The following is a 115343-nucleotide window of genomic DNA, read 5'->3' as shown; positions in this document are numbered from 1 at the left end:
GCACCAGCCGGACCGTGACTGCGACGACCAGCCCGATCGCCGCCGCCCCGAGGGCGCCGGCGACGGCGAGCTGCCAGGGACCGGGAGCCTCGCGCCGGCTCATGCCGCGCCGCCCGCGGGCTCGTCCGCGAGCCCACCGCGGGGCACCGCCGGGAAGCGCCTCCGGAACGCGCGCACGCCCAGGACGACGGACGCCAGCACGAGCACCACGCTGAGCGCGAGGAACGCGACGTGCACAGGGCGAGAGAGGCCCGGGAACAGCCCGACGACCACCGTCGTCCACGCGAGCCCGGCCGGCAGCATCGCGACGAACATGGCGCCGTCGAGCGTCCACCCCGCGACGTAGAAGCGCATCACGGCGTCCGTGAACCGGCTGCGGCGCAGCGGCTGGAGCGACATGGCGAGGTCGCTCGTCGTCGGCGGCCCGAAGGACGTGCCGGCCGGCGCCGTCGACGTGTACGAGAGCTTCTCGGCCGCGTACGACGGGCGCACCGAGCGCACCGCGAAGGTGAAGGACAGCACCATCAAGGGCCAGGACGCCGTCGGCAGCTGCCAGGCCGCGACCGGACCCATCACCACCGTGAGGATCGGGATGATGACGAGCACCTCGCCCGCCACGCCGCCCGGGGTGGAGAACCGGTCACGGATGCCCTCGACGAGCTGGTCGTCGGTCAGGACGTAGGCGACCGACCCCACCAGGACGAGCACCGCCACCAGCAGGACGACGCACCACACGACGCCGATGCCGAGGTAGCCGAGCGGGCGCAGCGCCACCGCGGCGGGGCCGGGCCGGACGCGCCGACGGGCCACCGCGCGCGGGTCCTCCGCGAGCTCGGTCATGCCGGCTCCCTCCACTCGGTCCGCTGCCGGCCGCCTTCGCCTCGCAGGCTCCGGCGCGGCCGACGCGGCCGACGCGGCACCTGACGCGGCAGGGCCGACCGTCTAGGGTGTCCGGAGCACCCTATCGGAGCGCCCGACACGTCGAGGGAGATGACGGTGGCAGACGTGAGCTGGCTCGTGACCGGGACGAGGTCCGGCCGACCGATCGTCGTCGCGCCCGGCGGCGCCGACCCGTCGGACGCGGTGGTCCGGGTCGACGCGGCGCTCGACGGCTTCGCCGGACCCGTCCCCCGCTGGTACCGGGCCACCGAGCAGATCGGGTACTGGTGGGTCGCGATCTGGGTGGTCCTCGCGGTCGCGGTGACGCTCACGACGAGCCCCGCGTCACTCCCCTGGCGGATCGCGTCCGGCATGACGATCGGCCTCCTCGTGACGCCGATCAGCCTCGCGCTGTACCGGCTCGTCGCACGCGCCCAGGCGCGTGCCGCCGGCGCCGGCAGCACGGACGAGGCGCTGCGGCGCGCGGCGGACCGCGCGCGACCCAGCACGCCCGACTCGGCGCGCCAGGTCGCGGCCGTGCTGGCCGCCGACCCCCGGTCCGAGCGGCGGGTCCACGATCTCGCGTGGCGCGCAGCGAAGCCGGACCCCGCCGCGCGCAAGGAGCTCGAGGGGCTGTGGGAGAAGGCGGACCCCGAGCGGGCCGCGCTCGCGAAGCGGCAGGTCGCGCAGCTCCAGGCCGAGCTCGACCAGCTCAAGGCCGACGGGAAGGCCTGACCCCGCCCCGCCGACGACCGGTCACGCCGCGGGCTGCGGCGACGGGAACGTGATCGAGTCGATGATCTCGTTGAACAGGAGCGCGAACGGCTCGGCGTGCGGGATGTTCGGCACGTTGGCCCGCGCGAGCAGCACCCTCGAACCGTCCGGGTAGGGCACGACGTACTCGAGGCGCAGCGTCAGGAGGGTCTCGCCGCCGACCTCCTGCTCGACGAGCTCGGTGCGGCGGGCGAACGGGCCGAACCGCGCCTCCCCGAGCTCCGCGTCCTCGAACCCCGCGGCGAGCGCGGCCTCGAGGTCACCGGCGTCCCGCGCGTCGCGCGCCTCGTCCGGCCAGTCGACGTCGAGGAAGAGCAGGGCCGCGGGGAACGGCACGCCCGGCAGGATCTCGAGCGACATCAGGTACGTGTGGACGCCGATCCCGACGGCCTGCCCCGCGTTCGAGACGAGGTCCTGGACCGTGTCGCGCCGCGCCCGGGCCAGCCGGTCGGCCGTGCCGACCTGGCGCTTGACCAACCGCTTGACGAACGCCGTGGTCGTCTCCGGGTCATCGAGCGGCACCCGCGTCCAGGTTCCCGGCAGGACGATCGTCATGTCCTCCGGCGCCATCCGGACCTGCCGTGTCGTCGTCACGAACCCGCTCCCGTCGTCACCTCGAGCGCCTCCAGCAGTCCGACGACGAACGTCGGGAAGTCGGCGAAGACCCCCACGCTCGCCGCGATCCCCGTGACGTCCACCAGGTCCGGGCTGCCCTCAGGGAAGACGGCCAGGTGGACCCTCTCCTCGAGCTGGATGCCCACCTCGTCCTCGTCCTCGCGCAGGTGCCCCACGAGGACGTGGGCTCCCCGCACCGCCCCGGCCGGGACGTGCGCCTCGATCGGCTGACGACCCACGACCGACGCGCCCTCGACGCCCTCGGCGACGTGGTCGAGCTGCTCGAGGTACTCGGGCTCCGAGACCTGCCGGCCCACCACGACGGTCAGCATCGCCTGGACGACGGGCAGACCCGTCGTCTCGACGAGCGCCGCGGTGTGCGCGAACTCGAGGTCCGTCGCGTCGACGGCGTCCTTCACGTCGAGCAGCGCGGCGGCGAGGGCCGCGACGGCCCCGTCCGGCGCGGCGCGGCCGGCGAGGGCGCGCTCCGCGACGTCCGCCGCCCACGCAGGCGCGACGTCGCCCGACGGCACCTCGTACCACCCCTCGGGCAGCCCGAGCCCGAACTCCCTGATCCGTCCAGCCATCGTGACCTCAGACCATCCGGTCGAACGCGTCGGCGGTCTTCGTTCCCCAGTCCACGATCTTGCCCGGCACCTGCGCGAGCTGGACGTACGGCCCGTCCGTCACGGGGCTCGCGAGGCCGACGGTGGAGTTGAACGTCGTCCAACCGTTGTCGCCGCCGTACGCGGCGATCGCGCCGTTGGCGCCCTTGTAGGCGCCGACGCCGAAGTTCACCAGGTGCATCGACACCGCGGCGCCCGCGATCTTGTCGGCGTTGTGGAACAGCACCGGGTTGCGCAGCAGCTCGGACGACTTGCCCAGCGGGCTCTTGAGCGGGAACACGAACGCGTCCTTCGCCGCGTACTTGAGCCCCTCCTTGAACGTCACCTGGCCGGCGTCCTTCAGCTGGTAGAGGTTCCGCATGGCGTCGGAGCGGACGAACGGCGACTTGAGGACGGACTTCACGCTCAGGAGCTTGTCCGAGTTGCGCGCGACCTGGTTGGCCTCGGTGATCATCTGGGTGCCCTTGGCCAGGTCCCCGCCGCCGAGGCGCGTCGCCAGGCGGGTCATCGAGTTGGTGCGGCCCGCGGCGTTCACGATCGCGCGGGACTTCGCCACCTTGGTCAGCGTGCCCGCGAGCTTGCCGCCGAAGAGGCCGATCACGCCCATGCCGACCCCCAGCAGGAGGCCGCCCCAGCCGATCTCGCCCTTGTGGAACTTCACGATCGTCTCGACGATCTGCAGGATCGACCCGATCGCCGCCAGCACGAGGAGCACCTGGCCGAGGATCGGCACCCACGACAGGAAGATCGCCAGGATGCCCGCGACGTCGCAGATCACCTTGAAGACCTTGTAGAGCTGCTTGAGGACGTGCCCGACCTTGTCCCAGAAGCCGTCCTTGAGCCCGTGCACGTTCTCGCCCGAGACGACGTCGGTGATCTTCGACTTCGCGGTCTCGGCGGCGCGGTTCTTGGCGTCCTCCGCGGCCTGCCACTTGCTCTTGGCCGTCTCGAGCGACGCCTCCAGGTTCTCGCGGTCCCGCGTCGCGTTGTGCGCGGTGCGCCGCGCCTCGGCGAGCTCCTCGGGAGTCGCGGACGACGACCTCGACGTCGACTGCTCGCTGCCCTGCGCGTAGTACTCGGTGGTCCGCGCGCTCTGGACCGAGCCCTCGAGGTGCGCGATCTGCGCCACCCACGGGTCGCCGTCGTCCTGGGCCTGTCGCAGCGCCGGGGCGTACGCGGCCAGCGCGTCACCGGTCTCGCGGTAGCGGTCGAGGGCCTTGCCGATGTCCGACGAGACGTCCCGGGCGAGCTCGCGGGTCTTGTCCATCGCGAGCGACTTCTGCTCGATCTGGTTCGCGATCTCGTCGAGCGTCGCGGTGGACCGCTGGATCGCGTTGGCGACCTCCTGGTAGGCCTTGGCCTTCTTGCCGACGAGGTCCGGGTTGCCCTGGATCTTGCCGTACTGGTGGTCGCCCATCTCAGCCTTCCGCCTTCTGCTCGAGCGCCTTCGCGAGCTCGCTGTCGACCTGGGTGAACGTGTCCACGATCTGCTGGATGATGCCCTGGAGCTTCGTCACGTTCTCGAGCATCTTCTCGCGCTTGACGGTCCACTTGTCCGCGAAGTCCTGGACCTCGCCGCGCAGGCCGTCGTGGCCCGTCGCGTCGGCGGCGTCCTCGGAGCGGTCGTCCGCGTCCTTGAACTCGGCCTCGACCTTCTTCAGGTCCTCCGCCAGCTGGCGCAGAGCGCCCATGTCGAGCTGCAGGTCGTACCCTCCGGCCACGATCCCCCACCCCTCTCGTCGTCGTCACCCGTGCCTCACGGGCTCGCACGTCACGTCCCGCGACGCACGCTAGACCAGCCGCCGACGCCGACGCGATGGGGAGGACTCCCCATCGCGTCGGCGCGGCAGGTCACGCCGGTTCGTCGAGGACGAACGGGAGCTGGACCCGGACCGCCTTGCCGCGCGCCACCCAGGCCCCGCGTCCGGGCGGGAACTCGCTGCGCGGCGCCCGCGGGATCGCGGTGCGCAGCAGCGACTCGCCGTCCATCGGGTCGGGCTGCAGGAGCAGGCCGCGGCGGGCCGCCTTGACCTCCGCGAAGAGCGGCCACGACGCGTTCCACGCCGAGGTCTCGCCGTCCGCGATCACGAGGTGCCGGCTCGACCGTGCGGCCTTCACGAGCTCGACGATCGCCCGGTCGGCCGTGGACTGGAGGTACTCGTTGATCGACTCGATCACGACGACGATCCGGCCGTCGGTGTCCTCGTCCGTCAGCGCTGCCGTGAGGTCCGCGAGCAGCGACGCGGCGGCGTCCACGGTCCCGGCGGTCTCGGCCCACGGGAGCGAGCCCACGAGCGTCGACCGGGCGGGCCCGACGAAGTACGCGCGCGCCTCCGGGTCCGCCCGCAGGACCGAGCGCACCAGCCAGGTGAGCGCGTTCGTGCGGCCCGACGCCGGCGGCCCCGCGACGAGCATCGCGCCCTCCGGGGTGAACGTGGCCGGCTCGAGCGTCACGGTGTCGAGACCCAGGACCGGCAGCCCCCCGACGCTCGCGGGCAGCCGGGACGCCGGGTACTCGGCGGGGACGACCTGCACCGCGGGCGCCGCGCCGACCCCCGCGCGGCGCATCGCGTCCGCGAGCCGCGCGGTCGCCGCCGCCTGCTCCGCGACCGCCGCCGTGCCGCCGAGGACCGCGATCTGGACCTCGACGTTGTCGACGATGGCGCGCCCGTTCGGCGACGTCGCGGTGATGACGTCGCGCGGCGCCCCGAACGCGAGGTAGCCGTCGTCGACGAGGCGGTGCAGGACGTTGCGCTGGACGAGCGAGCGCACGTACGTCGGGACGGCGCCCGAGCGGTCCGCCGTGAACACCACGTGCACGCCGAGCTGGCGGCCGTTCGCGAGGATGTCCCGGAAGACGTCGAACCACTCCATCCGCCCGCCGCCGGCCTCGTACTGGTCGCGGAACTCGGGCAGGTTGTCGACCAGCAGCAGCATGCGCGGGGTGTCCTTCAGCCCCGTGATGCGGCGGTACTCGGCGATGCTCGACGCGTTCGCCGCGGCGAACACCTCCGCGCGCCGCTCGAGCTCGGCGCGGAGCGTGCGGAAGAGCGACACGACGCGCTCCGAGTCGTCGCCGTTGATGACGGCACCGACGTGCGGGAGCGTCTCGAGCATGCGCAGCGCACCCGCGGCGAAGTCGAGCGCGTAGACGTGCACGGGCCCGCCGCGAGGCGTGATGCCCGCGGCCGCGGCGAGCGTGCGCAGCGTCGTCGACTTGCCCGCGCCGCTCGTGCCGTAGACGCCCAGGTGGCCGTCGACGTCGGGCAGGAAGTACACCGGCACCTGGACCTGCTGGTCCGGGCGGTCCGCGACGCCGAGCACGAGCTCGGTGTCCGTCCGCTGGTGCAGGCGCGCGAGGTCGTACGTGGAGGCGAGCTCGTCCTGCCACGGCCGCCGCGGCGCCGGGATCCCGGCGCGCTCCGAGGCGCTCACCACGGCGCGGACGAGCCGCTGCTGGTCGGTGGGCCCGAGGTCCTCGAGCTCGGGCACCTTCTCGCCCTCGGGCTCCTCCCAGCGGACCTCGCCGCCGAACCGGAGCTCGGCGACCTCGACGTCGAGCCGGTCGGGCTCGCGCGTCGTCCAGCCGCCCGCGTACGCGGACTGGAACACCTGGAGGCGGCCCGGGCCGGTCTTCGCGAGCCCGCGGCCCGGCAGGCCCGGGTCGAAGTGCGCCGGCTCCGCGACGTCGACGACGTCCACCGCGTCCTGCTCGTCCGCCATGCGGAGGGCGACACGCAGGTTCGTGTTGGCGCGGAGGTTGTCCTTGATGACGCCCGCGGGACGCTGCGTCGCCATGATCAGGTGGATCCCGAGCGAACGGCCCCGCTGCGCGATGTCGACGACGCCGTCGACGAACTCGGGGACCTCGCCCACGAGGGCGGCGAACTCGTCGATCACGAGGACGAGCGCGGGCGGGCACTCGGGGTCGCCGCGCTTCTCCAGCTCGAGCAGGTCCTTGGCCTTCTTCCGGTTGAGCAGGTGCTCCCGGTAGTGGAGCTCGGCGCGCAGCGACGTGAGCGCCCGGCGCACGAGGTGGGGCGACAGGTCCGTCACGAGGCCCACGCAGTGCGGCAGCTGGACGCAGTCCGCGAACGCCGAGCCGCCCTTGTAGTCCACGAACAGGAACGTCACGCGGTCCGGGCTGTACTCGGCCGCCATGCCGAGCACCCAGGCCTGCAGGAACTCCGACTTGCCGGCACCCGTGGTCCCGCCGACGAGCGCGTGCGGGCCCTGCGAGCGCAGGTCGAGCTGCATGGCGTCGACGCCCGCCGACCCGATGATCGCGCGCAGCGTGCCCGCCTTGCGGCGCTTCGGCTCGGCGCCCGGGGTGCGGTCGTGCACGGACTGGTTCTGCTGCCACCGGTCGACGACGGCGTCCGCGGACTCCGCCATGTCGTGCCCGAGCAGGGTGACGAGCGAGACCGAGCGGGGCAGGTCGCTCGAGTCCTCGACGATCGCGCCCGCGTCGAACACGGGGGCCATGCGCCGCGCGTAGTCGTACGCGCTCTGGGTGTCGACGACGTCGGCGCTCACGTCCACCGACTCGATGCGCTCACCGAGCCGCACGAGGCCCACCGAGGCGGCGCCCGCGGCGTCGTACTCGAGGTAGGTGCGGCACGCGCCGGGCAGCCGGTCCACGCTGGGCGCGAGCCAGATCGGGTACACGCCCGCGTCGGCCCCGGCTTCCGCGAGCTGGGTGAGGCGGGCGCGGTCGACGTCGGCGTCGTCGGAGATCACCACGACGATCGCCGGCAGCGGCGCCTTGGTGCCCTCCTCGTCCTTGCCGACGGTCGCGCCGCGGTCGAGCGCGCCGTCGTCGACCTTCATGGCGCCGCGGCGGCGCACGCCGCTCTTCGCGAGCCGCGACTGGATGACGCCCTCGAGCTCGGCGAGGAGCACCCCCGCGCTCGACGGCGAGTCCGCGAGGTGGGGCCCGGTCACGGGCGACTGCGGCGACGACGTGTGGGGCACCCAGGTCAGCCAGCCGAGCTGGCGCGTCCACGCGGGGCTCACGATCGCGGCGACCGCGAGCTCGGACGGCGAGTGCAGGCCCGTGAGCTGGACGAGCAGCGCGTGCAGCGTCCCGAGCGTGAACGTCGGGCCGCCCGCGATGCCGAGCGCGCCGGCGTCGTGCAGGTTCTCGATCACCGGGACTCCGGGGACCGTGCGGTAGCGCTCGATCAGCGTGTCGAGGCGCTCGGTGTACTCGGGCAGAAGGTCCCCGCGGCCGCCCTGCTTGACGACGGTCCGGCTCGGCATCGCGCCGACGCCGAGACGCACGTTGAGGAAGGACCAGTGCTCGGGGCGGCGGGTCCACAGCATGGGGCCGCGGCGCACCGCGTCCGTGAGCGTCGCCGCGGTCGACGGCGCCTCCGCGAGCCGGCCCTCGTGCTCGGCCTTCGCCTGCGTGGCGAGCGAGCCCGCGAGGCCCTCGAGGCGCTCGTCGAACCGCTCGACCAGGCGCTGTCGGCGCCGCACCTTCTGCTTCTTCTGGGTCGTGAAGTTGCCGACGAGCATCAGCGGCGTCATGAACACGAAGATCAGCGACGTCGGGTTGTGCGTGAACAGGAACATCGCGCCGCCCATGAGCAGCGGCGCGATCATCCCGAGCAGCGGGAACGGCGACCGCTCCTCCTCGGGGGGCGCGTCCGGCGCGGTGAGCTCGACGCCCGCGAAGCGCGGCTCGACGCGCGGCGACCGGTTGAACGGCACCGGCCCCGCCGACGCCTCGACCCCCGACAGCACGGTGCCCGCCACGGGCTCCACGACCATCACGGTGTTGCCGACCGACAGGCGCACCTGCGCGTCGACGCGCACCCGCTGGACCAGGCCGCCGTCGATCTCGACGCCGTTCGCCGACCCGAGGTCGACCAGCTCGATCCCGCGCGCCACGTCGAGGCGTGCGTGCCGCTTGGAGACCAGCGCGTCGGTGAGGCGCACGTCGCACTCGGGCGCGCGGCCGATCGTCCAGCTCCCCTCGGGCAGCTCGACCCGCAGCCCCGCGTCCGGGCCCTCGACGACCTGCACCGCCACGCGCGCCGGCGCCTGGCCCACGGCCGCACCCGACCGGTGCTGGCGGCCGTCGATCACCGCGACCGCGGCGCCCGAGCCGATCCACGCCTCGCCCACCGGGACGTCCGGGGGCAGCACCACGGGTCGCTCCTGACCGGGGAGCTGGGCCTGCAGCGTCAGGGTCGGGCCGCCCTGCGGGCCCCACCCCGCACCTCCCGCGGCCGCCATCGGACCGTGCGGGTCCACCCGGGCGATCGTCCGTGCCACGTCGGCGACGGTGGTCGCCGCGTCCGCGGTCACGACCACGTCGTCGCTGGTGCCTTGCGTGCGGACGAGCGTCAGCTTGAGTCTCATCGGTCCTCTCCGGAGCCGTCCGCGAGCGCGTCGGCAGGGTCGAGATCGAGCAGGGGCAGGTCGTCGGACGTCACCAGGCGGCTCGCGACCGCGTACTCGACGAGGCGGGCGCGGCGGTTCTTCGCGTGCGACGCGGGTCCGCCGCGCAGACCCTTGACACCGATCCGGTCGAGCTTGTCGCAGACGTTGTCGAGCTTCCGGTTGAAGCGGGTCGTCGTCCAGCCGAGGCGGCGGGCCGCGTCGACCGACGACGGCAGCTCCGACAGCCCCGTGCCTCCCCGCCGGAGCAGGGGCTCCGCGAGCGCGACGATGAGCTGGCGCTGGCTCGTCGTGAACGGCACGAGCCCGATCGTCGCCTCCGCGGCGTCGCGGTCGCCCAGCCCGCGCAGCTCGTCGGTGTGGACGTCCGCGTAGGGCGCGTCGTCGAGCTCGGCCTGCAGCTCGTACGTCGTCGGGCCCGCGGTGAACACGACCGTGGTGCGCGGGAACACGATGGGCAGTCGCGTCCCCGGCGACAGCCAGGACTGCACGCCCCCCGACTCGTCGCACACCGTCGCCGACAGGAGCGTGCCCACGTTCGACAGCCACCACATGCCGTGCTCGTGCGTCACGACGAGGAAGCGCCGGTGCAGGTACGGGTTGTCGTCGACCTCGAGGTCGCCGTCGCGGCCGATCTCGAAGGCACCCTCCGGGTCGGCCTCGAACCACTCGCCGCAGAACTCGATGCGGAGCCCCGCCATGTCAGTCCCCCTTCAGGCACGCGCTCGTCGGCTCGATGGACGGCTTGCCCTCCCGGACCGCGGTCACGCTGATGCACACGTTCCCGCCCGCGCCGAGCGGCACGACGGCCTTGGGCTGTGACGTCGGCTGCGCCTTGCCGGTCGTCGTGGCGGTGACCGTCCGCCACATGAACGTGTCGCCGTCCTTGCCCTGGTAGTCCCAGGTGAACGTCGCCGTCTTCCCGCCCTTGTCGGCGGTGCCCTTGAGCTTGGTCACCGACGGGACCAGGTCGCCGATGTTGTCGTTCGGCGGGCCGTCGTCCTCGGTGCCCGCCGGGTGCTCCCGGGCCGGAGCCGACTCCTGCGGCGTCGCGGTCGCGTGGTGACGCGTCAGCGCGTACGCCGTGGCGCCGCCGCCCGCGAGCACGAGCAGCGCGACGACGGCCGCGACGACCTGCCAGCCAGGGCGCTTGCGCGGCGCCTCGACGACCGGCTCGGCGGCTTCCTCCGCGGGCGCTATGCGCAGGACCGTGTCCTCGACGGGCTCCGGGGCCCCCGACGAGAGCAGCGAGCCGCTCCCCGCGGCCCACACGGGCTCGGGCGCGGAGACGGGCCGGGTGCGCGCCGCTGCGTCCGCTGCGACGGTGCGGGGGGCCGGCCCGCTCGCGTCGATGACGGCGAGCCGCTCGGGCTCGCGTGGGGCCGGGCGGGCCGGGGCGGCCGCCACGTCGAACGACGGCGGCACGGCGCGCGCCTGCGGGCCGGAGCCCAGGCGCTCGACCGGGCCGACGGCGTCGTCCGTGCGGGCGGCGTACTGGGGCCGGCCCACGGGCGTGACGGGACCGGCAGACGGTGCGGGCGCCGGGTCGATCGAGACGACGCCGCGCAGGCGCGTCCCGGGCTCGTCGTCCGCGTCGTCCGGGCCGTCGTCGGTCGAGTCGAACGCGACGACGCCGTTGTCACCGAGCAGGTCGATGGGGGTCACGCCGAGCGCGAGCTCGATCTGCACCTGCTGCAGGGCGCGCGCGAAGTCCAGCACCGAGGGGTACCGCGACGTCGGTGCCTTCGCCATCGACGTCGCGAGGACGCGCTCGAGCGACTCCGGCACGTCCGACCGGCCCGTGGGCCGCAGGGGCGCGCCGGCGATCCGCTGCACGAGGTCCGCGCTGCCGTTCGAGGCGCCGGGCACCTCGAACGGCGACCGGCCCGCGAGGAACGAGTAGAGCGTCGCGCCCAGGGCCCACACGTCCGTGCCGACGCCCGCGACGGGCGGGTCGGCGAACGACTCGGGCGGGGACCACGGTATCGACAGGCCCTCGGCGCGCGTGACGTCGTCGAGCGTCGAGGAGATGCCGAAGTCCGTGAGCACCGGGTGCCCGTAGTCGGTGCCGAGGATGTTCGCGGGCTTGATGTCGCGGTGCAGGATGCCCGCACGGTGCGCCGTCTCGACCGCGCCCGCGATCTGCACGACCACCCGCAGGCACTCCGCCACGCCGAGGCGCTCGGTGCGGTACCGCGTGCCCAGGCTCGGGCGCGAGCAGTACTCCATCGCGAGGTACGGGCGCCCGTCGGACGCGATGTCGGCCTCGTAGATCGTGACGATCGACGGGTGCGTCGACAGGCGGGCCATCAGGTCCGCCTCGGCGTCGAACGCCGCGCGCTGCTGCGCGTTCGCCCACTCGTGGAGCAGGACCTTGATCGCGACGCGCCGACGCGGTCGCTTCTGCTCGTACAGGAAGACGTCCGAGAACCCGCCCGACCCGATCAGCGAGACGTGCTCGAAGCCCGGGATCGCGGGAGGCGCGGTCGGGTTGCGGCGGGGACTCACGGAACCTCCTCGAAGGCGAGCGTCACGCCGTCGCCCAGGTCGACGACGTCCCCCGAGACGACGAGCTGCGGGTCGCCCGGGTGCAGGCGCAGCGGCGACTGGCCCGGACGCAGCAGCGTCGTGCCGTTGGTCGTGTTGAGGTCGACGGCGAGCACGTTCCAGCCCTCGAGCCGGACCTCGACGTGGGAACGCGAGATGTCCTGCTGGGGGCTCGCCACCGTGACGATGCGGTGCAGCGAGGCCTCACCGCCCCCGCCCGCGCCCTTCGGGGAGCGCGGCCGCCGCCCGACGACGAGCGGCCGGTCGAGCGGGAACACCTGCGGGTCGCCGCCCTCGCCCGTCGTGACGCGCACGCGCCCGAGCGGCGGGCGCGCGACGGTCTGCGTCTGCCCCGACAGCGGCGCGCCGCAGCTCGCGCAGTGCTCGCGCGACGGCGGGTTCGCGTGGCCGGACGGGCACGGGCGCGCGACCAGCGGCGGGCCGGCGACCGGCTGCTCGGCGGCCGGCACGGCCGCGCCGGGCCCGGCGGCGAACGCCGGGAGCTCACCCGACGCCGCGAGCTGGGCCGCGGCTGCCGCGGCCACGGCGCGCAGGTCGGAGACCGACGAGCCCATGACCGTGTGGCCGTCGTGGTCGAAGCCGTCCGGACCGCCCGCGGCCGGGCTCGCGGCCGGCTCGGCGGCCGGTGCCGCGGGCGGGGCGGCGGACGGCGGGGCCGGAGCGGGCGGCACGGGCGCGAAGTCGCGCGGGACGCCCGAGACGAGGGCCGTCACCGGGGCGGCGTCGTCCTCCTCGTCCGACTCCTCGAGCCGGACCGCGGCCTCCTCGACCGACCGGTGGATCGTGGTCTCCCACAGGGACTCGTACTCGTCCGCGACGGGCTGGTCCGCGGCCGGCGGCGCGTCGTCCGCGGGGGCCGTCTCGGGCTCCGTCGCGGCGGCGGGCGCCTCGGCGTCGGCGTCGGTCGAGCCACCGGGCGCGTCCCCGGCGGGCTCGACGACGTCCTCCGTGGGCTCCTCGGTCGCGTCGGAGCCCGGGGCGATCGTCTCCATGGGCGCGAGCGTCAGCTCGGACGCCGCGCCGAGCCCCGGCACCGCGGTCACGAGGGCGGGGAGGTCCGGCGTCTTCGCGGCGTCGCGCTCGGCGACGCCGGTCGTCAGGACGCCGGTCGTCGGGACGCCGGTCGTCGGGGCGGCGGTCTTCGCGACGTCGCCGGCGGCGTCCTCGGCGTGAGGCGCCACCGGCTCCACGGGCGGGATCCCGGCCGCAGCCGCGGCGTGCGCCTCGCCCGACGTCGCGGCGTCGTGCACCCACCGGTCCGAGCCCCAGCTCACGGCCTTCGCGCGGACGACGCCGCCCACGAGCGGGAGCGTCGTCGGTGCGTCGTCGGTCTTGGCGCCCGTACCGGCCGAGGTGCCCAGCCGGACGCTGACGCCCTCCACGCCCTCGACGGCACGCTCGGTCCACGTCGACACGTCGCGGCCGTGGAGGTCGGTCGGCCCGTCGTGCCCGTCGACCCGCACCTCGACGTCACCGCGCACGAGCACGTGCGCCCGGCCGCCCGACGTCAGGACGACCACGGCGAACGGCGGCAGCGCCGCCAGGCCGGCGTCGAACGTGCTCGACAGCACCTGCAGGGCGTCCATGACGCCGGCGGCACCGTCGAGCGCGTCCCAGACCGCCGCGGACCGGTCCGCCGGGGCGTACGGGAGCGCGACGAGCACGTCCCCCCGCACGACGACGTTGCCCGCCCCCGGCACGTAGCGCGCCGTGCGCGCAGGTCCAGCCCCGGTCGACCCGCTCATGCCTCTCCTCCGGTCGTGACGGCCGCCGCTGCCGCCGTCTGCTCGTGCGTCCCCACGGCGGCCGGCTGCTCCGGCACCCCGTCCTGCCGCGGACGCGTGTTCTCGTCGGGCGGCGGCGGGGACGGGACGTGCGTCGCACGGGGCGCCGTGCTCTCCGCGTCGGGTCCCGCGTCGACGGCGTCGACGACGAGGACGGTGATGTTGTCGCGCCCGCCCGCGGCGAGGGCCGCCTGGAGGAGCGCGTCCGCCGCGGCCTGCGGCTCCGCGTTCGCGCGGAGCAGGGTCGCGATGCGGTCGTCGTCGAGCTCGGTCGTGAGGCCGTCCGAGCACACGAGGAGGCGGTCGCCCGTGCTGAGCGGCAGGTACCAGTAGTCGGCGTCGGGGCGCGCCGCCGCGCCGAGCGCCCGCGTCACGACGTGCCGGCGCGGGTGCCGCGCCGCCTGCGCGGGCGTCAGCGCGCCCGCGTCGACGAGCTCCTGCACCTCGGAGTGGTCGACGCTGATCTGCTCGAGCCGGCCCTCCACCACGTGGTAGGTGCGCGAGTCGCCCACGTTCGCCACGAGCCAGTACGGCAGCCCGTCCTGCTCGGAGACGACGACGCCCGTGAGGGTCGTCCCGGCGCCCCGGCCCTCGGGTGCCGCGATGCCCGAGACGTCGTCGTGCGCGACGTGCAGGCGCTCCTTGACGTCCTGGGCGGTGACGACGTTGAGCCACGACAGCGGCCGCAGGGCGTCGATCGCCATCGCGCTCGCGACCTCGCCGGCCTCGTGGCCGCCCATGCCGTCCGCGACGAAGAACGCCGACGGCGACGCCAGGTACGAGTCCTCGTTGAGCTTGCGCCGCGCGCCGCGGTGGGAAGCCGCGCCCCACCGGACCGACACCGGCGCCGACTCGCTCACCACGAGCCCCCACCCGAAGGAGGGCGGCGCGAGCTGATGACCGTCGACTCGTCGGGTACGTCGGGGCCGTCGCCGCGGACCAGCACGGCGGCGTCGCCCAGCCGGACCGTCGCGCCCGCGGGGACACGCACCTGCTGACCGGGGGTCGCCTTCACCGGCGTAGCGCCCGGGACCTCGACCGTCGTCCCGTTCGTCGAGCCGCGGTCGACGAGCCACAGGCCGTGCGCGTCGACGCCGAGCTCGGCGTGCGTCTTGGAGACGGAGCGTCCCGGGTCCGGCACGGGGACGAGCTGGGGCGCCGGGCCGGTCTGCGACGGCGGGACCGCCGGGTCGCGGCCGAGCAGCGTGGGTCCGGTGACCCGGACGGTCGAGCCGTCCGGGAGACCGAGGTCGAAGCCCGGCCCGGCGGCGGCGGCCGGTGCGGCCGGGCCGCCCGTCCACGCGGCCTGGGGCGACTGCGGTGCGGGCGTCTGCGGCGCGGCGGGCGCGCCGGCTCCGGGGACTCCCGTGACCATGCCGGTCGCCGCGGGCGCGGCCGGGGCGGCTGCGCCGGGCGCCGGGGCAGCCGGAGGCGCCCAGCCTCCCGACGTCGTCGACGTGGCGGACGGCGCCGGCGCCTGCGGCGCCGTGCCGTAGGGCGCGGGGGTGAACGGCGGCACCCCGGCGTAGGGCGCGGCTGCGGCCGGGGCGGCCGCGGGAGGCGTCGGAGCGGGCGGCGCCGGGGCCGCCGCCGCGGACGCGAGGGGGCGCGCCGCGGGAGCAACCGCTTCGACCCGCACGACGACGGCGCGTGCCGCCTTGTCCTGCCAGCCCTGGCGCCGCGGGCTCGAGTCGAACACCGGGCTGAGGAGCACGAGGAGCTCGCCGACCCAGCAGACCAGCATGAACGCGCCGAACACGAGACCCCGGACGATCCCCCGGGCCACGCCGATCGGGAGGCCGGTCGCGACGTCCTGCGTGCGCAGCCCGAGGGCGAGCTTGCCGACCGTGCGGCCGGTCGCGCCCTCGATCCCCACCACGACGAGCCCGGCGACGAGCATCAGCCCCCACACGAGGGCCTGCAGCGGGAAGAGGTCGGAGGGGGTGAAGGCGGTCGTGCCCGACGCCGCGTCGGCGCTCTTGTCGAGGATCCCCGGCAGCATGACGGCGACCGCGATCCACGAGGGGATCCCGACGATGATCGCGTCGATCAGCCAGGCCAGCACGCGGCGGCCCAGGGGCGCCCCCACCGGGTTGGCCGGATCGGGCGCGGCCGGGCCCGGAACCGGGAAGCCCGGCAGCGTGTGCGCCGTGAGCGCCGTCGGGACGGACACCTGCCGCACGGCCGCCCCCGGGTGCCCCGGGGCGGGCCGCGCACCGGGCAGCAGCATCGGCTCCGTCGTGTTCGGCGACGGGATCGCGCCGGCGACCGCCGCGCCGCACGAGGGGCACTGCGCGACCCCGGGTGCGACGGCAGCGCCGCAGCGCGGGCAGAGGGTGACGGGGCTCATCGTGCTTCTCCCGAGGGTCGCGACCCACGGCGGCGGCGCCGCGAGTCGGGCTGAGGCGTGAGCGGGTCGTCCGCGACCGCCTTCGTCGTGGTCTTCCGGCCCGTCCTCCGGACGGACCGCAGCGAGAACCGTGCGGCCACGCGCTTGCGCCACGGGACCGACGCCCGCATCTGCGCGACCGCGGCCTCGATGCCGCCCCAGTATGCCTCGACGTCGACGTCGGACGGCTCGCCCTCCCCGAAGACGCTGGCGTCCGCCGAGTGCGCGAGGGTGAGCGTCCCCGCGGCCGGGTACGCGGCGTCGAGCGCCGTGCCCGTCTCGCGGCGGGTCGCGCCCGCGGGCACCGGGTGCCCCAGGTCGACGGCGGCGTCGAGCACCTCGTGCCAGCCGCCCGAGATCTGGTCCGCCGGTGCGCCGGTGCGCCGGCGGCGCAGGCGGCGACGCGACTTGTAGCCGAGCACCAGGACGAACGGGAGCAGGATCAGGACGAGCGGGATCGTCACGGCCGCACCGACGGCGATCGCGTGACCCCAGTCGAACGGCGTGCCGTCCTGGTCCTTCTCCTTCTTCTTGTCGTCCTTGGCCTTCGCGGTGTCCGCCTGGTCGGGCTCGGCCGGCGGCTCCGGGTCCTGGAGGACCGGGGGCTTGGGGACCTGCTGGCTGCGCGGCTGGGTCTGGACCTTGTTGTTCTCCGGCGGGACCGAGTCGAACGCGACCCAGCCCTTGCCCTCGAACGGGACCTCGACCCAGGCGTGGACGTCGCTGCCGAGCGCCGTGAAGTCGGTGCCGGGCTTCCAGCCGTCCTTCGCGTCCGGGTAGACGCCCATGACGACGCGCGCCGGGATCCCGAGCGACTGCGCCATGAGCGCGTACGCGACCGCGAACTGCTCGTCGTCGCCGACCATCGTCTCGGCCGCGAGGAGCGTGTCGATGCGGTCCGCCGAGTGGCCGGGCCGCGACGGCGGCTGGTCGCCGATCGCGCTCGAGTACGTGCCGCTCTTGAGGAGCGCGTCGCGCAGGCGCTGGAGCTGCGTCAGCGGGTCGGTCGCGCCGCCCACGAACTGCTCGGCCTTCGCCTGGACGGACGCCGGGACGTTCGTCGGCTGCGGCAGGTCGAGCTTCTGGATCGGGACGCCCTTGAGGTCCGCCTCCTTGGTCGGCGTGGGCTCCACGGCGTCCAGGGTGTACGAGTCGCCCGCGCGCAGCAGGCCCGTGGTGAGGGCGGTCCCGGTGACGGCGTCGTAGTAGGTGCCGTCGCCGAGGTCCTTGGCCCGGTCGCCGCCGTAGGTGATGCCGGTGAGGGCTCCGAGGTCCGGGATCCACGGGCCGGAGTAGCCCTTGACCTGGACGTCGAGGCTCACCGGGGTGCCCGTGGCGTCCGACGCGACCTTGGCGCCGACGCGCACGAACGAGCCCGAGCTGCGGTCGTCGCTGGTCGCCGAGTAGACGATGCCGTCGTACGCGTCGAGGGTCGCCAGCCTCACGCGGGCACCGGCCGGCAGGCCTGAGACCGTGAGCAGCGCGTCGTCCTTCTGGTCCTTGACGTAGTGGCGGAACGACGCGAGCGGGGTCACGTACTCGTGCAGGTCCGGCGGGGGGACGACGTCCTCACGCAGCACGACGCGGCCGTGGTCCGGCGCGAGGAGCGGCCCGAGCCCGACGGCTGCCGCCGCGGCCACGGCGAGCACGATCGCGCCCGTGCGGGCGCGGTGCATCGTCAGACGGCGCAGCGCCTCCTCCGAGGCCTCGCTGCTGGTCTCGCGGTCACGCAGACGACGGTCGGTCGTCCGCCACGCCGACCACAGCAGCGCGGTGACCCCGAGCACCGTGCCCTGCACGACGGGGTGGGACGGCACGATCGTGCCGAGCAGGATCGCGCCGACGAGGCCGGCGAGGACCGGGACGAGAGCCCACACCGGCCGCCTCGCGCGCCAGGCGATCGTGCCCGCGAGCACGCTCGTGAGCAGCAGCAGCACGAACGGGACCAGCGACAGGTCGGGGAACGACGACAGCGGGGGCGCCGTCGTCACGAACGACTTCCACGAGAAGACGGCGCCGCGCAGCAGGCCGCGCGCCGTCTCGGCCGTCGGCACGACGTGCGCGACCGTCGAGCCGCCGAGCGCGAGCGCGCCGCCCGCGACGAAGTAGACGACGATCGTCGCGGCCGCGACGGCCAGCGTCGACCAGCGGAACGCGGCGCCGACCCACGCGACGAGCAGGCCGAGCAGGGCGCCGCCGACGGCCGGCGCGAGGTAGCCCTGGCTCCCCCAGACCGGCTCGAAGCCGAGGATCACGACGCCGAGCATCACGACGAGCGCCAGCAGGTCGAGCATGCCGGCGCCCGTGCGCGCGCGGGGGACCGTGTACCGGGGGTCGTCGTGCGGGAAGCGGTCGCCGCGCGGTGCCGGACGCTGCCTGGCGTCGGCCGCGGGCGGGGCGAAGGAGGTCTTGCGGCTCACGAGCCCGTCACCCGCCTCATCGCCGACGGAAGCTCCTCGAGGGAGCCGATGGTGAGGACGACGAGCTCCGCGATGTTGCGGCGGGCCGCCGACTCCCCGGGCACGCAACGGAGCGCGATGACCCGGACGTCCTGCGGGAGGCGCGCCGACGCGGCGCGCAGGTCGGCCGGGGACACCCGGCTGCCCACGAGGACCGCGACGACGGACGCGTCCGCGACCGACTGCGACGCGCCCCGCGCGAGCTGGGCGATGCCCTCGGCGAGCGACCGCGTCTGGACGCCGGCGAGGTCGTCGAGCAGGCGCGCGCGCGAGTCGCCGCGCAGCTGCGTGTCGTTGCTGAGGACGGTCAGGCCGCGGTCCTCCCGGATCGCCTGGAGGCCGAGCGACCCGCAGACGCTCACCGCGAGCTCGAACTCGTCGGCGTGCGCGTAGTCCTCGGTCCGCGTCGACAGGATCACCGCGAGGTGCGAGCGGCGCGTCTCCTCGAACTGCCGCACCATGAGCTGGCCGGTGCGGGCCGTGGTCTTCCAGTGCACGTGCCGGCGGTCGTCGCCCGCGACGTAGTCGCGCAGTGCGTGGAACGACACGTCCGAGTTCGAGAGGTCCTGCGTGGTCCGGCCCTCGAGGTCGCGCAGGAAGCCCGACGACGACCCCGTGAGCCCGGTGGTCCGCGGGTGCACGTAGAGCTTCTCGGCGTCCGTCCAGTCGACCTGGCGGCGCAGCAGCCCGAGCGGGTCGGCGCGGACCGAGCGGACCGGGCCGACCGGGATGACGGCGCGGCGTCGCGTCGGCACGGCGAACACGTCCTCGTGGACGGCGCCGCCCCGCAGCCGCGGGACCGGGAAGCTCGCGAGACCGGCGCCCACCGGCAGCTCCATCACCGCGGGCAGGAGCGGGCGCGACGTCGGGTTGGTCACCTGGATGCGGCCGACCGCGCGCTCCCCCACCACGACCCGGTGGCCGGCGAGGTCGAGGTCGACCGCGTACTGGAACCGCCCGAGGACGAAGGCCACGGCGGCGAGCAGCTCGACCGTGCCGACGACGGCCAGCACGACGAGCTCCGCCCAGCGGTAGTGCAGCCCCGCCCACCACGCGAGCAGCGTGCCGATGCCGACCGTCCAGCCCAGCGGGCTCACGACGTCGGTCACCGGGCTCGCCCACCTCGCGACCGTGCGTGCCGCAGGCGTCAGCGCCTCGACGACGGGCGCCACCGCGTCACGCGCGGGCGCGACCACGCGCGCCAGGCGTCTCGACCTCGTTCTCGCCATCCCTGCCATCCCTCTCGGAGTCCTCCCGCGGCCTCGCGGCTCAGACCGTCTGACGTTCCTGCGGCGCCGGCACGTCCGCGAGGACGCGCGCGAGCACGCCCTCCGTCGTCGTGCCCGTGAACTCCGCCTCCGGGTCGAGCACGATGCGGTGCGCCCACGCGGGGAGCGCGAGCTGCTTGACGTCGTCGGGCAGCACGTAGTTCCGGCCCTGGCTCGCGGCCCACACCTTGACGCAGCGCGTCATCGCGAGCGCGCCACGGATGCTCACGCCCAGGCGCACCTCGGGCACGCCACGCGTCGCCTCCGTGAGACCCGCGATGTAGTCGAGCACGGCCGGGTCCACGTGGACCGTCGCCGCGAGGTCCGCCATCTCGGCGACGGCCTGCGTCGTGACGATCGGCGCGAGCGCCGCCGAGCGGTCGCGCTGCGCCGAACCCGCAAGGATCTCGACGGCGGCCGCGCGGTCCGGGTAGCCGAGCGACGTCTTCATGAGGAAGCGGTCGAGCTGCGCCTCGGGCAGCCGGTACGTCCCGGCCTGCTCGATCGGGTTCTGCGTCGCGATCACCATGAACGGGCGGCCCGCGGAGTGCGGCACGCCGTCGACCGTGACCCGGCCCTCCTCCATGACCTCGAGGAGCGCCGACTGGGTCTTCGGCGAGGCGCGGTTGATCTCGTCCGCGAGCACGATCGACGCGAACACCGGGCCCGGGTGGAAGTCGAACGCCCCGGTCTTCTGGTCGTAGATCGTCACGCCCGTGACGTCGGACGGCAGGAGGTCCGGCGTGAACTGGATGCGGCTGTGGCTGCCCTGCACCGACGCCGCGATGGAGCGCGCCAGCATCGTCTTGCCGGTGCCCGGGGCGTCCTCGAGGAGCACGTGCCCCTCGGCCAGCATGCACGTGAGCACGAGGCGGACGGTCGTCGGCTTGCCCAGGACGGCCTGGCCGACGTTGCCCGCGAGGCGGTCGAACGTCTGCGCGAACCACGCGGACTGCTCGGGTGTCATCGTCATCGTTCGGTCCTTGTCTTCTCTGGTCGGAGGTCGGGGTCGGGGACGGCGCCGGGCCGACCCTTAGTAGGAGGCCGTCACGGTGCCGCTCGGCCCGTACACGAGCGCGTGAGTCTTGGAGTCCCAGTCCGCGATGGCGCACTGCAGCTTGACGGTCCCGGTCACCGGCACGGTGTACGTGTAGTTCGACCAGGGAGTCTGGCTACCGTACTGGCACATGACCTTGATGGTCTTGCCGCCGTCCGCGTAGTTCTCGGTGTTGAGGATCATGCGGTGGCAGACGGCCGACGAGCAGTCGCCCGGGTAGACGGTCTGCGCCGGGTCCCTGGTGATCCACAGCTTCTGTACGGGCTGCGGCTTGGCCGGGCTGTCGCTCGACGCCTTGGTGGCGCTCGCCGAGCCCGCCGGGTTGGTGCTGGTCGCCTTGAGCGTGACGGACGACGAGTAGCCGACCGTCGCGGTCCCGACCTTCTTGGTGACCGTCGCACCCGACGCCACCGTGAAGGAGCCGACCGTGCCGTTCGTCGTCACCGTGACGTCGCGCCCGCTGGTGTTGTGCAGCGTCACGTCGAACGAGCCCGTGTAGGAGCCGCCCGAGCCCGACCAGCCGTTCCAGGAGATGGTCGGCGCGTCCGGCGGGCCGTAGGGCGTCGCGGACGCCTTGCCGCTCGCGGCACCCTCGGTCGACGTGCCGTCGACCTTGGCGACGGCCCGCACCTGGAACGTGTAGCTCTTCCCGTTCGACAGGCCGGAGACGACCTTGCTCGACGCCAGCGTGTTCCAGCCGCCACCCGTCGAGTACTGGTACGACACCTCGCTCGACGAGAGACCGGTGCCCGACAGCGACGAGCCCGTGAAGGTGAGCTCGACGGTGCCGTCCCGCTCCGTCGCCTTCGCCTTGAGCCCCGTGGGGGCGGGCGGCGCGGCGAAAGCGCGGACGGGCGCGGAGGCCGGGCTCCAGGCCGCGTCCCCGAACTTGTCCGTGGCCTTGTTCTTGGCCCGGAGCTTGAACGTGTACCCGGTCGTGCTCGCGCCGACCTCGATCGTCGCCGAGGTGGCGGAGCCGGCCGCCGTCACGGTCTTCTTGGTGGTCGAGCCCTGCATCACGGCGATGTCGTAGCCCGAGATGTCCGCGCCGTTGTCGTTCGGCGTCTTCCAGGTGACCTTCATCTGGGACGTCGTGCCGATCGACGTCCGGGTGACGTCCGGCTGCGCGGGCGCGGCCGGCTTGCCCGCCGGGAACTCCGAAGCCGACGCCGCCGACCAGTCGGACGGTTCCGGCGCGTTGTTCACGGCCTGCACCTGCACGGTGTAGGCCGTGCCGTTGGTGAGTCCCTTCCACACCGTGGTGGTCCCGGTGACGCCGTCGATCTCCGAGACGCCGCTCGCGGGTGCCGGCGAGATCCGCAGGTTGACCTTCTGGATGGCCGACCGGTCCGAGTACGCCTGGTTGGCCCAGGTCACCGTGAGCTCGCCGTCGCCGAACTCAAGAGTCGGCGCCGCGGGCTGGTCCGGACGCTGGTCGGGACGTGCGGTGTCGGACTCGGGCGACGGGTCGGACGCGCCGACCTCGTTGTTCGCGACGACTGTGAACGTGTAGTCCTGGTCGTTCGTCAGGCCCGTGATCGTGCACGTCGTCGTCATGCACTCCTGCGGCGCACCCGACGACGGCGTCACCGTGTACGAGGTGATCTCCGCACCGTTGTTGTTCGGCGGGCTCCACGACAGCGTCACCTGGTGGGACTCGATCGTGCCGATCTCCGGCTTGACCGGCGCATCCGGTCGGCCCTGCACCGTCACGAGGACGTGCCCCTCGACCTGGCGGTCGGGATCCTTGGTCGCGTCCTGGATCGTGTACCGCAGCGCGATCTGGCCGTGGAAGTCCGCCCCCGGGGTGATCTCGACCTGGTTGTCCTTGACCACCGGCGTGCTGGCGTCGCTCTGCGTGTCCATCGTCACCGAGACGAGGGTGAGCGGCGTGCCCTCGACCTCGAACGGGTTGGTGTCGTTCTCGAGCACGGGGATGGTCAGGAGCTTGCCCTGCGGCGCCTTCTCGACGACGTCCTCGACCGCGACCGGGAGCGCCCGGTTCGACGCGACGACCGTCACGGCGACAGCGCCCTCGACGTCGTGGCCCTTGTTCCCGTCGCCGACGACGAACGGCACGCTGAGCTGGGTGCCCTTGGGGGTGTCGGACTTCGCGACGACGTGCACCATGCCGTCCGAGATCGTCGCCTCGACCCCGTCCGGCACCGTGCCGAGGCGGTACGTCAGCGTGTCCTCGTCGAGGTCGGACGCGATGCTCGTGAGGTCGGCGTCCTGTCCCTCGGCGTCGCCCGCCCCGACCCGCACGGCGGGGTTCCCGGCGAGCACCGGCGGCACGTTCTCGGGCGGCGTCACCTTGATGGGGACGGTCACGACGAGCGTGCGCCCCTTCGGGTCGTCGGCGGTCTTCCCGTCGGTCACCTCGAACGAGACCGACGCGTCGCCGGCGTAGCGCTCGTCGGACACGAACCGGATGGTGTGGGTGTCCAGGACGTCGCGCGAGCCGTTCACCGCCTTGACCTTCGACTCGGTCGTGAGACGGGCGGTCAGGCCCCTGCCGACCTTGACCTGCCGGCGGACGTCGATGGTCAGCGGCTCGCCGCTCTTCACCGTGAGCGGCTGGACGGCCGGCTGGGGCGGCGTCGTCGCGGTCGGGTCCTTCTCGTCAGGCTTCTTCGGGTCGTCCGGCTTGAGGACGGCTGACGGCAGCGCCGGCACCCACACGAACGCCTGGTCCGTCAGGCCGTCCGGGTCGGTGACCGTGTAGGGGAACACCTGAGGCTTGTCCGTGAGCGGGACGGAGACTCCCCCGTCCGGGCGGACCGTGACGCCCGGCTGCTTCGTCGTGACCTTCAGCGCGCTCGGAGCGCCGTCCGGGTCGGAGTCGTTCGCGCGGACGTCGACGAGCACGACCTTCTTGTCCGCGACGTCGGTGTCGGACACGATGTCGTCCTGCGCGACGGGCGGCTGGAGCGGCGCCTTGCTGTCGACCGTCACGACGATCGTGCCGGTCGCGCGGCCTCCCCGCGTGTCGGCGACCGTGTAGTAGACCGCCCACGTGCCCTTCTGGTCGGGGGCCGTGAACGCCACGAGGTTGCCCTCACGCTTCGCGCTGATCCCCGGTGAGAGGCGCAGGTCGCCGGCGAGCGAGATCGCGTCCCCGTCCGGGTCGGAGTCGTTCTTCAGCGGAGCGACGCTCACGCTGCGGCCCGGACGGACCGTGACCGTGTCGTTCACCGCGACCGGCGGCTGGTTGACGGTGGTCCGCGGGGCGATCCCGACGCGGATCGTGCCGACAGCGTCGAGGCCGCGCCGGTCGATGACGCGGTACTGGAACGAGTCGGTGCCGACGGAACCCTCGCCCGCCGTGTAGACGATCGTGCCGGCCGTGACCTCGGCGGTCCCGAGCGCAGGCGCCGACGCGAGCCCGGCCAGGCGCACCGAGTCGCCGTCGGGGTCGATGCCGTCGAGCTTCGGGACGATCGTCACGGTGCCGCCGCTCGTCGCACGCGCCGTGACGGTCGGCGGGGCGGGCGGCGTGTTCTGGGCGTCGCCGAGCACGTGGACCGTGACCTGCGCGGAGTCTTCCTGCCCGTTCTTGTCCCGCACCCGGTAGATGAGGTAGGCGGTGCCGGTCTTACCGGTCGCCTGGAACCGCACGACGTCGTCGGACACGAACGCGCGGCCCAGCGAGGCGGCCGGCTCGCGAGCCAGCTTCTTCTGCAGGAGCAGGGCGAGGCCGTCCGGGTGGGTGTCGTTGGCGAGCACGGGGATCGTGACGACGTCACCGACGTGCACGGTCGCCTCGTCGGCGACGGCGTGCGGCGGGTGCAGCTTGTTGGGTGGCGGCACCGGGATCACTCGCACCTGGCCCACGGAGCTGTCGGTCCCGTTCGAGACCGTGTAGCGGACGGTCACCGGCTCCTTGAGGTGCCGCGCCTCCGTGATCCGCAGGACCGAGTGGCCGAGGACGGCCACCGTCACCGGGGCGTCCGCGGGCACGTCGACCGACTGCACGACGAGCACGCCGCCCGCCGGGTCGGTGTCGTTCGCGAGGACGTCGACGAGCGTCTGGCCACCCGACGGGAGAAGCGCCGTGTCCGGGACCGCGACGGGCGGACCCGCCTTCGTCGTCGGCGCGACGACGTCCACCCGGTAGACGCCGGTCGTCGCGGTCGGGCCGTCGCTGACCTGATAGGTGCCGACGTACGAGCCGGGCTTGTCGGCGACGAGCTGGAAGGAGCCCGTCGGGTACGACGGGCTGACCTTGGCGCCCGACGGCTGCGACACGCTCGCGAGACGCAGCGCGTCGCCGTTGGCGTCCGTGTCGTTGCGCAGCGGATAGACGGTGACCGGCTCGCCGGGGCGAGTGGTCGCGTGGTCCCCCACGGTGACGGGCGGCTGGTTGCCGGCGCCCTTGACCTCGACCCAGAGCGTGCCCTGCGCGCTGCCGCCCATGCCGTCGCTGACGGTGAGCGTGACTGCCTTGCGGCCCGTCGCGGCGCCCGCGTCCCGGTACTCGACCGTGCCGTCGGTCTCGAAGCGGACCTCGTCGCCCTTGACCTTGGCCGCGGCGTCGGCGAGGAAGAGGTCGTCGCCGTCGGGGTCGCGGAAGTACGGGAGCACCTTGATGGTGCCGGTCCCCCCGCGTACGACCGTGAGCACCGGCTCTCCGGTCTGCTCGGGCTTGTGGTTCACGTCGTAGGGGACGACCTTGATCCGGACCGACGCGGTGTCCTCGCCACCCCGACCGTCGCTCACGCGGTACCGGAACGTCGAGCTGCCCGCCGACGTGTCGTCCGTCGTGGCGAGGAGCGCGTCTCCCCCGAGCACCTGCGAGACGACCGCGTTGGGCGGGCCGTCGCCCTCGACCTCGGCGGCGAGCACGTCACCGTCGGCGTCGGTGTCGTTCATGAGCACGGGAAGGACGGTCGAGCGCTCGGGCCGGACGCCGAACGTGTCGTCCTTGGCAACGGGCGGGTGGTTCTTCTCGCTCCGGTGCGTGATCGGCTTGTCGACCTGCTCGGGCGTCTGGTCGGCCGCGTCCGTCGGATCTCCCTTGGCGTCCTCCGGGATCTTCTGCTCCCAGTCGTCGACCTTCTGGTACTCGTCGGCCGCGAGCCAGACCGTGCCGGCCGCGAGGTCGTTCAGGACGACGTTCGACCGGTTCACCCGGTAGCGCAGCGTCGCGTCGCCGCTGTCGATGTGCTGGTCGAGGTCGTGCATCGTGCCGGCGCAGTCACGGACGACCTGCCCCGTCTGCGACCAGGCGCCGTACGTGCAGCCCGCGACCTGCACGGGCGCGACGGGACGGCCCGACGCAGCCTGCACCGACGCGGTAGAGCCGTCCAGCGGCTGCGACACGAGGCCCGACGTCGTCGCCAGCGCGACCGTCGACGACGCGGCGCTCGGCTGCTGGAGGACGGGGTCGGCGCCGTCGAGGGCCACCGTCGCGTCGGCCAGGTGGAGCTTCTGGGTCGTCAGGTCCAGCACGACCGGGGTCGTGCCCACGGCCGTCACGGCGAGGGCGTCGTTCGCGCCGATGCCGGTGAGGTGGCGTCGCGTGACCTTCTGCGCCGTACCCTCGTCCGTCGTCGTGATCGTGGTGAGGGTGCCCGACGGGTCGGCCACGTGGACCGCCCCGTCGACCCCGACGGCGACCACCGCGTTCTTCCGCGCCTTCGCGGCGGGCTCGGTGACCTCAGGGTCGAACGACGCGACGCCCGTCGCTGGGATGACCCAGACGCGGCCGTCGGCGGGGTCCAGGATCGCGGTCGTGGCCGCGCCGAGCCCGACCTGGGCGTCAGCGGGAAGCTTCGCGGTGCCCTTCAGCTTGGCGTCCGCGACGTCGACCGGGCTGAGCGTGCCGAGGCTCGGGTCGAACGCGAGGACGGTCTCCGCCTGCTGCAGCACGTCGACGGAGGTGCCGGACGACACCAGCGTCGCATCGAGGGCCTGCGCGGCGGTGTTGAAGCGTCCGACCTCGGCACCGGTCCCTCGGGTGACCCACACGCCCGAGTCGTTCAGGTCGACCCGGGCGGTCGGCTCGCCGTCGTACGTCAGCGCGAGCGCGATCATCGCGGTCGACACGACCGACACCGTGCTCACGGACACCACGGACCTGCGCCTGGAACCCAGGCTCTGAAGAATCCCCACTGCTCACCCTGCAAGTCGTCGGTGCATGGTCAGAGACGCCGCACACCTTGCACGGGCGACACGTCCGCGTATGATACCCGGCCCTTCGACGTCCGAGCCGCGACGTCCCACCGGGCCCCCCGTCAGTTCGGCCACGTGATCGCGTCCTCCTTGTACGACACGCCGTCGACGATGACCCACGCGACGGCGCCGTTGTTGTGGCCCGCGACGCAGCCCATCGTGGTCGTCTGCCCGGCGTTGAGCGTCACCTGGGAGCTGTGGCCCGCGACCGAGTGGTCGGCGCCGCCGTAGGTCCACATGCACTCGACCGAGTGGCTCCCGCTCGGGAAGTCCGAGCTCGGCGTCACGTCGAACCGGTGGCAGACCGAGCCCGTGCAGCCGCTGACGTCCATCTGCGGACCGCTCGAGACGACCACGTGCGGTTTCGTCGGCGACCCCGTCGCGCAGGTCTGCTGCGAGGCCGCTGCCCCGCTCGTCGCCGTCACGGTGACGCAGAACCGGATCGTGTTCGGGTACGTGCCGCCCACGTCCTTCGACCCCGACTTCGCGGTGGTGTCGCCGCTGACGGTGTAGTCGCGGCCGTTGCCGGACGTCGACCACGTGAAGGTGACCTTGCCGGCGCCCGCAGAGGCGCTGACCTCGGGCGCGGGCAGCGGCCCGTACGGGGTCGCCGTCGCCGACGACGCCGGGCCGGCGTTGTTCTCGTCGACGCCCTCGACGTCCGGGACCGCGCGCACCTGGTAGGTGTACGGCGTCCCGTTGTCGCCGCAGGTGACCGTCGCGGACGTCGCGCCCGCACCGGCGTCGGTCCAGCCCCCGCCGCACGCCGTGTACTGGTACATGATCTCGCCCGACCCGAGCCCGGCGGCCGTCGCTCGGTCCCACGTGAGCGCGACCTGCGAGTTCGACCCCGTCGGGGACGCCTCGAGCCCCGCGACCGAGCCCGGCGCGGCGAACGCGCGGATCGCGTCCGTGACGGGGCTCCACTCGGCGTCGCCGAACTTCTCCGTGGCCTTGTTCTTGGCCCGGACCCGGAACGTGTAGTCCGTGGTGTCGGCGCCGACGTCGACCGTCGCGCTGGTCGCGGAGCCGCTCGCCGTGACCGTCGTGACGACGCTGCCGTTCTGCAGCGCCTGGACGTCGTAGCCCGTGAGCGCGCCGCCGTTGTCGACGGGCGCGACCCACGTGACCTGCATCTGCGACGTCGTGCCGAGGGACTTGCGCGCGACGGACGGCTTGGCCGGAGCGGCGGGCTTGCCCGCCGGCGTCTCCGTCGCGGACCACGCCCCCCAGTCGGAGGGCTCGGGTGCGCCGTTCACGGCCTGGACCTGCACCTTGTACGCGACGCCGTTCTTCAGGCCCTTCCAGACCGTCGTCGTGCCCGTGATGCTCGGCAGCTGCGTCGAGCCGTCGGGCGCGGCCGGCGAGATCTGCAGGTTCACCTTCTCGATGGCGGACCGGTCGGTGTACGTCCGGTTCGTCCACGTGACCGTGAGCTCGCCGTCGCCGAACTCGAGCGTCGGGGCGTCCGGCGCGTCGGGGCGCTCGTCGGGCCGCGCGGTGTCGGACGCCGGGGACGGCTCCGAGTCGCCCGCGGCGTTCGTCGCGACGACGGTGAACGTGTAGTCCTGGTCGTTCGTCAGGCCCGTGATCGTGCACGTCGTGGTGACGCACTTCTGCGGCGCGCCCGACGACGGCGTCACCGTGTACGAGGTGATGTCGGCGCCGTTGTTGTTCGGCGGGCTCCACGAGAGCGTCACCTGGTGCGACTCGATGGTGCCGATCTCGGGCTTCGCGGGGGCGTCCGGGTGCCCCTGGACCGTGACGAGGACCTGGCCGTCGACCTGCCGGTCCGGGTCCTTGGTGGCGTCCTGGATCGAGTAGCGCAGCGCGATCTGGCCGTGGAAGTCGGCGTCGGGCGTGACGACGACCTCGTCCCCCCGCACGACGGGCTGGCTCGCGCTGCCCGACTCCAGGACGACGGCCGTGAGCGTGAGCGGCTTGCCGTCGTCGGCGAACGGGTTCACGTCGTTCGCGAGGACCGGGATCGCGAGCTCCTGGCCCGCGAGGGCCTCGGGCACGTCGTCCTCGACCGCGACCGGCACGTGACGGTTCGACGCCACCACGGCGACGTGGACCTGGCCCGCGACCGCGGGGTGCTGCCCGTCGGTGACCGTCACGGCGACGGTCCCGTCCGAGCCCTTCGCGAGCGAGGGGTCCGCGGTCACCGACAGCATGCCGTCGGCGTCGACCTCGGCGTGCAGGCCCGAGGACGCCTTCGCGACCTTGAAGGTCAGGGCATCGCCGTCGGGGTCCGTCACGGCGCCCGCGAGGTCCGTCGTGCCGGGCTCGTGGTCGCCCTGCCCGACGTCGACCGCGGGCCTCCCCGAGAACACGGGTGGCAGGTTCTGGGGCGAGGTGACGGTGATGGGGACCGTCAGCGTCGCGACGTGCCCCTTCGGGTCGCCCGGGCCGGTGCCGTCCGTCACCTCGAAGCTCAGGCTCGCCTGCCCGACGAACTTCGCGTCGGACGTGAACGTGATCCGGTGGACGTCGGTGACGACCCGGGTCCCGTTGACGGCCTTCACCTTCGCGTCCGTCGTGAGGCGCGGCGTCTTCCCGTCCGCGACACGGACGAGCGAACGGATGTCGACCTTGAGCGGCTCACCGCTGCGCACGGTGAGCGGCGGCGCGTCGGCGCGCAGCGTCGGGACCTGCGTCTGGAGGGCCGGCACCCACACGAACGCCGAGCCGGTCAGCCCGTCCGGGTCCGTGACCGTGTACCGGAAGACCTGGTCACGGTCGGTCAGGGGCACGCTCAGCACGCCGTCGTCGCCGACCGTCACGCCGGGCTGGGCCGTGGTGACGGTCAGAGCGCTCGCGGCGCCGTCGGGGTCGGAGTCGTTCGCGAGGACGGGCACCGCGACCGCGGTCTTCCCGACCACGTCCGCGCCGGACACGACGTCGTCCTTGGCGACCGGAGCACGGAGCGGCGCCTTCGAGTCGACCGTGACGACGATCGCGCCGGACGCCCGCGCGCCGTGCGTGTCCTGGACCGTGTAGAAGATCGACGACGTCCCGGGCTTCTCGGGTGCCGTGAGCACGACGAGGTTGCCCTCGGTGCCGGCCTCGAGCCCGTCGGGCGCCCGCAGCCTGGAGACCAGCGAGATGCGGTCGCCGTCGGGGTCGGAGTCGTTCGTCAGCGGCGCCACGGACACCGCGCGCCCCGGCCGGACCGTCACGGCGTCGTCGACGGCAACGGGCGGCTGGTTGGTGGTCGGCGGCGGCGCGATGCCCACGCGGACGGTCCCGGTCGCCTGCTGGCCTCGCCTGTCCTGCACCTCGTACTGGAAGGTGTCGGTCCCCGTGGACGTCTTCGCGGCCGTGTAGACGATCGTCCCGGCCGTGACCGTGGCCGTCCCCTTCGACGCGGGCGAGCCGATGCCCGTGAGGCGCACCGAGTCGCCGTCGGGGTCGGTCCCGTCGAGCTGCGGCGTGATGGTCACCGAGCCGCCCGAGACGGTCCGCGCGAGGATCGTCGGCGGCTTGGGCGGCGAGTTCTCGGCGCCGCCCAGGACGTGCACCGTCACCTGGGCGGAGTCCTCCTGGCCGTTCTTGTCCCGCACCCGGTAGATGAGGTACGCCGTGCCCGGCTTCGAGCCCGCCTGGAAGCGCACCACCTGGTCCGAGACGAACGCCGTCCCGAGCGACGCCGCGGGCTCGCGCGCGAGCTTCGGCTGGAGCAGCAGCTCGAGCCCGTCGGGGTGGGTGTCGTTCGCGAGCACCGGGATCGTCACGACGTCGCCGACGTGCACCGACGCCTCGTCGGCCGTCGCGTTGGGCGCGTGGAGGCGGCTCGGCGGCGGCACACGCACGACGCGCACCTGCCCGACCGCCGAGTCCGTCCCGTTGGAGACGGTGTAGCGCAGCGTCACGGGCTTCTCGACGTTGCGGGTCTCGGTGATCCGCAGCACCGAGTGGCCGAGCACCGCCACGGTCACGCCCGCGCCGTCAGGGACCTCCACGGACTGCACGACGAGCACGCCGCCCGCGGGGTCGGAGTCGTTCGCGAGGACGTCGACGAGCGTCTGCCCGCCCGAGGGCAGGAGCGCGGTGTCCGGGACAGCGACGGGCGGACCCGCCGCCTTGCCGGGGTCGACGACGTCCACCCGGTAGACGCCGGTCGTCGCCGCGGGGCCGTCGCTCACCTGGTAGGTCCCGACGTAGGACCCCGGCCGGTCGGCGACCAGCTGGAACGTCCCGGCGTCGTAGTTCGGCGTGACCTTCGCCCCGGAGGGCTGCTCGACGGTCGCGAGGCGCAGGCTCTCGGCGTTCGGGTCCGTGTCGTTGCGCAGCGGGGACACGGTGACGGGCTGGCCCGGCTGCGTGACCGCGTGGTCACCCACGGCGACGGGCGGCTGGTTGCCGGCTCCCTTGACGTCGACCCACAGCGTGCCCTCGGTCGTCCCGCCGAGGCCGTCGGAGACGGTGACCGAGACGGCCTTGCGCCCCGTCGTCGCCCCGGCGTCGCGGTACTCGACCGTGCCGTCGCGCTCGAACCGGACCTCGTCGCCCTTGGTCTTCGCGGTCGCGTCCGCGAGGTACAGGTCGTCGCCGTCGGGGTCGCGGAAGTACGGCAGGACCTTGATGGTGCCCGTGCCCCCACGCACGATCGTGAGGACGGGCTCCCCCGTCTGGTCCGGCTTCTTGTTGGAGCTGTACGGCACGACGGTGAGCCGCACCGTCGCCGTGTCCGCGCCCCCGCGCCCGTCCGTCACCCTGTAGCGGAAGGTCGAGACCCCCTCGGACGCGTCGTCGGTGGTGGCGAGCAGCGCGTCGCCGCCCATGACCTGGGACACGGCGGCGTTGCCCGGCCCCTGCCCGTCGAGCTGCGCCGCCAGGACGTCACCGTCGGGGTCCGTGTCGTTGGACAGCACCGGCAGCACGGTCGACCGGCCCGGACGGACGCCGAACCGGTCGTCCTTGGCGACAGGCTTCCGGTTCTTGTCGGTGCGGTGCGTGATCGGCTTGTCGACCTGCTCCGGCTTGTCGTCCTTCGCGTCCGACTGCTCGCCCTTCGCGTGCTCCGGGACCTTCTGCTCCCAGTCGTCGACCTTCTGGAACTGGTCGGCGGCGAGCCACACCGTGCCCGAGGAGAGGTCGTTGAGGACGACGTTGGACCGGTTCACCCGGTACCGCAGCGTCGACGCCGAGTCCAGGCCTGCCAGGCGCTGGTCGAGGTCACGGGTCGTCCCCGTGCAGTCGCGGAGCACCTGGCCCGAGCCCGACCACGCCCCGTACGTGCAGTCGCCCACCTGGACGGGGGACACCGGGCGACCCTGCGCGGTGCGCACCGTCGCCTCCGAGCCGTCGAGCGGCTGCGAGACGAGCCCGGTCGTCGTCGCGTACGCGACCGACGACGACGCACCGCCCGCCTGCTGGAGCACCGGGTCGGTGCCCTCGACCTCCACCTCGTGCCCGGGGAGGTACAGCGTCGACGACGTCACGTCGAGCACGGCCGCGTGCGAGCCGACCGCCGTGACCGCGAGCACGTCGCCCGTCCCCACGCCGTCGAGGTGCTCGCGCGAGACGTGCTGCGCGGTGCCGTCCTCCGTCGTGGTGACGGTCGTGAGCGTGCCCGACGGGTCCGCGACGTGCACCGTCCCGTCCGGGCCCACCGCGAGGGCCGCGCCCTTCTTCACCGTGGCGACCGGTTCGGTGACGTCCTGGTCGAACGACGCGACCCCGGCCGCAGGGACGACCCAGACGTGCCCCCTCTCGGTGTCGAGGACGGCGGTCGCACCGCCGCCGAGGCCCACCTGCGCGCTCGCGGGGAGCTTGGCCGTGCCCTTGAGCTTCGAGTCGGCGACGTCCACCAGGCTGAGCGTGCCGAGGCTCGGGTCCGACGCGAGGACGGTCGTCCCCTCCTGCAGCACGTCCGCGGACGTCCCCGACGAGACGAGCGTCGCGTCCAGCGCCTGGGCGGCCGTGTTGAAGCGGCCCAGCTCGGCGCCCGTGGCGCGTGTGACCCAGACGCCCGAGTCGTTCAGCTCGACCTTGGCGGTCGGCTCGCCGCGGTAGGTCAGCGCGAGCGCGACCATCGCGGTCGAGACCACGGAGACCGTGCTCACCGAGGCCACGGTCTTGCGCCGGGCGTAGAGGTTCTGAAGGAGCCCCACGGCTGTCGTCCTGCGTTCTTCCTGGCGGTGCCCGTCGAGGGCGCCGGTGTTCCGTGTCGAGCGGCCGGGCGGCTAGCTCCAGTTGATCGTCGGCGTCTTCCCGAACTTGTTGGTGTCGATGTAGAAGCTGCCGCCGGGCTGTCCGTAGACGCACATCTGGTCGCCCGAGTAGTTCCCGCTGCCGTCGGTCTTCAGCGTCTTGCCGGACGTGTCGTGGTTGTAGCCGCCCGAGCCGATCATGTCGCCGCCGCCGTAGCAGGTGACCGTGAACGACGTGTTGGCCGCGGCGCCCGTGATGGTCAGGTGGCCCCAGGCGCACGAGTCGTTGCCGCAGTTCCCGGGGGTGCCGATGCTGTCAGGGAGCTTGTGGGTCGTGCCCGGGCTCGCCTTGAGCACGGGCTCCGGCTTCTTCCCGGTCGTCTTGGAGGCGCACGCCTGGGCCGACGTCGTGTGGCCGTCGGTCGCCGTGGCGCAGACCTTCTTGGTCACGCTGTAGCCCAGCCCGGAGACCGTGTACGTCTTGGTGGCCGAACCGCTCGAGACCGTGAACGACGTCGACTTGGCGCCCGTGACCTTGACCGTGATCGCACGGCCGTTGGTCTTGCCGGTGACCTTGAAGGTGATCGTCTGGCTCCCGACCTTGCCCGACAGGGCGGCGCTGACGGTCGGCTTGGAGACCGGCCCGTACGGCGTCGCCGTCGCCGACGCCGCAGCGCCGGCGTTCGCCTCGTCGAGCCCGTCGACGTTCGGCACCGCGCGCACCTTGTACGTGTACTGGGTCCCGTTGCTGCCGCACGTGACGGTCGCGCTCGTGGCACCGTTCGAGATGTTCGTCCAGCCGCCGCCGCACGCGGAGTACTGGTACATGATCTCGCCGGCGTTGAGGCCGGCCGCGGTGGCCCTGCCCCACGCGAGCTTGACCTGGCTGTTCGCGCCGGTCGCCGTCGCGCTGAGGGTCGAGACGGCGCTCGGCTTCGCGAACGCGCGCACGGGCGCCGTCTGCGGGCTCCACGGCGCCGCACCGAACTTCGCGGTCGCCTTGTTCTTGGCGCGCACCTGGAACGTGTAGTCCGTGACGTCCGCGCTGACACCGATCGTCGAGCTCGTCGCGGACCCGGAGGCGGTGACGTTCTTGACCGCCTTGCCGCCCTGCAGCACCTGGATGTCGTAGCCCGTGATCTCGGCACCGTGGTCCGCCGGGGGCGCCCAGGTGACCTTCATCTGCGACGTCGAGCCGATCGAGGTGCGCGTGACGCTCGGCTTGCCGGGCGCGTCGGGCTTGCCCGCCGGGACCATCGCCGCGGACGGCGCGGACCAGTCGGACGGGTCCGGCGCCTTGTTCACGGCCTGCACGGACACGGTGTACGAGACGCCGTTGGCGAGGCCCTTCCAGACCGTCGTCGTGCCGGTGACCCCCTGCAGCTCGGTCGTCCCGTCGGGGGCCGCCGGGGAGATCAGCAGGTTCACGGACTCGATCGCCGACCGGTCGGAGTACGGCTTGTTTGTCCAGTGGACCGTGAGCTCGCCGTCGCCGAAGTCGAGCGTCGGTGCCGCCGGACGGTCCGGGCGCGCGTCGGGGCGCGCGGAGTCGGACTCGGGCGACGGGTCGGACGCGCCGACCTCGTTGTTCGCGACGACCGTGAACGTGTACTCGGTGTCGTTGGTCAGGCCCGTGATCGTGCAGGTGGTCGTGGCGCACTGCTGGGCCGCGCCGCCCGACGGCGTGACCGTGTACGAGGTGATCGACGCGCCGTTGTTGTTCGGCGGGCTCCAGGACAGCGTCACCTGGTGCGACTCGATCGTCCCGATCTCGGGCTTGGCGGGGGCGTCGGGACGCCCCTGCACCGTGACGAGGACCTGGCCCTCGACCTGGCGGTCCGGGTCCTTCGTCGCGTCCTGGATCGTGTACCGCAGCGCGATCTGGCCGTGGAAGTCGGCGCCCGGCGTGACGACGAGCTTCCCGCCGCGGATCACGGGCTGGCTCGCGTCCCCGCTCTCGACGGTCGCCGAGACGATCGTCAGCGCCTTGCCCTCGTCGGCGAACGGGTTGGTGTCGTTGGCGAGCACGTCGATCGTCACCGGCTTGCCCTGCGCGGCCTTCTCGACGACGTCCTCGTTCGCGACCGGGAGGTGCCGGTTCGACGCGGTGACCGTGACCTGGACCGTGCCGGCCGCCGGCTTGTGGCCCGGCTTGCCGTCCGTGACCGTCACCGGGACCTCGACGTGCGTGCCCTTGGGGGTCTCGGGATCGGCCACGACGTGCATGCTGCCGCCGTCGGTCGTCACCCCGACCCCGGCCGGGACGCGCCCGACCTTGAAGGCGAGCGCGTCGTCGTCGACGTCGGTCGCGAAGCTCGCGAGGTCGACGTCGCCGCCCTTGGAGTCGCCCGCCCCGACGGAGACGGTCGGGGTGCCCGTGAACTGCGGCGCCTGGTTCGCCGGGGCGGTGACCTTGATCGGGACGGTGAGCGTCGCGACGTGGCCCTTCGGGTCGCCCGCGCCCTTGCCGTCCGTGACCTCGAAGCTCAGGCTCGCCTGCCCGACGAACCTGTCGTCGGAGACGAACGTGATGGTGTGCGTGTCGACGACGTCGCGCGACCCGTTGACGGCCTTGACCTTGGCCTCCTCGGTGAGCTGCGGCGTCTTGCCGTCGGCGACGCGCACCTGGTCGCGGATGTCGACCTTGAGGGTCTCGCCGCTGCGGACGGTGAGCGGCTTGGCGTCGGGCCGCAGCGTCGGCTCGTCGACCTGCAGCGCCGGCACCCACACGAACGCCGAGTCCGTCTTGCCGTCGGGGTCCGTGACCGTGTACCGGAACACCTGCTCGTCCTCGGTGAGCGGCACGCTCAGCACGCCGTCCTTCCCGACGGTGACGCCGCGCTGCGCGGTGGTCACCGTGAGCGCGCTCGCCGCGCCGTCGGGGTCGGAGTCGTTCGCGAGCACCGGCACCGCGACCGCCGTCTTCCCGACGACGTCCGAGCCGGACACGACGTCGTCCTTCGCGACCGGTGGCTTGAGGGGCGCCTTCGAGTCGACGGTCACCACGATCGCACCGGTGGCGCGCGCCCCGCGGGCGTCCTGGATCGTGTAGAAGATCGTCGTCGTGCCCTCCTTGTCGGGGGCGGTGAACGCGACGAGGTTGTCCGTCGTCCGAGCCTTGAGGCCGTCCTGCGTCTCGAGTGTCGACGTGAGGGAGATGCGGTCGCCGTCGGGGTCGGAGTCGTTGGTGAGCGGTGCGACGGACACGGCGCGGCCGGGCCGCACGGTGACCGTGTCGTCGGCCGCGACCGGCGGCTGGTTGGTGGTCGGCGGCGGGGCGACGCCCACGCGGACCGTGCCGGTCGCCGTCTGGCCGCGACGGTCGGAGACCAGGTACTGGAACGTGTCGGTGCCGGTCGCGCTCTTCGCGGCCGTGTAGACGATGGTCCCCGCGGTGACCTTGGCGGTGCCCTGCGAGGGCGCCGAGCCCACGCCCGTGAGGCGGACCGAGTCGCCGTCCGGGTCGATGCCGTCGAGCTTCGGCGTGATCGTGACGGACCCGCCCGAGACCGTGCGCGCGACGACCGTCGGGGGGCGCGGCGGGGAGTTCTCCGCGCCGTCGAGCACGTGCACCGTGACCTGGGCGGAGTCCTCCTGGCCGTTCTTGTCCTGCACCCGGTAGATGAGGTACGCCGTCCCGGCCTTCTTGGCCGCCTGGAACCGCACGACCTGGCCGGAGACGAACGCCGAGCCCAGCGACGCCGCGGGCTCGCGCGCGAGCTTCGGCTGGAGGAACAGGTCGAGACCGTCGGGGTGCGAGTCGTTCGCGAGCACGGGGATCGTCACGACGTCGCCCACGTGGACGTTCACCTGGTCCGCGGCCGCGTTCGGCGGGTGCAGCTTGTTCGGGGCCGGCACGGGCACGACCCGCACCTGACCGACCGCCGAGTCGATGCCGTTGGACACGGTGTAGTGCAGCGTCACCGGCTCGTCGAGGTGGCGCGTCTCGGTGATCCGCAGCACCGAGTGGCCCAGGACCGCGACCGAGAACCCGGCGTCGTCGGGCGCGTCGACGGACTGCACGACGAGCACGCCGCCGGCCGGGTCGGAGTCGTTCGCCGTCACGTCGACGAGCGCCTGCCCGCTCGACGGGAGCAGCCCCGTGTCGGGGACCGCGACGGGCGGGCCGCTGGCGCGGTCCGGGTCGACCACGTCGACGCGGTACACGCCCGTCGTCGCGGACGGGCCGTCGCTGACCTCGTACGTCCCGACGTACGAGCCGGGCTTGGCCGCGACGAACTGGATCGTGTCGTCCGACTCGCCCAGGACGGCCTGGCTGCCCGCCGGCTGCGAGCGCTGCGCGAGGCGCAGGGTGTCGCCGTTCGGGTCGGTGTCGTTGCGCAGGGGGTACAGCGTGACCGGCTGGCCCGGCTGGGTCGTCGCGTGGTCGCCGACCGCGATGGGCGGCTCGTTCTGGTCACCCTTGACCTCGACCCACAGCGTGCCGTCGACGTGGCCGCCGAGGCCGTCGGCGATGGAGAGCGTGACCGCCTTGCGGCCGGTCGCCGAGCCCGCGTCGCGGTACTCCACGGTCCCGTCCGCCTCGAAGCGCACCTCGTCGCCCTTGGTCTTCGCGGTCGCGTCGGCGAGGTACAGGTCGTCGCCGTCGGGGTCGCGGAAGTAGGGCAGGACCTTGATCTTCCCGGTGCCGCCGCGCGAGACCTGGAGCACGGGCTCGCCGGTCTGCTCGGGGCTGCGGTCCTTCGCGCTGTACGGCACGACGGTGAGCCTCACGGCCGCCGTGTCGGTGCCGCCCGGACGGCCGTCCGTGACCTTGTAGCGGAACGTCGAGACGCCGCTCGCGTCGTCCTCGGTGGTCGCGAGCAGCGCGTCGCCGCCCATGACCTGGGACACGGCCGCGTTGCTCGGCCCCTGCCCGTCGAGCTGGGCGGCCAGGACGTCCCCGTCGGGATCGGTGTCGTTCGCCAGGACCGGCAGCACCGTCGACCGGCCGGGGCGGACCCCGAACGTGTCGGCCTTGGCGATCGGCGGATGGTTCTCCTCCGACCGGTTCTTGATCGGCTTGTCGACCTGTTCGGGCTTGGTGTTCTTCGCGTCGGTCGGGTCGCCTTTCGCGTTCTCCGGGACCTTCTGCTCCCAGTCGTTCACCTTCTGGAACTGGTCGGCCGCCAGCCACACCGTGCCCGACGCGAGGTCGTTGAGGACGACGTTCGAGCGGTTGACGCGGTACCGCAGCGTCGCGGCGGTGTCGAGACCGGCGAGGTGCTGGTCGAGGTCGCGCGTCGTGCCGTCGCAGTCGCGGATCACCTGACCCGAGCCGGACCACGCCCCATAGGTGCAGTCGCCGACGTGCACGGGGGCCGCCGGCCGGCCCGAGGCCTCGCGGACCGTGGCCTTCGACCCGTCGAGCGGCTGCGTGACCAGACCCTCCGTGGTCGCGTACGCCACGTCCGACGACGCCGCCCCGGCCTGCTGCAGCACGGGGTCCGTGCCCTCGACCTTCACGCGGTGCCCCGGGAGGTACAGGGTCGACGTCGTCACGTCGAGGACGACGCCCTGGTCGCCGACGGCCGTCACCTGGAGCACGTCGCTCGCGGACATCCCCTTGAGGCGCTGCTTCGACGTGTGCGCGGCGGTGCCGTCGTCCGTCGTCGTGACCGTGACGAGCGTGCCGGACGGGTCCGCGACGTGCACCGTCCCGTCCTGCCCGACGGCGAGGGCGCCACCCTTCTTCACGGTGAGGACCGGCTCGGTGACCTCCTCGTCGAAGGACGCGACGCCGACCGCGGGCACGACCCAGACGTTGCCCTTGGCCGTGTCGAGGACCGCGGTCGCGGCCCCGCCGAGGCCCACCTGCGCGTCCGCCGGGAGCTTGGCCGTGCCCTTGAGCTTGGCGTCCGCGACGTCGACCGGGCTGAGCATCCCGAGACCCGGGTCGAACGAGAGGACGGTCGTCCCCTCCTGCAGCACGTCCGCCGACGACCCCGACGACAGGAGCGTCGCGTCGAGCGCCTGGGCCGCCGTGTTGAACCGTCCGAGCTCGCCGCTGCCGCGCGTCACCCAGACGCCGGAGTCGTTGAGGTCGACCTTCGCGGTGGGCTCGCCGTCGTACGTGAGCGCGAGCGCCACCATCGCGGTGGACACGACGGAGACCGTGCTCACGGATGCCACGGTCTTACGTCGGGTGTACAGGTTCTGGAGGAGCCCCACTGCCACGTCCTGCGTGTCGTCTGTCTCGGTCAGGTCTGTCGTTGGTGCGGCGACCCGGATCGTGGAGACGGGCGCCGAGCCACAGTAACGGACGTCACAGCGGGGCGAAAAACGGCACCGATGGGGAGATCTCCCCATCGACAGCGGACGCGCGCGACGCGCGGGACGCGTCGCAGCAGGTCAGGCGGCGCGGTCGGCGAGGGCCTGCGCGAAGGCCTCGAGCGCGTCGCGCACGGGGCCCACCGGCACCTCGCGGAGCTCGTCGACGGCGTCCTGCGACCAGGCGAGGGCCTGCGCCCGCGTCCGCTCGACCACGGGGTGCGCACGAAGGGCCGCGACGGCCTCGGCCAGGACGCCGTCGTCGTCGAGGTCACCGTCGAGCAGGGCGAGGAGCGCGCGGTCCTCCGAGGTCGCCTCGGGGGACGCGACGAGCTCGCGGAGCAGCAGCACGGGCATGGTCGGGACGTGCTCGCGCAGGTCGGTGCCGGGCGTCTTCCCGGACTGCGAGCCGTCGGACACGACGTCGAGCACGTCGTCGGCGAGCTGGAACGCGACGCCCGCCTTCTCGCCGAACCCGGCCACGGCGTCGACGACGGCGTCGGGGCAGCCTGCGAACATCGCGCCGAAGCGCGCGGACGTCGCGAGGAGCGACGCGGTCTTGTCGGACAGGACCTGCAGGTAGTGGGCGACCGGCTCGTCGCCGTCGCGGGGTCCGACGGTCTCGTGCATCTGCCCGAGGCACAGGCGCTCGAACGTGCTCGACTGCAGCAGCACGGCCTCGGGGCCGAGCTGGGAGACGAGCCCCGACGCGCGCGCGAACAGGAGGTCGCCCGTGAGGATCGCGACCGAGTTGCCCCACACCTGGTGGGCGGCGGTCGTGCCGCGGCGCACGGACGCCGAGTCCATGACGTCGTCGTGGTAGAGCGACGCGAGGTGGGTGAGCTCCACGACCGTGGCCGCGGTGAGGACCTCGTCCCGCGCGCCGTCGCCGAGCTCCGCGGTGAGCAGCGTCAGGTAGGGGCGCAGCCGCTTGCCGCCGGCGGCGAGCAGGTGCCGCGACGTCTCGTCGACGAGGGCGTCCTCGTTCGCGACGGCCGCGTCGAGCCGCTCCTCGACGAGCTCCATGCGGGCGGCCAGCCGGGCGCCGAGCGCGTCGTCGACGACGGGGATGACGGCGGTCACGGGGCCCGCGGGTGTGGATGTCACGGGCACGACGATAGTGGGCCGCTCGTGCTTACGGCGCCTCGACGCACGGAACCGTGGGGCGCGTCACGCGCTCGGGACGAGCCGCGCGGCTGCCGCGACGGCCCGGTCCACCCAGTCCCCGCCGTGGGGGTCGTAGCAGTCGGAGAAGAGCCGGAGCACCACGTCCATGACCGCGCGGCGCGGCAGACCGTGGCGGACGGCGAGGCGATGGAGCGCCGGCTGCTCGATGAGCCGGGTGAAGTAGCGGCCCAGCGTGTAGAAGCCGCCGAGCTCGGCCCGCACGCGGGTGTCGTAGCCGGTCAGGAGCCGTTCGCGCTCCGCCGCGGACCGCGCCGCGAGGGCCCGGGGGACGATCTCGCCGGCGATCCGGCCGGCCTGCAGGCCGAACCCGATGCCCTCCCCGTTGAACGGGCTGACCATGCCCGCGGCGTCGCCGACGAGCAGCGCGCCGCGAGTGGCGAGCGGGGTCCTGTTGAGACCCATCGGGAGCGCCGCGCCCCGCACCGGGGCGACCCGGTGCGCGGCGCCCAGCCCGAGCTCGTCCGGGAGCCCCGCGACCCAGCGGTCGAGCGTGCGGCGGTGGTCGGCGTCGGCGGCGGACTGCCGGGCGGGCGTCGAGTGGACGGCCCCGAGCCCGACGTTGACGGTGCCGTCGGCGAGGGGGAACAGCCAGCCGTAGCCCGACAGCGGCGCGGACGTGCGCGGCGCACCCTCCCAGAGCTCGACGTGCGACTCCATCCACCGCTCGCCACCGTCGCCCGCGGTGCCCCACGGAGAGGCCGCGGGCGGCTGCGCGTACGTGCGCACGGCGACGCCGATCGGGCGGTCCTCGCGACGCTCCAGGCCGAGCGCGACGGCGAACCGGGACGAGACGCCGTCGGCGGCGACCACGACGGGGGCGCGGTAGGTCACGGGTTCGCCGGTCGCGCGCCCACGCTCGTCGGCCGCGCGCGCGACCACCCCGACGACACGACCCGAGCGTGCGTCCAGCTCGGGCCCGACGACGTGCGTGCGCTCGAGCAGCGTCGCCCCCGCACGCTCGGCGTGCCGGGCGAGCGCCTCGTCGAGCTCGGTGCGCGCCAGGGCGAGGCCGTAGGACGGGAAGCCGGGGACGTCGGGCCAGCGGAGCTCGTGCGCGCGCCCGTCCGCGACGAGCCGCAGCCCGGCGTTCCGCACGGCGCGCGGGAGGCGCACGCCGAGCCGCTCGAGCTCCCCGACCGCGCGGGGCGTGAGCCCGTCGCCGCAGACCTTGTCGCGCGGGAACGCCGACCGCTCGAGCAGCAGGACGTCGAGGCCCGCGGCGGCGCACCACGCGGCGGTGGCGGAGCCCGCCGGGCCCGCGCCGACGACGATCACGTCCGCGGAGCCGCCGGGCGTGCCGGGACGGTTCACTCGGGGCGCGTCCCGCGGTGCAGCGCGACGACGCCGCCCGTGAGGTTGAGGTAGGCGACCTTGCTCCAGCCGGCGCGCAGCATGAGCTTCGCGAGCCCCACCTGGTCGGGCCAGGCCTCGATCGACTCGGCGAGGTAGTCGTACGAACCGCCCTCGCGCGTGATCGCGCCCGCGACCTTCGGGAGCGCCTTCACGAGGTACTCCGAGTAGGCCTTGCGGAACGGCGGCCACGTCGGGGTCGAGAACTCGCAGACGACGAGCCGGCCACCCGGCCGGACGACGCGCAACATCTCGCGCAGGGCGCCCTCGGTGTCGGTGACGTTGCGGAGCCCGAACGAGATGGTGACGGCGTCGAAGCTCGCGTCGGCGAACGGGAGGGCCGTCGCGTCCCCCGCGACGAACGGGAGGTCGGGGCTGCGCTTCTTGCCGACCTGCAGCATGCCCACGGAGAAGTCGCACGGCACGACCTGGATGCCCTGGTTCGCGTACGGCTCGCTCGACGTGCCGGTGCCCGCCGCGAGGTCGAGGACCCGCTCCCCCGGCTTCGCGTCGACCGCGCGGACCGTGGCCTTGCGCCAGCGGCGGTCCTGGCCCACGGACAGGACGTCGTTCGTCAGGTCGTAGCGGCCCGCGATCGAGTCGAACATCGACGCGACGGCGTCCGGGTCCTTGTCGAGGCTGGCGCGAGGCATGCGGTCAGCCTACTGGTGCGCGCCCGTCAGCCCGCGAGGCGAGCCCGCTCGGGCGCCGGACGGCGGTGGCGGGGCCGCAGCGACACCGCCGGCAGGTGGCGGACGGCCCACCCCCGCACGCGACCTGTGTCGGACGCCGAGGCACGCCGCGCTGCCCGGAGCTCCGCCACGTGCGCCGCCCGCGTGAACGCCGCGTCCCGCTGGGCCTGCAGGGTCTCGGCCTGGAACAGCGTCTCGTAGCTCATCGTCGTCTCCTCCTCCGGACCGCCGACCGGACGGCTGGTCGTCCCGTCGTGCGGTGCGTCGACCACGCTCGTGCTCAGGCGGGGTCCGCCGCATCGGGCGATCGCCCCGTCCCGCCCCCTCCGGCGGACCCGGCCACGCCGTGTGCGGCACCTCACGCGCCCTCTGAGGTACCTCACGCCGCCCCCGCGCCACCTCACGCCTACCCTGGGAAGCGATGAGTACCCTCCCGGCCGGCCGCCGCGCGCCGCGCGACGTCCCCGGCGCCAGCCCCGCGCCGCTCGTCGTCCGCACCGCCGAGCTCGACATCACGGACACCTCGCGGCCCGCGTCCGACCCGGTGAGCCGCGTCCTCGCGGCGCTCGCGTCCGACGACGACGGCGCGCTCCTCGACCTCCTGCCCGACGCCGCCACCCCCCTCGCGTGGGTGCGGCGCGGCGAGGGGATCGTCGGCTGGGGCGAGGCCCTGCGCTTCACGACGTCCGGGCCCGACCGGTTCCGCGAGGCCGAGGACCTGTGCCGCGAGACCCTCGCGAGCGCCGTCGTGCGCGACGAGGTCCAGCTCCCCGGCACCGGGCCGATCGCGTTCGGGTCGTTCGCGTTCGGTCCCGTCGTCCCGGCGGAGGCCGGCACGCCGGTCGCCCTGGACGCACCGTCGGTGCAGAGCGTCGTCGTCGTGCCGCGCGTGGTCGTGGGCCGCCGGGGCGGGCGGGCGTGGATCACCACGATCGACCCCGCGGGCTCGATCGGTCCCGCGCCCTCGGCGGACCTCCTCGACCCCGCCGCCCGCACGGCCGTCACCGCCCCGGGCGAGGTGCGCTACGCGCCTGGCGGGCGCGACCCGCGGGCCTGGGTGGACGTCGTCGGGCAGGGCGTGGCCCGGATCCGCGCGGGCGAGCTCGAGAAGGTCGTGCTCGCCCGGGACGTCGTCGCGACCACCGAGCACCCGGTCGACCCGCGCCACCTGCTCGGGCGCCTGTCCCGCGGCTACCGCGGCGCGTGGACGTTCAGCGTCGGCGGGATGGTCGGCGCGACGCCCGAGCTCCTCGCGCGCGCCGAGAAGGGCCTCGTGACGTCGCGGGTGCTCGCGGGCACCGTCCGGCGCACCGGGAACGACGACGCCGACCTCGCGCGCGCCGCGCACCTCGCGCACTCGTCGAAGGACCTCGAGGAGCACGAGTACGCCGTGCGGTCGGTCGCGCGTGCGCTCGAACCGTACTGCTCGTCGATGAACGTGCCCGAGTCGCCGTTCGTGCTCGACCTGCCGAACGTCCTGCACCTCGCGACCGACGTCACGGGCGTCCTGCACGAGCACGCGTCGAGCCTCGCGATCGCGGCCGCGCTCCACCCGACCGCCGCGGTCTGCGGCACCCCGACCGACGCCGCCGCGGCGCTCGTCGCCGAGATCGAGGGCATGGAGCGCGGCCGGTACGCGGGCCCCGTGGGGTGGTTCGGCGCCGACGGCGACGGCGAGTGGGGCATCGCCCTGCGGTCGGCGGAGCTCGGGTCGTCCGCCACCGGGGACGACGCCGCAGCGCACCGGGTGCGCCTGTTCGCCGGCTGCGGCATCGTCGCGGCGTCCGACCCGGAGGCCGAGCTGCGCGAGTCGGAGGCGAAGCTCGAGCCCATGCGGTTCGCCCTCGCCGACTGACACCCGCCCCGCCGACTGACCCCCGCCCCGCCCGCCCTTCCTCACCACCTGCGCCTACCCGCCGTGAGTGCGCGCTTTTTGTGCGACCCGCCGGGCGTGTCGCACAAGAAGTACGCACTCAGCGGGCTCGTGGCGTGGAGGGAGCCGGGCATGAGGACGCCCGCACGGTGAGGGGAGCACCGTGCGGGCGTCGGGTCGCGCGCGCCGGGGGACGGCGCTGCTGCGACGGTCCTACCGGGCGGAGGGGGATCGCTCCGGCAGGACGTTCGTGGTGACCTCCGTCAGCCCTGGCCGCCGAAGAAGTCGCCGAACGGGTTGTCGTTGGAACCGGAGCCGGAGCCGTCCTGGCCCGAACCACCCTGCTGGCCGTTCTGGTCACCCTGACCGTTCTGGCCGCCCTGGCCGTTCTGGCCGCTCTGGTCGCCCGAGCTGGGCGTCGCCGTCTCCTGCTTGACCGCGAGCGTCACGTCCACGTCCATCGACTTGCCGCTGCGGACGACCGTCAGCTTCACGACGTCGCCGGCCGAGTGCGCCCGGACGAAGCCCGTGAGGGACTCCGCGCCCGGCGACGCGACGCCGTCGATCGCGACGATGACGTCGCCCGACTTGATGCCGGCCTTGTCGGCGGGCGAGCCGCTCGTGACGTCGTTGACCTTCGCGCCCTGGCGCGTGACGCCGTCGGCGGTGGCCGTAGCGTCGGTCAGGGTCACGCCGAGGAACGCGTGCTCCGCGGTGCCGTCCTTGATGAGCTGCGAGGAGATGTTCTTCGCGAGGTTCACGGGGATCGCGAACCCGAGGCCGATCGAGCCGGACTCGCTGTCGCCGCCGAGGCTGTTCTGCGACAGGGTCGCGATCGACGACGTGATGCCGATGACCTGGCCCTGCGCGTTGAACAGGGGGCCGCCCGAGTTGCCGGGGTTGATGGCCGCGTCGATCTGGATCGCGTTGGTCACGACGGCGTCGCTGCTCCCGCTGCCCGACGAGTCGCTCGACGACGTCGAGACGGGCCGGTTCAGCGCGGACACGATGCCGGTGGTCGCGGTGTTGGCGAGCCCGAGCGGGTTGCCGACGGCCATGACGGCCTCACCGGTCGTGACCTTCGACGAGTCGCCCAGGGTGGCGGGCGCGAGGTCCGACGGCGCCTTCTCGAGCTTGACGACCGCGAGGTCCGTCGACGAGTCGGTGCCGACGATCTTCGCGCTGAAGATCCGGCCGTCCGCGAGCGTCACCTGGACGGTGTTGTTCTGCGCACCGGAGACGACGTGGTTGTTGGTGAGGACGTTGCCGTCCTTGTCGAGGATGACGCCCGAGCCCTCGGCCTCGCCGTTGTTCATGGTCACCGAGATCGACACGACCGACTTCGAGACGGTCGACGTCACGGCCTCCCAGTTCGGGTTCTGCGACGTCGAGCCCGAGACGGGGACCGTCTCGTCGCCCGAGGACTGCTGGCCGATCGACGCGATGCTCGACGGCGTCGTGTTGTCGTCGAGGGCGTTGACGGCGACCGCGGTGCCGCCTGCCGCGAGGACGGCGGCGACGATCGCGGCGACGGCCACGGGCGCCCAGGCGCGGGGCTTCGTCGTGGTCTTGGTGGGGTTCTCGTTGCCCGACGGCGGCTGCGGCGGGAGGCCGAACGCGGCGCCCGCGTACGGGTCGTGGCCGGGCTGCGGGGGCTGGCCGTACTGGCCCGGCTGCTGCGGCTGCTGGCCGTACTGCGGCTGCGGCGGCGCGGCCTGGCCGTACGGCGGCTGCGGCGGCTGCTGCGCGCCCTGCTGCGGCGTGGGCTGCGGGGCGTACGCGCCGTAGCGCGGCTGCTGCGGCTGGGGTGCCGGCTGCTGCTGCACCTGGGGCTGCTGCGCCTGCGGCTGCGGGGCCGGCGGCACGAGCGGCGGGAGCACCTGCGTGGGCTGCTCCTGTCGGCTCGGCTGCGGGACGGCCGGCTGCTGCGCGGCGGGCTCCGGGGTCGCGGGCTGCTGTGCCTGCGCGTCCTGCGGAACCGGCTGCGCGTTCGGGTTCTCGTCGTTCGTCGGCTGGCTCATGACCCCTACTTCACACGATCGTTCTGGAACCGGACTGGAGTGAACCTGGGAGTTCGCTCCGAGAAGGTGGTGTTCCTGGATTCTCGCCCAGAATGGGCACGGCGCCCCGGACGGCGTCCTGCACCCGCCGGGCGAGCGCATCACCCGAAGCGGGCACGCGGCCCGCGCGGTCGACGACGACCTCGACCACCTGGAGCCCGTGCGCGGGTGCGGCGAGCGCGGCGTCGAGCGCGGCCGCCGCGGAGCCGGAACCGGCGCGCGCGTCGACCCGGACGTGCGAGGCCCCGTACGCGCGCACCAGCAGGCCGAGGTCCACGGAGTGCGGGGTCGAGAAGACGCGCTCGAACGTCGACCGGCCGCCCAGGTCCGCCGCCAGCGCGCCCGGCTCGAGCGTCGAGAAGATGGACCCGCCGCCGTCGTTCGCGACGACGACCTGGAGGGCGACGTCGTCGCCCGCGAGGTGGAGCCCGCCCACGTCGTGCAGGAACGTGAGGTCGCCGAGGTACGCACGGACCCGTCCCAGCCCGGCGCGGCGGGCGGCCAGCGCCAGGCCGACGGCGGTGGACACGCTCCCGTCGATGCCCGCGAGCCCGCGGTTCGCGACGACGTGCGGCGGCTCGCCCCACGCCGCCACGAGGTCGAGGTCGCGCACGGGGCTGCTCGCGCCGACGAGCAGCACGTCGTCGGGTCCGCTCGCGCGTGCGACCGCGTCCGCGACGACGACGGGGTCGAGCGCGCCGCCGTCCGTGGACCGGAGCGCGTCGAGGGCCGGGCGCAGCGTCGCGCGGACCGCTGCGTCGGCGGCGCGCCACCGCGCGGTCCACGCGGCGGCCGGCCCGTCGCCCGTGAGGGTCGCCGGCTCGAGCCACGGCTCCGGGACGCCGGGCAGCACGTGCGAGGCCGCGCGGGCGGCGTCGGGCCACGGGCCGGAGCCGGGGGCGACGACGACGACCTCGACCCGCTCCCCCGCCGACGCGAGCGCACCGCCGAGCAACCGCTGGACGGGCCGCGACAGCGTCGGGTTCCCGAGCACGACGACGCGCCGCACCTCGGCGCCCAGCACGCCGAGCACGAGGCGGTGCGCCGCCACGGCCTGCGGGCCGCCCCACGCCCCCGACGACGGCTCGGCGAGCAACGGCCAGCCCCGCGCCGCGGCGAGGCGCCGCGCGACGGGCCCTGCGCCGTCGCCCGCGACGACGACGGTCTCCGCGACCGGCACCGCGAGGTCGGCGGGCAGCGCCGCCGCGGCCAGGAACGCCGACGGCGACGCGACGACCACCGACGGTGACGCGCCGACCGCCGACGGTGACGCGCCGTCCGCCGACGGTGACGCGCCGTCCACCGACGGTGACGCGCCGTCCGCCGACGGCGACGCCGGGACGAGCGGCTCGCGGTACGCGAGGTCGAGGTGCACGGGCCCGGGGTGCCCCGTGCGGGTGCCGCGCGCGGCGGCGACGGCCCGCGCGGCGAGGTGGCCGAGGTCGCGCAGCTCGGTCGGGAGGCCGGACGGCGCGGGGACGTCGACCGTCAGCCGGGTCGCGCCGGCGAAGATCCCTACCTGGTCGGTCGTCTGGTTCGCACGGGTGCCGCGGAGCTCGTGGGGACGGTCGGCGGTGAGGAGCACCAGCGGGACCCCGGCGTGGTGCGCCTCGAGGACGGCGGGGTGCAGGTTCGCGACCGCGGTGCCCGACGTCGTCACGACGGCCGTGGGGACCGGGTCCGCCCCGCCGAGCGCGCTCCCGCGGGCGAGGCCCAGCGCGAGGAAGCCGGCGTCGCGCTCGTCGACCCGCACGTGCAGGTGGAGGCGCCCGGCGTCGGCGAGGTCGCTCGCCGCGTACGCGAGGGGGGCGCTGCGGGACCCGGGGGCGACGACGACGTCGCGCACCCCCAGCGCGACGAGCGCGTCGAGCAGGCGCCGGGCGGCGGTGACGGCGGGTGGGTCGCCAGGCAGGGCGTCCGCGGGGTTCACGCCTCGAGGCTATCGGCTCGCGCGTCCGCCCTCCGCCCGGCGCCGCCGCGTCGGGCGGGGCCTCGAGACTCCGGAACCTGCGGTCCAGGACGGCTGGACGTCGCAGGCCCGGAGTCTCGACCGGCCTCGGGGTCGGTGCGGCCCGTGGCGGGGCGCAACCTGCCGGCGACGTCGCGGCTACTCCACCGTGTCGGGCGACAGCCGCTCCCCCGCGAGCGCCCGGACCCGGGCGAGGCGGTCGAGCCAGGCGGCGCGGACGTCGTCGGGCGGGGTCATGGCGGTGAGGCGCTCGACGTCGGGCGCGGGGCGGTGCCCGGGACCGCGTGGCACGGGGATCGCACCGTGGACGGGCAGGAGCGAGGGCGCGACGTCGCGCTCGAAGAGCTGCGCGGTCGCGAGGCCGCACGCGTAGGGCAGCTCGGGCAGGGCGGCGGCGAGCGCGAGGCCGGCGGCGAGCCCGACGGACGACTCGAGCGCCGAGGAGACGACGACGGGCAGCCCGACCTGCTCGGCGAGGTCGAGGCACGCCCGCACCCCGCCGAGCGGCTGGACCTTGAGCACGACGACGTCGGCGGCGTCCGCGCGCACGACGGCGAACGGGTCCTCGGCGCGGCGGATCGACTCGTCCGCGGCGACGGGCACGGCGACGACGCGCCGGACGGCCGCGAGCTCGGGGACGGTCGCGCACGGCTGCTCGACGTACTCGAGCCCGCCCGCCGCGCGGTCGAGGAGCGGCAGGCGGCGGACCGCCTCGTCGACGCTCCACCCGCCGTTGGCGTCGACGCGGATGCGCCCTCCGGGGCCGAGCGCGTCGCGGACGGCCTCGAGGCGCGCGATCTCGACCTCGACGGCCTCGGGCGCGCCGCGCGTGCCGTCCGGCTGCAGCGGCCGCTCGGCGACCTTGACCTTGGCGGTCCGGCAGCCCCCGGACGCGAGGACGATCTCGCGGGCCCGCTCGGGCGTGGTGGCCGGCACGGTCACGTTCACGGGGATCGCGGCGCGCCGGGGCTCGGGCCAGCCGACGGTCGCCGCCTCCTCGGCGGCGCGCCACCACGCGAGCGACTCGGCGTCGTCGTAGTCCCAGAAGGGCGAGAACTCGGCCCAGCCGGCCGAGCCGCGCACGAGCAGCCCGTCGCGGACGTCGAGCCCGCGGAACCGGGTCCGCAGGGGGGTCGACCAGACGACGACGGGCTCGTCGCCCGACGCGCCGGTCACCACTCGCCCCGCTGGTGCCGCTCGGTCCGCTCGACGACCTCGCGGGTGAGCTCGAGCGCGACCGGCCGGACCGACCGCCCCTCGGACAGCGCCGTGAGCGCCGCGCCGTCGACGATCGCGACGATGAGCTGGGGCGAGATGTCGAGGTGGAGCTTCGCGAGGAGCTCGGAGACGGCGTCGTCGAGACCGTTGCGCGTCTCGGCGTACGCGCGGCCGAGCGCCGCCGACCGGCCCGCGGCGACGAGGTGCTCGTAGAACCCGCGGACGGCGGCGTCGTCGCCGCTGGGCCCGATCGCGTCGACGATCCGCTCGGCCTTGCCCGCGGCGGTCGCGGGGACGTCCTCCCGCCCGACGACCTCGCGCGTGTGCGCCGTCCAGCGTTCGACGAGGAGCCTGCCGGCGGTCTCGACGAGCTCGTCGAGACCGGAGAAGTAGTAGGTCGTCGCGGCGAGCGGCACGTCGGCCTGCGCCGCCACCGTCCGGTGGGTGACCCCGGTGGGCCCCTCGGACAGGATCAGCTCGGCGGCGGCGCGCACGATCGCGTCGCGCCGCTGGGCGCCGCGGCTCTGTCGCCGCGGCGCCTGGGGCTTGCGGGGCGCGCGCCCCCCGGCCACCCGCGGCCCGGGTCGGCCGGGCTGCGTGGGCCGGTTCGGCCGGTCTGGGTCGCCTTCGGTCATGCGTGTCCTCCCCCTGCGAGATTGAGCCCGACGACGCCCGCGACGATGAGCGCGAGGCAGACGAGCTTGAGCACCGTGACAGTCTCCCCGAAGAGCGGGATCGCCAACAGGGCCGTGGCCGTCGCGCCGATCCCGACCCACACGCCGTAGGCGACGCCGACGGGCAGGGAGCGCAGCGCGAAGGACAGCCCGACCATCGAGCCGGCGAGCATGACGAAGAACCCGACGCTGGGCCAGAGCCTGCTGAAGCCTTCGGACGCCTTGAGACAGAGCGCCCAGCCGGCCTCGAGGCCGCCGGACACGATGAGCACGACCCAGGCGAGGGTCGGGGTGGTGGAGATGGCGTTCACGATCGCCTCCGCTGATGACGTCGCGCGACCCCGGGTGACAGGTCCGCCGTCGGGTCGCACGAAGTGGTACTAACGTACCACAACCAGGATGGCCGAGGGCGTCCGCCCCCGGTGCGCTCACTAGCATGGCGGGTGTGACCGACGACGCCGCCCCGACCCCCGCACCCCCGGCCAGCCTCCCGGAGAAGGTGTCCGAGACGTTCGACCCGCGCCGGTGGCGCACCGTCTCCGGCTTCGAGGACCTCACCGACCTCACCTACCACCGGGGCGTCGAGCGCGAGGTCGCGGCCGACGGCACGACGACGACCCGTGACCTGCCCGTCGTGCGCGTCGCGTTCGACCGCCCCGAGGTCCGCAACGCGTTCCGCCCGCACACCGTCGACGAGCTGTACCGCGTGCTCGACCACGCCCGCATGACCTCCGACGTCGGGACCGTCCTCCTCACCGGCAACGGCCCGTCGCCCAAGGACGGCGGCTGGGCGTTCTGCTCCGGCGGCGACCAGCGCATCCGCGGCCGCTCCGGCTACCAGTACACGACCGCCCCCGACGGCGGCGGCGAGGTCCACACACGGGACGCCGTCGACCCCGCGCGCGCCGGCCGCCTGCACATCCTCGAGGTGCAGCGGCTCATCCGGACCATGCCGAAGGTCGTGATCGCCGTCGTGAACGGGTGGGCCGCGGGCGGCGGGCACTCGCTGCACGTCGTCGCGGACCTGTCGATCGCGAGCCGCGAGCACGCCCGGTTCAAGCAGACGGACGCGAACGTCGGCTCGTTCGACGGCGGCTACGGCTCCGCGTACCTCGCCCGCCAGGTCGGCCAGAAGCGGGCACGCGAGATCTTCTTCCTCGCCCGGGAGTACTCCGCCGAGGACGCCTACGGCTGGGGCGCCGTCAACGAGGTCGCCGACCACGCGGACCTCGAGGACCTCGCCCTCGAGTACGCCCGGACCATCGCGAGCAAGTCCCCGCAGGCGATCCGCATGCTCAAGTTCGCCTTCAACCTCGCCGACGACGGCCTCATGGGCCAGCAGGTCTTCGCCGGGGAGGCGACGCGGCTCGCGTACCTCACCGACGAGGCCGTCGAGGGGCGCGACGCGTTCCTCGAGCGTCGCGACCCCGACTGGTCACGCTTCCCGTACGCGTTCTGAGTCGGCGCTCCGGCGGGAGGCTCGCCGGGGCGGCCGACCGAGCGCGTCGAGCGCGCGGTGGATGCGCTCGGCCATGCGCGCCGCGCGCTCCCCGGGCCCGCCCTCGGGGTGCCCGTACCAGTCGTCGAGCGCGGCCGTGAGAGCCCCCACGACGGCCCGCGCCCGGACCCGCGTCGGGAGGTCGTCGGGCGGGAGCCCCCGCGCCGTGGCCTGCGCCGCGGCCAGTCCGTCGGCGATCTCCAGGGCGCCGGCGGCGAACGCGCCGGTCAGCTCGGGAACGCTCCGCACGTAGCGCATGACGCGCGCCCAGTAGCCGGCGGGGTCCGCGAACTCGGCGCTCGTGAACGCGGGGACGAGACCGCGCAGGGCGTCGACCAGGTCGTCGTGCGCGACCGCGCCCGCGAGCACCGCGACCATGTCGTCGTCCTCGGGCTGCGTGAGGAGGATCCCGTCCTTCGTGCCGAAGTAGCGGTACACCGACCGCGGGGCGACCTGCGCCGCCGCGGCGATCTGCTCGACCGTCACGCTCGCGTACCCGTGGGCGTCGAAGAGGTCGAGCGCTACCCGTTGGATCTGCCCCATCGCCTGGCGGCGCTTGGCCTCGCGGAGGCCGAGGCCCGGCCTCGGCACGTCCTGTCCTGCCATGGTCCTCCTTACCCCCCAGAGCGTACAGTCTCTGCCAAGAGGCAGTGCCTGCCATTTTGGTGGCAACGCTGTCGACGCGGCGACGCAACGGGAGGCGCACGGTGGAACCAGCCGCGATCGACATCCGGGACCTGAAGAAGCGCTTCGGCAGGACGCAAGCCCTCGACGGCCTCCACCTGCAGGTGCGTCGAGGCTCCGTGCACGGGTTCCTCGGCCCCAACGGCGCGGGGAAGTCGACGACGATCCGCATCCTCCTCGGGCTCGTGCGGCCCGACGCCGGCGCCGCCTGCCTGCTCGGCGGGGACCCGTGGCGGGACGCCGTCGCGCTGCACCGGCGCCTGGCCTACGTCCCGGGCGACGTCGCACTGTGGCGCACGCTGACCGCCGGCCAGTGCCTCGACCTGCTGGCCGCGACGGGCCCCGCCCTCGACCGGGCCCGACGGGCCGAGCTGCTCGAACGGTTCGACCTCGACCCGACCAGGCGCGCCGGCGACCTGTCCAAGGGCAACCGCCAGAAGGTCGCGCTCGTCGCCGCGTTCGCGAGCGACGTCGACGTGCTCGTCCTCGACGAGCCCACGTCCGGCCTCGACCCGCTCATGGAGGAGGTCTTCCAGGAGTGCGTCCGCGAACGGGCCCGGGACGGGGCGACCGTCCTGCTCTCGAGCCACATCCTCGGCGAGGTCGAGGCGCTGTGCGACGAGGTCACGATCATCCGGCACGGCCGCGACGTCACCTCGGGGACCCTCGCCGACCTGCGACGCCACACCCGCACCACGGTCCGGGCGACGACCCGCGACGCCGCGTCCGGCCTCGCCGCGATCGAGGGCGTCGCAGACCTCTCGGCCGGCTCGGCCTCCGACCGGGACGGCTCGCCCCGCACCGTCGGCTTCACCGTGCCGCCCGCCGACCTCGCCGAGGCGCTCGCCGTGCTCCAGCGCGCCGGCCTCGAGACGCTCGTCGCGACCCCGCCCTCGCTCGACGAGCTGTTCCTCTCGGCCTACGCCTCCGCGTCCGACGACGGCCCCGACGCCGCGCCCGACGGAGCGACGGCATGACCTCCCGCGCGCGCGGCGACGTCGCCGCGGGGACCGGGACGCTCGTCCGCGTCCGCCTGCGGGCCGACCGCTGGGCGCTCGTCTCCTGGACCGCCGGGTCGGTGCTCCTGTTCGCCGGGACCGTCCAGGGCGTCGCCGGTCTCTACGCCACCGCGGACCAGCGGCAGGGCTATGCGGACGCCATCACCGGGAACCCCGCGTTCGAGGCGATCAACGGCATCCCGTACGGGGTGACCACGCTGGGCGGGATCGTCGCGGACGAGTGGGCGTTCCTCGGGACGGTCCTCGTCCCGCTGCTCGCGGTGTCGCTGGTCGCCCGCGGGACCCGCCGCGAGGAGGAGGACGGGCTGCTCGAGCTCGTCCGCTCGCGCGGCGTGGGACCCGCAGCACCGCTCGCCGCCGTGTCCGTCGTCGTGACCGCGTGCCTCGCGGTCCTGGCGCTCGCCATGGGGGCCTCGCTCGCTGCGGCCGGGGTGCCGATCGCTCCTTCCGTCCTGTACGCGGCGTCCTACCTGGGGCTCGGGCTCGTGTGGCTCGGCGTCGCGGCGCTGGGCGCCCAGCTCGTCCGCCGCAGCCGCGGCGTGTGGGCCGTCGGGCTCGGCGCGCTCGTCCTCGCCTACGTCCTGCGCGCCGTCGGCGACGTCAGCGACGCCGCGTCCTGGCTCCGCTGGATCTCCCCGCTCGCCTGGCTTCAGGAGACGCGCGCCTTCGCCGACGACGCGCGCACCTGGCCCCTGCTCCTGCCCGCCGCGGGCGCCGCCGCCCTCCTCGGGGTCGCCGTCGTCCTCGTCGGGCGCCGCGACCTCGGCGCGGGGCTGGTGGCGTCACGGAGCGGGCCCGCCCACGCCTCCGCGCTGCTCGCCTCGCCGCTGGGGCTCGCGGTGCGCCGAGCCGCGGGCACGGTAGGCGGCTGGTGCGCGGTCGCGCTCGTCGTCGGCGGCGTGTTCGGGGCGCTGGCGAAGGAAGCAGGTGCCGCTCTCGGCTCGAGCGACCTCGGCGGCGCCCTCACCGCCGGGGCGGAACCCGCGGACGGCTACCTCGCGCTCACGGTCGAGGTCGTCGCGCTGCTGGCGGCCGCCGCGGCGGTCCTGGGCGTCGCCGCCCTCCGTGAGCAGGAGTCCGCCGGGCTCGCGGAGGAGGCCCTCGCACGGCCGGTGGGTCGGCGACGGTGGGCGCTCGCCGACACGGGTGCCGCGGTCGGGACCGCCGTCGTCGTGCTGCTCGTGGGAGGCCTCGCTGCCGGGCTCGGAGCCGCCGCGAGCCTCGACGAGCCCGCGCGGATCGGCACGCTCGCGCGTGCGGCGGTCGGGTACCTCCCGGCGGTCCTCGTGTGCGCAGGCGTCGCGCTCGCGCTCTTCGGGATCGCGCCGCGGGCGCAGCCGGCCGCCTGGGCGACGGTCGCGTGGGCCGCGGTCGTCGCGATGCTGGGCGACACGCTCAGGCTCCCGGCCTGGGCACGCGACCTCTCACCGCTCGACCACCTCGGCGCCCTCCCGGTCGACACGTACGCCAACGTCGCCGCCGTCTGGCTGGTCGCGGTCGCCCTCGCACTGGGCGTGCTCGGCCTCGAGTCGTTCCGTCGTCGTGACGTCCCCGCGTGAACCGCCGCGGAGAGCCGTCAGCTCGCGGGCCAGCCCTCGCCCGCCCGTGCGCATGACGTGCGCGTGCGACCACCGGGCGAGGGGACGCGACAGCGGGCCGACCGGGTCGAGCCAGCGGGTCGCGGTGCGCACGCCCCAGTGCACGGTCACGACGGTCGCTGCGCCGTCGTCGGCGAGCGTCACGACGCCCGCTCCCACGAGGTCCCCGGTCACGGCGAAGCCCGCGGCCGACGGCGGCTCCACGTGCGTCGCCTCGAGCTCCAGGCGCAGCCGCCGGACGAACGGCGTCCGGAACGCCAGCGCGGCGCGCGAGCCCTGCCGGGCGTCGTCGGCGGAGAGCGCGAGGACGCGCCCGCGCAGCCCCGGCCACCAGCGCGGCCACGACAGCTCGGGGTCGGCGAGCACGGCCCAGCAGGCCTCGCGCGGGGCGGCGACCGTCCAGCGCGAGACGAACGAGTAGTCGCGCCCTGTCCTCGGTGACGGCACCCGGCCAGTCTGGCACCGTCGCGCGGGCGGCGTCGGAGACCACGCGTGCGCATCTCCCGCGCAGGTGGAAGTGTGGGGGCGATGCCCGACACGACCGCCTCGTCCCCCCGCACCTGGGTCCCGCCGCGGTGGCTCCGCTGGACGGTGGGGGTCGTCCTCGCCGTCCTCGCCAGCGTCGCGTGGGGCGTGACCACCGCGAGCGCCGACCTGAGCCTCGGGCCCCACGAGGCCCGCTACGAGGTGACGACGAACGGGCTCGTGATCGTCGACCTCGGCCCGCTCGGCACGGTCCAGCTCGACTCGCCGGCACCGCTCGGGCTCGGCGCACGGGTCGTCGTGAAGGAGATCCCGGCCGAGCTGACGTCCGTGACGCCCGCGCAGAACCTCGACGCGCTCGGCACCGACGTCCAGTCCTACCTGCAGTTCTTCGCGACCCCCGACATCACCGTCCACCGCGCCGTCCGCGCGCTCGCGGTCGACGCCCTGTGGCGCACGCTCGCCGCGCTCGCCGTGATCGCGCTCGTCGTGACGGCGCTCGTGATGGTGGTCGGCCGGACGCGGCGGCGCGAGCTGTCCGCCATGGCCGGGCGGCACACGTGGGAGATCGCGGCGGGCCTCGTGGTGGTCGTCGCGACGACGCTCACGCTGAGCTCGTCCGAGCCCGGCGCGTCGTCGACGACCGCCGAGTCCGGAAGCCCGCTGTTCGCGGGCACGCCGCTCGCGGGCGCCCGCATCACCGGGCGCCTCGCCGGGGTCGTCAACACCTACGGCGAGCAGCTCGTCTCCGCGTACCAGAGCTCGGAGGACTTCTACGCCGCCGCGAACCGGAACCTCGAGGCCGCGTGGGACGCGCGCGACGCCGCACAGTCCGCCGAGGACGCCCTCGCCCAGGCGGGCGCCGGCGCGACCTCGACGACGCCGGCCACGCCGCCCACCGCGGCCGCCGGGGAGACCGGCACCCCCACCCCGAGCCCCACGGCCGAGCCGGACCTGCTCACCGTCCTCGTGATCTCCGACCTGCACTGCAACACCGGCATGTCGCCGCTCATCCACACCGCCGTCGAGCGGTCGGGCGCGCAGGTCGTCCTCAACGCCGGGGACACCACGATCAACGGGACCGCGGTCGAGCAGGTGTGCGTCGACAGCTTCGCGAGCGCGATCCCCAAGAAGATCCCGACCGTGATGGCGAACGGCAACCACGACAGCCCGCTGGTCGCGAAGTTCGCGCGCGACGCCGGCTGGACGGTGCTCGACGGGTCGGTCGTCGACGTCAAGGGGCTGCGGATCCTCGGCGACCACGACGTCCTGCAGACCCGCATCGGCGTGGCGTCCCACCAGTCCGGCGACGTCAGCCCCGACGAGCAGGCCGAGGCGCTCGCGGGCGCCGCGTGCGACGCCGAGAAGGACGGCGTGCCCGGCGTCGACCTGCTGCTCATCCACGACCCGAGCATCGGGACGGTGCCGCTGCAGACGGGCTGCGTGCCCGCGCAGGTCTCGGGGCACCTGCACCGGCGCATCGACCCCACGCAGGTCGGGCTCGGGATCCGCTACGTGAACTCGTCGACGGCGGGCGCGACGCTCGGCCAGCCGACGGTCGGGCCCCTGCACGGCACCTCGGAGATGACGGTCCTCCGCTTCGACCGGCAGACGCACCGGTTCGTCGACCGGCAGCTCGTGTCGGTCACGAAGAAGGGCGTGGCGACCGTCTCGGAGCGCACGCCGTGGCCCGAGCCGACGTCCACCGAGGTCCCCGCGAACCCGTTGCCGCCGGGCGACTGACCGCCCGGCGCGCGTGCGCACGTCGGCGGGCATATGTTCCGCTCATGGCCGACAAGAGCTGGCTCTGTGCCACGTGCCTGCGCGCCGGGACGAAGTCCCCGGCCGTGACCATCGTCGACGGCACCGCGGTGTGCGCCGACCACCTGCCCGAGGCAACGAAGCCTGGCCGGCACGGCGTCGCTGTGGACCCGCGCCCGGACCTCGGCGAGCTCGACCAGGGCATCCAGCACCACATGAAGTGACGACGACGGCGCACCCGCGCCCGGTCAGCCGGTGACCTCGCGGCGGTGGCCCTCGGCGAGCTCGCGCAGCCGGTCGAGGTCGAGCGCGCTGCTCTCGGCGACGGCCACCCGGACGGGCGTGCGTGCGACGAGGGTCGACGTGCGCCGCCCGCCCTCGAGGACCGCGCGCTCCCCGACCACCGCGCCCGGGCCGAGCTCCGCGACGACGGTGCCGTCGACGTCGACGGTGACGACGCCGTCGAGCAGGACGAACAGCGCCGTGCCGGGGTCGCCCTGCCGGACGAGCACCTCGCCGGCGGCGAGCCGCTGGATCGCCGGGCAGACGCCGCCCCGCATGACGCGCGTCGACATCTCGCGCTCGAGCGCGGTCTCGGCGGCGACGACGAGCGTCGGCGAGTCGTGGGCGCCCCACGGCGTCCGCGCCCCGAACGAGTGCGCCTCCCAGTCGTCCTGGTCGGTCATGCCGCTCTTGAGCGCGAGCTGCCCGTCGGTTCCGTAGACCCAGTGGCGCGGGAAGGCGCTCGCGCCCGCCAGCTCGACGGCCGTGGTCCCGTCGGCACGGAACGTCACCGCGAGCGTCGTCCACACCGTCGGCGCCGCCCACTGCACGTACGGCGGCTCGGGCACGGGCCGCGGGATGGGCACGCCCGTGCGACCCCCGACCGTCTGGACCACGCGCACGGCGTCGCCGCCCAGCTCCGGGTCGGGGCGCAGGGTCGGCAGCGACGTGGCGCGGAACGTCACGCCGAGGGGGCCGAGGCGCACCGTCGTCGAGCCCATGACGAGGCCCGAGACGGGCAGGTAGCCCGCGCTCGTCGCGCGGCCCGCGCCGTCGAACTCGGCCCACGCGGCCAGGACGTTCGCGAACCGGAAGCCGTCCGCGTCGCGCAGCGCGTGCACGTCGGAGACGTCGGCGAGCACGTCGGGCGGCGGGTCGTCGTAGTGGGACAGCCGCAGGTCGAACCCGCGGCGGAGCAGCCCGGCGACCGACGCGCTGGGGATCCACGAGAGCGATGCGGCGACCGCCTCGACGCGCATCTCTCCATTGAACCGCGACGGCACGGCGGCGGCGACGGGGCGACGGGCGTCGGGCCGGGTGAACCGCCGCGCGCCGGGCCCTGAACTTCAGCCGTATCAGCGGCGCCCGCCGCGCCTACCCTTCCCGTATGGGCACCGGCCCGGTACCCGGACGCAGCGGCGCGTCCGGCACCTCCTCGCTCCCCGGCGACCTCGCGTCCCTCGACCGGGCCGTCGCCGCGCTCGAGCAGCAGCGCGCCGTCCTGGGCGACGCGGTCGTCGACGCCGCCCTGGCGCCGCTCCGCGCGCACCGGCTCCGGCTCGGGGCCTCCGCGTCCGGGGAGCAGCGCAAGGTCGTCACGGTGCTGTTCGCGGACCTCGTCGACTTCACGGCGACGTCCGCGGCTCTCGACCCGGAGGACGTGCGCGGGCTCGTCCACCGGTACTTCGCCCGCTGGCGCGCGTGCGTCGAGGCCGAGGGCGGGACCGTCGAGAAGTTCATCGGCGACGCCGTCATGGCCGTGTTCGGGCTCGGGCGGTCCGCCGAGGACGACGCCGAGCGCGCCGTCCGCGCCGCGCTCGCGATGCGCACCGAGCTGGCCTCGCTCGACGGCGCCGGCTCCCCGACCCGCACCGGCTCCCCCGACGACGCCGCTCCCGCGCCCGTCCTGCGGATGCGCGTCGGCCTGGACACCGGCGAGGTCGTCGTCGGGACGCTGGGCGAGCGCGGGCTCGACGACCTCGTCGTCGTCGGCGACACCGTCAACCGCGCGGCCCGTCTGCAGACCGCCGCCCCTCCCGACGGCGTGCTCGTCTCCGCGGCGACGCGGCGCCACGTGCGCGGGGTGTTCGTGCTCGAGCCGCGCCCCGGCCTCGTGCTCAAGGGTTTCGCCGACCCGGTCGACGCGTTCCTCGTCCTGACCGCGCGGCCGCGCGCGTTCCGGCTCGACGCGGCGCGCGGCATCGAGGGGGTCGTCACACCCACCGTGGGCCGCGACGCCGAGCTGAGCGCGCTCCACCGGCACGTCGAGGAGGTGGGCGCGGGCGCCGGCTGGCGGCTCGTCGCCGTCGTCGGCGACGCCGGGGTCGGCAAGACGCGCCTCCTGCGCGAGCTCGACACGTGGCTCGGCGAGCGGACCGACGACGTGTGGTGGTTCCGCGGCCGGGCGTGGGCGTCGTCGCGGCACCGCGCCGGCGCCCTGCTGCGGGACGTGCTCGCGACCCGGCTCGGCATCCGCGAGTCGGACCCGTCGGACGCCGCGCGCGACGCCGTCCGCGCGGGCCTCGCCGCGGTTCCGCCCGCCGACGGCGACGCCCCGTTCACCGACGGCGACGCCGACCGGCTCGCCGCCTGGCTCGGCCTCGGACCGACGCTCCCCGTCGAGCCGCACGCCCTGCGCCACGACGCCGAGCGCACGCTCACGCGCTACCTGCGCGCGCTCGCGCAGCACGCGCCCGTCGTCGTGCTGCTCGAGGACCTCCACTGGGCGGACACCGCCTCGCTGGACTGGCTCGTCCGCGCGGGCGAGGCGCTCGGGACCTCCCGGGTGCTGATCGTCGCGACCGCGCGCCCCGTCTTCCTGGACGAGCACCCCGGCTGGGCGGACCCGGCTCGCGGTCCGCACGCGCCGATCGTCCTGCCGCTGCGTCCCCTGGACGGCGCCGCGACCGACACGCTCGTGCACGCGCTCCTCGCGCCCGTCGCGGCGCCGCTCCCGGCCGCGGTCGTGGAGCTCGTCGGCGGGACGAGCGAGGGCAACCCCTACTACGCCGAAGAGCTCGTCGCCTGGCTCGTCGAGCAGGGCGTCGTGGACGGCGGCGCTTCCCCGTGGCGGGTGCGGACCGAGCGCCTCGCCGCCGTCGCCGGAAGGGTCCCGACGACGCTGCGCGCCCTGCTCCAGGCCCGGCTCGACACCCTGGTCCCCGCCGAGCGCACCACGCTCGAGCGGGCGGCCGTCGTCGGACGGGTGTTCTGGGACTCCGCGGTCGAGGCGCTCGGCGCCCCCGGCGGGAGTCCCGACGACGACGGGGGCAGCGGGCCGGCCGGTCCCGGTCCGCTCGACGCCCTGCTCGACCGGGGGCTCGTCGTCGAGCAGGAGCCGTCCACGTTCGCCGGGACCCGCGAGCTCGCGTTCCACCACGCGCTCCTGCGCGACGTCGCCTACGCGACCCTGCTGCGCGAGCACCGCCGGACCTACCACCGTCGCGCCGCGGACTGGCTCGTCCGCACCGCGGAGGCGTCGGGGCGCACCGACCAGCACGCTGCGCTCGTGGCCCGCCACCTCGACCGCGCGGGCGACGTCGCTGCCTCCGCCTGGTACGTCCGGGCGGGCCGGCAGGCGGCGCGCGTGTACGCGCTCGACGAGGCGCTGACCCTGCTCGACCGGGCGGTCGCGCTCGCGGACGGACCGGCCGCCGGACTCCACGCCCTGCTCGCGCGGGAGTCGGTGCTCGACCGGCGTGGCGACCGCGCGGCCCAGGACGTGGACCTCGAGGCGCTCGCGCGCCTCGTCGCCGCGGAGGACGCGCGGGAGCTGGCCGGCGACCACGGCGTCGTGGACCGCCGCGCGCGGCTCGACGCCCTCCTCGCGCGGGTCCGCCGCGACCACGAGGCCAGCCGGTACGGGGCTGCGCTGAGCGGCGCACGGGTCGTCGAGGAGCGCGCCCGGACGGCCGGGCTCCCCGACGTGCGCGCGGAGGCGGCGCTGTGGGCAGGGCGCGCCCTGACGTGGAGCGTCGGCGGCGCCGAGGCGTCGTCCGAGCTCGACCGCGCCTACGACCTCGCGCTCGCCGCCGGCCTGCCCGCCGTCGCGGGCGAGGCGCTCCGCCACCTCGGCATCCTCGCGGAGGACGGCGGCCGGTACGCGGAGGCCTACGACCTGGCCGCTCGCGCGCGCCGGCTGTTCGAGGAAGCGGGCGACGCCGACGGCGAGGCGGCCGCGCTCTTCCAGCTCGGCGCGGTCGCATCCGCCCTCGGCCGCGCCGACGAGGCGCGCACCGCGCTCGACGGCGCGCTGCGCACGTTCGACCGGTCGGGCCACCGGTACCGCGCGGCCGTGGCGCGCAACGCGCTCGCGGAGCTGGTGATCGAGCTGGGCGCGCTCGACGTCGCGGACGCGCTCCTCGACGACGCGCTCGCGACGATGCAGGACGTCGAGGACCGCGAGGGCGTGGCCGTCACCCTCCTGGTCCGCACGCGCGTGGACGTCGACCTCGGCCGGCTCGCGGACGCCGCCGCGCACGCCACCGAGGCGCTCGGGATCGCGACCGACGTCAGGTCCGACCTGCAGCGCTGCGACGCGCACTACCGGCTCTCGGTCGTGGCACGCCTCGGCGGGGACGCCCCGTCGGCGGTCCGGCACGCTCAGGACGCCGTCGACGCCGGGGCGCGCGCACCGGGGACCAACGAGGAGGCGACGGCCTGGCTCTGGCTGGGCCACGCGCGGCTCGCTGCGGGGGACGCACCCGGAGCGGTCGAGGCGTTCGGGGGTGCGGCAGCGCGCCTCGCGGCGCTCGACGGCGCCGGTCGGGTGCACGAGTCGGAGGCGGGGCTCGCTCGTGCGCTGGTCGCCGCCGGGCGAGAGGACGACGGCGCGGCGGCCGCCGAGCCTCTCGTGGTGTCGCTGCTCGCCGGGCTCCCCCGGGAGGGTGGGGTGCTCGACGGCGCGGAGAGCCCGGCGACCGCGCTGGCGTGCGTCGTCGGGGTGCTGGAGGCCGTGGGCGATCCGCGCCTCGAGACGCTCCGGGACGCGGTGGCCGCGTGGGTCGTCGCCCGAGCGGAGCAGATCGGGGATCCCGAGCTGCGGGCGCGGTTCCTCGCGGCCCCGCCGCAGGCCGGGCTGGTGGGCAGGGGCGGCCCTGCCGACGGGTGAACCGTGCCAGGATCGGTCCGTGCCGACCCCGCCCGCGCTCCGCCCCGCGACCACCGACGACCTGCCCGACGTCGCGCGCATCTACGCCCACTACGTCGAGCACTCGCTCGCGACGTTCGACACCGAGGCGCCGACGGTCGCGGCCTGGCACGACAAGCTCGCCGGGATCGAGGCCGCGGGCTGGCCGTTCCTCGTCGCGACGGGCACGCTGCCGGGCGCCCCCGACGACGCAGCGCCCGTCGTCCTCGGCTTCGCCTACACCTCGCCCTACCGGCCCAAGGCCGCGTACCGGTACACGGTCGAGGAGACGATCTACCTCGACCCGGACGCGACCGGCCGGGGTCTGGGTGGCGTGCTGCTCACGGCCGTCCTCGACGCCGCGCGGGCAGCGGGGGCACGCGAGGCGGTCGCCGTGATCGCCGACGCCCCCGACCCGGACGACCCGGCCGGGACCGTCCGGCGCACGGCGTCCGGTGTCCTCCACGAGCGGCACGGCTTCCGGGTCGCGGGCCGCCTCGAGGACGTCGGCCGCAAGCACGGGCGCTGGGTGTCGGTCACCCTCTACCAGGCGGCCCTGGCGGGTCGCGACGCCGCACGTCGCCCCTGACGGAGCGTCAGCCGGCGGTCGTGGGCACGACGTCGACCGCCCGACGCAGCGCCGCGAGCACGCCCGACGCGTCGAGCGTCCCGACCGGCGCGCCGTCGTCCGCGGTCACCCCCACCACGCCCGACGACGACTGCGCGACGGCCTCGAGAGCGTGCGCCAACGACGCCCCCAGCTCGATCGTCGACACTCCTGTCCCGGGCGCGCCCGGCGTGACGTCGGCACGCTCCACGTGCGTGATGCCCAGCAGCCGGACGGGCGCGCCGTCGCCCACCAGCGCGCGCACCGCGTCCGACGCCGGCCGCGCCAGGATCTCCACCGGGTCGGCGAGCTGCTCGATGTGCCCACCCCGCGAGAACACCGCCACCCGGTCGCCCAGCCGGACCGCCTCGTCGATGTCGTGCGTCACGAACATGACCGTCGTCCCCAGGTCCCGCTGGATCCGCCAGAACTCGGCCTGCAAGCGGCGCCGACCCGCCGGGTCCACCGCGCCGAACGGCTCGTCCATGAGCAGGACCGGCGGGTCGGTCGCGAGGGCCCGGGCCACCCCCACCCGCTGCTGCTCGCCCCCCGACAGCTCGTGCGGGTACCGCTTCGCGTACCGCTCCGGCGACAGCCCCACCAGCTCGAGGAGCTCGTCCACGCGGTCCTTGGTGCGCTTGCGGTCCCATCGCTGCAGGCCCGGGACCGTCGCGACGTTCTGGGCGACCGTCCGGTGCGGGAACAGCCCCACGTTCTGGATCGCGTAGCCCATCGACCGGCGCAACCGCACGGGATCGGCCGCCAGCACGTCCTCCCCGCCCACGAGGATCCGCCCGCCGCTGGGCTCGACCAGGCGGTTCGTCATGCGCAGCGTCGTCGACTTGCCGCAGCCCGACGGGCCCACGAGCGCGAGGATCTCGTGCTCCATGACCTCCAGGGAGAGGTCCTCCACCGCGACGGTGCCGTCGGGGTACTCCTTGCGGACGTGCTCGAAGACGATCGCGGCGTCGGCCATGGAAAGAACCTACCCGGCCGCCATGACGCTCGGTGCGCTGACGATCAGATTCCGGTTGTCGACCATGCGGTCACCCACCCGGTCGTTGCCGACCATGACGTTGCACCCCTTCGCGGCGCCGAGCTGGTGGGCAACCCCCTGGTCGCCGCGAGCCTGGGTGGCCGATCGCCTGCTCGACGGGCGCGCGGCGCGCAAAAACCGAGCTCGCGGGGGCGAGAGGTCAGGACCTGCAGCGTTGGCGCGCGCTCGATGCCGAACGTGACCCGTCACGACGCGGGTGCGAGCAGTGTCGGTGACGAACCGGCCGAGGGGGTGGGCGTGGGGAGGTGGTGAAGGGCGTCAAGGAGTATGCACGGCCCCCAGGGCCGAAGCACGACAGCCCGAACCAGCTCGCCGCACCCGCCCGCGCACCCGACCCCGCGGGCGTCACCCTCGGCGAGCACAACGTCGCACTCGGCGTCGCCGGCGTCGCCGTCGACGGGTAGGTTCGGGCAGGTGCCTGGAAACCCGTGGTTCTCGTGGGACTACGTCACCGCGAACTGGGACGCGATCCGTGAGGCTCTGATCATCCATGCGTCACTGACGATCGAGGCGGTGGCGATCGCGATCGTCGTGTCGCTGCCGCTCGCCGCGCTCGCGACGCGCGTGCGGTGGCTGGCGGCGCCGGTCGTCGGGTTCGCGTCGACGTTGTACACGATCCCGTCGCTCGCGCTGTTCGCGATCCTCGCGCCGTTCATGGGGATCGGCCGTGCCCCGGTGCTGCTGGGGCTGGTGCTGTACGCGCTGGTCGTGCTCGTGCGCACCGCCGTCGCCGCGCTCCAGGGCGTCGACCCCGCGGTGCTCGACGCGGCCCGCGGACTCGGGTACGGCCGGGCCCGACGCTTCTGGACGGTCGAGCTCCCGAGCGCGCTGCCCGGGATCCTCACGGGCGTCCGTCTCGCGACGGTCTCGACGGTCGCGCTCGTGACCGTGGGCGTCGTCGTCGGGTACGGGGGCCTGGGGAACCTGCTGTTCCGCGGGTTCCAGAGCTTCTACCGGGCGGAGATCATGACGGCGACGGTGCTGTGCCTCCTGCTCGCGCTCGTCCTGGACGTGCTGCTGTGGCTCCTCGGACGTGCCCTGACGCCGTGGCTGCGGGGGCGTGCCGCATGAACGTGATCCAGGAAGCCATCACCTGGCTCAACGACCCGCTGAACTGGACCGGGCCGGGCGGCATCTTCGCGCTGACCCGCGAGCACCTGCTCATGACCCTGGCCGCGGTGCTGCTCGCGTCGGTCGTCGCGATCCCGCTCGGCGTGTGGCTCGGGCACAGCCGGCTCGGGCGGGGCGCGGCCACCGTCATCGTCGTCGCGAACACGACGCGGGCCCTGCCGACGCTCGCGATCATCATCATCCTGGCCACCGCGGGACTCTTCGGGGACACCGCGACCGTCATCGCGGCCGCCGTCTTCGCGCTGCCCGTGCTGCTGTCGACGACGTTCACCGGCGTCCGCGGCGTCGACCCGGCCGTCACCGACGCCGCGCGCGGGATGGGGATGGGCGCGGGGCGGGTGATCGGTCGCGTCGAGCTCCCGCTCGCCGTGCCGTACCTCGCGGCGGGGCTCCGGACGACGATCGTCCAGGTCGTCGCGACCATCCCCCTCGCGGCGCTCGCCGGCGGCGGCGGGCTCGGCCAGATCATCTCGCTGGGCTTCGGCACGCAGCGGTACGGACAGGTGCTCGCGGGTGGCGTCATCGTGGCCGTGCTGTGCCTGCTGGTCGACGGCGTCCTCGCTCTCGTGCAGCGGGCCGTGACGCCGTCGTCGGTGCGGGCCGAGTCCCGCGCGGCGGCCCGCGCGGTCTGAGCGGGCCGCGCCCCACGACGGCGCGGGGCCTCGCCGGCAGCACCCGACGGCGCATCCCGGTTGCCTGTGTGGGTGGCGGGCGGTCGAATGGGGCAATGCGTACCCGAACACTCGCCGCAGGACTCTCGGCCGTCGCGCTCGCGTCGGTCCTCGCCGCGTGCGGCCAGGCCGGATCGTCGGGCACCCACCCGACGTCCTCCGCCAACGGCTCGAACGCCTCCGTCGCGACGTGCGAACCCGTCGCCGGCGACCAGCTCGTCGTCCTCGAGGACGACAAGAAGCTCCAGAACGCCGACAACGTCATCCCCGCGATCAACGCCAAGGCCGTCGCGGGCGACGACGCGATCATCCCGCTGCTCGACACGGTCTCGGCAGCGCTCGACACCCCGGGCCTCATCGCCCTCAACAAGGCCGTGGACGTCGACCGTCAGACCTCGGCCCAGGCCGCGAAAGACTTCGTCGACCAGCACGACCTCGCCGCGAAGGACACCTCGGCGGGCAAGGGCACCAAGATCACCATCGGCGCCGCGAACTTCTCGGAGTCCGCGACCCTCGCCAACATCTACGCGGACGTCCTGAAGTCGGCCGGCTACGCGCCGACCGTCCGCGACGTCGGTTCCCGCGAGACGTATCTCAAGGCGCTCGAGAACGGCCAGCTCACCATCGTCCCCGAGTACACGAGCACGCTCACCACGTTCATCAACGCCGCGAAGAACGGCGCGGACGCGAAGAGCCCCGCGAGCGGCGACCTCGACAAGACGGTCGCGGCCCTCACGGACCTCGGCAAGCAGGTCGGGCTGGTGTTCGGCAAGCCGGCCGCCGCGCAGGACCAGAACGCCTACGCGGTCACGACGGCGTTCGCCGACAAGAACGGTGTGAAGACGCTCTCGGAGCTCGCCTCCAAGTGCGGCGGCCTCGTCCTGGGCGGCCCGCCGGAGTGCACCACGCGCGACTACTGCCAGCCGGGCCTCGAGAAGGTCTACGGCCTGCAGTTCGCGAGCTTCAAGCAGCTCGACACGGGCGGCCCGCTGACCAAGGCGGCCCTCCAGAAGGGGCAGATCTCGATCGGCCTGGTGTTCAGCTCGGACGGCCAGCTCGCAGCCACGAGCTGACCGCCCGGCACGTGCGGCGAGGCCCGTCACCCCGCTCGGGGTGACGGGCCTCGGCGTTCTCGGGCGAGGGCGCAGCGCGGACGACGGCGCAGCGGACTCAGATCGAGTCGCGCTCGGGGTTGAGGGTGAGCAGCATGTGGCCGCGCACCGCGCCCTCGGGACGCAGGGTCGGATCGGTGCTGCGCCCGGCGAACCGTTCGAGCAGGGCGAGGACGTCGTGCGAGAGCTGCTCCATCTCTGCGGCCGTGGCCCAGACCCCGGCGGTCGAGACCGTGACCGCTCGCACCCACTCGGGGGGCAGCGGCCTCGGGTCGGTGAGGAACTCGGTCAGGCGCGCCGCCTCGTGCTGGACGTATCCGGCGGAGATGACGCCGGACTGGCGGACCGCGGTCGCGTCGTCCGGGTCGGGCTCGATGCTGCGCTTGCGGTGCGCCGGCCGCCACGGCTTCTCCCGGCCGCGCGGCTCGGCCCGCTCGACGTAGCCGGCCTTCTCGAGCGACCTGAGGTGGAACGAGCAGTTGGCGACGGTCTGGCCGGTCCGGGTCGCGATCTCGCTCGCGGTGGCCTCGCCGATCTCGTCGAGGATCGCGAGGATCTCGATCCGCAGCGGGTGTGCGAGCGCCCGCAGCATCGCGGGGTCGCTCGTGGTGAGCGACTCCTGCGACGGGGTGCTGGTGCGCTTCGTCTCGGTCATGCGTGCCTCCTCAGCGACCCCACCACACGGACGCGACGTCGCGGTACCAGTCGGCGTCGCGCTCGGCGCGCTGGCGGGCGAGGGCGGCGTCGTGGCGGCGGGTCTCCTCTGCCCTGCCGGCGGCGCGGTAGGTGGTGGTGGTTCGCGGTCCGTGCTGTCGTCCGAACATGATGGCCTCCCTGAGCGTCTGCCGGGTCCCTCGCGGCCCGACATTCGCAACACTACTTGCGCAAGACTCGTTGCGCAAGAGGTATTGCGCAACGAGTCTTGCGAGAGGCCTCTCGGGTTCAGAGGCCGTACGTCTCCAGGAGCCGTAGCCACACCTCGCTCACCGTCGGGTAGGCCGGGACGGCGTGCCACAGACGCTCGAGCGGCACCTCCCCCACGACCGCGACCGTCGCCGCGTGCAGCATCTCCCCGGCGTCCGGCCCGACGAACGTCACGCCGACGAGCACCCGCCGGGCCTCGTCGACGACGGCGCTCACGCGGCCCGCGAACGACTTCCCGGTCACGTGCGCGCCCGCGACCCAGCCGAGGTCGTACTCGACGACACGCACGTCGAGGCCCGCCTCCTGCGCCTTGCGCTCGCTCAGCCCGACCCACGCGACCTGCGGCCGGGTGAACACGACCTGCGTCTGCGCGGCGTGGTCCGCCGTCGCGGCGAACCGGCTCCACGGCTCCGCGGCCCGCGCGGCGGCACGGTTCTCCTCGGTCGCGGGAACCGGGACGGCGTCGCCCGACCGCCCGCCGTCGCCCGGAGCCGAGCCGAACGTCGCCGCGATCACGTCGCCCGCGACGCGCGCCTGGTACTTGCCCTGGTGCGTCGTCGCGACCCGGCCCGTCACGTCGCCGGCCGCGAAGAGCCAGCCGCCCTCGACGCCGCTCACGCGCATCGCCTCGTCGACCGGGAGTCCGCGCGCGACGTCCGTCAGCCCGACCGTGTCCAGCCCGACGTCCTGGGTGCGCGGGACGCGCCCGGTCGCGACGAGCAGCTCGGCGGCCGTCACCTCGTGCTCGCCCGCGTCGTCGCGGTAGGTGATCGTCACAGGCCCGCCGACGCCGTCACGCACGACCCGCACGGGCGACGCCCCGAGCCGCACGTCGACACCGAGCTCACCGAGCGACGCCCCGACGGCCTCGCCCGCGAACGGCTCGGCGCCGCCCAGCAGGCCGTGCCGGGCGAGCAGGGTGACGTGCGCGCCCAGGTCGGAGTACGCCGTCGCCATCTCGCACGCCACGACGCCGCCGCCCACCACGACGACGGACGCCGGCACCTCCTCGGCGGCCGTCGCCTCGCGGCTGCCCCACGGCGCCGCCTCCGCCAGGCCGGGGACCTCGGGGAGCACGGGCACGCTGCCCGTGGCCACGGCGACGGCGTACCGCGCCTCGACGAGCGTCCGGTTGCCGTCGGGGTCCGTCACCTCGACCCGGCGGGGGCCCACGATCCGGCCGTGCCCACGCAGCAGGGCGATCCCGGCGCCGTCGAGCCACTCGACCTGGCCGGCGTCGTCCCAGTCGGACGTGACCTCGTCGCGCCACGCCAGCACCGGCCCGGGGTCGACGGTCGGCGCGACGGTGAGGCCGGGCACGTCACGCGCCGCGGCGAGCGCCGCGCCAGGCCGCAGGAGCGTCTTGGACGGCATGCACGCCCAGTAGGAGCACTCGCCGCCGACCAGCTCGGCCTCGACGATCACGGTCGACAAGCCGGTCCGGCCGGCGCGGTCGGCGACGTTCTCGCCGACCGGCCCGGCGCCGATCACGACGACGTCGTACTGGAGGGGACCGGCGCTGCCGGCGGGACGGGGGCTCACGGCCTGCGCGGCCGGTGCGATGTTCTCGGACATGGCCCCATCGTCGCCCGACCCGGGGGTCTCGGCGCGCCCGGGTGAGTCCCTGGCCCGTGCCCTGGCCGGGCGGCGGTCAGCTCAGCGCGACGCTGCCCGTGCTCGTCGGCACCAGCTCGACCCACGTCTCGCCGGGCGCGAGGAGGACGTCCTTGCCGCCGGCGGTGACCCGCAGGACGGCACCCGTCGACTTCTTGGACCACGTCCCGGTCACGGCCTTGCCGCCGGACAGCACGGTCGCGGACCCGGTGCCCTGGAGGACGGTGTCCGGGACGGGGTTGCCGGCCGGGTCCTTGTACTTCGTGTTGACGATCTTGACGCGCAGCACGACGACGTTCGCCCCGGACAGCCGGACGCCCTCGGCGGACTTCGACGGCACGCCGCGCTCGTCGCGCAGGTAGACCTTCTTGCCGGCGTCGTACGTCCACCCCGGCACGTACGCGGCGGACATGTGGATGGTCGCCTTCTTCGCCGCCTTGCCGGACGTGACCGCGGTCGACTGCGCCAGCGACCGGGCGAACCTGAACTGCTCGGGCGGCGGCGCCGTCGTCTTGGACTTGTCCGCCTGGGAGAAGAAGTCCTTCGTGTCGGCGAACACGTTGTGCGGCGCGGGGCGGTTCGCGTCCCGGTGGAAGCCCGGGCTGCCGCCGTCCATCGAGATGACCTGCGACACCCTCGACGCGGCGTTCACGAACGGCTTCTGCCCGCCGGAGAACGCGAACAGGCCGTGCAGCGGCGCGACCACCGCGGCATCCATGGGCCGGACGGACCGGATGGGCTCGATCCGCGACGGCGTCTTCGACTGGAAGACCGCGAGGAAGCGCGTGATCCCGCCCTCGACGACCTCCTCCCACACCGTGTCGGCCCGCTCGAGCCCGTACTGCGGGCGCGCGTCGGTCGAGTTCTCGATCTTCACGGCGAGCGCCGGCCGGTCGGCGACCGTGTCGGTCTCGACGCCGGTGAGCGGCCAGACAGTCGGGCCGTCGGGCTGGGGCGGTGCCGACTTGTCGGCCGTCGGGACGCCACCGCCGACGGTCTTGGTCGGGCTCGGGGAGTCGTCCCCCGAGCAGCCGGCCGCGAGGCCGACCGCGGTGACGGTCAGCGCGACCATCAGCGCGCGGGCCCCTCGGCGCAGCCTGCGGCGCGTGGTCGTCGGCGTCGCCCCAACGTGCATGTCCACTCCATCGCTCGACCGTGTCTTCGCGCACACCCTACGTGCGCACGGCCGACGGTCGCCGGACGCCTACGCTGGGCGGGTGCCGCGCGTCGTCGTCCCCCGTTCCGCCGCCGACCTCTACGCGGCGCTGGCCGACGCCCTCGCCGACCGGTCGCCGGCGCCCGAGGAGCCGGCCACCCCGGACGACGGCCCGCCCGCGGTCGCCCTCCAGCCCCTCGTGCGCGACGAGACGGACCTGCCGGCGGACGCGGCGCTCGTCGTGCGGACCTCCGGCTCGACCGGGACGCCGCGCGAGGTCGTGCTGACCCGGTCCGCGCTCCTCGCGTCGATCGGTGCGACGGCCGCGCGGCTCGGCGGCCACGGCCGCTGGCTCCTCGCGCTCCCGTGGCACCACGTCGCGGGCGCGCAGGTCATCGCGCGCTCCGTCGTCGCAGGGACGCAGCCCGCCCACCTGCCCGACACGCCCTTCACCCCCGCCCTGCTCGCCGCCCACGCCACGACGTTCCTCGACGAGCCCGCCACGAGCCGCGCCTACCTCTCGCTCGTCCCGACCCAGCTCCACCGCGTCGTCGACGCCGCCGACGCCGGCGACCCCGAGGGACTCGCGGCGGCCCGCGCGCTCGCCCGGTTCGACGCCGTGCTCGTCGGGGGCGCCGCGACCTCCCCCGACCTGCTCGACGCCGCCCGGTCGCTGGGTGTGCCGGTCGTCACCACGTACGGCATGTCGGAGACGTGCGGCGGCTGCGTGTACGACGGCGTCCCCCTCGACGGCGTCCGGGTGCGCCTCGGGGACGAGGGCCGGGTCGAGCTCGGCGGGCCGGTCGTCGCGGCCGGGTACCTGGGCGAGCGGGGGTCTGCCACGTTCCGCACCGACGCCGACGGCACCCGGTGGTTCGTGACCTCCGACCTCGGTGCGCTCACGCCCGAGCTCCCCGCACCCGACGACGGCGCCCCACCCGTCGCCCGGCCCGCCGTCCGCCTGCGGGTGCTCGGACGCGCGGACGACGTCGTCGTCACGGGGGGCGAGAAGGTCGCACCGCTCGCCGTCGAGCACGCGCTCGCCCCGCTCGGCGAGACGTGCGTCGTCGGGGTGCCGGACCCGGAGTGGGGGCAGGCCGTCGTCGCGGTCGTCGTCCGGGCGGCCTCCGGTCCGGCCAGGACAGGGGCGCTCCGCCCCGCGGACGTCGACCTGCGCGACCGCGTGCGCACCCTCGCCCGCGACGCGCTCGGCCCCCACGCCGCGCCCCGGCACGTCCTCGTCACGGGCTCGCTCCCCCTGCGCGGCCCCGGGAAGGTCGACCGCCGCGGGCTCGCGGAGTCCGCGGGCGCCGTCGTGCGCGGCGAGCAGCACTGACGCCCGACTAGCCTGATCCCCATGGCCACACCCTCCGAGTGGATCGCGGGAGCCCGCCCCCGCACGCTGCCGGCAGCCGCGACCCCCGTGCTCGTCGGATCCGGCGCCGCGGCGCAGACCGACGGCTTCTGGTTCTGGGGCGCGCTGCTCGCGCTCGGCGTGGCGCTCGCGCTCCAGGTCGGCGTCAACTACGCGAACGACTACTCGGACGGCGTCCGCGGCACCGACGTGGACCGCGTCGGACCGACGCGCCTCACGGCGACCGGCCTCGCGCAGCCCCGGAAGGTCCGCGCCGCGGCGTTCGCGTCGTTCGGCGTCGCGGGGGTGCTGGGGCTCGTGCTCGTCGCGCTCACGGGGACCTGGTGGCTCATCGCCGTCGGCGTGCTGTGCGTGCTGGCCGCCTGGTACTACACGGGCGGTAAGAACCCGTACGGGTACCGCGGTCTCGGTGACGTCGGCGTGTTCGTCTTCTTCGGGCTCGTCGCGGTCCTCGGCACGACGTACACGCAGCTCGCCTACACGGACAGCCCGCGCGTGACCTGGCCGTCGGCGCTCGGCGCGGTGGGCGTCGGGCTGCTCGCGTGCGCGATCCTCATGGCCAACAACATCCGCGACATCCCCACGGACGTGCCCGCGGGCAAGCGCACCCTCGCGGTGCGGCTCGGCGACTTCCGCGCGCGGCGCGTGTACGTCGGCGAGCTGTGGATCGCACTCGTGCTCGGCGTCGTCTGCGCGTTCTGGGCGCCGTGGTCGCTCATCGTGCTGCTCCTGCTGCTGCCCGCGATCCTGCTGTCGATCCCCGTCCTCGTGGGCGCGCGCGGTCGGGCGCTCGTTCCCGTGCTCGCGGCGACGGGCTTCTTCGAGCTCGGCTACGGCGTGCTGCTGGGGCTCGGTCTGTCGCTCTGAGCGGCGCTCCACCGCGTCTCTCCCCGCACGTCCCGCACGACGGCGCCGCTCACCACCCCCGACAGTCCCCGCCTCCCCCGGGTGAACGGGACGGCGACGACGGCGACCACGGCGAGCACGGCCGCGGCCACGCGCGCGACCTCGGCGACGTCCGACAGCCCCCAGGACGCCGGGACCGAGGCGAGCGCACCGCACAGGCCCCACAGGCCGCCCGGCACGGTGGCGCGCAGCAGGCGGCGCGGGCGGCCTCCCAGGCCGGGGTCCAGCCAGACCGCGCGCTGCCCCCACGACGCACCGCTGCCGACGAGGGCCGGCCACACGAAGACCACGACGAGGGGGACGGCGTTCCCGAGCACCCAGTCCACGCCGTCCTCGCCGGTCGGCGTCGGGCGCCCCGCGGCCACGAGCACGAGCCGGTACGCCACGTCGAGCACGAACCCGAGCCCGACGAACGCGGCGGCGTCCAGCAGCATCCCGAGCCACCGCCGCCAGACCGTCACGGGCCGCGGCTCGCCGCGGTGTGCGGCGAGGTCGTGGGCTTGCGGCATCCAGCGCAGCACGACGGGCGCCACGAGCGCGCCGAGGAGGCCGCCGAGCGTGTTGGTCAGGAGGTCGTCGACGTCGCCGACGCGGTACGAGCACGGGATCAGCCCGAAGATGCCGGTGTACTGGGTCGTCTCGATTAGCAGGGACGCCGCGAACGCGCTCGCGACCGCGGGCAGCAGCCGCCAGCCGAGGAACCGGCGCACGATCACGCCCCACGGGACGAACAGCACCACGTTGAGCACGACCTGCAGGACGGCAGGGCTCCGGATCGCGGCGCTGAGCGGTTCCCCGGCGGTCGCGTCGCGGATGTCGTCGACGAACTGGAGCGGGCGGAGCTGCGCGGAGCCGTACCCGTGCGCGGCGCACCATGCGGCGAGGTCGCCCGTCGGCAGCGGGAGGAGGGTGTACGCGACGAGCGCGACCCCGTAGACCGCCACGGCGGCCGCGCCCACGAGCCGGCGGCCGTTCAGCGCCCCGTAGCGGCGCACCTGGAACAGGAGGATCGGGACGAGCAGCAGCCCGAAGAGGAGGACGCCGCCCACCACGCCCACGTACGCGGGCCACGTCCAGGTGCTCACCCGGCGAGGCTAGGTCCGGTCGTCGGGGGTGCGCGCGTCGAGGGCGCGCGGGTCGGGGTTGCCGGCATCGGGGGTGGACGCGGGTTCGTCGGCGGAGGCGGCGTCGATCGCGCGGTCCTCCTCGTCGGCGTCGTCCTCGATGCCGGAGGTCCGAGGCCCCTTCGCCGCCCGACGACGTTCGACACGCTCCGCGAGCCAGCGCGCGGCGGCGTCGCGGGGCCCGCGGAAGGCGGCGTACGAGACCATGAGGCCGATCAGGACGGCGACGACGAACCAGATCGGCCCGGTCAGGCCGAGCAGCCACAGCACGACCCACGCCGCCGCGATGAGGGCGAGCCGAAGAAGGGTGTAGACGAGCAGGGGCATGTGCTCAGGGTACGGGCCTAGGCTGGGACCCATGTTCCGCGGTCTCCTGGTCCTCGCCGCCATCGGCCTGCTCGTCTACGCGCTCACCGACTGCGTGACCTCGCAGGACAAGCGGCCGGCCGGCGCGCCGAAGGCCCTGTGGATCCTGGCGATCATCCTGCTGCCGGTCCTCGGTCCGGTCCTGTGGCTCGTCCTCTCGCGCAGCCCGGGCGCGGGGACGTCGACGCCGCCCGCGCGCGGCTCGCGCCCGTCCGGCCCGGTCGCACCCGACGACGACCCCGACTTCCTGCGCCGGCTCGACCTCGAGCGTCGCCGCCGCGAGCAGCGGGACCGCCGCTCGGCCCCGCACGACGACAACCAGGACCCGTCCGCCTGATCAGCAGCCCGCCCCACCGGGCGGTCCACGCGGTCGGCGGCGATCGCACCGCCGATGGCGACCATGCGACGAGGCACCGGGGGCGACCCCGCCCGGACGCCGACCATGAGGTCATCCCCCTTCTCGACGCCAAGCGAGTGAGCAGCCCCATGCTCGGCCCTGCGCCGAGTGGACAACCGCATGCTCGCGCGTGCGCAGCGTCACCCTCGGCGAACGGGACGTCACCCTCGGCGAACCCGGCGTCACCCTCGGCGAACCCGGCGTCACCCTCGGCGAACGGGACGTCACCGTCGGCGACGGCGAGACGACGAACGCGCGGGCGCGGACGCAACCACGAACCGGTGAGCGAGCAGAACTCAGCTCGTCAGGCCCGAGTACGAGTGCTTCCCGTCGAAGATGAGGTTCACGCCGGTGAAGTTGAAGATCACGCACGCGTACCCGACGATCACGAAGTACGCAGCCCGCCGTCCGGACCACCCGCGCGTCGTGCGGGCGTGGAGGTAGCCGGCGTAGACGACCCAGACGATGAACGTCCAGACCTCCTTGGGGTCCCAGCCCCAGTACCGACCCCAGGCGTGCTCGGCCCAGATGGAGCCGGCGATGAGCGTGAAGGTCCACAGGACGAAGCCGACGGCGTTGAGCCGGAAGCTCAGCACCTCGAGCTGGCCGGGCGTGGGCAGGGCGTCGAGCCAGCGGAACGCCCGGTGGTTGAGGACGGCGGACCCGTTGTCCCGGGAGTCGCGCAGGAGCTGCAGGATCGACGTCACGAACGCGACGGTGAGGATGCCGGCCGCGGTGATGGCGACGCCGACGTGGATGACGAGCCAGTAGGACTGGAGCGCAGGCTGGACGCCGTCGGCCTGGACGAAGAAGACCTCCTGCGCGAGCGCGAGGAACAGGACGGCGAGGAGCGTCACGAACGCGCCGAGGAACCGGACGTCGCGGAACCGGCTGACGATCAGGAACACGGTGAGCGCGACGCACGCTCCGACGAGCGTGAACTCGTACATGTTGGCCCAGGGGGTGCGGCCGGCGGCGATGCCGCGGGTCACGATGGCGAGCACGAGGAGCAGCCAGCCGAGGGTCGCGGTCGACATGCCGATGCCGGCGGCCTTGCGGTTCACGGGCCGCTCGACGACCTCGTCGGCGCCGCCGGTCCCGCCGCTCGCCCGCGACGTCGCCTCGGCGAGCGACGCGGTGAGGTCGCCCCCGCCGGCGCCGACGCCGACGAGCTCCTTGCGCCGGGTGCCGAGCCGCGCGACGGACGCGAGGTCGCTGCGCGACTCGCCCAGCCGTGTCAGGTCGACGAGGAACGCGATCATCGAGACGGTGAGGACCGTCAGCGACGCCCACACGAGGTGGGTGCTGAGCTCTGCGTAGCTCATCGGGGGGCCTTTCTCGGAAGGTTCGAGGGTGCGGTGGAGGACCCGGTCCCGGCGGCGCTCGCGACGACCCCGTCGACCTCGCGCTGGAGCCCGGAGTCGTCGCCTCTCGCGAGGCCGGCGGCGTCTATCACTGTACGCGGGCGGGTCTCGCCCGACTCGTCGTCGGTGACGTCCTCGCTCCAGACCCGCAGCCAGACGCGGCGGCGGGGCGTGAAGAGCGACAGGGCGAGCCCGAGGAGGGCGCCGAGCGCGAAGACGAGGATCCAGGTCAGGGCGGGGTCGTAGCGCAGGTCGAGCGCGACGTACCGCGGGAGGGAGTCGAAGGTGACGGTGCCGAGGCCGTCGGGCAGCTTCACCGTCTTGCCGGGCTGGATGGTGAGGGTGACGGGCTTGCCGTCCTTGGTCGACTCCGTCATGTCGCTGGTGTCGAGCCGGTAGACGTTCTGGGGCGTGCCGTCGTCGAGCCCGAGGTTCCCGTGCCAGACGTTGAGGACGAGCATCGGGTTGAGGGGCTGCGGGTAGATGGACGCCTGGGTCGGGTCGTCGCTGGCCGCGGTGGGCAGCAGGAACCCGACGAGACCGATCTGGTCGAGCCCCGCGGACACGTCGGGGACCTTGACGACGCCCTGCGACGTGTAGTTGGTGTCCTGCGGGATGAAGACGACTGGCCCCGAGTACGCGACCTCGCCCTTCGCGTCCTTGACGGTGATGTTCGGCGCGTAGCCGTTGCCCTGGAGGTAGACCTTCGCGCCACCGACGTCGAGCGGGTGGTTGACGCGGATCTTCTCGGCCTTCTCGGGGGCGCCGGGCTGGCGGACCGTCACGAACGCGGTGAAGTTGCGGGGCTCGGCCGTGGCCGTCGTCGTGAACTCGGACGTGAACTTGTCGAGGGTCATGCTGAACGGGTCGAGCGAGCTGGACCGCCAGAACGCCCCGGACTCGAACGTGTCGTAGTCGACGACGGAGTTCGCGAACCCGTGGCCCTCGGAGACGATCACCTGGGCGCGGTAGTGCAGCACCTGTCCGGTCCCGACGGCGACGAGCAGCCCGAGCAGGCACAGGTGGAACAGGATGTTGCCGGTCTCGCGCAGGTACCCGCGCTCGGCCGCGACGGTGCGCCGGCCCTCGGCGTCGGTGCCGGTCTCGACGCGGAACGTCGGCAGCCAGCGCAGCGGCCCGCGCAGGTGGCGCACGGCGGCGGCGACGACGGCGTCCGGCGCGGCGTCGGTGGCCGCGTGCCCCTTGGCGGGGAAACGGTCGAACCGGCGGGGGGTCTTCGGGGGGCGCTGGCGCAGCGCCTTGGTGTGCGCGATCGCGCGCGGCACGATGCAGCCGACGAGCGACACGAACAGCAGGATGTAGATCGCCGAGAACCAGACCGACGAGAAGACGTCGAAGAACCCGAGCCTGTCGAGGATCTTCCCAGCCGTCGGGTTGTCCTGGAGGTACTGGGTGACCCCGGACGGGTCGATCGACTGCTGCGGCAGGATCGAGCCGGGCACCGCGGCCACGGCGAGCAGCATGAGGAGCATGAGCGCGACGCGCATGCTCGTGAGCTGCCGCCACATCCAGCGCAGCGTGCCCTTCCAGCCCAGCTTCGGCATGACGGGCGCGGCGCCGTCGGCGCCCTTGCGGCCGCCGCGGGCGGGCGGGGTGGCCGAGCCGTCCTCGTCGTGCGCGACGAACGCGTCGTCGATGCCCTCGGGGCGGTACCCGCGGCGCGCCTCGTCGCGCTCGGTGGTCTTGTCGATCTCGGTCACACCTGCACCCCGTACCTCGACGCCCAGCCGCCCAGCGCGGCCGTCCACGTTCCCCAGACCCCCGTCACCATCGCGATCCCGATGAGCACGAGCATGCCGCCGCCGATCCGCAGGAACGCGAGCCGGTGCCGTCGCAGGAAGTCCAGCATGCGCCGGCTCGACTGCAGCCCCAGCGCGACGAGCACGAACGGCACGCCGAGCCCGATGCAGTACGCGACGGCGAGCGCCGCCCCGCGGACGACGGTCGCCTGGTCGAGCGCGAGCGCGTACACCGCGGTGAGGGTCGGCCCGAGGCACGGCGTCCAGCCGAGCCCGAACACGATCCCGAGCAGCGGCGCGCCCCACAGCCCGGCGCGCGGCGTCACGTGGATGCGCCGTTCGCGCTGCAGGAACGGCAGCGCCCCGAGGAACGCGAGGCCCATGAGGATCACGACGACGCCCAGCACGCGGATGAGGACGTCCTCGGCCTGCCGCACCTGCGTCCCGAGGGCGCCGACGAACCCGCCGAGCACGACGAAGACGAGCGTGAAACCGGCGACGAACAGCCCGACCCCGGCGACGACGCGCGCGCGGCCCCGGGCGACGCTCGGTGTCCCGGCCGGCCGGGTCCCGGGGGCCGCCCCGCCGGGGAGCGCGTTCACGCCCGCGTTCGACGCGGCCCACCCGCTCACGTACCCGACGTAGCCGGGGACGAGCGGGAGCACGCAGGGGCTGGCGAACGAGACGAACCCGGCGACGACGGCGACCGGTACCGCGAGCAGCATCGACCCGCTGAACGCCGTGGTCGCGAACCCCGACGACGCCTCGAGCACCCCGTCAGCGAGCATCACGACGTCGCGGTGCTGCCGGCGCGGACGTCGTCGACGAGGCCGGCGAGCGTGGCCTTCGTCGTCGCGCCGAGCACGCGGGCGGCCACGCGGCCCTCCGCGTCGAGGACGACGGTCGTGGGCACGGCCTGCACGGGCACGACGCCCTGCAGCGTGGCGACGACGGAGCCGCTCTTGTCGGAGATCGACGGGTAGCTGATCTTGAAGGTGCGTTGGAACGCCTCGGCCGCGCCGGCGTCGTCGGTGGAGTTGATCCCGACGAAGTGGACGCCGTCCTTCTCGCTCGAGGCGAGGGCGGCGAGGTCCGGTGCCTCCTTGCGGCAGGGCGCGCAGCCCGCGTACCAGGTGTTGACGACGACGACGTCGCCGTGCCAGTCGGAGGTGTCCACCTTGGTGCCGTCGAACGCGGTCCCGGTGAGCGCGACCGGCTTCGACCGCTCGCTGGGCGTCCACGTCTTGACGGACCCGTCGCCCTGCACGAAGCCGAGGTTCCCGCCGTCGTTCCCGGAGCTCGACGTGCAGCCCGCGAGCAGCAGCGCGCCCACCGTCAGGAGGGTCGCGAGCGCGCCCACGCGCGCGCGACGCCGTCCGGAAGGGGCGGGCGCGACGTGCGCTGCGGCGGAGCGGGCGGGACGGGCAGGGCGCGGCACGGTGCCACGGTGCCGCCGCAGCCTGGACGCGTCCTGGGAATCCGGGGCTTCCGGGGCCCCGGAGGGGGTGTTCGTGACCACCGTCACGCTCCCGGCACGGCGGACGCGCCCGGGAGGAGGTCGGCGGCGGGCTCGGCGTACTCGATCCCGACGAGCCGGTCGCCCTCGAACGTCAGCGACGTGACCGACGCGAGCGAGCACTGGCGGCGGCGCGGGTCGTGCCACAGGCGCCGGTGCTCGGCGGACAGCCGGGTCACCCAGACGGGGAGCTGGTGGCTGACGAGCACGGCCTCGTGGCCGCGCGCGGCCTCGCGCGCGGTGTCGACGGCGGCCCGCACGCGCGCGGCCTGCTCCTTGTAGGGCTCGCCCCACGACGGGCGGAACGGGTTCCAGAGGAACTTCCAGTGGCGCGGGTGGCGCAGCGACCCGTCCCCGACGCCGAACGTCAGGCCCTCGAAGTGGTTCGCGGCCTCGATGAGGCGGTCGTCGCTGCCGAGCTCGAGGCCGAGGGCCTCGGCGACGGGCGTCGCCGTCTCCTGGGCGCGCTGCAGCGGGCTCGCGACGACGTGCGTGACGTCGTGGCCGTCGCCCGAGAAGTGCTCGGCGAGACGCTGTGCCATCGCCTGCCCGCGCTCGGACAGCCGGTAGCCGGCGATGCGGCCGTAGAGGACGCCGTCGGGGTTGTGGACCTCGCCGTGACGGACGAGGTGGACGACGGTCACGGGGGCGGCAGCGGGGCTGGGGTCAGGGCTGGGCACGCCCCCGATTGTCGCAGAGCCCCCTGGGGAGCCGGGCGGCGGTCGGGCCAGGGCCGTGGCGCACGCGTCCCGCACGTCCGCCGACGGTGACGCCCTGCCCACCGACGGTGACGCCCTGCCCACCGACGGCGACACCCTGCCCACCGACGGCGACACCCTGCCCACCGACGGCGACACCCTGCCCACCGACGGTGACGCCCTGCCCACCGACGGTGACGCCCTGCCCACCGATGGTGACGCCCCAGCTCGCTGACCTGGCGATATTGGTTGCCTTGCGGGGGCTGCGAGCGATGGAATCCGCCAGGTCGACGTGGCGTCGGGCCGCCACCGCCCCCGTCACCCGAACTCAGCGAGATTCCGGCGCGTTCACCACACCGGCGCCGTCGGCAAACGGAACGTCACCCTCGGCGCACGCAGCGTCACCCTCGGCGCACGCAGCGTCACCCTCGGCGAACGCACGGCGGCCGATCAGGTGAGCGCGGTCGCGCACGCGTCCCGCACGCGCGCCATCGCGCTCCCGAGCGAGAGCAGCTCGTCCCGCGTGAGGACGTCGACGAGGTAGGTGCGGACGATGTCGACGTGCGTGGGCGCGGCGGCGACGAGCGCGTGCCAGCCCGCGTCGGTCATCGAGCAGTGGACGCCGCGCTTGTCCTCGGCGGCTGCGACGCGGCGGACCAGCCCGGCGCGCTCCATCCGGGAGACCGTGTGCGTGACGCGCGACCGCGAGTACGCGAGGCGCTCCGCGAGCCGCGACATCCGGAGCGAACGGTCGGGCTGCTCGGAGAGCTGGACGAGCACGTCGTACTCGGGCACGGAGAGCGGGAGGCGGCGGTCGTGCTCGCGCACGAGGACCTCCTGGAACCGGCCGACGCCTTCGAGGAAGTCGCGCCATGCGGCCTGCTGCTGGGTGTCGAGCCAGCGGTGGTCGGTCGGGGTGTTCACGGCTGCATTGTGTCCATGACGTGCGGAGATGCCCTAATGATGGGCTTCGACGACGCTCTCCTGAGCTCGGCTTGACCGAGCCACGGACCCCGTCGTCTGGCGGGTCCCGGTGCGCGCGGCGGACCTGACGACGTCGAGCAGGCGGTGCAGCGCGAGCCCGTCGTCGAAGTCGGGGACGGTCCGTGCTCCGGTGCGCAGGTCGTCGGCCAGCCGCGCGTACTGCTGCGCCACGTTGAAGCCCTCCGCGGACGGCTCGATCCCCGCGGCCGGACGGTAGCGGTCCGGGACGGGAAGCTCCTCGAAGACGCCGCTCCCGTCCGAGCCGAACAGCCGCAGCTCGCCGACCTGGACGCCTGCCGGCGCGGTGCGACCGGTCGAGACGAGGAGGAGGTCGCCGTCGGTACCGGAGATCTCGACCCGGGTCCCGGCCGCCGTGGCCTGGCCGTCGTGGACGTGTGCCGCCAGCGCGGCACCGCCGGCGAGCGTCGCGCCCAGGACCAGGTGGTCGGGGCTCGTCGCCGGGACCACGGCCCCGGTCTCGGCGACCGTGAGCGTCGGACGCTGCACGGAGAGGGTCGCCGACAGCTCGCGCACGGCACCGAGGAGGTGCTGGACGGCGTCGAGCGTGTGCCCGCCCGCGACCTCGAGCGTCCCGGCGCCGTTCTCCCCGTCGAGCGTGTACGTGGCCCAGGCGGGGACCTGCCCGCCCGCCCCGGCTCCTCGCGTGGCACGCACGGTCGCCGAGGTCACCCTGCCCACGCGGCCCGCGGCAACCAGGTCGCGGGCGTACGCGATCGCCGGCGCGGAGCGCGCCTGCAGCCCGATCACGTGGTGGACCCCCCGCCCCGCGGGCCGCCGCCGCGAGGGCTTCGGCCTCCCCGGTCGTGCGCGCGAGCGGCCACTCGCAGTAGACGTGCTTCCCGGCCGCGAGCGCCGCCTCGACCAGCTCGGCGTGCGCGGGAACCTTGACCGTGACGACGACGAGGTCGACGTCGGGGTGCTCGGCGAGGCTCCGGGCGTCGGCGAAGGCGTGCGGCGCCCCGAAGGCGCGGGCCGCGGCCTCCGCGCTGGCCGCCCGGCTCGTGCCGACCGCGGTCAGCGTGTAGTCGGGGAGCGCGCGCAGGGCCGGGACGTGCGCCCGCGCGGCCCAGCCGCGGTCGGGGCTCGCCCCGACGATGCCCACGCGGATCTTCGCGGCTCCCACGGCCGGCCCCCTTCGTCGCTGCGGACCGTCCGTCCGCCTGGCGCGAGGCTAACCAACCGCACCGGCGGCGCCGGGGGACGCGCCGGAGCGACCGCCGCACGGCGCCGCGAACCGCGGCCGATGTGACGCACACCACACCACGATCGGGGAATGCCTCGCCGCACGAGCTAGTTCAGTTGTATGTTCAACCAATCCAGGTAACGAGCCACGCCCCCGAGGAGCACTCCATGACCGCCACCGCCCTGCCCACCGGCGTCGTCCCCGGCACCTACGAGATCGACCCGTCGCACTCGTCCGCGAGCTTCACCGTCCGCCACGCCGGCATCTCCAAGGTCCGCGGCACCGTCGCCATCACGAGCGGCGCGATCGTCGTCGGCGAGACGCTCGAGGTCTCGGCCGTCTCCGCCGAGCTCGACGCCCGCTCCGTCACGACCGGCGACGCCAACCGCGACGGCCACCTCCAGAGCGCCGACTTCTTCACCGTCGAGAAGTTCCCGACCTGGACCTTCACCTCGACCTCCGTCTCCGGCTCGGCCGACGAGTTCGTCGTGACCGGCGACCTCACGATCAACGGCGTGACCAAGTCCGTCGAGCTCGAGACCGAGTTCACCGGTGCGGCCGTCGACGCGTTCGGCAACGAGCGCGCTGCGTTCGAGGCCAAGACCGAGATCTCCCGCAAGGAGTTCGACATCACGTGGAACGCGGCCCTCGAGGCCGGCGGCGTGCTCGTCTCCGACAAGGTCAAGATCGACCTCGACCTCTCGGCGATCGTCAAGAAGGACTGACTCTCCCTGCCTGTCAGAACCTGGTGGCCGTCTACGGTCGGCAGGTTCTGGCACACCCCTCGCGCGAGCGGGCTGGCAGAACGTGGTACCCGTCACGGGCCACCACGTCCTGACAGCCCGCTTCGTCGTTCAGCGCGCGAGCGCCCGGCGGACCCGCTCGCCGTCGAGTCGCCAGTACCCCTGCCGCACCCCGTCGACCGTCACGACCGGGACGAGCTCGCCGTACTCCTCGCGCAGCGCGGGATCGGCGTCCACGTCCTGCTCCACGTACCGCTCCCCCGCCTCCGCGCACGCCCCGACGACGACGGCGCGCGCGTCCTCGCACAGGTGGCACCCCTCCCGCACGTACAGCACGACGCGGGGCGGGACGGCGCCGTCGGGCGCGACCGGGGGGACGGCAGGAACGGGCTCGGGGGACGTCACCACCCCAGCGTAGGTGGCCCGTGCAGGTGGTGTGCAGGACCTGCACGACCCCCGGCGGCTCGTCGTGAACGCTCAGCCGGCAGCCCTAGGGTGGGGCGCATGTCACACGTCCCGGGTCGCCAGCACGCGGTCGTCGCGCGCCCCGCGACGCCCGCGGACGACACCGCTCACCCCTCGGCGGTGGCCGCGTTCTTCGACGTCGACAACACCCTCGTACGCGGAGCCAGCACCTTCCACCTCGCCAAGGCCCTGCACGCCCGAGGCTTCTTCCGGGCGCGTGACATCGCGCGGTTCGCGGTGCACCAGGCGCGGTACGCCGTCTACGGCGAGAACGCGCAGCACCTCGACAAGGTCCGCGCCAAAGCGCTCTGCCTCGTGGCGGGACACTCGGTCCACGAGGTCTGCAGCATCGGCGAGCAGGTGTACGACGACGTGCTCGCCCTCCGGATCTTCCCGGGCACGCGGGCGCTGCTCGAGGCGCACCTCGCGGCCGGGCACCAGGTCTGGCTCGTGACCGCGGCGCCCGTCGAGGTCGGCGGGCTCATCGCCCGGAGGCTCGGCGCCACCGGCGCGCTCGCGACCGTCCCCGAGCACGACGCCGACGGCGTCTACACCGGGCGTCTCGACGGCGAGCTCATGCACGGCGCCGCGAAGGCGCGGGCAGCCCGCGACCTCGCCGCACGGACCGGGATCGACCTCGACCGCTCGTACGCCTACGGCGACTCCATGAACGACATGGACCTGCTCGCCGCCGTCGGCCACCCGTGCGCCGTGAACCCCGAGCCGCGGCTGCGACGGCTCGCGAGGGCGTCCGGCTGGGAGGTGCGCGAGTTCCGCCAGCCCACGCGCCGCGCCGCCCGCACGGGCGTCAAGGCGGGCGGCTGGGTCGCCGCCGGCTGGGCAGCGACGTCGCTGCTGCGCCGCGCCGCGCGCCGCTGACGCCCCTCCCGCGACATAGACCGGCCGCCCGTCCGCCTCGCGGGGCCCGGACGCACGAAACTGCCCGGACGCACGAAAGGGCCCGACCGCACGCGGTCGAGCCCTTCTCGCTCACGCCCGGCAGGCCGGGCGGGGCGTCACTTCTTGTTGCGACGCTGGTGGCGCGTCTTACGAAGCAGCTTGCGGTGCTTCTTCTTCGCCATGCGCTTGCGGCGCTTCTTGATGACGGAGCCCATGGGTCCTCGCAATGATCGAAGGTGTCAGATCGTCGCCTCGTCCACGTGTCCCCCGACCCTGCGACGTGCGGCGAGCTGACGAGCTGACGACGCGGTCGAAGACGGCGGGACGAGACGAGACGAAGGCCGTGGACCAGCCTACCGCGCCGACCCCGCCCAGCCGAATCCGGCCCGGCTGTCACCGAGGCGCACCCTCAGTCGAGGTAGGGGTCCAGGCCGAGCAGCGGAAATACCTCGCGGCGGGTCGCGAGGATCGACCGGTCGAGGTCGTCGGCCGGGTCGTACCCCTGCGACCAGGGCTTGAACGTCACAGGGTGGTCGCCCATGCGTCGCGGCGGGTCCTCGCCCGCGCCCTCCGCGACGTCGTGCCGCCAGGACTCCGGCAAGGGCGTGTCGGGGTCGAGCGGCCGGTGCACGACCTCCGCGACGACGTTCGCCCAGGCGCGCGGCACCACGTCGATGACGGCGTACCCGCCGCCACCGAGCGCGACCCACCGCCCGCCCGACAGCTCGTGCGCGAGCGCGTGGACGCGCTCCGCGGCGATCCGCTGCGCGTCGACCCCGACGTGCAGGTCGGTCAGCGGGTCCTGGGCGTGCGAGTCGCAGCCGTGCTGGCTGACGATCGCCTCGGGCGCGAAGGCTCGCAGGACGGCGGGCACCACGGCGTCGAACGCGCGGAGGAACCCCGCGCCGTCGGTGTGGCGGGGCAGGGCCACGTTGACGGCGGACCCCTCGGCCTTCGGGCCGCCCGTGTCCGTCGGGAAGCCCGTGCCCGGGAAGAGGGTCTGGCCGCTCTGGTGCACGGACACGGTCAGGACGCGCGGGTCGTTCCAGAACACGCCCTCGACGCCGTCCCCGTGGTGCGCGTCGACGTCCACGTACGCGACCCGGGTCGCGCCGTCGTCGAGCAGGCGGCGGATCGCGGCGGCCGCGTCGTTGTAGATGCAGAAGCCCGACGCCGCGTCCCGGCGCGCGTGGTGCATGCCGCCCGCGACGTTCACGGCGTGCTCGACCTCGCCCGACCAGACCGCGCCGGCCGCCACGTACGAGCCGTGGAAGATCCGCGCCGCCGCCTCGTGCATGCCCGGGAAGACCGGGTCGTCCTCGGTCCCGAGCCCGCGCAGCGGGTCGGTCGTGCCCTTCTCGGACGCCGAGCGGACCGCGGCGACGTACCGCTCGTCGTGCACGAGGGCGAGCTCGGCGTCGTCCGCGGGGACCGGGTCCACGAGCTCCACGCCGGGGGTGTCGAGCAGCCCGAGCGACCGGACGAGGCTCATCGTCAGCTGGAGGCGGGACGGCGCCATGGGGTGGCCGGGACCGAAGTCGTAGGCCAGCAGCTCGGGGCTCCAGACCACGAGCGACCGGGGCGCGTCCACGTCCGGTGCGGGCGCGGCGGCGAGGTCGCCGACGGGGGCGGGGGCGGCGGCGTCGCGCGCGTCGAAGGGAACCGGCACGGGGATCACGCTAGTCTGCCGGGGCGGGCGCGGGCGAAGAGCCAGGTCAGGTGACGGCACGAGCCGGCGCGCGGCGGGCGGCGTCGGGCAACGACGACGCAGCGCCCGACGCAGCACGCGAGGGACACGGCAGACGGAGGAGGGACGTGGCCGAGGCCTTCAGGGACCAGTTCGTGACCGCGCGGGGCGTCGTCGACCGCCTCGCCCGACGCTCCCCCGCCAGGCTGGCGGTCTTCTCGTTCGCCGGCGTCGTCATGGTCTTCACGCTGCTGCTCCTGACCCCGTGGGCGACAGCCTCGGGGCGGAGCGCACCGGTCGTCGACGCGCTGTTCACCGCCACGTCCGCGGTGTGCGTGACCGGGTTGACCGTGGTCCCGACGGGCGTCTTCTGGTCGACGTTCGGGCAGGTCGTGATCCTCGTCGCCATCAAGGTCGGCGGCCTCGGCGTCATGACGCTCGCGTCGATCCTCGGGCTCGCGGTGTCCCGGCATCTCGGCCTCACGCAGCGCATGCTGGCCGCGACCGAGGTCAAGACGACGCGGCTCGGCGAGGTCGGCTCGCTCATCCGCGTCGTCGTCATCACCTCGACGTCGCTCGAGCTCCTCGTCGCGCTCGCCCTGTTCCCCCGTTTCCTGGTGCTGCGCCAGACGGTCGGCGAGGCCGCCTGGCACGCGCTGTTCTTCGGGATCTCCGCGTTCAACAACGCCGGCTTCGTCCCGACCGCGGAGGGGCTCGAGGGAAGCGTCGGCGACTGGGCGCTCTGCGTCCCGCTGATCGTCGGGACGTTCATCGGGTCGCTCGGCTTCCCCGTGATCCTCAACATCATGCGCAACCGCAAGCGGCCCGACCGGCTGTCGCTGCACGCGAAGCTCACCCTGGTGACCGGCGCGTTGCTCGTGCTGGTCGGCGCGATCGCCTTCCTCGGCCTCGAGTGGACGAACCCCAAGACCTTCGGGCCGCTCAACGTCGCGAACAAGGTCCTCGCCGCCGTGTTCCAGGGCATCATGCCGCGCTCGACGGGGTTCTCGACCGTCGACATCGGCGACCTGCACGAGACGAGCTGGCTCGTCACCGACGCGCTCATGTTCGTGGGGGGCGGCAGCGCGTCGACGGCGGGCGGCATCAAGGTCACGACGCTCGCCGTGATGCTCCTCGCGATCGTCGCGGAGGCCCGGGGCGACCGCGACATCGAGGTGTTCCGACGACGCATCCCGCCCGAGACGATCCGGCTCGCGATCGCCGTCACCTTCGTGGGCGCGACCGCCGTCCTGACCGCGAGCCTGCTCCTTCTGCAGATCACGGGCTGGAACCTCGACGTCGTCATCTACGAGGTGATCTCCGCGTTCGCGACCGTCGGGCTCTCGACGGGCGTCACCCCGGACCTGCCCGAGGCCGGCAAGTACGTGCTGGTCGTGTTGATGTTCGTGGGCCGCACCGGGACCATGACTCTGGGTGCGGCGCTCGCGCTCCGCAGCCGTCGCCGCGTCATCAGGATGCCCGAGGAGAGGCCGATCATTGGTTGACACCATGCCCACGAAGTCGGTGGACCCCCGGGTCCGCGAGGTGCGGCCACGTTCCGAGGAGCGGGCCGCGGGCGCGCTCGTGATCGGGCTCGGCCGCTTCGGGCAGTCGATCGCGACGTCGCTCGACCGGCTCGGCCAGGACGTGCTCGTCGCCGAGAAGAACCCGGACCTCGTCTCGCAGTGGTCCGGGCGCCTCGCGCTCGTCGAGGCCGACGCCTCCAACCCGGAGGCGCTCGAGCAGATCGGCGCACGGGACTTCTCCGTCGCCGTCGTGGCGGTGGGGACGGCGCTCGAGGCCTCCGTCCTCATCACGGGGAACCTGGTCGACCTGGGCACGCCGCAGATCTGGGCCAAGGCGGTCTCCGCGGAGCACGGCCGGATCCTGCAGCGCATCGGCGCGCACCACGTCGTCTTCCCCGAGTCCGACGCCGGGAACCGGGTCGCGCACCTCGTCTCCGGCAAGCTCCTCGACTACATCGAGGTCGAGGACGGCTTCACGATCGTCAAGATGCGGCCGCCGAAGGAGACGCACGGGTTCACGCTCGAGCAGTCGAAGGTCCGCTCGAAGTACGGCGTCACGATCATCGGCGTGAAGTCGCCGGGCGTGGAGTTCCAGTACGCGACCCCCGAGACCCGCATCTCCCCCACGGACCTGCTCATCGTTTCCGGGCCGGCCGAGCTGTTGGAGCGCTTCGGCTCCCGCCCCTGACGCGGGCTCCCCAGCGCCCGGTGAGCGTCACGGCGTCCGACGGCGCAGCGTGAGCCCCCCGACCACCACCGCGCCCGCGAGGAACGCGACGATCACCGCGACGTCTCCTGCGACGTCGCCGAGCGAGCTCCCGGCGGCCAGGTGCTGCATCGCGTCGACGCCGTAGGTCAGCGGGAACGCACGCGAGATCCACTCGAGGACGGTGGGCATCTCGTCGCGCGGCATGAGCAGACCGCAGACGACGAGCTGCGGGAAGACGATCAGCGGCATCATCTGCACGGCCTGGAACTCGGTGCGCGCGACCGCCGAGGCCGCCAGCCCGAGCGTGCAGCCGAGGACGGCGTCGAGCACGGCGACGAGGACGACGGCGCCGAGCGAGCCGTGCACGTCCATCCCGCACACCCACACGGCGAACCCGGTCACGACGAGCGCCTGCACGACCGCGACCGCGCCGAAGGCCAGCGCGTACCCGCCCACGAAGTCGCCCTTGCCGAGCGGGGACGCCATGAGCCGCTCGAGCGTGCCCGACGTCCGCTCGCGCAGCGTCGCGACGCTCGTGACCAGGAACATCACGATGAGCGGGAAGAGCGCGACGAGGATCGGCCCGAACTGGTCGAGCACCGGCGTGCCGTGGAACATCCAGGCGATGAGCCCGAGCAGGACGCACGGGAGCAGGACGATCAGGGCGATGGTCCGCGGGTCGTGACGGAGCTGGGCGAGGACGCGCCGCGCGGTCGCCGCGGTGAGGGCCGGGGTCATCGCGCGTCCTCCTCGACGAGCGCGAGGAACGCGTGCTCGACGTCGTCGGCACCGGTCCGCGCGAGGAGCTCGGCCTCGGTCGCGTCCGCGACGACGGCGCCGTCGCGCATCAGGAGGAGCCGGTCGCAGCGGCTCGCCTCGTCCATGACGTGGCTCGACACGAGGAGGCTCGCGCCGTCGTCGCGCAGCCGGCCGAACAGGTCCCACAGGTCGCGGCGCAGCACCGGGTCGAGGCCGACGGTCGGCTCGTCGAGGACGAGCAGCTCGGGGGCACCGAGCAGGGCGACGGCGAGCGAGACGCGGGACCGCTCCCCTCCCGAGAGGTCGCCCACGCGGGTCCGTGCGTACCGGACGAGGTCCACCTGCTCGAGCACGCGGTCCGCGTCGCCCGACGGCGCCCGCAGGACCGTCGCGAAGTAGCGGAGGTTCTCCGTCACGGTGAGGTCCGCGTAGACGCTCGGCGCCTGGGTCACGTAGCCGACCCGGCGCCGCAGCTCCGGGGCGCCCGCGGGCCTGCCGAGCACCGTGACCCGGCCGGCGTGCACCTCCTGGACCCCGACGATCGCGCGCATGAGCGTCGTCTTGCCGGCGCCGCTCGGCCCGAGCAGACCGACGACCTGGCCCGCCGGGACCCGGAGGTCGAGGCCGTCGAGGACGGTGTGCGGCCCGCGCCGGACCACGAGCCCGGCGGCGTCGACGGCGGTGGCCACCGCTTCATTCCCCATGTGAGGAATTCTGCTCCTCGTCGACGCCGACGGCAAGGTCTCCCGTGAGATACCGCTGGAGCGTCGGTCCGACGAGCCGCGCGACGTCGTCCCGGGGCAGAGACGCGACCGGCTCGAGCCCGATCACGACCCGGGTGACCAGCAGCCCCACGACCTGCGACGCGACGAGAGCCACGCGCACGTCGGCGTCGGGCGCGTCCAGCACCGAGGCGATGCTGCCGAACACCGTCCGGCGCAGGTAGTCGACGAACACCCCGGCCGCCGGGTCCGCCGACAGCGCCCCCGACAGGACCGTCCGCAGCCGCGCCCGGCCCTCGTCGGTGTCCCACACGGCGAGCACGAGGCGCGCGAGCCGCTCCCCCATCGTGTCGCGGGGCCCGTCGCCGAGCGCCCCGAGCACGACGCGTGGGTCGAGGCCCTGCGGCACGAGCCCGGCCGCCAGGAGGTCCGCCTTGGAGTCGAAGTAGTGCCGGACGAGCGCCGGGTCCACGCCCGCGCGCCGTGCGACGCCCCGCACGCTCGTCGCGTCGAACCCGCGTTCGGCGAACTCGGAGCACGCGGCGTCGAGGATCGCGGCGCGCGTGTCCTCGCCCGCCGGACGACGCCCGCGCCGCCGCCTCTGACCCGGCCTCACGTCACCCGGCATGGCCCCAGCGTAGGGTCCCCCCGCCGGCGGTCGCGCGGGGCCCGCCGACGGCGACACGCCGCGGCCCGCCGGTCACGCAGGGAACGGCAAGCCGGGTCCTGCACGCCGACGGCGGCGCCACCCTCCGCGAGGGTGACGCCGCCGTCGTCGTGCTGCCCGGTGGTCAGCCGACCTTCTTCCAGGGGCCGTTCGGGTCGCCCGGCTTCTGGTTCCGGGTCCACCACTTCGCGACGTAGGTCGAGCCCTGGTAGACGACCCGGTCGCCGGTGTCGAAGATCCGCGTGGCGGTCCACACCGCGGTCCCGTCGACCGAGGTCACGATCTCCTGCCACGGCCCGTACGGGTCGCCGGGCTTCTGGTTCTGGGTCCACCACGACGCCGTCCAGACCGACCCGGCGTAGGCCACCGAGGCGCCGGCCTGGTAGACGGCCTTCGCGTCCCAGGCGGCCGGGATCGCCGACGCGTCCGCGAACGCCGTCACCGTGAGCGCGTCGATGTTCGGCGCCCACGACGACCGCAGGTCGATGTCCGGGTAGGTGTCGGAGATGTACGTGGTGCCGTCGAAGTCCGGCAGCTCCTCCGAGCTGAACGTCAGCGTGTTGGCGCCCTTCGCCAGGGTCGCGTAGAACGTCAGCTCGTAGAAGTTGTCGTCGTGGAACGTGAACGGGAACCACACGCGCTGCGTGTCCCCGCCGTTGACGGCGACCTCGGCGTGCCGGGCGAGCGGGTCGGGGTTGTAGTGCGACGCCACCGACTGCTCGCCGTTCGAGTACCGCACGGTGACGGCGTAGGTGCCCGCCGCCTTCGCGGACACCCGGAACGTGGCGGTGCTGTCGTTGCCGGGCTCGCCGCCGATGCCGGTGACGGCCTTGCCGCCGTCGGCGAGCGGGTACGACGCGACCTTCGCGCCGCCCGACAGCGTGGCGTCCTCGCCCTGGACCGTCGTGGCCGCGAGACGCCCACCGGACGCCCCGATCCGGACGCGGTCGACGAGCAGGTTGCCGCCCGTCCCCGTGAGCGTGACCTTGTTGATGCCCCCGGACAGGAACACCGGGACGGTCACGGGCGAGCCGATCGCGCCGACCGCCTGCCCGTTGACGGTCAAGGTCGCCGTACCCGAGCCGACCGTGTCGACCGAGAGCGAGCGCTCGGCGTCGTCCTTCGCGTAGACCCAGAAGGTGGCCGAGCCGTCGGCGCCGAGCGCGGCCGCACCCGAACCGGAGACGCCCGTGCGGGAGTAGTCGGCCGTGGCGCCGTCGAGCTCGGCGTCCTCGCCCTCGTACACCGCGTGGGTCGCCTTCGGGTTCGGCAGCGACAGGTCGATCTTGTCGACGATCGCGTCGCCCTTCGTCCCCTTCGACCCGTCGAGGCTCTTGGCCGCGAGCGTGATCGTGTGCGTGCCCTTCGTGAGGTCGACGGTCGTGTCGGTGTGGTCCCAGACCACCCACTTGTAGCCGAGCGTGAGGTAGAGCTCCTGCTCGGCCTTGCCGTCGACCGTGAGGAACACGTTGGTCGGGCCCTGCTCGGCGACGAGGCCGTAGGTGTTGAGGGAGTTGGCGAAGACGCTGAGGTCGTAGGTGCCGTCCTGCGGAACGTCGACCGTGAAGGCGAGCCTCACGTCCGAGCCGGCCCGCAGGCCGCCGACGTCGTAGCCGCCGGACGTGTAGAACCCGCTGACGTTCGACGTCGTCCCCTCCGGGCCGTTCTTCGTGTAGCCGCTGCCGGTGTGGGCCGCGTCCTCGGCCTCGTACGTGCCCCGCCACAGGTCGGGAGCGACGGTCGTGGCGTCGGCCTTCGCGCCCGGCGTCACGGTGATGACGTACGCCGACTCGGCGTCGAGCACCGGGAGGTCGCCCTCGCCGAACGCGAGCGCCACGGACCCCGACTGCACGGGGACGTTCAGCTCCGCGACGTCGCGCGGCCCGGCCGAGTCGCCGACCTGCCCCGACCAGCCGATCTCCTTGACGGACACGTGCACGGTCGACCCGAACGTCGCTGCGTCGACGTGCTGGAAGTTGACGAGCGAGTTGCCCGACGCCCCGCCGATGATCGCCTTCGCCTGCCTGCGCGAGGTGTCGAGGGTCGCGACGCCCTGGAGCGTGTAGCTCTGGTTCGGGTGCGGCGGCGTGACCTGGACGGTCTTGCCGGTCATCTGGCCGTACGCGTTGAAGAGCCACCACTGGCCGTTGCCCCGGTTGGCCTGGACGGCCGAGTCGGAGATGTTGCCGTCGATGTTCCAGTACGCGACGTCGCCGTCGACCTTGGCGTCCTCGAGCGCGGAGACCCACTGGATCATCTGGCCTGGAACCGACGTGTGGTAGTTGAACGCGTACTCGTCGATGTTGATCGGCAGGTGCTTGCCCTCGTAGGCCGTGCCCGCGTAGAGGGTGTCCTCCCACGACCGGAACTTCGCGACGTTGGTGCGGATCGATGCCGGGTTGCTCAGCTCGTGCCAGGTGATGACGTCGGGCATGGTGCCCTGCGCGAGCGCATGCTTGAGGAAGCCCTGCATCTGCGTGTACAGCACGCTCGTGTTGGGGCCCGCGATCCGCGCGTCGGGGAGCTCGGCCTTGATGAGCGCGTACGCGTCGTCCCACGCCTTGAAGTAGTACTGCGGGTCGTTCAGCCAGGAGATCTTGTTGTAGCTCCAGGTGCCGGTCCCGAACATGTTGCCCTCGGGCTCGTTGAACGGCACGAAGACGACGTGGCTCCGGTACTTCTCCGGGAGGGTCGCGACCTGCTCGACCTGCTTGGTCATCTTCGCCTCGTAGTCGGCGAGACGTGCCTGCGGGGTGTCGCCCGGCCACTCGTACGGGAAGCCGCGGTAGATGTCCGTCATGTAGATGTAGACGTCACCGCCCGACGAGTCGACCAGCGGCTTGAGCACCTCGAGCGCGTCCGCACCCGGGTGCTGCGGACCGTCCTGGGCCTTCGTCGCCACAGTCCGCAGCTTGATCCCGTCGATCACGTTGTTCGACGGGATGTCCTGCCCGTAGAGCCCGTACAGGGTCCCGACGGCGCCGCCCATGAAGTCGCCCGTGGTCCTGGCGAGGTCGATGTCGACCTGGTTGTCGGTCTTGACCTCGACGGTCGCCGTGACCGCGCCCACCGCCGTCGTGCCGCGGACCGTGAACGTCCCGGCCTTCGCGTACGACGCCGGGTCGACCGCGTCCCACGTCACGGCGACGGGCCGGTCGTAGTCGTCGCTGTACGTCGCGTTCACCGTGGCGGGCAGGGTCGGGGCGACGCCGGTCGCCGTCGTGACCTGAACCCCGCCGGGCGCCACTCCGGTCATGGTCGCGACCTCCTCGCCGAGCCCGGCGACCTGCTCGGCCGTGAGCGCGGTGTCGTAGACCCGGAAGTCGTCAAGCTGTCCTCCGAAGTAGGTCGCGTACTGCTGGGTCCACTGGGTCCGGCCGATGAGCCCCGAATAGGTGCTCGACGCCGAGTACAGCTTCGCGAAGTCGAGCGGCGCGGACCGCGCGTCGGTCTTCACGCCGTTGACGTACATGACGAGCTGCGAGCCGTCCTCGGTGAGCGTGAGGTGCATCCAGCGGTCCGCCGGCAGCGCGTCGGCCGCGTTGAGCTTGTACTCGGGGCCGTCGTTGGCGGCCGCGCTGTTCTTCCCGTTCTCCGACGGCGCCCAGAACACGCCGTAGTTGTTGTTCGGGAGCTTGTCGCCACCGAGGATGAACGTCCACGGCGCGACGGAGGTGACGTTCTTCCCGTCCCACTTGACCCACGTCGAGACCGTGACGCCCTTCGCGCCCTGGTAGAGGCCGTTGGGGATCTTGACGTACGGCATGGTCGAGTCCGTGGTGCCCTGCGGCCCGCCGGGGAGCGCGAGCGTGCCAGCGCCGTCACGCGTCCCGGTGCCGAGCTTGGCCGCGTTCACGACCGTCCCGTCGTACGCGGCACCGCCCGAGCCGGAGTTGTGCAGCGTCGCGACGCCCGGCCCCGCGTCGTCGAACGTGTAGTCGACGACGGGTGCGGGCACCGACGCCGCGACCCCGGGCGGCTCCGCCGCCTGGGAGGGTCCGGCGACCAGCGGCGCCAGACCGACGACGGCGAGCGCGGTGCTCGCCCCCGCCGCGGTGAGTCTTCGGAGCGTTCGGGGCGTGCGCCCTCGACCGCTGCCTGGTGTTGTCGGGTCCATGCTGATGCTCCCTTGCATCCGGTGGGTCATGGGGGCTGCTACCTCGCGGAGGTGTTGTCGATCGAGAACGCGACCGTCTTCTCCGTCGTGAGGCCGCTCGTGCTCACGACCTCGACCTTCAGTCCGTACGCGCCGTCCGCGAGCGCCGCGGTGTCGACCACGAGGGTCGGGCGCAGCCCGCTGACGTGACTGCCGCCTGCCGCCACCGTGTTGTCGGTGACCCACGCGTGCGACGGGCCCTTGTTCAGCTCGATCGACGTGTGAGACAGGTCCTCGGCGTTCCCGGCGAGGTCCACCCGGAACGTGACCTTGCCCGACACCGTGTCGCCGTGGGCGACCGAGACGGCCTCGACCTCCGGGTACCGGGTGAGCGTCCAGAAGTGGTCGGCGGTGGCCTCGTCGGAGGCCGTGGTCGTGGTCGCGCCGTTGGCCACCACGACCGTGCCGTCGCGGCCCGCGCCGGACGAGTCGACGAGCTTGGCGCCGCTCGTCTCGTCGAACGCGTAGTGCACGACGTCGCCCGCCCCGGGCTGGCCGGCCGCGAGGGCGGCCACCTCGGACGCGCTCAGGGCGCGCGAGTACACGTTGAAGTCGTCGACGGTCGCGTTGAGCGGCGCGTCGCTCGAGTACTGCGACTTGCCGATGTAGTTGCGCGTGCTCTGGCCGAAGGCGGACGGGTGGTTCGTCATGGTGGTGTTCGTGCCGACGACCTTGCCGTTCACGTACAGGGTCCCGGTGGTGCCGGAGAGCGTGACGGTCAGCAGGGACCACTGGTTCAGCGGCAGGAGGCCCGTCCCGTCGATCCGCTGCTCGCCGCCCGCGCCGCTACCCGTCGTGATGGCGTACCGGAGCGTGCTGCCGTTGTTGAGCGTGAGGAACATGCTCGCGGACGAGCTCGAGCCGATGTCGAAGACGCGCGACCACGACGCGTTCGATGCGGGGTTCACCCACATGGAGACGGTGTAGTCCCCGGCGAGGCTGCTGAGCGCACCCGTGGGCAGCGTGGCGTACGAGGCCGTGTTGCAGAAGCTGAGCGCCTTTCCGACCTTCCCCGGCACGCGCGGGCCGTCGGCGGTGCAGCCCGAGGTGACCGAACCGTCGGTCCACTGGACGACGGGCGCACCCGCGTCCTTGCTCATCGAGCCGACCGCGAGGACGAGTCCGGTGGTCGCGTTGGCCAGGCGGTAGCCGCCCTTCCCGTCGGGGATCGGCTGCCACAGCTGGTTCGTGGTCTGGTCGTCGGCTCCGACGACGGCGGCTGCGCCGTTCGCGGTCGAGGCGTCCTTCGTGCCGAGCACGAGCCCGTCGCCGTCGACCACCTTGTACAGGCCACGGCCCTCGTCGACGAAGGTCCAGCGCTGGCCGGCACCGCTCGCGCCGGGGACCTGCGTGACGCCGCTGCCCGCGTCGGCGCTGGACGCGGCGAGCGCGAGCCCGCTGTTGCCGTTCGAGATCCGGTACGTGCCGGAGAGATCGGTCGCCTTGCCGTGTGCGCGTTGGACGACGACGTGGTACCCGTACGCCGGGTTCATGACGACGGGCACGGAGATCGTCCCGTCGTCGCCCACCTCGTAGCGCGTCGTCGAGATCGTCACCGGTCCGGACACCGGCACCGTGCGCCCGTACGTCGGCGTGTACTCGAGCGTGACGTCGACCCGCTTGCCGACCTTCGTGGTGTCGAGCCCGGCGACCTGGATCGTCGTCGGGCCGGAGTTCCCGCCCGCGATGACCTCGACCCGCTTCTTGTCGGCGGTCACGGACGCGGCGCCGTCGAACAGGGGCGCACCGCCTGACGGCGGAGTGGTGGTGACCATCTTCCCGCTCATGTCGGCGTACCAGGTGTAGAGCCAGTAGGCACCGTTCGGCGTGCCACCCTGCCCGGTGAGCAGGTCGCCGAGCGTCCCGGACTGGTTCCAGAACGGGAGCTCTGCGTTGCGGATCCCGAACCGCTCGAACTTCGCGACGTAGCCGACCAGCGAGCCGGGGATGCCCACCTCGGCCGGCGCCGCGTACTCCTCGATGTCGATCGGCAGCGGGCCGATGCCGTACTTCTTCTCGAGCGCGCGGACCGTCTCGACGTCGCCTTGGATCTTCGACGACCGGATCAGCTCGTGCCAGGCCAGGATGTCGGGCACGGTGTCGGTCTCGACCGCGTTCTTGAGGAAGTTGTCCATGTCGGAGATGTTGTCCGAGAAGGACGGGCCCTGGATCGGGGTCGTGGGATCGATCGACCGGATCAGCCGGTACGTGTGAGTCCAGAAGTCCTCGAACGAGCCGTTCGCCGCGGTGTTCCACGTCCCGTCGGACTCGTTCCACGGCGCGTACGCGGCGAGGTTCGGGACCGTCGCCGGGTTGACCTTGGCGAGCTCGTTCCGGACGACGTCGTCCCAGGTGTCCCAGCTGAACCGGTAGGGCCAGCCCGGGTAGTAGTCGGAGAGGCGGTCGACGACCTTGGCGCCGAGGGCATCCGAGACGGGCGCAGTCACGAGGATGTCGCCCGTGGCCTGCTGCGTGCCGCCCGACGGCTTCATGACGAACTCGCTCGGCTTGATCGCCCGGGCGAGGTCGAGGCTCGGCTTGGTCGCGTCCGCCAGCCCGTAGAGCGAGCCGGACGCGACGTGGGTCACGTCGCGGAAGGGCTGGTCGGCGTGGACGACGAGGGTGTCCGCGGGATCGGACGACATCGCCACGGGGTTCGGCGCATCGGCCGCCTGGGCGGTCGGCGTCGCGACAGCGAGCCCGAAGGAGGCGGTCGCGAGGGCGGCGGCGATCGCCGCCGGCCGGACCGCGCCGCGGCCGCGGTGGTGGGTGGATCTGGACATCGTTGGTGCTCCCTTGCATCCGTTGGTGTGTCAGTCCTGCGCTACGAGCAATTGATGTGAGCGCTCACACGGCGCCGGCCGCGCACCTCCTCCCGGTCGTTCTCGTCGCTCGGTTATCCGCGGCCCGCTCAGCCGCGCCGGACGTGGTCGGCGGCGAGCGTCAGGTACACCGCGGCCGTCCAGGTGTAGGCGCGGTCCCGCAGACCCGCGCCCGTGCGGGCGTCGAAGTTCTCGGCGAAGCCCGAGCGCTCGCAGAGCGCGCGGAACCGCGCGCTCACGGTGTCGGCGAGCTCGGTGAAGCCCGAGACCCGGAGCCCGTCCTCGATCAGCGCGGTCGACGGCGCCCAGATCGGCCCGCGCCAGTAGCCGTCGTCCTCGTAGTGCGGCGAGGTCACCGGCTCCGTCGCGGGGCCGTGCTCGGTGAGGTGGGTGACGAGGCGGTCCGCGAGCGCCGTCCGGACGTCGGCGGGCAGCCGGTCGCCGAGCACGAGGGGCAGGAGATTGAGCAGGCTCGTCGCCGTGCTCCGCTCCCCCGACAGCGCGCCGACCGCGACGAGCTCGCTGCCGGTCCAGAGCTCGTCGAGCAGCGCCTCGAGCAGCGCGTCCCGCGCGCCCTTCCACGTCTCGGCGGGCCGCCCGAGCTCCTCGGACAGGTCCGCGAGCACCTCGAGCTGGAGCGCGAGGAAGCCGGCGAGGTCGGGCGACTCGATGACGCGGTCCCGGTCGAACGTCGTCGCGTTGTCCCAGCCGCTGTCGTTGCCGTGCTGGTAGTAGGGCAGGGCGTGGCCGGGTCGCCGACGGCGCTCGAGCCAGAATCGCGACCAGCGGGCCAGCCGGTCGTGGACCTCGGTGAGCTCGTCCCGCGTGAGCTCGCGGCCGGCCGTCGCCCGCAGACGGCGCAGCGCCCAGCCGTGGATCGGCGGCTTCACGTAGTTGTAGAGCACCTCGGAGTGCGTGATCGAGTCCGGCAGCGCGCCGCACGCGTCCTGGTGGTCGAACGGCGCGAGGAACTGGTCGAGCGCGGCGTCGGGCAGGCCGGGGGCGAGCGCGAGCGCGTTGAAGCAGTGGTCCCAGCTCCAGAGCTTGTCCATCCAGTGCTTCGACATCAGGACGGACTCGCGGGTCGCGAAGCCCTCCGGCGCGACCGTCGCCGACCACAGGACGTAGGCGGCGAGCTCGGCGGCCGGCGTCCGCTCGTCGCGCCACGGCGCGACCGCGTCGACGTACGCGCCGAACGCGCTCGACACCGCGGCGACGGCCGCGTCGAACGACCGCGCCGCCTCGTACGCGGGCGCCCCGGACGTCGTCTCCTCGACCGTCGCCTCCCACGGGCCGCCGTCGGCCCCCAGCACGACGGCGCGCTCGGCGACGCCCAGCGCCTCCCCGCCGACGACGTCCACGGCGCCCCGCAGCGACGTCACCCGGTACCGGCGTCCGGTCTCGTAGGACGTGAACACGACGGCGTCGTCGACCGGGTCGACGTAGAGGTAGGTGCCCGTGAAGGGAGTCAGTCCCGCGGCGGCGTCGGCGAGCCGGAGCCCGAGGCCCGTGCCCCGCAGGCGCAGCGTCTCGAGCCCGTCGAACACGGCCTCGACCGTGCCGTCCCGCCCGTCCGCCCCGGGCGCCGACCACGTGAAGACGCTCGGCTGCGCGTGCCACCCGGCGTCGACGACGTCGCCGCCGCGGACGGGCTCGAGCCGCAGGACGCCGTGCATCCCGTTGCGGTGCGACACGAGGTGGACCGCGTCGGTCGTCGTGTGCAGGGCGGTCACGGGAGACAGGTCGAGCCAGGAGCCGCGCGTCGAGAACGGGATCTCGCGCAGGTCGAAGGTCAGGGTGGCGGGCGCGCCGCGGTGGTCCATGGAGGTCCTCGCTGAGGTGGTGACGGTGGGGTGGTGAGTACGGGGCCGGGGCGCCCGTCAGTCCTTGACGGCGCCCGCGGTCACGCCGGCGGCGACGTAGCGCTGGGCGACGAGCAGGAGGATCGCGGTCGGGATCGACGCGAGGACGGCGGTCGCCATGAGCTCGCCCCACTGCTGGTTCTGCGAGCCGATGTAGTCGTACAGGCCCATCGTGATCGGGCGCAGCTTGCCGCCGTCGCGGTTGAGGGTCGACGCGAACAGGAAGTCCGACCACGCCCACAGGAACGCGAACAGCCCGACCGTCACCGCGGAGTTCCGCGCGACCGGCATCACGACGGACCGGAACGTCCGCCAGTACGACGCGCCGTCGATCTGGGCGGCCTGCAACAGCTCGCGCGGGATCCCCGTCATGAACGCGGCGAAGAGCATGACGCCGAACGGGACCGCGATCGTGGAGTCGGCCAGGATCAGCCCAGGCACGGTGTCGAGGATCCCGAGGTTCGTGTAGATGGTGTAGAAGCCGAGCGCCATCACGACGGCCGGGATCATCTGGGCGACGATCAGCAGGAAGCTCAGCACGCGGCGACCGGGAAGCACGAGCCGCGACAGCGCGTACGCGGCGGGCGCGGAGATCGCGAGCGTCAGCACGACCGTGCCGACGCCCACGAGGATGCTCGTGCCCAGGTACGGGAGCTGGTCGTGCAGCACGACGTCGTAGTGCTCGAGCGTGAACGCCTTGGGGTAGAGGTCCCCGTTGCGGATCGCCCCGCGCTCGGTCAGCGAGACGTTGATCATCCAGTAGAGCGGGAAGAGCATGACGGCGGTCAGCACGACCCCGAGCACGGTCTTCCACCAGGTGCGGGTGACGCGGTCCATGGTCAGTCCTCCTGGCGGCGCTGGACGAACAGGTAGACGAAGCCCATGACCAGCGCGACCAGCAGCAGGATCGAGCCGACGGCGGAGGCCTGGGAGTACTTGATGACGGCCGACGTCCCCTTGCCGAAGGCCATCGAGTAGGCCCAGGTCGCGAGGGTCTGCGAGGTACCGGTGCCCATCGTCATGATCCAGACGATGTCGACGACCTTGAGCGTGTAGACGAACCCGAGCAGCAGCGTGATGGCGGTGACCGGGCGCAGCAGCGGGAACGTGATGGACCAGAACTGGCGCCACGCGCCCGCGCCGTCGAGCGACGCCGCCTCGTACAGGTCGGCCGGAACGTTCTGCAGCCCCGAGTAGAGGATCACGAGGTTGAACGGGATCCCGAGCCAGATGTTCGCGATCGTCACGGCCCACAGCGAGTGGTCGGCATTGAGCCACCACACCGGGTCGACGCCGAACACGCCGAGCAGGCGGTTGATGATCCCCGAGTCGGCGTCCATCATCCACTGCCACGTCGTCGCCGAGACGATGATCGGCAGCAGCCACGGCACGAGGAACAGGCCGCGCAGCAGGCCCGAGAGCGGGAAGCCGCGCCGGAAGAACACCGCCAGCGCCAGTCCGATCGCGTACTGGAAGACCAGCGACACGATGACGAACGTCGCCGTCTGTCGGACGATCGGCCAGAACTGCGGCGAGCCGATCACCTCGCGGTAGATGTCGAGCCCGACGAACGGGGCCTGGCCCGTGACGAACGTGGCACGCGTGAACCGGTGCAGGCTCATCGACACGTTCTCGTAGAGCGGGTAGGCGTAGAGCAGCGCCAGGTAGATCACGAGCGGTGCCACGAACGCGAGGCCGGCCCACGTGCTGGGCCTGATCCTGCGGCGCCGCGGCGGCGCGTCGCCGAGCTCGGCACGCTGCGCCTCGAGCGCCGGCTCGAGCGAGGGCGCAGGTGCGGGGGTGTGGATGCCCACGGGTCTCACCATTCGTCGTCGTACGGGTGGAACGGTCGTGCGGGTCGGGCGCGGCGGCGGCGAGCGTGCGTCGGCCGCCGCCGCACCCGGTCGAGGCGGGTCAGCCCTGGGCGTCCTGGGCGGCCTGCTTGAACGCGTCCCCGACCTGACCCGAGTCACCGGCGGCATTGAGCGAGGTCTGCAGCGCGGTCGAGATCGCCGCCGACGTCACCGTGTACTGGGCGCCGAGGTCGCTCGTGCGGCCCTGCGCGCTCTCGATCGCGGCAGCCCACGGCGTCCAGATCTTGTCGGACGCGATCTGCGTCTGGCGCAGGTCCTTGTTCGCGGCGAAGTAGCCGAGCGCGTCCGCCGTCTTGACCTGGTTGTCCTTGCCGACCAGGCAGTCGATGACCTGCTTGGCGTTCGCGTAGTGCGCCGAGGAGTCCTTCTTCTGCATCGGCGCGAGCGCGAACTCACCGCCCGTGGGGACCGGTGCGGCGCCCTCGGCCTTGCCGGGGATCGGCACCATCACGGCGTGGAACTTCTGCTCCGAGGCGGCCTTCGCGAACCAGGAGCCGTTCTCCGCGAACGCGTACTTGCCCGTGAGGAACAGGTCCCACGAGGCGGACTGGTTGTCCGTCGTCGCCGACTTGGGGGCATAGCCCTTGCCGATCCAGTCGGACAGGAGCTGGCCGGCCTCGGTCGCCTGCGCCGAGCCCGGGTCCTTGAGGTTCGCCCCGGCGCCCCAGAACCAGGGCAGGAACTGGAAGACGCCCTCCTCGCCGGAGATGCCCGCGAACGTGATGCCCTTGGAGCCGGCCTTCGTGACCTTCTCGAGGGCCGCGTTCAGGCCGTCCCACGAGGTCAGCGTCGACGGGTCGACGCCGGCCTTGTCCAGGATGTCCTTGTTGTAGTAGAGGCCCAGGGTGTTGGCGCCGACCGGGACGCCGTAGGTGACGTCGTCAACCGTGCCGGGACCGGCGAGGTTGGCGTCGAAGCCCGACGTGTCGATGCCGACGTCCGAGGCCGGGGCCAGCAGACCCGAGCTCGCCGCCTCCGGCACGGCCGGGTTGTCGAGCAGGATGACGTCGGGCGCGTTGCCCTCCTTGACCGCGGTCGTGAGGTTGTTGAGCAGGTCGGCCGTCGGCGCGGTCGTGCGCTTGAGCGTCGTGCCCGCCGGTGCGCACGCCTGGACGTACTTCGCCCAGTCGGAGGTGTCGTCGTACTGGGGGTACGGGTCCCAGAAGGTGACGGTCGTGAGCTTCGCCGACGACGAGTCGTCGCCCGAGCTGGGCGAGTCGCTGCTGCAGGCGGCGAGCGTGGTGACGAGGGCGGCACCGGCTGCGACGCCGGCCACCTTCGCGAGGCGGGTGGAGCGGGTGGTGATCACAGGAGGTTCCTCTCTGAATCGTGCTGTGTCATGGTGGGGCGGCGTTGGCGAACCGATTCGACAGCCAGTGGAGAGCGCGGGCTCAGTGGTGTGTCGAACGTGTCGCGGCGACCGGTCGGGTGCTTCCGCGGTCCCGGAGGACCGGTGCGACGAACCGGGCGACCGGCGGGCCGGCGTCCGGGGCTCGGGTGATGCGGCGGACGAGCTGGGCCACGCCGCTGCGGCCGAGCTCGTCGGCCGCGGACTCGACCGCGGTGAACGGGAGCGAGAACTCCTCGCCGAAGTCGCGCGAGTACAGGGAGACGACGCTGAGGTCGTCCGGTACGCGCAGGCCGCGGTCCCGCAGGATGCCGGGGAGCGCGGCGATCGTCGCGTCGTTGTGGACGACGAGGCCCGTCGCCGCCGGGTGGGCGTCGAGGATCGCGTTGACGCTCTCCCCGATCGCCGGTGAGCGGGACTCGCCGTAGTACGCGTGGATCTGCAGCCCGTAGCGGGCGGCGCGCTCGATCGCGGCGTCCCGGAACCGCCACACGTACGAGCCGCCGCGTTCGACGACGTGGTGCGGCGGCGAGACCAGGACGATCTCGCGGTGCCCACGCTCGTTCAGGTGGTCGACCAACATGCGCGCGGCCTCGCCGAAGTCGAGGTCGATCACGTCGAGCTCGCGCGTGTCGCGCGGCAGCCCGATGAGGACGCCGGGCTGGCGCACCTCGCGCAACGACGGGATCCGGGGGTCCTCGGAGGTGACGTCCAGGAGGACGAAGCCGTCGACCATGTCGGAGTCGCCGATCCGGTGGATCGCATGCGGCCCGTCGGGGTCCGTGACCATGAGGATGTCGTAGCCCTCGGACCGCGCCGCCTGGGAGACCGGCAGCACGTACTGGAGCATCGCCGGCGCGAACTCGTCCACGTGGAACTGCAGCAGCAGCCCCAGGACCATCGTCTGCGACGTCTTGAGTGCCCGCGCCCCCGCGTTCGGGGTGAAGCCCAGCTCGGCGACCGCGCGCTCGATCCGCTCACGGGTCTCCGCCGAGATCGTGCGCTTGCCCGAGAGCGCGTACGAGACGGTGGAGCGGGAGACGCCCGCGTGACGGGCGACGTCGCCGATGGTGGTCATCGGGTCTCCGTTTCATCGTCGAACCGGTTCGAAAGCCCTGGGGCGATCCGAGCTGCGGTGGTCGGGGTTGATGTGAACGCTCACATCGATGGCGAGATACTAACCGCCCTGCGCCCGCTGCTGTCAACCCCTCCCCGACGAAACCGAGCCGCTGACGGTGACCTTCCGTTCGCCGAGGGTGACACTCCGTTCGCCGAAGGTGACGCTCCGTTCGCCGAGGGTGACGTTGCGTTCGCCGAGGGTGACGTTGCGTTCGCCCAGGGTGACGCTGCGTTCGCCGAGGGTGACGCTGCGTTCGCCGACGGTGGCGCCCCGTTCGCCGAGGGTGACGCTGCGTTGGGAGGCGGCGCTTGAGGCAGGCAAGCGCGTGGGCGCGGGGAGGTGGCGAAGGGCGTCAAGGAGTGCGCACGGCACCTCGGGCCGAAGCGCGACAGCCCGAACCCGCTCGCCGCACGCGCGCGCGAACCCAGCCGACGTCACCCTCGGCCAACGGAGTGTCACCGTCGGCGAACGGGACGTCACCGTCGGCGAACGGGACGTCACCGTCGGCCAACGCGACGTCACCGTCGGCGAACGGGACGTCACCCTCGGCGAGCAGGACGTCACCCTCGGCGAACGCGACGTCACCCTCGGCGAACAGCACGTCACCGTCGGCGAACAGCACGTCACCGTCGGCGGACGGGGCGTCACCGTCGGCGAACGGGCCGGCCGCTCTGCGGAGCGGCCGGCCCGTCGTCGGGCTTGGGTCAGCTCACCTTCTTCCAGGGGCCGTTCGCCGCGCCTGGCACCTGGTTCCGGGTCCACCACTGCGCGACGTACGTCGCACCCTGGTACTCGACCTGGTCCCCGGTGTCGAAGATCCGCGACCCGGTCCAGAGCGCCGTGCCGTCCGCCGTCTGGGCGAGCTCCTGCCACGGCCCGTTCACGTCGCCGGGCTTCTGGTTCTGCGTCCACCACGACGCGAGCCAGACGGACCCGCCAGACGAGACGAGGTCGCCGGTGTCGTAGACGGCCTTCGGGTCCCAGGTGCGTACCGTGAGCGTCACGGTGTACGTCGTCGACGCGGTCCCGTCCTCGCTGCGGACGGTGACCTTCGCGGTCGCGGGGTCGCCGGTCGCCTGCCGGACGGTCACGTCGGCGTACGGGTCGGCGGCGACGGCCCCGACCTGGGGGATCCCGCCGTTCGTGGCGGCGACGGTGTAGTCGGTCCGGTCGGGCGAGAACCCGGGCACGCCGGTCCCGCCCGTGGTCAGGGACGCGAGCGTCGCGTCGGACGACTGCCCGGGCGACTTCGCGAGGAGCTGCACCTCGCTCACGGTGAGGTACCGCCCGCCGGCCGGGTTGGTGAACAGGACCCGGAGCGTCGTGGTCGGGCTCCCGGACGTGACGGGCACCTCGACGACGGGCGCCGCGCTCCCGCTCGCCGTGACCGGCACGTCGGCGCTCACGGCCTTCCACGTCCCGTCGGCGGCCTGCTGCTGCACCTGGACGGAGTCGGACCAGCTCACGTTCGAGCCGTCCTTGTAGAAGTAGACCTTGACCGCGCCGACGTCCTGGGTCTCGGGCAGCCCGAACGTGAGCGTCTCGCTCGCGTCCTGCGTGCCGGACTTCCAGGTCGACCAGCCCTTCTCGGTGGTGACGCCGTTGATGACGTTGGTCGCCGGGTAGCCGCTCTCCGTGTACGAGGCGGCCACGGTGGTCCCGGGGTCCGCCGCGACGTTGGCGAGCACGGGCTTCGTGACCTGGATGCGAACCGTCGCGGCGAGGTCGGTGCCGTCGAGCGTGGCGACCTTCCCCGTGAGTGTCACGACCCCCACCTGGTCGTACGCGCCCGACGGCGCCGTGTCCCAGGTGACGGGCCGCGAGACCTCGACCCCGCCCGTCGTCACCGCCGTGACGGTGGCCGGCAGCTCGGGCGCCGCACCGACGTACGTCTTGGCGCGCGCCGGCTCGGACGACGCCAGGGTGTCGATCGTGACGGTCGCGGTCGCTGCGACGCTCTCACCCAGGGCCGTGGTCGCGGTGCCCGCCACGGTGACCGTTCCGGCCTTCTTCCACGGGTTCCCGTTCGGGATCTTCCACGTCACCGGCAGCGCGCCCCGCGCACCGTCGGGGTAGACGGGCGTCACCGTCGCGGGCAGGTCGGGGGTACGGCCGGGGACGGTGTAGACGGCGACCGGCCGGGTCGACAGCACCGTGTCGTCGACGATCGTCCACCGCTGGTTCGCGCCGGAGTTCGGCTGGTAGACGTCGACGGGCGAGCCGTCCGCCGTCTTCTGGCCACCGACCTCGAGCACCGCGGTCCGTCCGACGTTGACCAGCACGTACGTGCCGTCACCGGTCGTGGACAGCGACCAGCGGGCCGTCGCGGCCGCGGAGGCTGCGGCGTCCTTCGTGAGCACCAGCGCACCCGTGCCGTCGACGGCGAGCACGGCCCCGGTCGACGCGGAGGTCACCCGGTACGTGGCACGCGTGCTGTCGCCGCCCGCGAGCTTGGTGAAGCGCCAGAGCTGACCCGCCGCGGCGTCGTCGGACGTGCGGATGACCGCGGACGCGCCGTCGTCGGTCGTGGCGAGCGAGCGCCCGCTCTGGACGCCGGCGAGCCGGTAGACGTGCCCGTCCTGGACGACCGGTGCGTCCTTCGCGACGCCGGACACGCCGTGCACGACGAACGTCGTGACCGAGCGGGGGGGCGCGGTGAGCGTGGCCGCGCCGTCGACGACGGCGACCGCCTTCCCCGTCACGAGCGCGCCGTCGGCCGAGGTGACGACGGGCGTGACCGTCGCGCCCTCGGTGTGCGCGAACGTCCCGAGGTCGAGCGTGAGGGTCTGGGCGCTCGTCGCGTCGTTGGTGTGGACGACCGTCGCGCCCGTGCCCGACGCGTCCACCGCGGCGGTGCTGGCGGTGTCGTTCGTGGGCACGAGGTGGTCGCCGGGGCGGATGTAGTGCGTGAAGTTCCGGATGGTGTCGAACTTGGTGTTGGTCCGGATCTGGCAGTCCGCGAGCGTGTCGGTCGACGTGCAGTCGAACGGCATCTGGATCTCGCCCCAGTTCGCACCGGCCGCGCTCTCGCCGCCGGGCGCCATGTTGTCGTAGTCCTCGACGGGCTGCCACAGCACCCACGCCGACGGGTCGAGCTCGCGCAGGTCGTCGGTGATGTGGGACGCCATGCCGATGCCCGGGTCCATGCTCGTGAAGCTCTGCCCGCTCCCCCACGAGCCCTCGACCTCGCTCATCCACAGCGGCTTGTCGACCGCCTTGGCGATGTCGCGGACGGCGGTGCGCTGCCCGGTCCCGTACGTGTGGACGTTGAGCCGGCTCACGGCCGCGCGGGCCGCGTCGGTGTAGCCGAACCAGTCGGTGACGAACGTGCCCGGGTTCGTCTCGTCCATGGCCGCGATCTGCGCCCTGGTGCTCGAGGAACCGAGCGCGGCCTGCAGCGAGACCGCGACCTTCGACATGAGCGCCGGGCTCATGTGCGCGCCCTCCTGGCGGCCGCCCGTCGGGTTGCCGTCGCTGCCGAGCGTCGTGCCCCAGTAGTTGGTGTTGGGCTCGTTGAACGGGTCGATCGACGCGAAGCTGATCCCGTGGGACTGCTCGAGGTGGTCCACGACCTCGGTGAGGTAGCGCGTGTAGTCGTCGACCGAGCCGGTCTTGAGCTGGTCGGTCGTGGCGCCGAAGCTGCCGGACACGTAGCCGCTCGTCGTCATGAACCACGGCGGGGAGTTGCTGAACGCCTCCCACGTCGTGGGCTGGTCCTTGGTGGCGTCGAGCTGCTTGACCTTGTCGATCCACCAGGTCTGGTTGGGGTCGGCGTCCCAGTTCCAGTCGGCCGGGTCGTCGGGGTCCCACCAGTCGACGTCGGTGCGCGTCGTCCCGGCGGGCGCCTTCCACCAGCCCGGGATCGCGCCGCCCGGCCGCAGGTACGCGGGGACGTCGGGCGCGTTGCCGCCGCCGATGTTGAAGCGCGCGATGTTGAGGTTCAGGCCGTCCTCGCCGAACACGAGGTCGGCGAGCTTGTCCTTCACCTCGTCGGAGTAGCCGCCGCTGACCTCGGCGAACCAGGCGAGGCTCGTGCCCCAACCCTCGAACGCGGGTCCCTGCTGCGACGCGTCGGGCGTGATCACGAGGCCCGGATCGGTGGCCGCGGCGGCCGCGGCGGTGGGCTGCGCCGTCGGGGCCGCGGCTGCGGTGCCCGCGACGGTGCCGGTGAGCGCCAGGGCTGCGGCGGCCGCGCCGGCGACGCCGGCTCCCGCCTTCCGGCTCCGGCGTCGCGACGCGCCGCCGGGTTCCTTCAGTGGTGCCATGGGTCGAGCCTCTCTGCATCGTTGCGGAACAGGATCGAGGGGGCCGCCGACGGCGCCCTCAGCCAGGGATGGTGACGTCACCATCCCTGGCGACGACGCCCCCTCCGCGGGCAGCGCCCGGGCGGAGGGGGCGTCGGGTCAGGAGGTGGCGGGCCCGGTGCGCAGGACGGCGACACCGTGCGCGCCCAGCGCGACCACGCCGTCGTCGCGCTCGCCCACGAGGAGCTCGCCCGGGGCGGCGACGGTGACGCGGCCCGCGGTGCGGTTCACGAGGAAGACGAACGTGTCGGTGCCGTCCGTCCGGACGACCCGCTCGACGGTGCCCCGCGCGGACGCCGGGAGCTCGCTCGCGACCTCGGCGCCGTCGAGCAGCGAGGGCAGCACGGTCGCGATGCCCTCGACGCCGAGCCGGGTCGACACGTAGGCCGCGGACCCGCGGCCGGCGGAACGCCGGGTGACCGCGGGGCGGCCGGCGAGCGGCCCGGACAGGTACGACGCGACCACCGCGGTGGCGGGGTCCGTGAGCTGGACCGGCTCGCTCCACAGCGTGCCGACCGCGCCGGTCGACAGGCGCACGGAGTCGCCCTCGAGCAGCGGCGCGAACTCCTCGACGCGGACGCCGAGGACGTCGCGCAGCGCACCCGGGTAGCCGCCGAGGTAGATCCGGTCGTCGGCGTCGGCGATCCCCGAGAAGTACGTGGCGACGAGGTGGCCGCCGTCCTCGACGTAGGTGCGCAGGCGCTCGGCGGTCTCCTCCGGCACGAGGTACAGCACGGGCGCGACGACCATCGCGTAGCCCGACAGGTCGGCGTCCACCGGGACGACGTCCGCCCGGACGCCCGCGTCGAGGAGCGCGCCGTACCAGTCGAGCGCCTCCTGCCGGTACCGCAGCAGCGAGGTGGGGTGCGAGTCGAGCTCGCTCGCCCACCACGAGTCCCAGTCGAACAGGATCGCGACGGGCGCGGCCTCACGCACCGAGCCCACGACGGGCGCGAGCGCCTCGAGCGTCCGGCCCAGCCGGACGACGCCGCGGAAGAGCTCCGAGTCGGGTCCGGCGTGCGGGAGCATCCCCGAGTGGTACTTCTCGGCGCCCGACGCCGACGCGCGCCACTGGAAGAAGCACACGGCGTCCGCTCCGTGCGCGACGTGCGTGAGCGCGTCGTGCAGCAGCATCGCGGTGCTCTTCGGCAGGTTGACGTCCTGCCAGTTGACGGCGCTCGTGGCGTGCTCCATGAGGTACCACGGCTTGCCGCCGGCGATGCCGGACGTGAGGTTCGCGGAGAACGACAGCTCGTCGTCCGCGCGCTCGACGGCCTGGCGGTAGTGGTCGTTCGACACGAAGTCGAGGTCCGCCGCCCAGTCGGCGTAGTCCATGCCGCGCGTCTCGCCCATGACCATGAAGTTCGTCGTCACCGGGACGTCCGGCGTGAGCCGGCGGAGCACGGCGGCCTCGGCGCGGAAGTGGTCGCGCAGCGCGTCGGACGAGAACCGCTTGAAGTCGAGCTGCTGCGTCGGGTTGGGGTAGCTCGCCGCGAGACGGGGCGGCAGCACCTCGTCGAACGACCCGTAGCGCTGGGACCAGAAGCTCGTCCCCCACGCGTCGTTGAGCGCGTCGGACGTCTTGTACCGGTCGCGCAGCCAGGACCGGAACGCGTCCGCCGCGTCCGACGAGTAGTCGTACACGTTGTGGCAGCCGAGCTCGTTGGACACGTGCCACGCGACCAGCGCCGGGTGGTCGCCGTACCGCTCCGCCATCGCGCGCACGAGCCGGAGCGCGTGCTCGCGGAACACCGGCGAGGTGGGCCGCCAGTGCTGGCGCGCACCCGGCCACAGGGTCTCGCCACGCTCGTTCACGGGCAGGATCTCGGGGTGCGCGGTCGTGAGCCACGGCGGCGGCGAGGCGGTCGCGGTGGCGAGGTCGACCGCGATCCCGTTCGCGTGCATGAGGTCCATGACCTCGTCGAGCCACGCGAAGTCCCACGTGTCGGCGGCCGGCTGCAGCTTGGCCCAGCTGAAGACGGCCAGCGTCACGATGTTCACGCCGGCCTCCCGCATGAGGCGCGCGTCCTCCGCCCACACCTCCCGGGGCCACTGCTCCGGGTTGTAGTCGGCGCCGTAGGCCACGCGCAGGGCGCCGTCGGCGGAGGCGTCGGCGAGGCGACTGTCCTGGGCCGGCCGGCGGAGCCAGCGGTGCTGGACGGGCGGTGTCATGGGTCTGTCCTCCGGGGTGGGGCTCGTGGTGGCGGCGCGGTCGGCGCCGGGCCCCCGCGGCCGACGGCGTCGCCGTCGGCCGCGGGGGTGCGGGCTACTTGTTGACCGAGAAGCCCTGCTGGTTGCCGTACTCGACCGACTTGTCCTGCCACGCCTTAAGACCGTCGGTGAGCGTCGTGCCGCCGTTGTAGGCCTTGCCGACGGTGTCGTTGAAGATCGAGTTCGCGTAGACCTGGAAGGGCAGGTAGCTCCAGCCCGTCACGACGTCCTCCGCCGACTGCGCGAGGACCTCGTTGATCTTCTGGCCGCCGAAATAGTCGGACGTGGCCGACAGGAAGTCCTGCGACTTCAGGGTCGCGGTCGTCGCCGGGAAGGCGCCGCCGTCGACTCGGATCTGGACGCCCTCGTCGACGGTCGCGAACTTCGTGAACGCGTACGCGAGCGCCTTGTTGCTGCTGGCGTCGGTCACGGCGAGCGACGAGCCGCCGTTCTCGGAGCTGGCCTTCTCGCCGGCCGTCCACTGCGGCAGCGGCGCGACCCGCCAGTCGCCCTTCGCGGCGGGCACGCCCGACTCGAGGTTGGCGGGCATCCAGGCGCCGATCGCGAGGGTCGCGATCGTGCCGTCGCCGAGGCCCTTGTACCACTCGTCGCTCCAGGAGCTGACGGGGGCGACGAGCTTGCCGTCGAGGAGCTTCTGCCAGGTCGACGCGAACTTCTGCGTCCCGGCGTCGTTCGTGAAGTCGATCTTCACGTTCGTGCCGTCGACGGTGTACGGCTTGCCGCCGGCCTGCCAGATCATGCTGGTCGTGAAGCCGGCGTCACCGGTGTCGTTGGTGATGTACGCCTTGGGGTTCGCGGCGTGGAGCTTCTGCGCGTCCGCGACGTACTCGTCCCACGTCGTCGGGACGGTCAGCTTGTACTTGTCGAAGACCTTCTTGTTGTAGAAGAGCGCCATGGGGCCCGAGTCCATGGGCAGGCCGTCGATCGCGTTCCCCTGCTTGACCGAGTTCCACGGCCCGGGCGTGAAGGTGCCGTCGAGCGACGCCGCACCGAACTCGCTGAGGTCGGCCACGGACTTGCCGAGCGCGAACTGCGGCAGCGCGTAGTACTCGATCTGCGCGACGTCGGGCACGCCCTTGCCGGCCTTGATCGCGTTCTGCAGCGCGGTGTACTGGTCGTTGCCGGTGCCGGCGTTCACGAGGTTCACCTTGACGTTCGGGTACTTCTTCTCGAACGCGGGGACGACGTCCTTGAGGGTGGGCTCCCACGCCCACACCGTGATGGAGCCGCCCTTGGCGAGCGCGTCCTCGACCGCGGACGTGTTCGCGGGCTTCGGCGTGCTGCCGGAGTCGTCGGAGGAGCTGCTGCACGCGGCGAGCGCGAGCGACAGGGCTCCGACGATCGCGCCACCGGCGAGGAGCCGGCTGCGTCGGGTGATGCGGGACATGGGGATTCCTCTCACTTCTTCGTGGTCGAGACCGGACGGGCGCGGCCGGCCTCGGGGTGCGCGGGCGCGCGGTGGGTGAGGCTCACTCCTTGACGCCGCCGGCCGCGAGGCCGGACTGCCAGAAGCGCTGGAGCAGCAGGAAGGCCGCGATGAGCGGCACGATCGTGAGGAGCGAGCCGGTGATGACGAGGTTGAAGATCGCCTGGCCGCCGGCGGTCGCCGCCTGCGCGTTCCACTGGTTGAGCCCGAGCACGAGCGGGTACCAGTGGGGGTCCTTGAGCATGATCAGCGGAAGGAAGTAGTTGTTCCACGTCGCGACCATCGTGAACAGCAGGACCGTGACGAGGCCCGGGGCGAGCAGCGGGGCGCTGACCTTGAAGAACGTCCGGACCTCGCCCGCGCCGTCCATGCGGGCGGCCTCGAGCAGCTCGGTGGGGATCGCGTCGTTCGCGAACACCCACATGAGGTAGAGCCCGAAGGGCGAGATCAGCGAGGGCAGGATCACCGCCCACGGCGTGTTGGTGAGCCCGAGCTTGCTGAACAGGAGGAACGTCGGCACGGCGAGCGCCGTCCCGGGCACCGCGACCGCGCCGATGACGACGGCGAACACGGCCTTCTTGCCGGGAAAGCTGAACTTCGCCATCGCGTACCCGCCGAGGGTCGCGAGGAGCGTGGCTCCCCCGGCGCCCACCACCACGTACAGCAGGGTGTTGAGCAGCCAGCGCAGGAAGATGCCGTTGTCGTAGGTCAGCGTGTCGTGGATGTTGCTCCACAGGGCGAAGTCGCTGTCGAACCAGAGCCCGAACGACGAGAACAGGCCCGCCTGGGTCTTCGTGGAGTTGATGACGAGCCACGCCAGCGGGACCAGCGCGTACAGGAGGACGATGCAGGTCAGGACGGTGAGCGTGACCGACCGGCGCGGCTTGTCGACGCTGTGCGTCCGACGACGGCCGGCGGTCGCGGGGCGCGTGACGCGCGGGGAGAGGGTGCTCGCGGCCATGGGTCAGTTCCCCCGTCGCATGCCACGCAGCTGGACCGCGTAGGCGATGATCATCGTGATGACGCCCATGACGATCGCGATCGTCGCCGAGTAGTTGTACTGCTGCCCGGAGAAGGACAGCGAGTACGCGTACAGGTTGGGCGTGAAGTAGGTGGAGATCGAGTTCGGCGCGAGCGACTTGAGGATGCTCGGCTCGTTGAAGAGCTGGAAGCTGCCGATGATCGAGAAGATCGTCGCGATGACGAGCGAGCCGCGGATGGCCGGCACCTTGATGTGCCGGACGATGCGCCACTGGCTCGCCCCGTCGATCTCGGCCGCCTCGTACAGCGACGTCGGGATGACGCGGAGCGCCGCGTAGAAGATCAGCATGTTGTAGCCGACGAACTCCCACGTGACGATGTTGCCGATCGAGGCGAGGATCCAGCTCGGGGCGAGCGGGTTGGGCAGGTGCCACCCGAACGCGTCGTTGAGGTTCCCGACGAGCCCGAACCGCGAGCCGTACATGAAGCCCCAGAGCAGGCTCGCGACGACGGCGGGGACCGCGTACGGCATGAAGATCGAGATCCGGAAGAAGGTCTTGCCGTAGAGCCGCCCGCTGTCGATCGCCAGCGCCACGAGGAGCGCGATGCCGAGCATGATCGGCACCTGCACCACGAGGAACAGGGCGACCCGGCCGAAGCCGGACCAGAACTCGGGGTCCTGCAGCGCCTGCGTGTAGTTGTCGAGCCCCACGAACGAGTTCCCGCCGACGAGCTGGTTGCGGAACAGGCTCAGGTAGATCGAGTAGACCAGGGGCGCGAGGAACACGAGCGCGAACACGAGCGCGAACGGGCCGAGGAACCCCCAGCCGGTCCACCGGTGCCGGGCTGAGACCGCACGGCGCCGTCGGACGGGCCCGGTGTCCGCGGCACGTGTGACCGCGGGAGCCGCTTGGGACATCGTCGTCAACCTCTTCCTCGGGGTGCTCCACATGGTGACGTCACCATTCATGTCAGCGGAGCACAGATGTTTGCGTAAACATGAACAGAACCGATCATGCATTCACATGGGCCGGGTCGTCAACCGCGCGTGATCACGGTTCGGTGACGATGAGCCGCGCGCGCCCGGTGCGCCGCGCGCCGACCGCGCCGTGCCCGGACGGCGCGAAGGCACACCTCAGGCTACGAACCCCGTCGGCCCGGGGTCGTGGTGCTCGCCCGCACCACGAGCTCGGTCGGGACGACCGTCCGGTGGTCGGTCATGACCTCGCCCTCGAGCTGGCGCGCGAGCAGCGCGACGAGCTCCTCGCCGATCCGGTGGAAGTCCTGGCGGACGGTCGTGAGCGGCGGCCAGAAGTACTCGGCGAGGGGGATGCCGTCGAACCCGACGACGCTCACGTCGTCGGGCACGCGCAGCCCGCGCTCGTAGAGCGCGCGCATGAGGCCGGCGGCCATCTCGTCGTTCGCGGCGAAGACCGCGGTCACGGCCGGGTCGTCGGCGACGCGGACGCCGAGCTCGTACCCGGACCGCGAGGTCCAGTCGCCGCGGAGCGGCTCGGGCACGTCGCGGCTCGCGTCGCGCAGGGCCTCGCGCCAGACCTGGACGCGAACCTCGGCAGGCGCCGACTCCTCGGGGCCGGCGAGGTGATGGACGGTCCGGTGGCCGAGGCCCAGCAGGTGCTCGACCGCCGCCAGCGTGCCGCCGCGCTGGTCCGCGCCGACCGCGGGATGGTGCCCGACGAAGCGCGAGTCCGAGACCGCGACCGGGAGGCGCCGCGGCAGAGCGAGCGAGTCGGGCGTGGCCGTCTCGGCACGGATGATCACGAGGCCGTCGATCGACTGGTGGTCGAGCTGCTTGACCGCGTCGTCGAGGTCCGTCGACGAGGGCGAGCGGACGTCGACCAGGCTCGTGGTGTAGCCCTTCTGGCGCGCCGCCTCGACCACGGCCTCGACGGTGCGCGACTCGCCGGTGCGCGCGAGCTGGTGGGCGATGATCCCGATCGCCCCGAAGCTCCCGTACCGCAGCGCGCGCGCCGCATGGTTGGGCGAGTAGCCCAGCTTCTCCATGGCGTCGAGGACGCGCTGGCGGGTGTCCGGCCGGACGTTGTCCGCGCCGGTGGAGACCCGGGAGACCGTCTGCGCGGAGACGCCCGCCTCGCGGGCCACGTCGCCGATCGACGGACCGATCCTCGTGCGCCCCCGTGCCCGGCCTGCGCGCGGCCCGCCCTCGGTCGACATGGGACCGAGCATATCCGCGCGGACGGTCGGCATCTGTCCGTCGCTGTCAGGTTGGGATCGCATGATTGGTGACGTTAACATCCAGAGCGGGGCGGGCGACCGGCCGGCCTCTGCACCTGACGACGGAGAACAGCGATGCATCCCTTCACCCGCCGACGCGCGATCGTCGAGCACGTGAACGAGCACGGCCTGGTCTCCCTGCACGACCTCGCCACCCTGGTCGGCGCCTCCGAAGCGACGATCCGCCGCGA

Annotated in this window: 86 protein-coding genes and 1 pseudogene (1 of these 87 running past the window's edge); 23 read left to right on the top strand and 64 right to left on the bottom strand. The window is 73.7% G+C overall.

The window, feature by feature from the left end; genetic code table 11:
* Together ACFT5B_RS05800 and ACFT5B_RS05795 are read right to left on the bottom strand one after the other, a co-directional pair.
* Positions 1-103, bottom strand: partial view of a hypothetical protein gene (locus ACFT5B_RS05800; protein ID WP_386797032.1) — the beginning only. It extends 167 nt beyond the left edge of the window; the window shows 103 of its 270 coding nt (coding positions 1-103); the start codon lies at positions 101-103; its stop codon lies off the left edge, out of view.
* A complete protein-coding gene (locus tag ACFT5B_RS05795; RefSeq protein WP_386797031.1) occupies positions 100-840 on the bottom strand; it encodes a hypothetical protein in 741 nt (246 codons plus the stop codon). The genes ACFT5B_RS05800 and ACFT5B_RS05795 overlap by 4 nt, the downstream gene beginning before the upstream one ends.
* Positions 841-996: 156 nt before the next feature.
* Here ACFT5B_RS05795 and ACFT5B_RS05790 point away from each other — a divergent pair, with 156 nt between their 5' ends.
* Positions 997-1614 carry a hypothetical protein gene (locus ACFT5B_RS05790; RefSeq protein ID WP_386797030.1) on the top strand — a complete coding sequence of 206 codons (618 nt, stop codon included), beginning with the start codon at positions 997-999 and terminating at the stop codon, positions 1612-1614.
* 21 nt (positions 1615-1635) lie between these two features.
* On the opposite strand, the gene ACFT5B_RS05785 is transcribed toward ACFT5B_RS05790, so the two are convergent.
* The 20 genes from ACFT5B_RS05785 to ACFT5B_RS05690 all read right to left on the bottom strand — a co-directional run bounded on the left by ACFT5B_RS05785 (position 1636) and on the right by ACFT5B_RS05690 (position 42865).
* On the bottom strand, positions 1636-2247 hold the full coding sequence (locus tag ACFT5B_RS05785) for a hypothetical protein (protein WP_386797029.1): 612 nt from the start codon (positions 2245-2247) through the stop codon (positions 1636-1638).
* Positions 2244-2855 (bottom strand): hypothetical protein, encoded by a 612-nt coding sequence (locus ACFT5B_RS05780; RefSeq protein WP_386797028.1) that lies wholly within the window; start codon positions 2853-2855, stop codon positions 2244-2246. The genes ACFT5B_RS05785 and ACFT5B_RS05780 overlap by 4 nt, the downstream gene beginning before the upstream one ends.
* A gap of 7 nt (positions 2856-2862) precedes the next feature.
* Positions 2863-4311: a hypothetical protein gene (locus tag ACFT5B_RS05775; protein WP_386797027.1), complete on the bottom strand. Its 1449-nt coding sequence runs from the start codon at positions 4309-4311 to the stop codon at positions 2863-2865.
* A 1-nt stretch (position 4312) separates the two neighbouring features.
* Positions 4313-4615, bottom strand: coding sequence for a hypothetical protein (locus ACFT5B_RS05770; protein ID WP_386797026.1), 303 nt, complete (start codon positions 4613-4615; stop codon positions 4313-4315).
* 130 nt (positions 4616-4745) lie between these two features.
* Positions 4746-9263, bottom strand: coding sequence for an FtsK/SpoIIIE domain-containing protein (locus tag ACFT5B_RS05765; protein WP_386797025.1), 4518 nt, complete (start codon positions 9261-9263; stop codon positions 4746-4748).
* A complete protein-coding gene (locus ACFT5B_RS05760; RefSeq protein WP_386797024.1) occupies positions 9260-10003 on the bottom strand; it encodes a hypothetical protein in 744 nt (247 codons plus the stop codon). Before ACFT5B_RS05760 ends, ACFT5B_RS05765 begins: the two co-directional genes overlap by 4 nt.
* A 1-nt stretch (position 10004) precedes the next feature.
* Complete coding sequence (locus tag ACFT5B_RS05755; protein WP_386797023.1) at positions 10005-11810, bottom strand: protein kinase; 1806 nt, start codon at positions 11808-11810, stop codon at positions 10005-10007.
* On the bottom strand, positions 11807-13615 hold the full coding sequence (locus ACFT5B_RS05750) for an FHA domain-containing protein (RefSeq protein ID WP_386797022.1): 1809 nt from the start codon (positions 13613-13615) through the stop codon (positions 11807-11809). The genes ACFT5B_RS05755 and ACFT5B_RS05750 overlap by 4 nt, the downstream gene beginning before the upstream one ends.
* On the bottom strand, positions 13612-14514 hold the full coding sequence (locus ACFT5B_RS05745) for a PP2C family protein-serine/threonine phosphatase (protein ID WP_386797021.1): 903 nt from the start codon (positions 14512-14514) through the stop codon (positions 13612-13614). The genes ACFT5B_RS05750 and ACFT5B_RS05745 overlap by 4 nt, the downstream gene beginning before the upstream one ends.
* Complete coding sequence (locus ACFT5B_RS05740) at positions 14511-16004, bottom strand: RDD family protein (RefSeq protein ID WP_386797020.1); 1494 nt, start codon at positions 16002-16004, stop codon at positions 14511-14513. Before ACFT5B_RS05740 ends, ACFT5B_RS05745 begins: the two co-directional genes overlap by 4 nt.
* Positions 16001-18463, bottom strand: a complete 2463-nt coding sequence (locus ACFT5B_RS05735) for a transglutaminaseTgpA domain-containing protein (RefSeq protein WP_386797019.1) — start codon at positions 18461-18463, stop codon at positions 16001-16003. The genes ACFT5B_RS05740 and ACFT5B_RS05735 overlap by 4 nt, the downstream gene beginning before the upstream one ends.
* Positions 18460-19731 carry a DUF58 domain-containing protein gene (locus tag ACFT5B_RS05730; protein ID WP_386797018.1) on the bottom strand — a complete coding sequence of 424 codons (1272 nt, stop codon included), beginning with the start codon at positions 19729-19731 and terminating at the stop codon, positions 18460-18462. Before ACFT5B_RS05730 ends, ACFT5B_RS05735 begins: the two co-directional genes overlap by 4 nt.
* Positions 19732-19771: 40 nt before the next feature.
* Complete coding sequence (locus tag ACFT5B_RS05725; protein WP_386797017.1) at positions 19772-20743, bottom strand: AAA family ATPase; 972 nt, start codon at positions 20741-20743, stop codon at positions 19772-19774.
* 60 nt (positions 20744-20803) lie between these two features.
* Entirely contained in the window at positions 20804-26893 is a 6090-nt protein-coding gene (locus ACFT5B_RS05720; RefSeq protein ID WP_386797016.1) for an Ig-like domain-containing protein, read from the bottom strand.
* Positions 26894-27063: 170 nt separating this feature from the next.
* The gene (locus ACFT5B_RS05715) at positions 27064-33120 is read right to left on the bottom strand and encodes an Ig-like domain-containing protein (RefSeq protein ID WP_386797015.1); all 6057 of its coding nucleotides are present in this window, start codon (positions 33118-33120) and stop codon (positions 27064-27066) included.
* Positions 33121-33192: 72 nt separating this feature from the next.
* Positions 33193-39282: an Ig-like domain-containing protein gene (locus ACFT5B_RS05710; RefSeq protein WP_386797014.1), complete on the bottom strand. Its 6090-nt coding sequence runs from the start codon at positions 39280-39282 to the stop codon at positions 33193-33195.
* A gap of 228 nt (positions 39283-39510) precedes the next feature.
* Positions 39511-40542 carry a polyprenyl synthetase family protein gene (locus ACFT5B_RS05705; RefSeq protein ID WP_386797013.1) on the bottom strand — a complete coding sequence of 344 codons (1032 nt, stop codon included), beginning with the start codon at positions 40540-40542 and terminating at the stop codon, positions 39511-39513.
* A gap of 57 nt (positions 40543-40599) precedes the next feature.
* Positions 40600-41928 (bottom strand): geranylgeranyl reductase family protein, encoded by a 1329-nt coding sequence (locus ACFT5B_RS05700; RefSeq protein ID WP_386797012.1) that lies wholly within the window; start codon positions 41926-41928, stop codon positions 40600-40602.
* Positions 41925-42620 (bottom strand): demethylmenaquinone methyltransferase, encoded by a 696-nt coding sequence (locus ACFT5B_RS05695; protein WP_386797011.1) that lies wholly within the window; start codon positions 42618-42620, stop codon positions 41925-41927. The genes ACFT5B_RS05700 and ACFT5B_RS05695 overlap by 4 nt, the downstream gene beginning before the upstream one ends.
* 26 nt (positions 42621-42646) lie before the next feature.
* The gene (locus ACFT5B_RS05690; RefSeq protein ID WP_386797010.1) at positions 42647-42865 is read right to left on the bottom strand and encodes a hypothetical protein; all 219 of its coding nucleotides are present in this window, start codon (positions 42863-42865) and stop codon (positions 42647-42649) included.
* A gap of 215 nt (positions 42866-43080) precedes the next feature.
* Here ACFT5B_RS05690 and ACFT5B_RS05685 point away from each other — a divergent pair, with 215 nt between their 5' ends.
* Complete coding sequence (locus tag ACFT5B_RS05685; RefSeq protein WP_386797009.1) at positions 43081-44514, top strand: isochorismate synthase MenF; 1434 nt, start codon at positions 43081-43083, stop codon at positions 44512-44514.
* A 281-nt stretch (positions 44515-44795) separates the two neighbouring features.
* On the opposite strand, the gene ACFT5B_RS05680 is transcribed toward ACFT5B_RS05685, so the two are convergent.
* The 5 genes from ACFT5B_RS05680 to ACFT5B_RS05660 all read right to left on the bottom strand — a co-directional run bounded on the left by ACFT5B_RS05680 (position 44796) and on the right by ACFT5B_RS05660 (position 50764).
* A complete protein-coding gene (locus ACFT5B_RS05680) occupies positions 44796-46553 on the bottom strand; it encodes a S1C family serine protease (protein WP_386797008.1) in 1758 nt (585 codons plus the stop codon).
* A 10-nt stretch (positions 46554-46563) separates the two neighbouring features.
* Complete coding sequence (menD, locus tag ACFT5B_RS05675; protein ID WP_386797007.1) at positions 46564-48522, bottom strand: 2-succinyl-5-enolpyruvyl-6-hydroxy-3-cyclohexene-1-carboxylic-acid synthase; 1959 nt, start codon at positions 48520-48522, stop codon at positions 46564-46566.
* Between the two features lie 177 nt (positions 48523-48699).
* On the bottom strand, positions 48700-49737 hold the full coding sequence (locus ACFT5B_RS05670; protein WP_386797006.1) for an o-succinylbenzoate synthase: 1038 nt from the start codon (positions 49735-49737) through the stop codon (positions 48700-48702).
* Entirely contained in the window at positions 49734-50414 is a 681-nt protein-coding gene (locus ACFT5B_RS05665) for a TetR/AcrR family transcriptional regulator (protein WP_386797005.1), read from the bottom strand. Before ACFT5B_RS05665 ends, ACFT5B_RS05670 begins: the two co-directional genes overlap by 4 nt.
* Positions 50411-50764, bottom strand: a complete 354-nt coding sequence (locus tag ACFT5B_RS05660) for a DMT family transporter (protein WP_386797004.1) — start codon at positions 50762-50764, stop codon at positions 50411-50413. The genes ACFT5B_RS05665 and ACFT5B_RS05660 overlap by 4 nt, the downstream gene beginning before the upstream one ends.
* A gap of 134 nt (positions 50765-50898) precedes the next feature.
* Here ACFT5B_RS05660 and ACFT5B_RS05655 point away from each other — a divergent pair, with 134 nt between their 5' ends.
* Positions 50899-51912, top strand: coding sequence for a 1,4-dihydroxy-2-naphthoyl-CoA synthase (locus tag ACFT5B_RS05655; RefSeq protein ID WP_386797003.1), 1014 nt, complete (start codon positions 50899-50901; stop codon positions 51910-51912).
* Here ACFT5B_RS05655 and ACFT5B_RS05650 read toward each other — a convergent pair.
* Positions 51889-52557: a TetR/AcrR family transcriptional regulator gene (locus ACFT5B_RS05650; RefSeq protein ID WP_386797002.1), complete on the bottom strand. Its 669-nt coding sequence runs from the start codon at positions 52555-52557 to the stop codon at positions 51889-51891. The two genes, ACFT5B_RS05655 and ACFT5B_RS05650, sit on opposite strands and share 24 nt — an antisense overlap.
* A gap of 101 nt (positions 52558-52658) precedes the next feature.
* On the opposite strand from ACFT5B_RS05650, the gene ACFT5B_RS05645 reads away from it, so the two are divergent.
* From ACFT5B_RS05645 to ACFT5B_RS05630, 4 genes are all read left to right on the top strand, one after another.
* Positions 52659-53612: an ABC transporter ATP-binding protein gene (locus ACFT5B_RS05645; protein WP_386797001.1), complete on the top strand. Its 954-nt coding sequence runs from the start codon at positions 52659-52661 to the stop codon at positions 53610-53612.
* Positions 53609-55213, top strand: coding sequence for an ABC transporter permease (locus tag ACFT5B_RS05640; protein ID WP_386797000.1), 1605 nt, complete (start codon positions 53609-53611; stop codon positions 55211-55213). The genes ACFT5B_RS05645 and ACFT5B_RS05640 overlap by 4 nt, the downstream gene beginning before the upstream one ends.
* A 567-nt stretch (positions 55214-55780) precedes the next feature.
* A complete protein-coding gene (locus tag ACFT5B_RS05635) occupies positions 55781-57478 on the top strand; it encodes a metallophosphoesterase (RefSeq protein ID WP_386796999.1) in 1698 nt (565 codons plus the stop codon).
* Positions 57479-57522: 44 nt separating this feature from the next.
* Positions 57523-57720 (top strand): hypothetical protein, encoded by a 198-nt coding sequence (locus ACFT5B_RS05630; RefSeq protein ID WP_386796998.1) that lies wholly within the window; start codon positions 57523-57525, stop codon positions 57718-57720.
* Positions 57721-57744: 24 nt separating this feature from the next.
* Here ACFT5B_RS05630 and ACFT5B_RS05625 read toward each other — a convergent pair whose 3' ends face one another.
* Positions 57745-58758, bottom strand: coding sequence for a cyclic nucleotide-binding domain-containing protein (locus tag ACFT5B_RS05625; RefSeq protein ID WP_386796997.1), 1014 nt, complete (start codon positions 58756-58758; stop codon positions 57745-57747).
* Between the two features lie 128 nt (positions 58759-58886).
* Here ACFT5B_RS05625 and ACFT5B_RS05620 point away from each other — a divergent pair, with 128 nt between their 5' ends.
* Together ACFT5B_RS05620 and ACFT5B_RS05615 are read left to right on the top strand one after the other, a co-directional pair.
* Positions 58887-62609, top strand: a complete 3723-nt coding sequence (locus ACFT5B_RS05620) for an ATP-binding protein (RefSeq protein WP_386796996.1) — start codon at positions 58887-58889, stop codon at positions 62607-62609.
* A 19-nt stretch (positions 62610-62628) separates the two neighbouring features.
* Positions 62629-63216: a GNAT family N-acetyltransferase gene (locus ACFT5B_RS05615; RefSeq protein ID WP_386796995.1), complete on the top strand. Its 588-nt coding sequence runs from the start codon at positions 62629-62631 to the stop codon at positions 63214-63216.
* A gap of 7 nt (positions 63217-63223) precedes the next feature.
* On the opposite strand, the gene ACFT5B_RS05610 is transcribed toward ACFT5B_RS05615, so the two are convergent.
* Positions 63224-64210: an ABC transporter ATP-binding protein gene (locus ACFT5B_RS05610; protein WP_386796994.1), complete on the bottom strand. Its 987-nt coding sequence runs from the start codon at positions 64208-64210 to the stop codon at positions 63224-63226.
* 329 nt (positions 64211-64539) lie between these two features.
* Here ACFT5B_RS05610 and ACFT5B_RS05605 point away from each other — a divergent pair, with 329 nt between their 5' ends.
* The 4 genes from ACFT5B_RS05605 (at position 64540) to ACFT5B_RS05590 (ending at position 67166) form a co-directional block, all read left to right on the top strand.
* Positions 64540-64695, top strand: coding sequence for a hypothetical protein (locus ACFT5B_RS05605; protein ID WP_386796993.1), 156 nt, complete (start codon positions 64540-64542; stop codon positions 64693-64695).
* A gap of 10 nt (positions 64696-64705) precedes the next feature.
* Positions 64706-65362, top strand: a complete 657-nt coding sequence (locus tag ACFT5B_RS05600) for an ABC transporter permease (RefSeq protein ID WP_386796992.1) — start codon at positions 64706-64708, stop codon at positions 65360-65362.
* Positions 65359-66054: an ABC transporter permease gene (locus ACFT5B_RS05595; protein WP_386796991.1), complete on the top strand. Its 696-nt coding sequence runs from the start codon at positions 65359-65361 to the stop codon at positions 66052-66054. The genes ACFT5B_RS05600 and ACFT5B_RS05595 overlap by 4 nt, the downstream gene beginning before the upstream one ends.
* 95 nt (positions 66055-66149) lie before the next feature.
* Entirely contained in the window at positions 66150-67166 is a 1017-nt protein-coding gene (locus ACFT5B_RS05590) for a glycine betaine ABC transporter substrate-binding protein (RefSeq protein ID WP_386796990.1), read from the top strand.
* A gap of 97 nt (positions 67167-67263) precedes the next feature.
* On the opposite strand, the gene ACFT5B_RS05585 is transcribed toward ACFT5B_RS05590, so the two are convergent.
* From ACFT5B_RS05585 to ACFT5B_RS05570, 4 genes are all read right to left on the bottom strand, one after another.
* Positions 67264-67860, bottom strand: coding sequence for a winged helix-turn-helix domain-containing protein (locus ACFT5B_RS05585; protein WP_386796989.1), 597 nt, complete (start codon positions 67858-67860; stop codon positions 67264-67266).
* 10 nt (positions 67861-67870) lie between these two features.
* Positions 67871-68029, bottom strand: coding sequence for a hypothetical protein (locus ACFT5B_RS05580; RefSeq protein ID WP_386796988.1), 159 nt, complete (start codon positions 68027-68029; stop codon positions 67871-67873).
* Positions 68030-68147: 118 nt separating this feature from the next.
* Positions 68148-69704: a dihydrolipoyl dehydrogenase family protein gene (locus tag ACFT5B_RS05575; protein WP_386796987.1), complete on the bottom strand. Its 1557-nt coding sequence runs from the start codon at positions 69702-69704 to the stop codon at positions 68148-68150.
* A gap of 76 nt (positions 69705-69780) precedes the next feature.
* Positions 69781-70815 (bottom strand): DUF3048 domain-containing protein, encoded by a 1035-nt coding sequence (locus ACFT5B_RS05570; protein ID WP_386796986.1) that lies wholly within the window; start codon positions 70813-70815, stop codon positions 69781-69783.
* A gap of 145 nt (positions 70816-70960) precedes the next feature.
* On the opposite strand from ACFT5B_RS05570, the gene ACFT5B_RS05565 reads away from it, so the two are divergent.
* Positions 70961-72235 carry an AMP-binding protein gene (locus ACFT5B_RS05565; RefSeq protein WP_386796985.1) on the top strand — a complete coding sequence of 425 codons (1275 nt, stop codon included), beginning with the start codon at positions 70961-70963 and terminating at the stop codon, positions 72233-72235.
* Between the two features lie 21 nt (positions 72236-72256).
* A complete protein-coding gene (locus tag ACFT5B_RS05560) occupies positions 72257-73141 on the top strand; it encodes a 1,4-dihydroxy-2-naphthoate polyprenyltransferase (RefSeq protein ID WP_386796984.1) in 885 nt (294 codons plus the stop codon).
* Here ACFT5B_RS05560 and ACFT5B_RS05555 read toward each other — a convergent pair.
* Both ACFT5B_RS05555 and ACFT5B_RS05550 read right to left on the bottom strand, forming a co-directional pair.
* Positions 73105-74265 carry a VanZ family protein gene (locus ACFT5B_RS05555; RefSeq protein WP_386796983.1) on the bottom strand — a complete coding sequence of 387 codons (1161 nt, stop codon included), beginning with the start codon at positions 74263-74265 and terminating at the stop codon, positions 73105-73107. The two genes, ACFT5B_RS05560 and ACFT5B_RS05555, sit on opposite strands and share 37 nt — an antisense overlap.
* Before the next feature lie 9 nt (positions 74266-74274).
* Positions 74275-74631: a DUF4229 domain-containing protein gene (locus tag ACFT5B_RS05550; RefSeq protein WP_386796982.1), complete on the bottom strand. Its 357-nt coding sequence runs from the start codon at positions 74629-74631 to the stop codon at positions 74275-74277.
* A 31-nt stretch (positions 74632-74662) separates the two neighbouring features.
* Between ACFT5B_RS05550 and ACFT5B_RS05545 the strand changes: the two genes are divergently transcribed.
* Complete coding sequence (locus ACFT5B_RS05545) at positions 74663-75007, top strand: PLD nuclease N-terminal domain-containing protein (RefSeq protein WP_386796981.1); 345 nt, start codon at positions 74663-74665, stop codon at positions 75005-75007.
* A gap of 356 nt (positions 75008-75363) precedes the next feature.
* On the opposite strand, the gene ccsB is transcribed toward ACFT5B_RS05545, so the two are convergent.
* The 5 genes from ccsB to ACFT5B_RS05520 form a co-directional block, all read right to left on the bottom strand.
* On the bottom strand, positions 75364-76392 hold the full coding sequence (gene ccsB, locus ACFT5B_RS05540; protein ID WP_386796980.1) for a c-type cytochrome biogenesis protein CcsB: 1029 nt from the start codon (positions 76390-76392) through the stop codon (positions 75364-75366).
* A complete protein-coding gene (locus ACFT5B_RS05535) occupies positions 76389-78152 on the bottom strand; it encodes a cytochrome c biogenesis protein ResB (RefSeq protein ID WP_386796979.1) in 1764 nt (587 codons plus the stop codon). The genes ccsB and ACFT5B_RS05535 overlap by 4 nt, the downstream gene beginning before the upstream one ends.
* Positions 78149-78979: a cytochrome c biogenesis CcdA family protein gene (locus ACFT5B_RS05530; protein ID WP_386797040.1), complete on the bottom strand. Its 831-nt coding sequence runs from the start codon at positions 78977-78979 to the stop codon at positions 78149-78151. The genes ACFT5B_RS05535 and ACFT5B_RS05530 overlap by 4 nt, the downstream gene beginning before the upstream one ends.
* Complete coding sequence (locus ACFT5B_RS05525; RefSeq protein WP_386796978.1) at positions 78979-79629, bottom strand: TlpA family protein disulfide reductase; 651 nt, start codon at positions 79627-79629, stop codon at positions 78979-78981. The genes ACFT5B_RS05530 and ACFT5B_RS05525 overlap by 1 nt, the downstream gene beginning before the upstream one ends.
* Positions 79630-79712: 83 nt before the next feature.
* Positions 79713-80387 carry a histidine phosphatase family protein gene (locus tag ACFT5B_RS05520; RefSeq protein ID WP_386796977.1) on the bottom strand — a complete coding sequence of 225 codons (675 nt, stop codon included), beginning with the start codon at positions 80385-80387 and terminating at the stop codon, positions 79713-79715.
* 55 nt (positions 80388-80442) lie between these two features.
* On the opposite strand from ACFT5B_RS05520, the gene ACFT5B_RS05515 reads away from it, so the two are divergent.
* Positions 80443-80640: a hypothetical protein gene (locus tag ACFT5B_RS05515; protein WP_386796976.1), complete on the top strand. Its 198-nt coding sequence runs from the start codon at positions 80443-80445 to the stop codon at positions 80638-80640.
* Between the two features lie 215 nt (positions 80641-80855).
* On the opposite strand, the gene ACFT5B_RS05510 is transcribed toward ACFT5B_RS05515, so the two are convergent.
* From ACFT5B_RS05510 to ACFT5B_RS05500, 3 genes and pseudogenes are all read right to left on the bottom strand, one after another.
* Positions 80856-81329, bottom strand: coding sequence for a MarR family winged helix-turn-helix transcriptional regulator (locus ACFT5B_RS05510; protein ID WP_386796975.1), 474 nt, complete (start codon positions 81327-81329; stop codon positions 80856-80858).
* A 33-nt stretch (positions 81330-81362) separates the two neighbouring features.
* On the bottom strand, positions 81363-82157 hold the full coding sequence (locus ACFT5B_RS05505) for a Gfo/Idh/MocA family oxidoreductase (RefSeq protein ID WP_386796974.1): 795 nt from the start codon (positions 82155-82157) through the stop codon (positions 81363-81365).
* Between the two features lie 70 nt (positions 82158-82227).
* Positions 82228-82512 (bottom strand): annotated as a pseudogene (locus tag ACFT5B_RS05500) (Gfo/Idh/MocA family oxidoreductase); the annotation flags it as partial.
* A gap of 248 nt (positions 82513-82760) precedes the next feature.
* Here ACFT5B_RS05500 and ACFT5B_RS05495 point away from each other — a divergent pair.
* Entirely contained in the window at positions 82761-83318 is a 558-nt protein-coding gene (locus ACFT5B_RS05495; protein WP_386796973.1) for a YceI family protein, read from the top strand.
* A gap of 129 nt (positions 83319-83447) precedes the next feature.
* Here the strand turns inward: ACFT5B_RS05495 and ACFT5B_RS05490 are convergent, their stop codons facing one another.
* Positions 83448-83741, bottom strand: coding sequence for a glutaredoxin family protein (locus ACFT5B_RS05490; protein ID WP_386796972.1), 294 nt, complete (start codon positions 83739-83741; stop codon positions 83448-83450).
* Between the two features lie 99 nt (positions 83742-83840).
* Between ACFT5B_RS05490 and ACFT5B_RS05485 the strand changes: the two genes are divergently transcribed.
* Positions 83841-84680, top strand: coding sequence for an HAD family hydrolase (locus ACFT5B_RS05485; protein WP_386796971.1), 840 nt, complete (start codon positions 83841-83843; stop codon positions 84678-84680).
* 137 nt (positions 84681-84817) lie between these two features.
* Here ACFT5B_RS05485 and ACFT5B_RS05480 read toward each other — a convergent pair whose 3' ends face one another.
* Together ACFT5B_RS05480 and ACFT5B_RS05475 are read right to left on the bottom strand one after the other, a co-directional pair.
* Positions 84818-84916, bottom strand: a complete 99-nt coding sequence (locus ACFT5B_RS05480) for a 30S ribosomal protein bS22 (RefSeq protein ID WP_003792170.1) — start codon at positions 84914-84916, stop codon at positions 84818-84820.
* Positions 84917-85110: 194 nt separating this feature from the next.
* Positions 85111-86292 carry an acetoin utilization protein AcuC gene (locus ACFT5B_RS05475; RefSeq protein ID WP_386797039.1) on the bottom strand — a complete coding sequence of 394 codons (1182 nt, stop codon included), beginning with the start codon at positions 86290-86292 and terminating at the stop codon, positions 85111-85113.
* Between the two features lie 224 nt (positions 86293-86516).
* Between ACFT5B_RS05475 and ACFT5B_RS05470 the strand changes: the two genes are divergently transcribed.
* Complete coding sequence (locus ACFT5B_RS05470) at positions 86517-87893, top strand: TrkH family potassium uptake protein (RefSeq protein WP_386796970.1); 1377 nt, start codon at positions 86517-86519, stop codon at positions 87891-87893.
* A gap of 4 nt (positions 87894-87897) precedes the next feature.
* Positions 87898-88602 carry a potassium channel family protein gene (locus ACFT5B_RS05465; RefSeq protein WP_386796969.1) on the top strand — a complete coding sequence of 235 codons (705 nt, stop codon included), beginning with the start codon at positions 87898-87900 and terminating at the stop codon, positions 88600-88602.
* Between the two features lie 27 nt (positions 88603-88629).
* Here ACFT5B_RS05465 and ACFT5B_RS05460 read toward each other — a convergent pair whose 3' ends face one another.
* From ACFT5B_RS05460 to ACFT5B_RS05415, 10 genes are all read right to left on the bottom strand, one after another.
* Positions 88630-89361 carry an ABC transporter permease gene (locus tag ACFT5B_RS05460; protein ID WP_386796968.1) on the bottom strand — a complete coding sequence of 244 codons (732 nt, stop codon included), beginning with the start codon at positions 89359-89361 and terminating at the stop codon, positions 88630-88632.
* Positions 89358-90086: an ABC transporter ATP-binding protein gene (locus ACFT5B_RS05455; protein ID WP_386796967.1), complete on the bottom strand. Its 729-nt coding sequence runs from the start codon at positions 90084-90086 to the stop codon at positions 89358-89360. The genes ACFT5B_RS05460 and ACFT5B_RS05455 overlap by 4 nt, the downstream gene beginning before the upstream one ends.
* Positions 90076-90732 carry a TetR family transcriptional regulator gene (locus ACFT5B_RS05450; protein WP_386796966.1) on the bottom strand — a complete coding sequence of 219 codons (657 nt, stop codon included), beginning with the start codon at positions 90730-90732 and terminating at the stop codon, positions 90076-90078. The genes ACFT5B_RS05455 and ACFT5B_RS05450 overlap by 11 nt, the downstream gene beginning before the upstream one ends.
* A 163-nt stretch (positions 90733-90895) precedes the next feature.
* On the bottom strand, positions 90896-94918 hold the full coding sequence (locus ACFT5B_RS05445; protein WP_386796965.1) for a LamG-like jellyroll fold domain-containing protein: 4023 nt from the start codon (positions 94916-94918) through the stop codon (positions 90896-90898).
* Between the two features lie 8 nt (positions 94919-94926).
* Complete coding sequence (locus ACFT5B_RS05440; RefSeq protein ID WP_386796964.1) at positions 94927-97710, bottom strand: LamG-like jellyroll fold domain-containing protein; 2784 nt, start codon at positions 97708-97710, stop codon at positions 94927-94929.
* 128 nt (positions 97711-97838) lie between these two features.
* Positions 97839-99572: an amylo-alpha-1,6-glucosidase gene (locus ACFT5B_RS05435; protein ID WP_386796963.1), complete on the bottom strand. Its 1734-nt coding sequence runs from the start codon at positions 99570-99572 to the stop codon at positions 97839-97841.
* A gap of 57 nt (positions 99573-99629) precedes the next feature.
* Positions 99630-100448, bottom strand: a complete 819-nt coding sequence (locus ACFT5B_RS05430; protein WP_386796962.1) for a carbohydrate ABC transporter permease — start codon at positions 100446-100448, stop codon at positions 99630-99632.
* A gap of 2 nt (positions 100449-100450) precedes the next feature.
* Positions 100451-101425, bottom strand: coding sequence for a carbohydrate ABC transporter permease (locus ACFT5B_RS05425; RefSeq protein ID WP_386796961.1), 975 nt, complete (start codon positions 101423-101425; stop codon positions 100451-100453).
* Positions 101426-101525: 100 nt separating this feature from the next.
* On the bottom strand, positions 101526-102794 hold the full coding sequence (locus tag ACFT5B_RS05420) for an extracellular solute-binding protein (protein ID WP_386796960.1): 1269 nt from the start codon (positions 102792-102794) through the stop codon (positions 101526-101528).
* Positions 102795-102876: 82 nt separating this feature from the next.
* Positions 102877-103911, bottom strand: coding sequence for a LacI family DNA-binding transcriptional regulator (locus ACFT5B_RS05415; protein ID WP_386796959.1), 1035 nt, complete (start codon positions 103909-103911; stop codon positions 102877-102879).
* Here ACFT5B_RS05415 and ACFT5B_RS05410 point away from each other — a divergent pair.
* Complete coding sequence (locus tag ACFT5B_RS05410; protein ID WP_386796958.1) at positions 103882-104265, top strand: hypothetical protein; 384 nt, start codon at positions 103882-103884, stop codon at positions 104263-104265. The genes ACFT5B_RS05415 and ACFT5B_RS05410 overlap by 30 nt on opposite strands.
* 40 nt (positions 104266-104305) lie before the next feature.
* Here the strand turns inward: ACFT5B_RS05410 and ACFT5B_RS05405 are convergent, their stop codons facing one another.
* From ACFT5B_RS05405 to ACFT5B_RS05375, 7 genes are all read right to left on the bottom strand, one after another.
* On the bottom strand, positions 104306-104575 hold the full coding sequence (locus tag ACFT5B_RS05405; RefSeq protein ID WP_386796957.1) for a hypothetical protein: 270 nt from the start codon (positions 104573-104575) through the stop codon (positions 104306-104308).
* An 82-nt stretch (positions 104576-104657) separates the two neighbouring features.
* Positions 104658-108218 carry a glycoside hydrolase gene (locus ACFT5B_RS05400; RefSeq protein WP_386796956.1) on the bottom strand — a complete coding sequence of 1187 codons (3561 nt, stop codon included), beginning with the start codon at positions 108216-108218 and terminating at the stop codon, positions 104658-104660.
* A 138-nt stretch (positions 108219-108356) separates the two neighbouring features.
* Positions 108357-110429 (bottom strand): beta-galactosidase, encoded by a 2073-nt coding sequence (locus tag ACFT5B_RS05395; RefSeq protein ID WP_386796955.1) that lies wholly within the window; start codon positions 110427-110429, stop codon positions 108357-108359.
* A gap of 94 nt (positions 110430-110523) precedes the next feature.
* The gene (locus ACFT5B_RS05390; protein WP_386796954.1) at positions 110524-111876 is read right to left on the bottom strand and encodes an ABC transporter substrate-binding protein; all 1353 of its coding nucleotides are present in this window, start codon (positions 111874-111876) and stop codon (positions 110524-110526) included.
* Between the two features lie 82 nt (positions 111877-111958).
* Positions 111959-112876, bottom strand: coding sequence for a carbohydrate ABC transporter permease (locus ACFT5B_RS05385; RefSeq protein WP_386796953.1), 918 nt, complete (start codon positions 112874-112876; stop codon positions 111959-111961).
* A 3-nt stretch (positions 112877-112879) separates the two neighbouring features.
* Positions 112880-113824: a carbohydrate ABC transporter permease gene (locus ACFT5B_RS05380; RefSeq protein ID WP_386796952.1), complete on the bottom strand. Its 945-nt coding sequence runs from the start codon at positions 113822-113824 to the stop codon at positions 112880-112882.
* A gap of 212 nt (positions 113825-114036) precedes the next feature.
* Positions 114037-115092 (bottom strand): LacI family DNA-binding transcriptional regulator, encoded by a 1056-nt coding sequence (locus tag ACFT5B_RS05375; protein ID WP_386796951.1) that lies wholly within the window; start codon positions 115090-115092, stop codon positions 114037-114039.
* Between the two features lie 135 nt (positions 115093-115227).
* Between ACFT5B_RS05375 and ACFT5B_RS05370 the strand changes: the two genes are divergently transcribed.
* Positions 115228-115343 (top strand): DeoR family transcriptional regulator (locus ACFT5B_RS05370; protein WP_386797038.1); only part of this gene is annotated, 116 nt, incomplete at its 3' end.

This window comes from Luteimicrobium sp. NPDC057192 (assembly GCF_042670205.1).
Classification (GTDB): domain Bacteria; phylum Actinomycetota; class Actinomycetes; order Actinomycetales; family Cellulomonadaceae; genus Luteimicrobium.
The sequence above is the reverse complement of the archived record's forward strand: the minus strand, read 5'-3'. Positions and strand labels throughout refer to the sequence as shown.

What these genes read in the sequence shown, in the direction of transcription:
- ACFT5B_RS05795 (WP_386797031.1), bottom strand. Translation starts at nt 840, where the DNA reads ATGACCGAGCTCGCGGAGGACCCGCGCGCGGTGGCCCGTCGGCGCGTC.
- ACFT5B_RS05780 (WP_386797028.1), bottom strand. Translation starts at nt 2,855, where the DNA reads ATGGCTGGACGGATCAGGGAGTTCGGGCTCGGGCTGCCCGAGGGGTGG.
- ACFT5B_RS05775 (WP_386797027.1), bottom strand. Translation starts at nt 4,311, where the DNA reads ATGGGCGACCACCAGTACGGCAAGATCCAGGGCAACCCGGACCTCGTC.
- ACFT5B_RS05765 (WP_386797025.1), bottom strand. Translation starts at nt 9,263, where the DNA reads ATGAGACTCAAGCTGACGCTCGTCCGCACGCAAGGCACCAGCGACGAC.
- ACFT5B_RS05760 (WP_386797024.1), bottom strand. Translation starts at nt 10,003, where the DNA reads ATGGCGGGGCTCCGCATCGAGTTCTGCGGCGAGTGGTTCGAGGCCGAC.
- ACFT5B_RS05750 (WP_386797022.1), bottom strand. Translation starts at nt 13,615, where the DNA reads ATGAGCGGGTCGACCGGGGCTGGACCTGCGCGCACGGCGCGCTACGTG.
- ACFT5B_RS05740 (WP_386797020.1), bottom strand. Translation starts at nt 16,004, where the DNA reads ATGAGCCCCGTCACCCTCTGCCCGCGCTGCGGCGCTGCCGTCGCACCC.
- ACFT5B_RS05730 (WP_386797018.1), bottom strand. Translation starts at nt 19,731, where the DNA reads ATGGCGAGAACGAGGTCGAGACGCCTGGCGCGCGTGGTCGCGCCCGCG.
- ACFT5B_RS05725 (WP_386797017.1), bottom strand. Translation starts at nt 20,743, where the DNA reads ATGACGATGACACCCGAGCAGTCCGCGTGGTTCGCGCAGACGTTCGAC.
- ACFT5B_RS05695 (WP_386797011.1), bottom strand. Translation starts at nt 42,620, where the DNA reads ATGCCTCGCGCCAGCCTCGACAAGGACCCGGACGCCGTCGCGTCGATG.
- ACFT5B_RS05690 (WP_386797010.1), bottom strand. Translation starts at nt 42,865, where the DNA reads ATGAGCTACGAGACGCTGTTCCAGGCCGAGACCCTGCAGGCCCAGCGG.
- ACFT5B_RS05685 (WP_386797009.1), top strand. Translation starts at nt 43,081, where the DNA reads ATGAGTACCCTCCCGGCCGGCCGCCGCGCGCCGCGCGACGTCCCCGGC.
- ACFT5B_RS05680 (WP_386797008.1), bottom strand. Translation starts at nt 46,553, where the DNA reads ATGAGCCAGCCGACGAACGACGAGAACCCGAACGCGCAGCCGGTTCCG.
- ACFT5B_RS05665 (WP_386797005.1), bottom strand. Translation starts at nt 50,414, where the DNA reads ATGACCGAAGGCGACCCAGACCGGCCGAACCGGCCCACGCAGCCCGGC.
- ACFT5B_RS05650 (WP_386797002.1), bottom strand. Translation starts at nt 52,557, where the DNA reads ATGGCAGGACAGGACGTGCCGAGGCCGGGCCTCGGCCTCCGCGAGGCC.
- ACFT5B_RS05640 (WP_386797000.1), top strand. Translation starts at nt 53,609, where the DNA reads ATGACCTCCCGCGCGCGCGGCGACGTCGCCGCGGGGACCGGGACGCTC.
- ACFT5B_RS05635 (WP_386796999.1), top strand. Translation starts at nt 55,781, where the DNA reads ATGCCCGACACGACCGCCTCGTCCCCCCGCACCTGGGTCCCGCCGCGG.
- ACFT5B_RS05630 (WP_386796998.1), top strand. Translation starts at nt 57,523, where the DNA reads ATGGCCGACAAGAGCTGGCTCTGTGCCACGTGCCTGCGCGCCGGGACG.
- ACFT5B_RS05625 (WP_386796997.1), bottom strand. Translation starts at nt 58,758, where the DNA reads ATGCGCGTCGAGGCGGTCGCCGCATCGCTCTCGTGGATCCCCAGCGCG.
- ACFT5B_RS05620 (WP_386796996.1), top strand. Translation starts at nt 58,887, where the DNA reads ATGGGCACCGGCCCGGTACCCGGACGCAGCGGCGCGTCCGGCACCTCC.
- ACFT5B_RS05610 (WP_386796994.1), bottom strand. Translation starts at nt 64,210, where the DNA reads ATGGCCGACGCCGCGATCGTCTTCGAGCACGTCCGCAAGGAGTACCCC.
- ACFT5B_RS05595 (WP_386796991.1), top strand. Translation starts at nt 65,359, where the DNA reads ATGAACGTGATCCAGGAAGCCATCACCTGGCTCAACGACCCGCTGAAC.
- ACFT5B_RS05590 (WP_386796990.1), top strand. Translation starts at nt 66,150, where the DNA reads ATGCGTACCCGAACACTCGCCGCAGGACTCTCGGCCGTCGCGCTCGCG.
- ACFT5B_RS05585 (WP_386796989.1), bottom strand. Translation starts at nt 67,860, where the DNA reads ATGACCGAGACGAAGCGCACCAGCACCCCGTCGCAGGAGTCGCTCACC.
- ACFT5B_RS05580 (WP_386796988.1), bottom strand. Translation starts at nt 68,029, where the DNA reads ATGTTCGGACGACAGCACGGACCGCGAACCACCACCACCTACCGCGCC.
- ACFT5B_RS05575 (WP_386796987.1), bottom strand. Translation starts at nt 69,704, where the DNA reads ATGTCCGAGAACATCGCACCGGCCGCGCAGGCCGTGAGCCCCCGTCCC.
- ACFT5B_RS05570 (WP_386796986.1), bottom strand. Translation starts at nt 70,815, where the DNA reads ATGGTCGCGCTGACCGTCACCGCGGTCGGCCTCGCGGCCGGCTGCTCG.
- ACFT5B_RS05560 (WP_386796984.1), top strand. Translation starts at nt 72,257, where the DNA reads ATGGCCACACCCTCCGAGTGGATCGCGGGAGCCCGCCCCCGCACGCTG.
- ACFT5B_RS05550 (WP_386796982.1), bottom strand. Translation starts at nt 74,631, where the DNA reads ATGCCCCTGCTCGTCTACACCCTTCTTCGGCTCGCCCTCATCGCGGCG.
- ACFT5B_RS05545 (WP_386796981.1), top strand. Translation starts at nt 74,663, where the DNA reads ATGTTCCGCGGTCTCCTGGTCCTCGCCGCCATCGGCCTGCTCGTCTAC.
- ccsB (WP_386796980.1), bottom strand. Translation starts at nt 76,392, where the DNA reads ATGAGCTACGCAGAGCTCAGCACCCACCTCGTGTGGGCGTCGCTGACG.
- ACFT5B_RS05530 (WP_386797040.1), bottom strand. Translation starts at nt 78,979, where the DNA reads ATGCTCGCTGACGGGGTGCTCGAGGCGTCGTCGGGGTTCGCGACCACG.
- ACFT5B_RS05495 (WP_386796973.1), top strand. Translation starts at nt 82,761, where the DNA reads ATGACCGCCACCGCCCTGCCCACCGGCGTCGTCCCCGGCACCTACGAG.
- ACFT5B_RS05485 (WP_386796971.1), top strand. Translation starts at nt 83,841, where the DNA reads ATGTCACACGTCCCGGGTCGCCAGCACGCGGTCGTCGCGCGCCCCGCG.
- ACFT5B_RS05480 (WP_003792170.1), bottom strand. Translation starts at nt 84,916, where the DNA reads ATGGGCTCCGTCATCAAGAAGCGCCGCAAGCGCATGGCGAAGAAGAAG.
- ACFT5B_RS05465 (WP_386796969.1), top strand. Translation starts at nt 87,898, where the DNA reads ATGCCCACGAAGTCGGTGGACCCCCGGGTCCGCGAGGTGCGGCCACGT.
- ACFT5B_RS05460 (WP_386796968.1), bottom strand. Translation starts at nt 89,361, where the DNA reads ATGACCCCGGCCCTCACCGCGGCGACCGCGCGGCGCGTCCTCGCCCAG.
- ACFT5B_RS05455 (WP_386796967.1), bottom strand. Translation starts at nt 90,086, where the DNA reads ATGGGGAATGAAGCGGTGGCCACCGCCGTCGACGCCGCCGGGCTCGTG.
- ACFT5B_RS05450 (WP_386796966.1), bottom strand. Translation starts at nt 90,732, where the DNA reads ATGCCGGGTGACGTGAGGCCGGGTCAGAGGCGGCGGCGCGGGCGTCGT.
- ACFT5B_RS05445 (WP_386796965.1), bottom strand. Translation starts at nt 94,918, where the DNA reads ATGACCCACCGGATGCAAGGGAGCATCAGCATGGACCCGACAACACCA.
- ACFT5B_RS05440 (WP_386796964.1), bottom strand. Translation starts at nt 97,710, where the DNA reads ATGTCCAGATCCACCCACCACCGCGGCCGCGGCGCGGTCCGGCCGGCG.
- ACFT5B_RS05435 (WP_386796963.1), bottom strand. Translation starts at nt 99,572, where the DNA reads ATGGACCACCGCGGCGCGCCCGCCACCCTGACCTTCGACCTGCGCGAG.
- ACFT5B_RS05430 (WP_386796962.1), bottom strand. Translation starts at nt 100,448, where the DNA reads ATGGACCGCGTCACCCGCACCTGGTGGAAGACCGTGCTCGGGGTCGTG.
- ACFT5B_RS05415 (WP_386796959.1), bottom strand. Translation starts at nt 103,911, where the DNA reads ATGACCACCATCGGCGACGTCGCCCGTCACGCGGGCGTCTCCCGCTCC.
- ACFT5B_RS05400 (WP_386796956.1), bottom strand. Translation starts at nt 108,218, where the DNA reads ATGGCACCACTGAAGGAACCCGGCGGCGCGTCGCGACGCCGGAGCCGG.
- ACFT5B_RS05395 (WP_386796955.1), bottom strand. Translation starts at nt 110,429, where the DNA reads ATGACACCGCCCGTCCAGCACCGCTGGCTCCGCCGGCCGGCCCAGGAC.
- ACFT5B_RS05390 (WP_386796954.1), bottom strand. Translation starts at nt 111,876, where the DNA reads ATGTCCCGCATCACCCGACGCAGCCGGCTCCTCGCCGGTGGCGCGATC.
- ACFT5B_RS05385 (WP_386796953.1), bottom strand. Translation starts at nt 112,876, where the DNA reads ATGGCCGCGAGCACCCTCTCCCCGCGCGTCACGCGCCCCGCGACCGCC.
- ACFT5B_RS05375 (WP_386796951.1), bottom strand. Translation starts at nt 115,092, where the DNA reads ATGTCGACCGAGGGCGGGCCGCGCGCAGGCCGGGCACGGGGGCGCACG.